The sequence below is a fragment of the Duganella sp. 3397 genome (assembly GCF_031456625.1).
GTDB classification, from domain to species: domain Bacteria; phylum Pseudomonadota; class Gammaproteobacteria; order Burkholderiales; family Burkholderiaceae_D; genus Rugamonas; species Rugamonas phyllosphaerae.
This window is the reverse complement of the sequence record NZ_JAVDVB010000003.1, coordinates 511548-626890: the sequence shown is the minus strand read 5'-3', so window position 1 is coordinate 626890 and position 115343 is coordinate 511548. Positions and strand designations below refer to the sequence as shown.

Annotated in this window: 102 protein-coding genes and 2 tRNA genes (2 of these 104 cut by a window edge); 68 read left to right on the top strand and 36 right to left on the bottom strand. The window is 63.6% G+C overall.

From position 1 onward, the window contains the following. The 5 genes from J2X54_RS11550 to J2X54_RS11530 all read right to left on the bottom strand — a co-directional run. On the bottom strand, positions 1 to 163 hold the 5' end (the start) of the coding sequence (locus tag J2X54_RS11550) for a DUF2721 domain-containing protein (RefSeq protein ID WP_310180787.1). 344 nt of this gene lie to the left of the window's left edge; only the first 163 of its 507 coding nucleotides appear in the window; the start codon lies at positions 161 to 163; its stop codon lies off the left edge, out of view. A gap of 112 nt (positions 164 to 275) precedes the next feature. Next, positions 276 to 806 carry an RDD family protein gene (locus J2X54_RS11545; protein ID WP_310180785.1) on the bottom strand — a complete coding sequence of 177 codons (531 nt, stop codon included), beginning with the start codon at positions 804 to 806 and terminating at the stop codon, positions 276 to 278. Next, on the bottom strand, positions 793 to 1542 hold the full coding sequence (locus J2X54_RS11540) for a DUF3106 domain-containing protein (protein ID WP_310180784.1): 750 nt from the start codon (positions 1540 to 1542) through the stop codon (positions 793 to 795). Before J2X54_RS11540 ends, J2X54_RS11545 begins: the two co-directional genes overlap by 14 nt. Beyond that, complete coding sequence (locus J2X54_RS11535) at positions 1542 to 1958, bottom strand: DUF3619 family protein (protein ID WP_310180783.1); 417 nt, start codon at positions 1956 to 1958, stop codon at positions 1542 to 1544. Before J2X54_RS11535 ends, J2X54_RS11540 begins: the two co-directional genes overlap by 1 nt. After that, positions 1955 to 2521 (bottom strand): RNA polymerase sigma factor, encoded by a 567-nt coding sequence (locus tag J2X54_RS11530; RefSeq protein ID WP_070250008.1) that lies wholly within the window; start codon positions 2519 to 2521, stop codon positions 1955 to 1957. Before J2X54_RS11530 ends, J2X54_RS11535 begins: the two co-directional genes overlap by 4 nt. A gap of 464 nt (positions 2522 to 2985) precedes the next feature. Between J2X54_RS11530 and J2X54_RS11525 the strand changes: the two genes are divergently transcribed. The 6 genes from J2X54_RS11525 (at position 2986) to pssA (ending at position 9031) form a co-directional block, all read left to right on the top strand. After that, positions 2986 to 4740, top strand: a complete 1755-nt coding sequence (locus tag J2X54_RS11525; protein ID WP_071651672.1) for an acetolactate synthase 3 catalytic subunit — start codon at positions 2986 to 2988, stop codon at positions 4738 to 4740. 1 nt (position 4741) lies between these two features. After that, positions 4742 to 5233 (top strand): acetolactate synthase small subunit, encoded by a 492-nt coding sequence (gene ilvN / locus J2X54_RS11520; RefSeq protein WP_070250010.1) that lies wholly within the window; start codon positions 4742 to 4744, stop codon positions 5231 to 5233. Positions 5234 to 5290: 57 nt separating this feature from the next. Beyond that, positions 5291 to 6307 carry a ketol-acid reductoisomerase gene (gene ilvC / locus J2X54_RS11515; protein WP_019920376.1) on the top strand — a complete coding sequence of 339 codons (1017 nt, stop codon included), beginning with the start codon at positions 5291 to 5293 and terminating at the stop codon, positions 6305 to 6307. 162 nt (positions 6308 to 6469) lie between these two features. Continuing rightward, a complete protein-coding gene (locus J2X54_RS11510; RefSeq protein WP_310180775.1) occupies positions 6470 to 7231 on the top strand; it encodes an SIMPL domain-containing protein in 762 nt (253 codons plus the stop codon). A gap of 77 nt (positions 7232 to 7308) precedes the next feature. After that, positions 7309 to 8061 carry an SIMPL domain-containing protein gene (locus J2X54_RS11505; protein WP_310181163.1) on the top strand — a complete coding sequence of 251 codons (753 nt, stop codon included), beginning with the start codon at positions 7309 to 7311 and terminating at the stop codon, positions 8059 to 8061. A 103-nt stretch (positions 8062 to 8164) separates the two neighbouring features. Further along, positions 8165 to 9031, top strand: a complete 867-nt coding sequence (pssA, locus tag J2X54_RS11500; RefSeq protein WP_310180773.1) for a CDP-diacylglycerol--serine O-phosphatidyltransferase — start codon at positions 8165 to 8167, stop codon at positions 9029 to 9031. Between the two features lie 59 nt (positions 9032 to 9090). On the opposite strand, the gene J2X54_RS11495 is transcribed toward pssA, so the two are convergent. After that, positions 9091 to 9654 carry a hypothetical protein gene (locus tag J2X54_RS11495; protein WP_310180771.1) on the bottom strand — a complete coding sequence of 188 codons (564 nt, stop codon included), beginning with the start codon at positions 9652 to 9654 and terminating at the stop codon, positions 9091 to 9093. A 191-nt stretch (positions 9655 to 9845) separates the two neighbouring features. On the opposite strand from J2X54_RS11495, the gene J2X54_RS11490 reads away from it, so the two are divergent. Genes J2X54_RS11490 through J2X54_RS11480 form a run of 3 tightly spaced genes read left to right on the top strand, consistent with a single transcriptional unit; the run spans position 9846 to position 11352 of the window. After that, positions 9846 to 10217, top strand: a complete 372-nt coding sequence (locus J2X54_RS11490; RefSeq protein WP_310180768.1) for an NIPSNAP family protein — start codon at positions 9846 to 9848, stop codon at positions 10215 to 10217. Continuing rightward, a complete protein-coding gene (locus tag J2X54_RS11485; protein WP_310180766.1) occupies positions 10214 to 10657 on the top strand; it encodes an antibiotic biosynthesis monooxygenase in 444 nt (147 codons plus the stop codon). Before J2X54_RS11490 ends, J2X54_RS11485 begins: the two co-directional genes overlap by 4 nt. Beyond that, positions 10654 to 11352 (top strand): winged helix-turn-helix domain-containing protein, encoded by a 699-nt coding sequence (locus J2X54_RS11480; RefSeq protein WP_310180763.1) that lies wholly within the window; start codon positions 10654 to 10656, stop codon positions 11350 to 11352. The genes J2X54_RS11485 and J2X54_RS11480 overlap by 4 nt, the downstream gene beginning before the upstream one ends. A gap of 153 nt (positions 11353 to 11505) precedes the next feature. On the opposite strand, the gene J2X54_RS11475 is transcribed toward J2X54_RS11480, so the two are convergent. Next, positions 11506 to 12318, bottom strand: coding sequence for a hypothetical protein (locus tag J2X54_RS11475; protein WP_310180760.1), 813 nt, complete (start codon positions 12316 to 12318; stop codon positions 11506 to 11508). 126 nt (positions 12319 to 12444) lie between these two features. Beyond that, positions 12445 to 12759 (bottom strand): hypothetical protein, encoded by a 315-nt coding sequence (locus J2X54_RS11470; RefSeq protein WP_070250027.1) that lies wholly within the window; start codon positions 12757 to 12759, stop codon positions 12445 to 12447. A gap of 165 nt (positions 12760 to 12924) precedes the next feature. Between J2X54_RS11470 and rpsO the strand changes: the two genes are divergently transcribed. The 8 genes from rpsO to J2X54_RS11430 all read left to right on the top strand — a co-directional run bounded on the left by rpsO (position 12925) and on the right by J2X54_RS11430 (position 22941). Next, on the top strand, positions 12925 to 13194 hold the full coding sequence (rpsO, locus tag J2X54_RS11465) for a 30S ribosomal protein S15 (protein WP_026637007.1): 270 nt from the start codon (positions 12925 to 12927) through the stop codon (positions 13192 to 13194). Between the two features lie 245 nt (positions 13195 to 13439). After that, positions 13440 to 15560 (top strand): polyribonucleotide nucleotidyltransferase, encoded by a 2121-nt coding sequence (pnp, locus tag J2X54_RS11460; protein WP_070250029.1) that lies wholly within the window; start codon positions 13440 to 13442, stop codon positions 15558 to 15560. 76 nt (positions 15561 to 15636) lie between these two features. Next, on the top strand, positions 15637 to 17229 hold the full coding sequence (locus tag J2X54_RS11455) for a MoxR family ATPase (RefSeq protein ID WP_310180748.1): 1593 nt from the start codon (positions 15637 to 15639) through the stop codon (positions 17227 to 17229). Then, entirely contained in the window at positions 17226 to 18215 is a 990-nt protein-coding gene (locus tag J2X54_RS11450) for a hypothetical protein (RefSeq protein ID WP_310180747.1), read from the top strand. Before J2X54_RS11455 ends, J2X54_RS11450 begins: the two co-directional genes overlap by 4 nt. A gap of 8 nt (positions 18216 to 18223) precedes the next feature. Further along, positions 18224 to 20014, top strand: coding sequence for a vWA domain-containing protein (locus J2X54_RS11445; RefSeq protein ID WP_310180746.1), 1791 nt, complete (start codon positions 18224 to 18226; stop codon positions 20012 to 20014). Then, positions 19989 to 20573 carry a hypothetical protein gene (locus J2X54_RS11440; RefSeq protein ID WP_310180744.1) on the top strand — a complete coding sequence of 195 codons (585 nt, stop codon included), beginning with the start codon at positions 19989 to 19991 and terminating at the stop codon, positions 20571 to 20573. Before J2X54_RS11445 ends, J2X54_RS11440 begins: the two co-directional genes overlap by 26 nt. Further along, on the top strand, positions 20570 to 21928 hold the full coding sequence (locus tag J2X54_RS11435) for a capsule biosynthesis protein CapK (protein ID WP_310180743.1): 1359 nt from the start codon (positions 20570 to 20572) through the stop codon (positions 21926 to 21928). The genes J2X54_RS11440 and J2X54_RS11435 overlap by 4 nt, the downstream gene beginning before the upstream one ends. Next, positions 21925 to 22941 carry an AAA family ATPase gene (locus tag J2X54_RS11430; RefSeq protein ID WP_310180741.1) on the top strand — a complete coding sequence of 339 codons (1017 nt, stop codon included), beginning with the start codon at positions 21925 to 21927 and terminating at the stop codon, positions 22939 to 22941. Before J2X54_RS11435 ends, J2X54_RS11430 begins: the two co-directional genes overlap by 4 nt. 2 nt (positions 22942 to 22943) lie before the next feature. Here the strand turns inward: J2X54_RS11430 and J2X54_RS11425 are convergent, their stop codons facing one another. The 11 genes from J2X54_RS11425 to J2X54_RS11375 all read right to left on the bottom strand — a co-directional run bounded on the left by J2X54_RS11425 (position 22944) and on the right by J2X54_RS11375 (position 37596). Continuing rightward, positions 22944 to 24581 (bottom strand): methyl-accepting chemotaxis protein, encoded by a 1638-nt coding sequence (locus J2X54_RS11425; protein WP_310180740.1) that lies wholly within the window; start codon positions 24579 to 24581, stop codon positions 22944 to 22946. 158 nt (positions 24582 to 24739) lie between these two features. Further along, positions 24740 to 24835 (bottom strand) — tRNA-Sec (locus J2X54_RS11420). Between the two features lie 9 nt (positions 24836 to 24844). Beyond that, positions 24845 to 26746: a selenocysteine-specific translation elongation factor gene (selB, locus tag J2X54_RS11415; protein ID WP_310180739.1), complete on the bottom strand. Its 1902-nt coding sequence runs from the start codon at positions 26744 to 26746 to the stop codon at positions 24845 to 24847. Continuing rightward, positions 26743 to 28290, bottom strand: a complete 1548-nt coding sequence (gene selA, locus J2X54_RS11410; RefSeq protein ID WP_310180737.1) for an L-seryl-tRNA(Sec) selenium transferase — start codon at positions 28288 to 28290, stop codon at positions 26743 to 26745. Before selA ends, selB begins: the two co-directional genes overlap by 4 nt. Next, entirely contained in the window at positions 28287 to 29309 is a 1023-nt protein-coding gene (gene fdhE / locus J2X54_RS11405; protein WP_310180734.1) for a formate dehydrogenase accessory protein FdhE, read from the bottom strand. Before fdhE ends, selA begins: the two co-directional genes overlap by 4 nt. 164 nt (positions 29310 to 29473) lie before the next feature. Beyond that, positions 29474 to 30154, bottom strand: coding sequence for a formate dehydrogenase subunit gamma (locus J2X54_RS11400; RefSeq protein ID WP_071651637.1), 681 nt, complete (start codon positions 30152 to 30154; stop codon positions 29474 to 29476). Further along, positions 30141 to 31064, bottom strand: a complete 924-nt coding sequence (gene fdxH / locus J2X54_RS11395; protein WP_070248968.1) for a formate dehydrogenase subunit beta — start codon at positions 31062 to 31064, stop codon at positions 30141 to 30143. Before fdxH ends, J2X54_RS11400 begins: the two co-directional genes overlap by 14 nt. Before the next feature lie 21 nt (positions 31065 to 31085). Next, a complete protein-coding gene (gene fdnG / locus J2X54_RS11390) occupies positions 31086 to 34157 on the bottom strand; it encodes a formate dehydrogenase-N subunit alpha (protein WP_141749542.1) in 3072 nt (1023 codons plus the stop codon). 200 nt (positions 34158 to 34357) lie between these two features. Continuing rightward, positions 34358 to 35275 (bottom strand): carbohydrate kinase, encoded by a 918-nt coding sequence (locus tag J2X54_RS11385; protein WP_310180729.1) that lies wholly within the window; start codon positions 35273 to 35275, stop codon positions 34358 to 34360. 3 nt (positions 35276 to 35278) lie between these two features. Next, on the bottom strand, positions 35279 to 36490 hold the full coding sequence (locus J2X54_RS11380; protein ID WP_310180728.1) for an AGE family epimerase/isomerase: 1212 nt from the start codon (positions 36488 to 36490) through the stop codon (positions 35279 to 35281). Then, positions 36487 to 37596: a LacI family DNA-binding transcriptional regulator gene (locus J2X54_RS11375; RefSeq protein ID WP_310180726.1), complete on the bottom strand. Its 1110-nt coding sequence runs from the start codon at positions 37594 to 37596 to the stop codon at positions 36487 to 36489. The genes J2X54_RS11380 and J2X54_RS11375 overlap by 4 nt, the downstream gene beginning before the upstream one ends. A gap of 311 nt (positions 37597 to 37907) precedes the next feature. Here J2X54_RS11375 and J2X54_RS11370 point away from each other — a divergent pair, with 311 nt between their 5' ends. Genes J2X54_RS11370 through axe2C form a run of 4 tightly spaced genes read left to right on the top strand, consistent with a single transcriptional unit; the run spans position 37908 to position 42366 of the window. Beyond that, positions 37908 to 39248 (top strand): cellulase family glycosylhydrolase, encoded by a 1341-nt coding sequence (locus tag J2X54_RS11370; protein WP_310180725.1) that lies wholly within the window; start codon positions 37908 to 37910, stop codon positions 39246 to 39248. 11 nt (positions 39249 to 39259) lie between these two features. Then, positions 39260 to 40486 (top strand): glycoside hydrolase family 27 protein, encoded by a 1227-nt coding sequence (locus J2X54_RS11365; RefSeq protein WP_310180723.1) that lies wholly within the window; start codon positions 39260 to 39262, stop codon positions 40484 to 40486. Between the two features lie 37 nt (positions 40487 to 40523). Next, the gene (locus tag J2X54_RS11360) at positions 40524 to 41279 is read left to right on the top strand and encodes a GDSL-type esterase/lipase family protein (protein WP_310180722.1); all 756 of its coding nucleotides are present in this window, start codon (positions 40524 to 40526) and stop codon (positions 41277 to 41279) included. 1 nt (position 41280) lies between these two features. Further along, the gene (axe2C, locus tag J2X54_RS11355) at positions 41281 to 42366 is read left to right on the top strand and encodes a bifunctional acetylxylan esterase/glucomannan deacetylase AxeC2 (protein ID WP_310180720.1); all 1086 of its coding nucleotides are present in this window, start codon (positions 41281 to 41283) and stop codon (positions 42364 to 42366) included. Positions 42367 to 42371: 5 nt separating this feature from the next. On the opposite strand, the gene J2X54_RS11350 is transcribed toward axe2C, so the two are convergent. Beyond that, positions 42372 to 43049: an LrgB family protein gene (locus J2X54_RS11350; protein WP_310180717.1), complete on the bottom strand. Its 678-nt coding sequence runs from the start codon at positions 43047 to 43049 to the stop codon at positions 42372 to 42374. Continuing rightward, positions 43046 to 43495, bottom strand: a complete 450-nt coding sequence (locus J2X54_RS11345) for a CidA/LrgA family protein (protein WP_310180716.1) — start codon at positions 43493 to 43495, stop codon at positions 43046 to 43048. Before J2X54_RS11345 ends, J2X54_RS11350 begins: the two co-directional genes overlap by 4 nt. Positions 43496 to 43572: 77 nt before the next feature. On the opposite strand from J2X54_RS11345, the gene J2X54_RS11340 reads away from it, so the two are divergent. The 3 genes from J2X54_RS11340 to J2X54_RS11330 all read left to right on the top strand — a co-directional run bounded on the left by J2X54_RS11340 (position 43573) and on the right by J2X54_RS11330 (position 46060). After that, a complete protein-coding gene (locus tag J2X54_RS11340) occupies positions 43573 to 44493 on the top strand; it encodes a LysR substrate-binding domain-containing protein (protein WP_310180714.1) in 921 nt (306 codons plus the stop codon). A gap of 156 nt (positions 44494 to 44649) precedes the next feature. Then, positions 44650 to 45423, top strand: a complete 774-nt coding sequence (locus tag J2X54_RS11335; protein ID WP_310180712.1) for a GIN domain-containing protein — start codon at positions 44650 to 44652, stop codon at positions 45421 to 45423. A 28-nt stretch (positions 45424 to 45451) separates the two neighbouring features. Then, positions 45452 to 46060 carry a tetratricopeptide repeat protein gene (locus tag J2X54_RS11330; RefSeq protein ID WP_310180710.1) on the top strand — a complete coding sequence of 203 codons (609 nt, stop codon included), beginning with the start codon at positions 45452 to 45454 and terminating at the stop codon, positions 46058 to 46060. Between the two features lie 143 nt (positions 46061 to 46203). On the opposite strand, the gene J2X54_RS11325 is transcribed toward J2X54_RS11330, so the two are convergent. Beyond that, positions 46204 to 48534 (bottom strand): TonB-dependent receptor domain-containing protein, encoded by a 2331-nt coding sequence (locus J2X54_RS11325; RefSeq protein ID WP_310180708.1) that lies wholly within the window; start codon positions 48532 to 48534, stop codon positions 46204 to 46206. Between the two features lie 235 nt (positions 48535 to 48769). Here J2X54_RS11325 and J2X54_RS11320 point away from each other — a divergent pair, with 235 nt between their 5' ends. The 24 genes from J2X54_RS11320 to J2X54_RS11205 all read left to right on the top strand — a co-directional run bounded on the left by J2X54_RS11320 (position 48770) and on the right by J2X54_RS11205 (position 69433). After that, on the top strand, positions 48770 to 49750 hold the full coding sequence (locus J2X54_RS11320) for an NAD(P)H-quinone oxidoreductase (RefSeq protein WP_310180706.1): 981 nt from the start codon (positions 48770 to 48772) through the stop codon (positions 49748 to 49750). A 101-nt stretch (positions 49751 to 49851) separates the two neighbouring features. Further along, complete coding sequence (gene tpiA, locus J2X54_RS11315; protein WP_310180704.1) at positions 49852 to 50601, top strand: triose-phosphate isomerase; 750 nt, start codon at positions 49852 to 49854, stop codon at positions 50599 to 50601. A 135-nt stretch (positions 50602 to 50736) separates the two neighbouring features. After that, on the top strand, positions 50737 to 51153 hold the full coding sequence (gene secG / locus J2X54_RS11310) for a preprotein translocase subunit SecG (protein ID WP_310180701.1): 417 nt from the start codon (positions 50737 to 50739) through the stop codon (positions 51151 to 51153). 208 nt (positions 51154 to 51361) lie between these two features. Beyond that, a tRNA-Leu gene (locus J2X54_RS11305) sits at positions 51362 to 51446 on the top strand. Positions 51447 to 51609: 163 nt separating this feature from the next. Beyond that, positions 51610 to 51969: an NADH-quinone oxidoreductase subunit A gene (locus J2X54_RS11300; protein ID WP_026637003.1), complete on the top strand. Its 360-nt coding sequence runs from the start codon at positions 51610 to 51612 to the stop codon at positions 51967 to 51969. Between the two features lie 3 nt (positions 51970 to 51972). Then, positions 51973 to 52449 (top strand): NADH-quinone oxidoreductase subunit B family protein, encoded by a 477-nt coding sequence (locus J2X54_RS11295; protein WP_019920332.1) that lies wholly within the window; start codon positions 51973 to 51975, stop codon positions 52447 to 52449. Beyond that, positions 52446 to 53039 (top strand): NADH-quinone oxidoreductase subunit C, encoded by a 594-nt coding sequence (locus J2X54_RS11290; RefSeq protein ID WP_070250215.1) that lies wholly within the window; start codon positions 52446 to 52448, stop codon positions 53037 to 53039. The genes J2X54_RS11295 and J2X54_RS11290 overlap by 4 nt, the downstream gene beginning before the upstream one ends. Next, a complete protein-coding gene (locus J2X54_RS11285; RefSeq protein WP_070250213.1) occupies positions 53039 to 54292 on the top strand; it encodes an NADH-quinone oxidoreductase subunit D in 1254 nt (417 codons plus the stop codon). The genes J2X54_RS11290 and J2X54_RS11285 overlap by 1 nt, the downstream gene beginning before the upstream one ends. An 11-nt stretch (positions 54293 to 54303) precedes the next feature. After that, entirely contained in the window at positions 54304 to 54792 is a 489-nt protein-coding gene (gene nuoE / locus J2X54_RS11280; RefSeq protein ID WP_070250211.1) for an NADH-quinone oxidoreductase subunit NuoE, read from the top strand. Next, the gene (gene nuoF, locus J2X54_RS11275; RefSeq protein ID WP_310180694.1) at positions 54789 to 56084 is read left to right on the top strand and encodes an NADH-quinone oxidoreductase subunit NuoF; all 1296 of its coding nucleotides are present in this window, start codon (positions 54789 to 54791) and stop codon (positions 56082 to 56084) included. Before nuoE ends, nuoF begins: the two co-directional genes overlap by 4 nt. A gap of 18 nt (positions 56085 to 56102) precedes the next feature. Further along, positions 56103 to 58424: an NADH-quinone oxidoreductase subunit NuoG gene (gene nuoG / locus J2X54_RS11270; RefSeq protein WP_310180692.1), complete on the top strand. Its 2322-nt coding sequence runs from the start codon at positions 56103 to 56105 to the stop codon at positions 58422 to 58424. Continuing rightward, positions 58424 to 59509 (top strand): NADH-quinone oxidoreductase subunit NuoH, encoded by a 1086-nt coding sequence (gene nuoH / locus J2X54_RS11265; RefSeq protein ID WP_310180690.1) that lies wholly within the window; start codon positions 58424 to 58426, stop codon positions 59507 to 59509. Before nuoG ends, nuoH begins: the two co-directional genes overlap by 1 nt. A gap of 13 nt (positions 59510 to 59522) precedes the next feature. After that, complete coding sequence (nuoI, locus tag J2X54_RS11260) at positions 59523 to 60011, top strand: NADH-quinone oxidoreductase subunit NuoI (RefSeq protein WP_019920325.1); 489 nt, start codon at positions 59523 to 59525, stop codon at positions 60009 to 60011. Between the two features lie 96 nt (positions 60012 to 60107). Continuing rightward, positions 60108 to 60746 carry an NADH-quinone oxidoreductase subunit J gene (locus J2X54_RS11255; protein WP_070250203.1) on the top strand — a complete coding sequence of 213 codons (639 nt, stop codon included), beginning with the start codon at positions 60108 to 60110 and terminating at the stop codon, positions 60744 to 60746. Beyond that, positions 60743 to 61051, top strand: coding sequence for an NADH-quinone oxidoreductase subunit NuoK (gene nuoK / locus J2X54_RS11250; protein WP_019920323.1), 309 nt, complete (start codon positions 60743 to 60745; stop codon positions 61049 to 61051). Before J2X54_RS11255 ends, nuoK begins: the two co-directional genes overlap by 4 nt. Positions 61052 to 61098: 47 nt before the next feature. Continuing rightward, positions 61099 to 63207, top strand: coding sequence for an NADH-quinone oxidoreductase subunit L (gene nuoL, locus J2X54_RS11245; RefSeq protein WP_310180685.1), 2109 nt, complete (start codon positions 61099 to 61101; stop codon positions 63205 to 63207). A 31-nt stretch (positions 63208 to 63238) separates the two neighbouring features. Beyond that, entirely contained in the window at positions 63239 to 64735 is a 1497-nt protein-coding gene (locus J2X54_RS11240) for an NADH-quinone oxidoreductase subunit M (RefSeq protein ID WP_070250198.1), read from the top strand. Between the two features lie 36 nt (positions 64736 to 64771). After that, on the top strand, positions 64772 to 66277 hold the full coding sequence (gene nuoN / locus J2X54_RS11235) for an NADH-quinone oxidoreductase subunit NuoN (protein ID WP_310180684.1): 1506 nt from the start codon (positions 64772 to 64774) through the stop codon (positions 66275 to 66277). Continuing rightward, positions 66277 to 66588: a DUF2818 family protein gene (locus J2X54_RS11230; RefSeq protein WP_310180683.1), complete on the top strand. Its 312-nt coding sequence runs from the start codon at positions 66277 to 66279 to the stop codon at positions 66586 to 66588. Before nuoN ends, J2X54_RS11230 begins: the two co-directional genes overlap by 1 nt. A 47-nt stretch (positions 66589 to 66635) precedes the next feature. After that, positions 66636 to 67187, top strand: a complete 552-nt coding sequence (locus J2X54_RS11225) for an NUDIX hydrolase (protein WP_310180682.1) — start codon at positions 66636 to 66638, stop codon at positions 67185 to 67187. A gap of 3 nt (positions 67188 to 67190) precedes the next feature. After that, the gene (locus tag J2X54_RS11220; RefSeq protein ID WP_310180681.1) at positions 67191 to 67919 is read left to right on the top strand and encodes a hypothetical protein; all 729 of its coding nucleotides are present in this window, start codon (positions 67191 to 67193) and stop codon (positions 67917 to 67919) included. 6 nt (positions 67920 to 67925) lie between these two features. Then, positions 67926 to 68624, top strand: a complete 699-nt coding sequence (gene ispD, locus J2X54_RS11215; RefSeq protein ID WP_310180680.1) for a 2-C-methyl-D-erythritol 4-phosphate cytidylyltransferase — start codon at positions 67926 to 67928, stop codon at positions 68622 to 68624. A gap of 15 nt (positions 68625 to 68639) precedes the next feature. Continuing rightward, complete coding sequence (gene ispF / locus J2X54_RS11210; protein WP_310180678.1) at positions 68640 to 69134, top strand: 2-C-methyl-D-erythritol 2,4-cyclodiphosphate synthase; 495 nt, start codon at positions 68640 to 68642, stop codon at positions 69132 to 69134. Continuing rightward, positions 69134 to 69433, top strand: a complete 300-nt coding sequence (locus J2X54_RS11205; RefSeq protein ID WP_070250188.1) for a hypothetical protein — start codon at positions 69134 to 69136, stop codon at positions 69431 to 69433. Before ispF ends, J2X54_RS11205 begins: the two co-directional genes overlap by 1 nt. 153 nt (positions 69434 to 69586) lie before the next feature. Here the strand turns inward: J2X54_RS11205 and J2X54_RS11200 are convergent, their stop codons facing one another. Continuing rightward, positions 69587 to 70831: an MFS transporter gene (locus tag J2X54_RS11200; RefSeq protein ID WP_310180676.1), complete on the bottom strand. Its 1245-nt coding sequence runs from the start codon at positions 70829 to 70831 to the stop codon at positions 69587 to 69589. Between the two features lie 114 nt (positions 70832 to 70945). Here J2X54_RS11200 and J2X54_RS11195 point away from each other — a divergent pair, with 114 nt between their 5' ends. Next, a complete protein-coding gene (locus tag J2X54_RS11195) occupies positions 70946 to 71557 on the top strand; it encodes a TetR/AcrR family transcriptional regulator (protein WP_070250186.1) in 612 nt (203 codons plus the stop codon). Here the strand turns inward: J2X54_RS11195 and J2X54_RS11190 are convergent, their stop codons facing one another. Next, on the bottom strand, positions 71558 to 72016 hold the full coding sequence (locus J2X54_RS11190) for a nuclear transport factor 2 family protein (protein WP_310180673.1): 459 nt from the start codon (positions 72014 to 72016) through the stop codon (positions 71558 to 71560). A 265-nt stretch (positions 72017 to 72281) separates the two neighbouring features. Here J2X54_RS11190 and J2X54_RS11185 point away from each other — a divergent pair, with 265 nt between their 5' ends. After that, positions 72282 to 73250: a diacylglycerol kinase family protein gene (locus J2X54_RS11185; protein ID WP_310180671.1), complete on the top strand. Its 969-nt coding sequence runs from the start codon at positions 72282 to 72284 to the stop codon at positions 73248 to 73250. 5 nt (positions 73251 to 73255) lie between these two features. Here the strand turns inward: J2X54_RS11185 and J2X54_RS11180 are convergent, their stop codons facing one another. The 8 genes from J2X54_RS11180 to J2X54_RS11145 form a co-directional block, all read right to left on the bottom strand. Beyond that, positions 73256 to 73945, bottom strand: coding sequence for a DsbA family protein (locus J2X54_RS11180; protein WP_310180669.1), 690 nt, complete (start codon positions 73943 to 73945; stop codon positions 73256 to 73258). A 100-nt stretch (positions 73946 to 74045) separates the two neighbouring features. Then, positions 74046 to 74633 carry a hypothetical protein gene (locus J2X54_RS11175; RefSeq protein ID WP_310180667.1) on the bottom strand — a complete coding sequence of 196 codons (588 nt, stop codon included), beginning with the start codon at positions 74631 to 74633 and terminating at the stop codon, positions 74046 to 74048. Further along, on the bottom strand, positions 74630 to 74872 hold the full coding sequence (locus J2X54_RS11170) for a type II toxin-antitoxin system Phd/YefM family antitoxin (protein ID WP_310180665.1): 243 nt from the start codon (positions 74870 to 74872) through the stop codon (positions 74630 to 74632). The genes J2X54_RS11175 and J2X54_RS11170 overlap by 4 nt, the downstream gene beginning before the upstream one ends. An 85-nt stretch (positions 74873 to 74957) precedes the next feature. After that, positions 74958 to 75431, bottom strand: a complete 474-nt coding sequence (locus J2X54_RS11165; protein WP_310180662.1) for a hypothetical protein — start codon at positions 75429 to 75431, stop codon at positions 74958 to 74960. 93 nt (positions 75432 to 75524) lie between these two features. Further along, the gene (locus J2X54_RS11160) at positions 75525 to 76532 is read right to left on the bottom strand and encodes an FHA domain-containing protein (RefSeq protein ID WP_310180660.1); all 1008 of its coding nucleotides are present in this window, start codon (positions 76530 to 76532) and stop codon (positions 75525 to 75527) included. After that, a complete protein-coding gene (locus tag J2X54_RS11155; protein ID WP_310180658.1) occupies positions 76529 to 78058 on the bottom strand; it encodes a serine protease in 1530 nt (509 codons plus the stop codon). The genes J2X54_RS11160 and J2X54_RS11155 overlap by 4 nt, the downstream gene beginning before the upstream one ends. Before the next feature lie 55 nt (positions 78059 to 78113). Then, a complete protein-coding gene (gene ribA / locus J2X54_RS11150) occupies positions 78114 to 78767 on the bottom strand; it encodes a GTP cyclohydrolase II (RefSeq protein WP_310180657.1) in 654 nt (217 codons plus the stop codon). Between the two features lie 115 nt (positions 78768 to 78882). Next, positions 78883 to 79587, bottom strand: coding sequence for a pirin family protein (locus J2X54_RS11145; RefSeq protein WP_310180656.1), 705 nt, complete (start codon positions 79585 to 79587; stop codon positions 78883 to 78885). Between the two features lie 161 nt (positions 79588 to 79748). On the opposite strand from J2X54_RS11145, the gene J2X54_RS11140 reads away from it, so the two are divergent. From J2X54_RS11140 to J2X54_RS11120, 5 genes are all read left to right on the top strand, one after another. After that, positions 79749 to 80681, top strand: coding sequence for a LysR family transcriptional regulator (locus J2X54_RS11140; RefSeq protein ID WP_310180654.1), 933 nt, complete (start codon positions 79749 to 79751; stop codon positions 80679 to 80681). Positions 80682 to 80793: 112 nt separating this feature from the next. Beyond that, positions 80794 to 81810: an HDOD domain-containing protein gene (locus J2X54_RS11135; RefSeq protein WP_310180652.1), complete on the top strand. Its 1017-nt coding sequence runs from the start codon at positions 80794 to 80796 to the stop codon at positions 81808 to 81810. After that, positions 81803 to 83971 carry an EAL domain-containing protein gene (locus J2X54_RS11130; RefSeq protein WP_310180650.1) on the top strand — a complete coding sequence of 723 codons (2169 nt, stop codon included), beginning with the start codon at positions 81803 to 81805 and terminating at the stop codon, positions 83969 to 83971. Before J2X54_RS11135 ends, J2X54_RS11130 begins: the two co-directional genes overlap by 8 nt. A gap of 124 nt (positions 83972 to 84095) precedes the next feature. Further along, entirely contained in the window at positions 84096 to 84701 is a 606-nt protein-coding gene (locus J2X54_RS11125) for a YSC84-related protein (RefSeq protein WP_070250166.1), read from the top strand. A gap of 62 nt (positions 84702 to 84763) precedes the next feature. Beyond that, a complete protein-coding gene (locus J2X54_RS11120) occupies positions 84764 to 85129 on the top strand; it encodes a glutaredoxin (RefSeq protein ID WP_310180647.1) in 366 nt (121 codons plus the stop codon). Here J2X54_RS11120 and J2X54_RS11115 read toward each other — a convergent pair. Next, a complete protein-coding gene (locus J2X54_RS11115; protein ID WP_070250163.1) occupies positions 85126 to 85341 on the bottom strand; it encodes a DUF3820 family protein in 216 nt (71 codons plus the stop codon). The two genes, J2X54_RS11120 and J2X54_RS11115, sit on opposite strands and share 4 nt — an antisense overlap. A gap of 78 nt (positions 85342 to 85419) precedes the next feature. On the opposite strand from J2X54_RS11115, the gene J2X54_RS11110 reads away from it, so the two are divergent. From J2X54_RS11110 to sppA, 4 genes are all read left to right on the top strand, one after another. Beyond that, positions 85420 to 87054, top strand: coding sequence for an ATP-binding domain-containing protein (locus tag J2X54_RS11110; protein WP_310180643.1), 1635 nt, complete (start codon positions 85420 to 85422; stop codon positions 87052 to 87054). A 153-nt stretch (positions 87055 to 87207) separates the two neighbouring features. After that, positions 87208 to 90318 (top strand): TonB-dependent receptor, encoded by a 3111-nt coding sequence (locus J2X54_RS11105; RefSeq protein WP_310180640.1) that lies wholly within the window; start codon positions 87208 to 87210, stop codon positions 90316 to 90318. Between the two features lie 93 nt (positions 90319 to 90411). Further along, complete coding sequence (locus J2X54_RS11100; RefSeq protein WP_310180637.1) at positions 90412 to 91884, top strand: sodium:solute symporter; 1473 nt, start codon at positions 90412 to 90414, stop codon at positions 91882 to 91884. Positions 91885 to 91921: 37 nt separating this feature from the next. Further along, complete coding sequence (gene sppA, locus J2X54_RS11095; RefSeq protein WP_310180636.1) at positions 91922 to 93805, top strand: signal peptide peptidase SppA; 1884 nt, start codon at positions 91922 to 91924, stop codon at positions 93803 to 93805. 290 nt (positions 93806 to 94095) lie between these two features. Here sppA and J2X54_RS11090 read toward each other — a convergent pair whose 3' ends face one another. Then, positions 94096 to 95391 (bottom strand): ATP-binding protein, encoded by a 1296-nt coding sequence (locus J2X54_RS11090; RefSeq protein ID WP_310180634.1) that lies wholly within the window; start codon positions 95389 to 95391, stop codon positions 94096 to 94098. After that, positions 95388 to 96137, bottom strand: a complete 750-nt coding sequence (locus J2X54_RS11085) for a response regulator transcription factor (protein WP_070250240.1) — start codon at positions 96135 to 96137, stop codon at positions 95388 to 95390. Before J2X54_RS11085 ends, J2X54_RS11090 begins: the two co-directional genes overlap by 4 nt. 249 nt (positions 96138 to 96386) lie before the next feature. On the opposite strand from J2X54_RS11085, the gene J2X54_RS11080 reads away from it, so the two are divergent. The 9 genes from J2X54_RS11080 to J2X54_RS11040 all read left to right on the top strand — a co-directional run bounded on the left by J2X54_RS11080 (position 96387) and on the right by J2X54_RS11040 (position 113536). Beyond that, positions 96387 to 97736, top strand: coding sequence for an MdtA/MuxA family multidrug efflux RND transporter periplasmic adaptor subunit (locus J2X54_RS11080; RefSeq protein WP_310180632.1), 1350 nt, complete (start codon positions 96387 to 96389; stop codon positions 97734 to 97736). A gap of 12 nt (positions 97737 to 97748) precedes the next feature. Further along, entirely contained in the window at positions 97749 to 100892 is a 3144-nt protein-coding gene (locus tag J2X54_RS11075; RefSeq protein ID WP_310180631.1) for an efflux RND transporter permease subunit, read from the top strand. Next, positions 100889 to 104188, top strand: coding sequence for an efflux RND transporter permease subunit (locus J2X54_RS11070; protein ID WP_070250150.1), 3300 nt, complete (start codon positions 100889 to 100891; stop codon positions 104186 to 104188). Before J2X54_RS11075 ends, J2X54_RS11070 begins: the two co-directional genes overlap by 4 nt. Continuing rightward, the gene (locus J2X54_RS11065) at positions 104185 to 105621 is read left to right on the top strand and encodes an efflux transporter outer membrane subunit (RefSeq protein WP_310180629.1); all 1437 of its coding nucleotides are present in this window, start codon (positions 104185 to 104187) and stop codon (positions 105619 to 105621) included. Before J2X54_RS11070 ends, J2X54_RS11065 begins: the two co-directional genes overlap by 4 nt. Positions 105622 to 105762: 141 nt before the next feature. Further along, entirely contained in the window at positions 105763 to 108372 is a 2610-nt protein-coding gene (locus J2X54_RS11060; RefSeq protein WP_310180626.1) for a CheR family methyltransferase, read from the top strand. A gap of 1 nt (position 108373) precedes the next feature. Then, positions 108374 to 110122, top strand: a complete 1749-nt coding sequence (locus tag J2X54_RS11055; protein WP_310180625.1) for a PAS domain S-box protein — start codon at positions 108374 to 108376, stop codon at positions 110120 to 110122. Between the two features lie 67 nt (positions 110123 to 110189). After that, on the top strand, positions 110190 to 112331 hold the full coding sequence (locus J2X54_RS11050; protein ID WP_310180623.1) for a S46 family peptidase: 2142 nt from the start codon (positions 110190 to 110192) through the stop codon (positions 112329 to 112331). Positions 112332 to 112364: 33 nt separating this feature from the next. Beyond that, positions 112365 to 113021: a nicotinamide riboside transporter PnuC gene (gene pnuC, locus J2X54_RS11045; RefSeq protein ID WP_070250142.1), complete on the top strand. Its 657-nt coding sequence runs from the start codon at positions 112365 to 112367 to the stop codon at positions 113019 to 113021. Next, the gene (locus J2X54_RS11040) at positions 113018 to 113536 is read left to right on the top strand and encodes an ATP-binding protein (protein WP_310180620.1); all 519 of its coding nucleotides are present in this window, start codon (positions 113018 to 113020) and stop codon (positions 113534 to 113536) included. Before pnuC ends, J2X54_RS11040 begins: the two co-directional genes overlap by 4 nt. A 114-nt stretch (positions 113537 to 113650) precedes the next feature. Here J2X54_RS11040 and J2X54_RS11035 read toward each other — a convergent pair whose 3' ends face one another. Next, positions 113651 to 115343 carry the 3' portion of a TonB-dependent siderophore receptor gene (locus tag J2X54_RS11035; RefSeq protein WP_310180619.1) on the bottom strand. The gene runs 443 nt beyond the window's last position, so only the last 1693 of its 2136 coding nucleotides appear in the window; the start codon falls outside the window, past its right edge; the stop codon is at positions 113651 to 113653.

Below are 115343 nucleotides of genomic sequence, written 5' to 3'. Positions count from 1 at the left end.
GCTTGCCTTCGGAATCGCTGCGGAACGATTCCACCAGTTCCCGGTAACGCGCATACGACGCCGAATAACGCTGCTGCAGCAATTGCAGGAAAAGCCAGGCGGCAAACGCCAGTGCGGCCGATGGCCCGACCGCCTCCATCACATCTTTCAGTTGGAAGTCCACGAATTCACCTCATGCAGATCAAAGTTGACGATGCATGTATTACAAATCCAGGCGCAACCGGCGGATATAGGATGAATGCTTACAGACGTGTGGGAGTAGGCGGAACGACGCTTCAGCCCGGATGAACCGGCGTCTTGTGTTTTTTCGGCGGCGCCGGCAGTTGCACCAGCCGGGTGCCGGCCAGCCGGTCGTGCAGGAACTGGCGGTCCTTGTCCAGCAACGCGGTCAGCGACCACAGCAAAATTCCGGCCAGCACAGTACCGAGCGCCTGCCAGTGCTGCAAGCCGAATACGCCGCACACTATCACTGCCGGCAATACCCACAACCAGCACAGCAGGTAGCGCAGCATGGCCACGCGCGGCGCGACGCGCTCGTGGCCCGGGTGGATCAGCCTGAGGCGCCAGGTGCGCATGGCCAGGGTCTGGCCTTCACGCGTCCACTGGTGCACAAAGTAGATGCCGAGTACGACGAATGCCAGTACCTGGCGCAGGTGTTCAACCAAGGGCGCATGACTGGCGCCGGTCAGCATTTCGAAGATCAGGAAAGGCAGGAACAAGACGGCGAATGCCAGCAGGAATTCGTACACCATCGATACCAGGCGGCGTTTGACGGTAGGCAAGGTCGTAGCGTTATTTGGCAGCATCGGGGATGGCTGGCGCGACGGGCGCCGGCGGAGCTGGAGGCTGGGGAGCGGTTGCCGGCGCAACCACGGGCGGCGTGGCGGCCGGCGTTGGTGCAATCACCGGCGCGACGTTCGACGCATCGGGCCACGGCTGGCCGGTGGCCGGATCGAGCCATGGCACGGGCGCCGGCACTGGCGTGGCCGGCGGCGCCAGGTGCGGCTTGATCGGCGTAGGCAACTGCTGCTTGCTTTGCGACGGCGTGGCCAGGTTGGCCAGCTGTTTCTTGTTGGCAGCCCTGGCTGCCAGTTGCTGCTTCTGCTCGTCGGACAGTTGCTGGTAGTTTTCCCACTGCGTGGATTTTTTCGACGGATCGACCTTTTGCGCACGGGCAAAGTTCTCGCGCACCTGGCGCCGCTCTTCCGGCGTCATGCGCACCCATTCGCGCATGCGTTCCTGCACCCGCAACTGCTCGTCGGGCTTCATTGCGGTGTAGCGCTTGGCAATCGCCAGCCATTTCTGCTTGCGGATCGGTTCGACCTGGTCCCACTCGGCAGCGAGCGGCTCGAGCGCAATCTTCTGCGCTGGCGTGAGGTCTTTCCACAGGGTTTTTTCAGGTGCGGCTGGCGTGCCGGGCAGGGCGCCAGCGAGCGCCGAGGGCGCATTCGCGCTCGGACCGATCCATGCCGCACTACCTGCTGCCACCGCTAACACCGCCAGTGCGGCGATGCCCATGCCGGCCGAACCGCTGACCGCCATTATCGCTCGCTCTGTGCCAGGTAGGCGTTGAAGCCGTGGTCGAGGTAGGCCGTGGGCGGCAACTCGTCGGACAGCACGGCGGCGTCCATCTCGGCCAGGTCGGCAATGCGTTGCTGCTCTTCGAAGTGATAGATGCCGGTCAGGCCGCCGACCAGCAGCAGCAGCGGCAGCGCCACGCCCATGCGGCCGAGCCAGCCGAACCCTTGCGACAGCACGCCGCCGCCATCGTTATTGCTGGCGGTGGCAAAGCGGGACTGGCGCACGGTGAGCGGTGCTGCCACGTGGGCCTTTTTGCGCGCCATGGCCAGCTTGCGCGCCTGCGCCAGCCGGTCGGTGGTGGCAGCGGGCAAGTCGTCGAGCCGCTCGTTGAGCGCGTGGCGTACCTTGTACGCGAAGTTCAGATCGTCGGTGTTCATAATTTAATTCCCAAGGCTTTGAGCGAGGCGGCCAGTGCGTGAGTTGCGCGTGAGCAATGCGTCTTCACGCTCCCTTCGGAACATCCCATTGCTTCGGCTGTTTCAGCCACATCCATGTCCTGCCAATAACGCATGAGGAACGCTTCTCGTTGACGCGCCGGAAGCTTTTGTACCTCGTTATCGATCAATTCCAGCATTTGCTGGCGCTCGACCTTGTCGGCGGACGATTCGGCAGCCTCGGAACCTTCCTCGGCGAAAGATTCCAGTATATCAAAATCGTCCTCGCCATCTTTCGACGAACCCATGCCGGAAAACAGCGTGACCCAGGTATTGCGGACCTTTTCGCGGCGGAAGTAGTCGAGGATGGTGGTTTGCAGGATGCGCTGGAACAGCATGGGCAGTTCGGCGGCCGGCTTGTCGCCGTATTTTTCGGCGAGCTTGATCATCGCGTCCTGCACGATGTCCAGGGCCGATTCGTCCTTGCGCACCGCGTAGACCGCTTGCTTGAAGGCGCGCCGTTCGACGTTCTCGAGGAAGTCGGAGAGTTCTTTGTCTGTGGCCATGCTGGAGGTTGTGGAAAACTGACCGCATCCTAGCAAAAATCCCACGTATTTGCATGGTTTTACGTCGATCCACCCATTTTTTGCACCGGTAACTAGCCTTTTTCTACTTTGTTCTTGCTCAAAATGGTGCATCAGGTGTACCGTATGGGACGCTTTGAACACCCCGAAGCTGTATGGTCATCTCGCAGCAGGCACACAACGCCGCCATCGACATGACGCGCTTTCATATGTAGGCAGTTTGTTCTGACCCGCGCCACAAGCGCGAGAGGTAGGCACAACCGCTACAGAAATTCCGGCGAAACGACTATATGCGTTTTAGCGCCACTTTGCCCGTCACTACGGTTGGCGGAAGAGGTGGTCGTGACCGCATGACAAAGGGACATCGGGCAAGCTGTAGGGGGTGGCGTATTTCGCGAGGGAAGAACATCCGATCAATCTCCAATGGACCTTGAAAGGAATGTTTCATGAATAACGAAGCATCTTCGCAATCTGGTAACCAGTCCTCTGGTAACCAACTCACTGGCGCCGAAATACTGGTGCGCTGCCTCGCGGAAGAGGGCGTCGAGCACGTCTTCGGCTATCCCGGCGGCGCCGTCCTGTATATCTACGACGCCATCTTCAAGCAAGACAAATTCCAACACGTTCTGGTACGCCATGAGCAGGCCGCAGTCCATGCCGCCGACGCCTATTCGCGCAGTTCGAACAAGGTTGGTGTCGCGCTGGTCACGTCCGGTCCGGGTGTCACCAATGCTGTCACAGGTCTTTCCACCGCTTACATGGATTCCATTCCCATGGTCGTGATCTCGGGCCAGGTGCCCAGCCACGCCATCGGCCAGGATGCGTTCCAGGAATGCGACACGGTCGGTATCACCCGTCCCGTGGTCAAGCACAATTTCCTCGTCAAGGACGTCAAGGATTTGGCGGAAACCGTCAAGAAAGCCTTCTTCATCGCCCGCACCGGCCGTCCCGGCCCCGTGCTGGTCGACATCCCGAAGGATATCTCGATGCACAAGACGACGTACTCGTACCCGAAAGAGGTCGAGATGCGTTCGTACAAGCCGGTGGACAAGGGCCACGCCGGCCAGATCCGCAAGGCAGTGCAGTTGCTGCTGCAAGCCGAACGCCCGATGATCTACACCGGCGGCGGCGTGATCCTGGCTAGCGCTTCCGACGAGCTCAACAAGCTGGTCGACAAGCTCGGCTTCCCGGTCACCAACACGCTGATGGGCCTGGGCGCGTACCGCGCCTCGAGCGAGAATTTCCTCGGCATGCCCGGCATGCACGGCACCTACGAAGCGAACATGGCGATGCAGCATTGCGACGTCCTGATCGCCATCGGCGCCCGTTTCGACGACCGCGTGATCGGCAACCCGAAACACTTTGCCTCCAGCCCGCGCAAGATCATCCACGTCGACATCGACCCGTCGTCGATTTCCAAGCGGGTGAAAGTCGATATTCCCATCGTCGGCAACGTCAAGGATGTGCTGATCGAATTCCTGGCCCAGCTCGACGCCAGCGAAGCCAAGCCCAACGCGCCTGCGCTCAAGGACTGGTGGAAGCAGATCGCCGAATGGCGCGGCAAGGACTGCCTGAAATTCGCCGGTTCAGATTTGGTCATCAAGCCGCAATCGGTCGTGCAAAAAGTATGGGAAATCACCAAGGGCGACGCCTTCATCACGTCCGACGTGGGCCAGCACCAGATGTGGGCGGCGCAGTACTACCCGTTCGACAAGCCCAAGCGCTGGATCAACTCGGGTGGCCTGGGCACCATGGGCGTGGGCCTGCCGTACGCCATGGGCGTGCAGATGGCCAACCCGGATGCGACGGTTGCCTGCATTACCGGCGAAGGCTCGATCCAGATGTGCATCCAGGAGCTCGCCACCTGCAAGCAATACCACCTGACGCCGAAGATCATCATGCTCAACAACCGCTTTTTGGGCATGGTCCGGCAGTGGCAGCAGATCGACTACGGTTCGCGCTACTCCGAATCGTACATGGATTCGCTGCCCAACTTCGAGAAGCTGGCCGAGGCCTACGGCCACGTCGGCATGCGCATCGAAAAACCGGGCGATGTCGATGGCGCGCTGCGCGATGCGTTCGGCATGAAAGACAAGCTGGTGTTCATGAACTTCATCACCGACCAGTCAGAAAACGTGTGGCCGATGGTCAAGGCAGGCAAGGGCCTCTCTGAAATGCTGCTCGGTTCGGAGGACTTATAAGATGCGACACATTATCTCTGTCTTGCTGGAAAACGAAGCCGGTGCGCTGTCGCGCGTGGTCGGCCTGTTCTCGGCCCGGGGCTACAACATCGAAACGCTGACCGTGGCGCCGACCGAAGACGCGACCTTGTCGCGCATGACCATCGTCACCAGCGGCTCGGATGACATCATCGAACAGATCACCAAGCACCTGAATCGCCTGATCGAGGTGGTAAAGGTGGTGGACCTGACCGAAGGCCAGCACATCGAACGCGAGCTCATGCTCATCAAGGTGCGCGCCGTGGGCAAGGAACGTGAAGAAATGAAGCGCACGGCGGACATCTTCCGTGGCCGCATCATCGACGTCACCGAAAAGTCCTACACGATCGAACTGACCGGCGCCAAGACCAAGCTCGACGCGTTCATCGATTCGATCGACCGCGCCTCGATTCTCGAGACGGTACGTACCGGCGGTTCCGGCATCGGACGCGGCGAACGCATCCTCAAAGTTTAATCCCGGTACCGCATACAGCAAGTACCTGTTTACCATACAAAATACCAAGGAATTATCATGAAAGTTTTCTACGACAAAGACGCCGACCTCTCCCTGATCAAGGGTAAAAACGTTGCCATCATCGGCTACGGTTCGCAAGGTCATGCACACGCGCAAAATCTGTCCGAGTCGGGCGTCAACGTCACCGTTGGCCTGCGCAAGGGTGGCGCTTCGTGGAACAAGGTTGAGCAAGCCGGCCTGAAAGTGGCGGAAGTCAATGACGCCGTCAAGGCTGCCGACGTCATCATGATTTTGCTGCCGGACGAGAACATCGCCCAGGTCTACAACGAAAACATCGCCCCGCACGCCAAGCAAGGCGCGGTACTGGCCTTCGCCCACGGCTTCAACGTCCACTACGGCCAGGTCGTGCCGCGCGCCGACCTCGACGTGATCATGGTCGCGCCGAAAGCACCAGGCCACACCGTGCGCGCTACCTACACCCAGGGCGGCGGCGTGCCACACCTGATCGCCGTGTACCAGGACAAGTCCGGCACCGCCCGTGACATCGCCCTGTCGTACGCATCGGCCAACGGCGGCGGCCGTGCCGGCATCATCGAAACCAACTTCCGCGAAGAAACCGAAACCGACCTGTTCGGCGAACAGGCCGTGCTGTGCGGTGGCGCTGTCGAGCTGATCAAGGCCGGTTTCGAAACGCTGACCGAAGCCGGTTACGCGCCGGAAATGGCGTACTTCGAGTGCCTGCACGAACTGAAACTGATCGTCGATCTGATCTACGAAGGCGGCATCGCCAACATGAACTACTCGATCTCGAACAACGCCGAATACGGCGAGTACGTGACCGGTCCCAAGGTCGTCACCTCGGCCACCAAGGACGCGATGCGCCAGTGCCTGAAAGACATCCAGACCGGCGAATACGCCAAGTCCTTCATCCTGGAAAACAAGGCCGGTGCGCCAACCCTGATCTCGCGTCGCCGCCTGAACTCGGAACACCAGATCGAAGAAGTCGGCGCCAAGCTGCGCGCCATGATGCCCTGGATCGCCAAGAACAAGATGGTTGACCAGTCGAAGAACTAAGCGTTTTTCTGCATACGAGAAGCCGGCGCAAGCCGGCTTTTTTTTCGCGTGGTTAGGTGCGCTCTGTTACAAACACTCACCATGTCTTACAGTTGCGTCATGTAAATTCGGTTAAAGTTTGCCCAGTATTTAATTTTTGCTTAACTTTAACCGGAGTTCGCCATGACCGTCATCAAACACCTCGCCGCAGCCGCTGCTGTCACTCTCGCACTGACCGGCGCCGCCCAGGCTGCCGACGCGCTGCCGACCACCGGCGCGCTGGTGGTCGTGCCGGCCTTCGGTGAAGTCAAGCACACTAATGACCAGGCCGTTGCTACGTTTGCCATCGAAGAGCAAGACAAGGACAAGGCCGCTGCCGCGTCGCGCGTGAACCAGAAGATGAAGCAGGGCGTCGACATTCTAAAAAAAGCCGACCCGCAAGCGAGCCTGAAAACCCAGGGCTATTACACCTACCCGGTGTACCCGGAAGACCGTCCGCTCGCAAATGGTCAGGTCGCCAAGCCACGCGTGCCGACCTCGTGGCGCGTGGGCCAGTACGTGGAAGTGACCACCACCAATCTGGAAGCGCTGCCGAAGACCGCCGCCGCCGCCCAGAAGGTGCTGAGTTTGAATAATCTCAATTTCGGCCTGGCGCCGGAAACCACGAAGAAGCTCGACGAGCAGCGCATTGCCGCCACCTATAAAAACCTGAACGAGCGCATCAATTCGATCGCGACTGCCATGGGCCGCAAGGTAGGCGATGCCGTGCTGGAAACGGTCGATTTCGAAGGTTCGGGCAACTATGCGCAGGAAGGCGCCCGCGCTGCCGCACCGATGATGATGCGCGCCAAGGCGGCCGACAGCATGGAAGTGGCCGAGCCGAGCTTCGAGCCGGGCGAGACCACGCTGGAAATGCGCCTGGTGGGCAAGGTGCGCTTTAAATAAGGTGATGAGGTGATGTTTTAGGGCAAACATCATGGTAGAGTCCCGGTTGCTTTTATATCAACCAGGAAACTGCCATGATGTCCAAACTCGCTGTTACCGCCATTCTCCTCGCCGCAACTGCCGCTGCCCGCGCAGCCGCCCCGGCACCGCTGCCGAGCAGCGGCATGCTGATCGTCCTGCCGGCAACCGGCACGGTGCGCCAGGCTAACGACCAGGCATCGATCACGATGACCGCCGAGGAAACCAACAAGGACAAGGCGCTCGCGCAGTCGCGCGTGAACCAGAAGATGAAGCAGGGACTGGCACTGCTCAAGCAGGCCGACCCGCAAGCGAGCTTCAAGACCGAATCGTATTCCACCTATCCCGTCTATCCCGAGCAGACCACGCCGGCGAGTACCCAGTCGCGCGTGCCCAGCGGCTGGCGCGTCACACAAAGCCTGCGCGTGACCACCACCAACCTGGCCGGTTTGCCCAAGACCGTCGCTGCCGGGCAGGGCTTGCTGGGGTTGTCCAGCTTGTACTTCAGCCTCTCGCCAGCCACCGCCCAGAAACTCGACGACGAGCGCATCGCCGCTACCTATGCCAACCTCAACCAGCGCGTGCGCGCCGTGGCCGCCGCCATGGGGCGTGATCCTGCCGATGCGGTCGTGGAAGTGATGGATTTTGAGGGTTCGGGCAACTACACCGACCGCGCCGCGCCGCCCGCGCCACCGGCCCCCATGATGCGGGCATCGTCGTTGTCGGCGGCGTCAGCGGTGGAAGAGCCGAGCTTCGAGCCTGGCGAGACCACGCTGAATATGCGCGCGGTGGGCAAGGTGCGCTTCAAATAGGCTATCGCGTGCACAATGGGCGCTGCGGATGCGGCTCCCTGTTTTAGGTTCGGCTCCACTATAATGATGAAGCAACAAAAAACATTAACCGTACTGGAACCCTATGCCGAACTTCCCGCGTCGCCGCGCCAAGAACGCCGCTGCCAAAGCCAAACTGCCCAAGACGTCGCGTTTCAGCCGTTTTGCGCGCAGGGCCAGGGGGGAAGACCTCGACCGTCCCCGCCCGCGTGGCATCTACCTGCTGCCCAACGCCTTTACGACCGCAGCGCTGTTCTGCGGCTTCTACGCCATCGTCATGGCGATGAACCAGAGATTCGAATATTCGGCCTGGGCGATTTTCATCGCCATGGTGCTTGACGGCCTCGACGGCCGGGTGGCAAGGCTCACCAATACCCAGAGCGAATTCGGCGCCCAGTACGACAGCCTGGCCGACATGGTCTCGTTCGGCGCCGCGCCGGCATTGGTGATTTACGAATGGTCGCTGCGCGGCCTGGGCAAGCTGGGCTGGATCGCTGCGTTCGTGTATTGCGCTGGCGCTGCGCTGCGCCTGGCCCGCTTCAACACCAATATCGCCGTGGTCGACAAGCGCTTCTTCCAGGGCTTGCCATCGCCGTCGGCCGCCGCGCTGGTGGCCGGTTTCGTGCTGCTGATGGTGGACCAGGACGTCTCCGGCCTGGACCTGGCCTGGGTGTCGTGGGGCATTGCCGTGTTTGCCGGCCTGACCATGGTCACCAACGTGCCGTTCTACAGCTTCAAGGACGTTAATTTCCGCAAGTCGGTACCGTTCATCACGGTCTTCCTGATCGCGCTGTTCTTCGCCCTGATTTCGATCGACCCGCCCAAGGTGATGTTCCCGCTGTTTATCGGGTACGGCCTGTCGGGCTACGCGGTGCTGGTGTGGCGCCTGGCCAAGGGCAAGCCGGTCAGCGTGATCCAGACCGAGATCGAGGACGACGATCATCTTCGTTAAGCCTGGTTGAAAGCAGGGCCGCAATTGCGGCCCTTTTTTTTGCTCTACTGCGACGCTGCTCAGCGACCTTGCGTGGACTGTTGTTGATTACGTTCGCCGCTGTTGGTGCTGCTGTTGCTGCCGCTGGTGCCGTTTTTCGAGCCGCGGTTTTTCTGTTTCGATTGCGGGTCGGTGTTGCTGCCGCTGTTACCGCTGGCGCTGCTGCCGCTGCCACTTCCCATCGAGCCGGAGTGGCTGCCTGCGCTGCCGGTGCCGCTGCTGCCACTGGTAGTGCCGGTACCCATGCTACCCGTACCGCTGCTTCGGGTACCGGTGCTCCCGCTGCCCGATTGTCCGCCGGTACCGCTTTGACCGCTGCCGCTGGTGCCGGTTTGGCCACTGGTGCCACTCGTGCCACTCGTGCCACTGCTGCCGGTGCGCCCACTGTTGCTCGTGCCGCTGGCGCCGGATTGACCGCTACCCGTGCCGCTGGCCCCGGTGCTGCCGCTGGTGCCGGTCTGGCTGCTGCTGCCTGAACCGGTACCACTGCCGGAACCTGTACCGGTAGTCGTACCGCTGGTCTGTGCCACGGCGCTGGCGCTCATCAGTGCTGCGACGATCCATGCTGTCAATTTGGTATTCATATCATCTCCTTGATTGGGGTGGGTGAGCAGTCATTTTTCCACTTGGTTTGGTAATCTGAGTAGGACAGCCACCCATGGCTGGGTCGGACTAAATCGAGACAATAGGCGTGGGCCGACACTTCGTTCCAGGCCGAAGCATTCGATCTCGCTGCCAGCTATCTTGTCGACACATTCAACGACCTGAGGCCAGCATGACCATTACCTGCTTTATCCACTACCAGATCGACCCGTTTCAGCGCGATACCTTCCGGCTGTATGCCGAAAATTGGGGCCGCATCATCCCGCGCCTCGGTGGCCACCTGCTCGGCTACTTCCTGCCGCACGAGGGTACCAACGACGAGGCGTGGGGGCTGGTGGCGTTCGATTCGCTGGCCGCTTACGAAGCGTATCGCGCCCGCCTGCGCGCCGACGACGAGGCGCGCGCCAATTTCGACCTGGCCCGCAGCCAGCGCTTCATCCTGCGCGAGCAGCGCACCTTTGTCGAGGCGGTCGAAGGCGCGTTCTGCCTGCCGTCGCTGCCTTACAATGGCGCCACCAGAATCACGCCGGAGGGCGCGCCATGATTGCCGTATTATTTGAAGTCGTGCCAAGCGCAGCGGGCCGCGCCGGGTACCTGGCGCGCGCGGCGCAACTGGCGCCACTGCTGGCGCAGATCGATGGCTTCATCTCGGTCGAGCGTTTCACCAGCATCACCGAACCGGACAAGCTGCTGTCGTTGTCGTTCTGGCGTGACGAAGCGGCGGTACGCGCCTGGCGCGAGCTCGAGGCGCATCGCGCCGCTCAGTCGGCCGGCCGCGCCGGCGTGTTCGAACATTACCGCCTGCGCGTGGCCGAAGTGGTGCGCGACTACGGCCTGATGGAGCGCGAACAGGCGCCGCCGTATCACCCGCCGTTGGCGCCGAAAATGCCGGACAGCTCGGCGACGCTCACCGCCTCGGCAAGGCCAGCGAGCTCGGTCATGCCAGCCGCACCGGCCACGCCATCCGCGCCGGACCCCGCATGAGCACCGCCGCGCAACCGCGCTTTGGCCGCGTGGCCGCCGCCATTGGCGACCCCACGCGCGCACTGATGCTCGCGCGCCTGCTCGACGGTCGCTACTACACCGCCACCGACCTTGCCACCCACGCGGGCGTGGCAGCGCCTACCGCCTCGCAGCACCTGAAACTGCTGGTGGATGAAGGCCTGGCCCGCGTGCGCGCGCAGGGCCGCCATCGCTACTACATGCTGGCCGACGCCAATGTCACGCACGCGCTGGAAGCATTGCTGCGCGTGGCAGACGGCGCGCTGCCCGAAAGCACGCGCTGGCAGGCGCCGGCGATGACCGGACTGCGCCACGCGCGCACCTGCTACGGCCACCTGGCCGGCGTGCTGGGCGTGGACCTGTGCCGGTGTTTCATCGCCAGGGGCTGGGTAGAGCAGGGCGATCATGATTACCCGCTGACGCCGGAAGGCCGGCGCGGCCTGCTGGCGCTGGGCGTGGTGCTGCCTGCCGAAGGCGCGCCGGTACGGCGGCAGTTATATGGATGCGTGGACTGGTCGGAGCGGCGCGACCACTTCGCCGGTCCGCTGGCGGTGACGCTGCTCGATTATTTCATCGAGCGCGGATGGCTGCGGCGCAGCGGCGACAGCCGCGCGCTGGAGGTGCCGGCCAGCGGCAAGCTGGCATTGGCCGAGTTGTTCGGCCATGACAGGCAGTGATCCCCTTGGGGGGATCGCAAATAAGTCTGGCTGATGAAAGATGTGGCAGGAGGGAGTGAAGCGGGTGGCCAGCGGAAGCCCGCTGGCGGCAGTGCTGCAATGCGGCACGCGAGGACAGTGCCACGCGTTGCCGCAGCAATCAAACAGAGAAGATCAGAAGCGCACTTTGAGGTAAGCGGCAGGACCGTTCAGGCGCACGTTGACAGCGGTGTCGTCGCGGTCGCGGCGCAGGCTGATCTTGGAGGCAGTGTATTCCGCCACCACGCCGACCATCGGCGTGACATACCATTCCATGCCGACCGAGCCGCCATAGATGTGGCCGTTGACGTTGCCGCCGTTTTTCTTGATGCCATTGGCATTGGCATAGAAGCGTGCTTCAGGCGAGAACTGGTGGCGATAGCCGAGTTCCAGCAGCGGCGCCCAGGCGCTTTCGCTTTCGTCGTAGCGGGCGTTGCCGGAAATGCCATTGATCGAACCGTTGGCCGTGCCTTCGATGCCGGCGCGGTAGTAGGCGCCGCCGATGCCGATGCCGAACACGTCAGCGCCCTGGCCCAGCCACCATTTGTAGGCAACGCTGGCCAGGTCCAGGCGCAGCTTGGCGTTCAGCTGGCCGTTGCCGGTCAATGGCTGGCCGTTGAAGTTGGTGCTGCCGGACAGGCCAGGGTTGTAGTCCTTGTCGTAACGGTAGTAGTCGAAGTCGAAGCCGTGCGAGTCGCCGATCAGTACCGACGCTTTCACGCGCGGCAGTGTGGTCTTGTCGCCCTTGTAGGTGCCCGTGTCGATGCGGCCGTATTCGGTGTCACCCTCGACCTTGATGCGCGGCTCGGTGTAGAACGCACCCACCGACAGGCTGGCGCGGTCGAGTGCCGGCGACGGCTCGGCAAACGCCAGCGCGGAGACGGTTGACAGGGCCAGCAGGGAAGCGGTGTAGATGGCGGTACGAGCGGAAGGGGTGCGGAAAGACATGACTACTCCATGAAAAGTTGCGTAACGGTATGGGGCGGATCATATCAATCACACAGCTTATTTCACGTCGGCGCACTCCCACGCTTTACGTCGGACTGCTCCTACTCACCTCGCTACCCACTCGGCTTATCGTAGCCAGCGCGATTCGCGCTCCGGCTCCGGCCCGCTGACCATGGCCTGCAGCACGCCTTTGCGGTCGAACTCCACGTGCATCAGGGAATCCCACACGCCGGCCTCCTTGTAACGATAAACCCACACATCGCCATCGACGCTGGCGTAACGCACCTGGTCGGACGGCGCGCCAAGCTGGCGCAGGACGGTTTCTTTGGTGGCCTGTTGCAAACGCAAGGCGGCAAATTGTTCGGCGGTGGGCATCGGTTGCGGCGCAGCGCAAGCGGCCAGCAGCAGTGGAAGTGAGACCAGCAGCAACAGTTTTTTCATCGCAAGCTCCCGGTGGCGGTGGATTATTCAACAATTGTAGTCCGCAACAGGTACATGGCGAGCATTTTCCGCTATACTTGCGGGTCTGGTCTTTTCGGACCAGTTTTTTGAAATCACGGTGGGCAGGGTTCAGACTCCGCGCACCGCATGTTAAAGGTAAATATCATGACCGTAGAAAACATCAACAAAGCCGCGATCATCGCGGACAACGCCCGTGGCCAAAAAGACACCGGCTCGCCAGAAGTGCAAGTTGCACTGCTGACCGCCCGCATCAACGAACTGAACGGCCACTTCAAGGCCCACAGCAAGGATCACCACTCGCGTCGCGGTCTGATCATGATGGTTAACCGTCGTAAAAGCCTGCTGTCGTACCTGAAGAACAAGGATGCTACCCGTTACCGCGATCTGATCGCCAAACTGGGTCTGCGTAAGTAATCAGCTTATTGCATACTTTTGCATCCTGAGCTTCAAAGAAATGCCTGCGCCAGTGTGACTGTCGCAGGCATTTTGTCATTTGTACAAACGAAAAAATTGCCAGCTAGCATAGTATTTTAGCAAGCTGGCATGGTTGTAAAGAATGAGTTGTAAAGCGTAGCAAAGGCGGCAGCCACAGATGCCGCCCGTGGTGAGGTGAACGACAGCGCCTGAAAATCTGTCGGCAAATAGAAAGGGATTTACCCATGTTTAATAAAGTTACGAAAACCTTCCAGTACGGTCAACACACCGTCACGCTGGAAACCGGCGAAATCGCTCGCCAAGCCTCTGGCGCAGTGCTGGTGTCGATCGAAGACACCGTGGTGCTGGCCACCGTGGTGGCGCGCAAGGATGCCAAGCCGGGCCAGGACTTCTTCCCGCTGACCGTCGATTACCTTGAAAAGACCTATGCAGCCGGCAAGATTCCCGGCGGTTTCTTCAAACGTGAAGGTCGCCCTTCGGAAAAAGAAACCCTGACCTCGCGTCTGATCGACCGTCCGATCCGCCCGCTGTTCCCAGAGGGTTACATGAACGAAGTGCAGGTGATCATTCACGTGCTGTCGGTCAACCCTGAAATCGATCCCGACATCGCGTCGATGATCGGCGCCTCGGCCGCCCTGTGCGTGTCGGGCGTACCGTTCAACGGCCCTATCGGCGCAGCCCGCGTGGGTTACGCCAATGGCCAGTACATCCTCAACCCGACGGTTGAGCAGCTGAAAACCTCGCAGATGGACCTGGTCGTTGCCGGTACCGAATCAGCGGTGCTGATGGTCGAATCGGAAGCCAAGCAGCTGTCCGAAGAAATCATGCTCGGCGCCGTGGTGTTTGGCCACACCCAGATGAAGGCTGTCATCGACGCCATCCACGACCTGGTACGCGACGGCGGCAAGCCCGAGCAGGTATGGACCGCGCCAGCGAAAAACGAAGCGCTGATCGGCCGCGTGACCGCGTTTGCCGAAGCGAAAATCCGCGAAGCCTATCAAACCCGCGACAAGCAGGCCCGTACCGACAAGCTGCGCTCGATGCACGCCGAAGTCGTGGCTGACCTGGGCGCCGAAGCTGCCGCCTCGGGCGCTGCCGCACCGGATGGCGTAGAAGTTGGCAACATCCTGTTCGACATGGAAGCCAAGGTCGTGCGCTCGCAAATCCTCGAAGGCGAACCACGCATCGACGGCCGCGACACCCGCACCGTGCGTCCGATCTCGATCCGCACCTCGGTCCTGCCGCGTACCCACGGTTCGGCACTGTTTACCCGTGGCGAAACCCAGGCCCTGGTCGTTGCCACCCTGGGCACCGCCCGCGATTCGCAAAAGATCGATGCGCTGATGGGCGAGTTCACCGACTCCTTCATGCTGCACTACAACATGCCACCGTTCGCTACCGGCGAAACCGGCCGTGTCGGTACGCCGAAGCGCCGTGAAGTCGGTCATGGCCGCCTGGCCAAGCGCGCGCTGATCGCCGCGTTGCCGGCAGCTGACGAGTTCAGCTACGCTGTGCGCCTGGTGTCGGAAATCACCGAATCGAACGGTTCGTCGTCGATGGCTTCGGTCTGCGGCGGCTGCCTGGCGCTGATGGATGCGGGCGTACCGATGAAAGAGCACGTGGCCGGTATCGCCATGGGCCTGATCAAGGACGGCGGCAAATTTGCCGTGCTGTCGGACATCCTGGGCGACGAAGATCACCTGGGCGACATGGACTTCAAGGTTGCCGGTACCCGCAACGGTATCACCGCGCTGCAGATGGACATCAAGATCCAGGGCATCACCAAGGAAATCATGCAAGTGGCGCTGGCGCAAGCCAAGGAAGGCCGCGAGCACATCCTGGGCGAAATGCAGAAGGCCATGCCAACCGTGAAAACGGAACTGTCCGACTTCGCACCGCGCCTGATCACCATCAAGATCAACCCGGAAAAAATCCGTGACGTGATCGGCAAGGGCGGCGCCGTCATCCGCGCTCTGACCGAAGAGACCGGCACCCAGATCGACATCAGCGACGAAGGCGTGGTCACCATCGCCTCCGTCGATGCTGCTGCCGGCCAGGAAGCCAAGCGCCGCATCGAAGAACTGACCGCGTCGGTCGAAGTGGGCAAGACCTACGACGGTACCGTTCTGAAGCTGCTGGACTTCGGCGCCATCGTCCAGGTCATGCCAGGCAAAGACGGCCTGCTGCACATCTCGCAGATCGCCAACGAGCGTGTGAACGCCGTGGCCGACTACCTGAAAGAAGGCCAGCAAGTGCGCGTCAAGGTCCTGGAAACCGACGACCGCGGCCGCCTCAAGCTGTCGATGAAAGCTGCTGCTGAAGAAGCGGCCGCCGCTGCGCAGTAAAATGTCGTTGTAGTCTGAAAAGCCGCCGAGCGCACCCGCGCCGGCGGCTTTTTTCATCTCGGCTATACTTTCTTGTATGCCACCATTTAACCTGTTCAACCGCGTCTCCAAGGCGCCGACCAATCCACGCACGCCGGCTCAGCCACCCCAGCCACGCCAGTTCGACGTGGCCGACCTGTACCAGGGGCCGCTCAATACCGGCCAGGCGCCCGACAGTGCCGCGCCTACGCTCGACGAAAAGCTGCGCCAGGCCTATTTCTGGATCGTCAACACGGCCATCATCAGCCCGCACTACGACATCGAGTACAACCACGGCCCGGCGCAAACCTACGCGGTAGGGGATGCCCGCCGCACGCTCAACCTGCCGTCGGCGCAAAGTTATTCGAGCTTCGTGCTGCTGCCGCTGCTGACCTTTGCCACGCGCCGCAAGTGCCTGTTCGTCGGCGGTCCCGGGCGCGGCAAGACCGCCAGCGCGATCCTGATGGGGGTGCTGTCGGGGGCGTCGGTCAAAGACGTCAAGCGCGCCATGCAACACGGCCACCCGCAGATGACCATTGCCGACCTGCTCGGCAATCCGCTGCCGGCCGACCTGGTCAACGCCCAGAGCATGGACGAGATCCGCATCGCCTGGCGCGCCTGGCTCGGCATGCGCGTAAAAATCATCGACGAATACAACCGCATCCCGCCGCGCACCCAGAGCGCGCTGCTCACGCTGATGGGCGACAACTACGCCGAAGTGCTCAACCACATCTACGAATGCCCGGAATCGGCCTGGTACCTGACCGCCAACGACGACCAGGGCGGCGGCACCTACGAGGTGATCGAAGCGCTGCGCGACCGTATCGACGTGGTGGTGCAGGCGCTGGCGTTCAATCCGCGCTTCCTCGGCGAGCTGTTGGTGCGCATCGAGGAAAACCTCAAGCCCGAAGAACTGGTGCCGCCCGAGATCGTGTTTACGCCGGCCGAGGTGGACCGCATGGTCGAGGAGATCCGCGCGGTAGCCGTGCCCGAGCCGATCCGGCGCCGGCTGGAGTTTTTCACCAGCCAGTTCGAACTGCTGGCCGCCGCCGGCGACCAGTTCGAATACATGACCAAGGACACGGCGCGCCTGTCCGGTTTCGACTGGAGCGCGGTGATTGCCGCCGACAGCGGCCGCGATCGGCTCAAGGACCTGGGTTGCCAGACCGTCAACGGCCTGTCGGTGCGCAACCTGATGACCTTGCTGATCTACGCCAAGGCGCTGGCCTATTTCCGCGGCAATGCCGAGGTGGAACTGGACGACGTGCGGCAGGTGCTGCCGTTCGTATTGCACGACAAGCTGCGGCCGGATCTCGACGCGCCGTTCTTCGGTCTGCCGGAAAACGCCGCCTTCCGCACCGACCAGATCAGCTGGCTGCGGCGGCTGTTCGACCTGTCCAGCGCCGAGTACGACCGCCTCGATCTCGACCACAACGACCCGGTCGGCGACATGGGTGCGCAGTTCGAAGAGGGCCTCGACGGCTTGACCGAGCGCGAAGTGCTCAAGCGCCTGAACCGCATCGAAAAACACGTGGGCGAGCAGATCCGGGGCCGCAAGCTGTACGGCCACCTGTACGACGACCTGCTCAAGCTGAAGTACCTGCACCAGCGCTACACCAACTACCTGGTGTGGCTGCGCTCGCAAGCATGATCTCCGAGCGTTTCGCCCGGCTGCTGGCGGCCGGCCGCCCGGAACTGAACCGGCGCGTGGCCGAGGCGCGGCGCCGGCATAACGGGTTCGATACTGCGGCGTTTGGCGACTTCCTGGCCATGGCTGCCGATCCGGTGGTCTGTGCGGCCGATGCACATGCGCCCGAGCGTGCTGGTGGCGTGGCGATGGCGGCGTTCGATGCTGCCTTGGCGCTGATCGCGCAGGGGCACGGTGGTAACGGCGTGATCGCTACCGTGTGGCGCGAACTGGTCCCGCAGTATGTTGCGCTGCTGTGCGTGCAGCCGGCGGCGGTACTCGGCATGCTGACGAATGCAGCGTTACACGTGCAGCGCCAGCGCGGCGCGCGCGTGGCGCAGTGGCAGGCCATCATGGCGCAGCTGGCGCCGCAGATCGAGACCGTTGCGCACCTGGCCGCAGCAGGGCAGATCGCCGCCTGGCGCGCCGGCATGGCGCACTTCCGGCAAGGCGCCATCGTGGCGGCCGATGCGCTGCCCGAGCCGCTGGCGCTGGCTGCCTTTGGTGCGGCCGACCAGGCGTGGGCGTCGTGGTCTTCGTTGCGCGCGGCGCTGCTGCACGATCCGTGGTGGACGCCTGATGCCGCGCAGCGCGAACGCCTGCAAGCGGGCATCGAGATCGGCAGCTTTTCCGGCCTGGGAGGCGAGTTTTCCGAGCCGCCGCAGGTGCGCCCGGCGCCGCACGGTTTCTGGGTGCGCAGCGGCGCGCGCCACGCGCTCCTGATCGCCGACGCCTGCGGCACGGTGCTCCATTCCGCCAGCGCCGAAGAGTACGATTATCCCGAGGCGGCGCCCGCTGCGCAGGTACAGGTCAGGGATGGGGCGCTCACCATCAACGGCCGCACCGTGCCGCTCGACCTGCCGACCGAGCGGCTGCAGGTCGTGTGTAACCGCCACGCCGTCGCCGTCACGTCGCCGTACACCCACGCCATCCGCGTGCTGCCGCTATGACCGGGGCGGTGACGGACGACGCACTGCTGCAGCAATGGCGCGACGCCTGGCCGGCGGCGCTGGCCGCGTGGAGCAAGTACACGCGCCTGCGTGACGCCCGCCTGTGCCACACCACGATGGCAGCGGCAAAGGAGGGCCTGCAAGGCAGCTTCGCGATGATACGGCTGCTCGACCAGAGCGTGGTAGTGAACCTGCAAGGCGTGCGCGAACTGGGTTTGCAGGACTACGCGGTGGAGATCCTGGCGCACGAAATCGGCCACCACGTGCTGGCCCCGGCCAGCGCCGCCGACCAGTTCCGGCTGCTGGCGCGCTTGCGCCGCGCGCTGCCCACGCTGGAAGCGCATGCGCCCATGGTCGCCAACCTGTACACCGACCTGTATATCAACGACCGCCTGCAACGCCAGGCCGGCCTGCGCATCGACCATATCTACCGCATCCTGGAGCAGGCGCGCACGGCGCCCGCCAGCAGCCGGGTGTGGACGCTGTACACGCGCATCTACGAACAACTGTGGCAGCTGCCCAAGGGCGACCTCGGTGGCGGCGCCGCCGACCAGGCGATCGATACCGACGCCTGGCTGGGCGCGCGCCTGATCCGCGTCTATGCGCGCGACTGGATGGACGGCGCCATCAAGTTCGCCACCTTGCTGCTGCCGTACCTGGCCGAGCAGCAGCAACAGATGGAAGAGTTCTACCGCCTGGCCGACACGCGCGACGCGGCAGCCGGTTGCGACCCGTCGGGCGGATACCAGGTGGAAGAAGGCGAACTGGAAACGCCGATTCACCCGGTGCAGGATCGCCGCATCTCGGGCCTGGACGAAGCGCCGACAGATCCGGCGCCGGACGCTCAGCGCACACCGGGCAGCGGCCAGGCGCGCGAGCCGTACGAGTACGGCGAAATCCTCAAGGCCGCTGGCATCACCCTCAGCGACGAGGACATCGCGGTGCGCTACTACCGCGAGCGCGCCTTGCCGCACCTGGTGTCGTTTCCGAAAATGCCGGCGCCGCTGTCCACCGAGCTGGAACCGGAAGGGCTGGAACCGTGGCAGATCGGCGATCCGATCGAGGAAATCGACTGGCTGGCGACCGTGGTCCAGAGTCCGCGCCCGGTACCGGGGCTGACCACCGTGCAGCGCCAGTATGGGCGCGAGGCGGCGCGCCGTCCGAAACCCACGCCGGTGGACCTGGACCTGTACGTGGACAGCTCCGGCTCCATGCCCGATCCGCGCTTCCACACGTCGTACCTGGCGCTGGCCGGCGCCATCGTCGCGCTGTCGGCCTTGCGCACCGGCTCGCGTGTGCAGGTCACGCTGTGGAGCGGCAAGAGCGAGGTGATTGTCACCCCCGGCTTCGTGCGCGACGAGGACCAGGTACTCGGCGTGCTCACCGGTTTTTTTGGCGGCGGCACCTGCTTCCCGATCCACCGCCTGCGCCAGACTTTTGCGGCGCCGCGCGACCGGCCCACGCACATCCTGATGATTTCCGACGACGGTATTTCTACCATGTTCGACAACGACGAGCAGGGCAACAGCGGCTGGGACGTGGCCGCGCGCGCGCTGGTCAACGGCGGCGCTGGCGGCACCATGGCGCTCGACCTGCGCCCGGATTGGGATGGCGACCAGCAGGCCGGCTGGCTGCAGAAATCGTACGATGCCATCAAGCGCGCCGGCAGCGAGCAGGGGTGGGACATCCACGCCATCGCCCAGGCCGAAAGCTTGGTAGACTTCGCCCGCGCGTTCAGCCTTCGCCATTACACAAATTCGTCAGCCCAGTCCCATGCAAAACACCGGCCCCGCCCTTGAAGTCCTGATCCACCGGCTGGCCGATATCCCGGCCGAGCTGCTGGCCGAGCCGCGTATCGGAGACACGGGCGCGGTCCACGTGGCAGCGCTGGTCAACGACGTGCTGGCGCTGCACGGCGCGCGCGCCACGCTGGCCAGCCTGGCGCCATTCATTCCCGGCGCGACGGGCTCCCACCGCCACCGGCTGGCGCTGGTGATGATCACCGCCTGGCTGCTGGCCGACGAGTGGTTCATCGGCGCCGCCATCGCGCAGGCGGACTTGCTGCGGGTACTGGACCGCACCGTGGACGAGCTGTCGCAATGGGCCAGCGCCCATAAATACGTCGAGGATCCGGAGCGGCGCGAGGAACTGGCGCGCATGGTGCTTGCGCGCCTGGGCTTCCGCCCGGCCGGCGAATCGGAGCATGAAGCGACCGATCGCCTGTCGGCCGTGAGCGGCTTCGAGCGCCGGCGCCTGTTGGAGGCGAGCCGCACGGCCGAGCAGCGCGCGGCCGACATCCGCGCCGCGCTGGCGCGCAAGGCTGCCGAGGAATCTGCCGACAAGTGGTCGCGCGAATGAGCAGTGATGCCACTGCGCTGGACGATGAACGCGAGCGCTTTCCCACGCTCACGCCGGCCGGGCGCGCCATGCTCGATTTTTTGCGCGAGCACCCGGCCGCACCCACCTACCGCAACCAGAGCGGCAACAAGCTGCTGGCGCACGAGGTGGAAGAGGTGCGTGCTTTCGAGCGGGACGTGGCCGCTGCCAGCGTCGGTTGGCCGGCCGACCGCAGACCGGCCTGGCTCGACGACTTCGTGCGCACCATGTACGCCAGCGTGCCCCACTACCGCGCGCTGGGCGCCGTCCCTGCCGAATGGTCGCAGATCGCGCCCGTCAGCCGCGCCGACCTGGCAAACGACATCGCGGCCTTCGTGCCCGACGATGCCGACATCGCCCGCATGATCAATTTCCGCACCACCGGCACCACCGGCCATCCGCTGATCATCGCCTCGCACCCGGTGGTGGCGGCGCGCTACCTGGCGTTCCACAAGCGCGCGCTGCGCCGCTTCGGCGTGCAACTGGCGCATGGCGCGGGCCAGGTGGGCGTGGTGCTGCTGGGCTTCCAGCAGCGGTGCTTCACGTACGTGTCGGTCACGCCCACGATGGGCGAATCGGGACTGGCCAAGATCAATCTGCACCCGGATGAATGGCGTACGCCGCAGGACCGCGCCACTTACCTGGACGCGCTGGCGCCCGAGGTGGTGGCTGGCGATCCGATCTCGTTTGCCGAGCTGCTCACGCTGCCGGTGACGATGCGCCCGCGCGCACTGCTGTCGGTGTCGATGCTGCTGTTGCCAGCGCTGCGCGCGCAGCTGGAGCAGCGCTTCGGCTGCCCGGTGCTCGACATCTATTCGCTCAACGAGGTGGGGCCGGTGGCCGTGTACGACGCCCGCGTCGGCGGCCACGTGCTGCTGCAACCGCGCCTGTACGTCGAGTTGCTCGATAGCGCCGGCAACCCGGTCGCGCCAGGGCAGCGCGGCGAGATCACGGTCTCGGGCGGCTTCAACTTCTGCCTGCCGCTGCTGCGCTACCGCACCGGCGACCATGCCGCGCTCGACATGAGCGGCGAGGTGCCGGTGCTGGCAGGCCTGTCGGGCCGCTCGCCGGTGCGCTATCGCACACCAGGCAAGTGGATCAACAATATCGACGTCACGCACGCCTTGCAGCACCTGCCGATACCGCACTTTGGCGTGCACCAGGAGGCCAATGGCGTGGTCGTGCTGCGCCTGGCGCAGGCGATGACGCCGCTCGGCGACCAGGCCCGCGCAGCGCTGGAAAAGCTGTTCGGCGCCGGCAGCGTGATGCTTGCCGTGCTGACCGCCGACGACAAGACCGTGCAGTACACATCGGACCTGGCGGGGGCGCGCGAATGAAGCAGTTTCACACCGGCCTGGTGGTGGGCAAATTCAGCCCGCTGCACCTGGGGCACGAGCTGCTGATCCGGCGCGCGCTGCACGATTGCGAACATGTGGTCATCATCGGCTACTCGCAGCCGGAGCTGCCCGGTTGCGGCTCTTACCTGCGCGAGCAATGGCTGCGCGCGCGCTTCCCGCAGGCTATCGTGCTGGTACTGCACAACGACCGTCACGACCTGCCCGACAACGACGCCGACGCCACCGTGCACCGGCGCCTGATGGGATGGGCGTGCCAGCACCTGCTGGGACGCCCGGTCGATGCGGTATTTACCAGCGAGGACTACGGCGACGGTTTTGCGGTGGAGCTTACCCGCTATTTTGCCGAGCATGGTCACCGGCGCGCTCCGGTGCGGCACGTGCTGGTGGACCAGGCGCGCAGCGCGATTCCCGTGTCGGGTACGGTGATCCGGCGCGACCCGCACGCTCACCGCGCTTACCTGTCCAGCGAGGTGTACGCCAGCTTCGTGCAAACGGTGTGCTTCCTCGGCGGCGAGTCGAGCGGCAAGAGCACCATGGCCGAAGCGATGGCGCGAGAACTCGGTACCGTGTGGGCGGCGGAATATGGCCGCGAGTTGTGGGTGGCGCAGGATGGCGAACTGGCGTACGACGATCTGCTGCGCATCGCGCGTGTGCAGCAGCAGCGCGAAGACGATTTACGCCAGCAGGCCACGCGCTACCTGTTTTGCGATACCTCGGCCCTGACCACGCTGTTCTATTCGCGCGATATGTTCGACCGCGCCGCGCCGGAACTCGAACACCGGGCAGGGCGCCGGTACGACCACGTATTGCTGTGCGCGCCGGACTTCGATTTCGTCCAGGACGGCACCCGGCGCGAGGACGGTTTTCGCTTGCGCCAGCACGACTGGTATGTCGCCGAGCTGCGCCGCCGCGAGATTGGCTACACGCTGCTCACCGGATCGCTGCGCCAGCGTATCGACACGGTGCTGGCGCAGCTCACCGGCAGCCGCTGAAATTAGCCCAGTGCCAGGCGGTGCGATGGTGCTGGCGTCGGGCGTTTTGGCGCAGCGCGCTTGGCAGGTGCAGCGGCCCTGGTAGCGTCTTCCAGTTTGAACACGCTCACCAGCTGCGCCAGGTGGGTCGACTGGCCTTGCAGTGATTCGGCGGCGGCTGCCGCTTCTTCCACGAGGGCGGCGTTCTGCTGCGTGACGCCGTCCATCTCGCCGATGGCCTGGTTGATCTGGTCGATGCCGGCTTCCTGTTCCTGGCTGGCGGCGGCGATCTGCTCCATGATGTCGCTCACGCTGCGTACGCTGCTGACGATTTCGGTCATGGTGTTGCCCGCCTGGTCCACCAGCATGGCGCCGGTCGTGATTTTTTCCACCGAGTCGCTGATCAACTCCTTGATGTCCTTGGCGGCGCTGGCCGAGCGTTGCGCCAGGTTGCGCACTTCCGTCGCCACCACCGCGAAGCCACGGCCCTGTTCACCGGCGCGCGCTGCTTCCACCGCCGCGTTCAGGGCCAGGATGTTGGTCTGGAAGGCGATGCCGTCGATCACGCCGATGATGTCCACCACGCGTTTGGACGAAGTGCTGATCGATTCCATCGTGGTCACCACCTCGGCCACCACGCCGCCGCCGCGCACGGCCACTTCGCTGGCGCTGGCGGCCAGCTTGTTGGCCTGGCGCGCGTACTCGGTATTCTGCTTGACGGTGGAGGTCAGCTCTTCCATTGACGACGCGGTCTCTTCGAGCGAGCTGGCTTGCTGCTCGGTGCGCGAGGACAGGTCCATATTGCCGCTGGCGATTTCGTCGGACGCCGTGGCCACCGCTTCGGTGGTGCCGCGCACCTCGCCCACGATCGATGCCAGGCGGTCGCGCATGGCGGCGATGCTGTAGAGCAGGCTGCTGGTGTCGTTGGGGGCCAGGTCCACGCGCACGGTCAGGTCGCCGGCGGCGATGCGGTCGGTGATGCCGGCGGCATAAGCGGGTTCGCCGCCGAGCTGGCGCAGCACCGAGCGCGCGATCAGCCAGCCCAATAGCAGCGCCACGCCGATCGAGATCGCGGTCAGGATGGCGGTCAGGGTAATCGCCTGCACGCTGCGGTCATGCACGCCCTTGGCAATTTCGTCGATGGCGGCGCGCTGGCGGTCGGCCACGGCGCCGATGCTGGCCACGTACGTGGCGCTGGCAGGAATGAATTTCTGTCCGATCAGTTGGCGGGTGAGTTCGACGTCGCCCGCATCGCGCGCATCCATCACGGCTTTGCGCGCGGCCTGGTACAGGTCGCGGTTGGCCATGGCCTGGGCATACAGCTCCTTGGCGCGGGGATCGACCAGGCGCTCGACGATCATTTTCTGCACTTCGCCATTGCGCTTGATGGCGCTGGCGAGGCCGTCTTCGAAGTACTTGCGTTCGGCCGGGTCGATCAGGCGGGCAGTCGCCTGCGCGCGCTGGACGTTGGTTTCGATGCTGCCTTTCCACTCGGTGACCAGGCGCTCGGTCTGCAACTGTCGTTCGACCAGGTTGTCGGTGTCGTCGGTGACCGTGTTGAGGGCAGTGGAGCTGCCGATCGCCACCACCAGCAGCAGGGCCAGCGTGGCGCCGAAGCCCAAAGTCAGTCGCGCCCCGACTTTCATATTACTCAGTTTCATAGGAGTCCTTGGTATTTAATTATCTTTAATGCAAAATATATTGCGGATGAGAAATTGTAGCACCGTTTGGAAAAAATTGTTCCTTGTGGAAACTGCTGACGCGCACCGCTGCCTTTTCGGCGCAAATGGGAGTAGAAAGCGGGAAATTGAAAGAGGAATGGCGGAAAGCAGTAGGAGTCGAACCTACAGAGGAACGGCTGACGCCCCTCACCGGGTTTGAAGCCCGGCCCCATCACCGGATGAGATTGCCTTCCGCAGAAGTGCTAGTTGCTATTGGCGGACCAGCTGGTATCAGGCCGCACCATGTGAATATTTCCAACGCGCCGAGTATAGCCGACCCGGTTGAAGAACTCCAGGATCTGGATGCCGCGCTTGCGCCCCAGCCCGGTGGCGTCGCGGAACGACGCCGCCTGTACCTGTGGCAGCGTGGCCAGCATCTGCGCCAGCTGCGCCAGCGGCTGCGGATGATAAAACAGGTCGGGCACCACCTGGCTGATCTCGCCGCTGCGCGCCAGCTTGCGTAGCAGGCGCCGCACCTCGGCTTCGGGCATCGCGTGCTCGCGCACCAGGTCGCGCACCCACGGCGGATCGTAACATCCCGCCAGCAGCGACGCCAGCAGCGGCGCCACCAGCGCCTGTTCCGCATCGCTCAGCGCCACGCTGTGCTGCGGCAGGTGCAGGCTGCGCCCGCGCTGGGCGATGCGGCCAGCGGCCAGCAAGGCCTCCACCAGGCGGCTCCACAAGCGCTCTTCCATGTCCGGCGAGACGATGCGTTTCAGGCGCCACAGCTCCGGCCCGGCGTCGTCGGGCGAGCGTTCGTGGAATTGCGCCAGGGCGGCCATGATCTGTTCTTCGAGCACCTGTACCTGGCCGGCGCCGATCAGCAGCGCGTCGCCACCGGCCAGCGCCACGTTGACCGCGCCCGGCGGTGTGACGATCAGCGCGGCCGGCAATTGCGACAGCCGCACCAGCGCCGATACCCGCAATCCCAGCGGGCTGCGCGCCAGCAGCGCGGCGGTGTCGCCATGCGCGATAAAGTCGGCCAGCGCATCGAGCCAGTCCAGCCGCACTGCGCTCCTGCGCTTGCGCGCGGGGCCGAACGGATCGAGCACCGCGCCGCCGCCCACGGTGGCCGTGGCCTGGGCGTTGCGGATCACGAAGCGGTCGCCCGGCACCGCGTGCACCGGCGCGTCGAGCACCAGTTGCACGCGCCCGGTCTGGCCCGGCGCCAGCGATTCGCCATCGAGCAGCACCACGTTGGCGGTGTGGTGGGCCGCGCCCAGGTGCACGTGCAGCGGCGACCACGGTTTGAGCGTGAGGCCGCAGTCAGGCGTCAACGTCAGTTCCACGTCGATCCGCTGCGAGCACTCGGACAAGGCCGGCGCGACGATCCAGGTGCCGCGCGCGATATCTTCCTTGGCCACGCCGCCGAGGTTGAGCGCCAGCCGCTGGCCGGCATGGCCGATTTCCGCTGGATGGTTCTGCGCGTGGATGCTGCGCACGCGCGCCTGTTGGCCGCCCGGCGCCAGCGCCACCGTGTCACCCACGCGTACCGTGCCGGCCAGCGCGGTGCCGGTGACGATGGTGCCCTGGCCGGACAAGGTAAACACACGGTCCACGCCAAGGCGGAACAGGCGCCGTTCGTCGCTGGCCGGCAGCGTGGCCGCCAGCTGCGACAGGTGCGCCCGCAGCGCGCGCACGCCGGCGTCGTCGGCCTCGGTGGCATTGGTGTGGAATACCGGTGCGCCGGCAAAATCGGTGGGCGCCAGCAGGGCGGCGATGTCCGCTTCCACCTGGACGATCTGGGCGGCGTCGGCGCGGTCGATCTTGGTCAGCGCCACCGCGCCGCGCTTGACGCCCAGCAGCCGCAGAATGGCCAGGTGCTCGCGCGTTTGCGGCATGATGCCGTCGTCGGCGGCAATCACCAGCAGTGCGGCATCGATGCCGGTCACGCCGGCGGCCATGGTGCGGATGAATTTTTCGTGGCCCGGCACATCGATCACGCCCAGCGAGTCGCCACCGGCGAGCGGCGTGTAGGCGTAACCGAGTTCGATCGAGATGCCGCGCGCCTTTTCCTCTTTCAGGCGGTCGGTATCGACGCCGGTCAGCGCGCGCGTGAGCGTGGTTTTGCCATGGTCGATATGACCTGCGGTACCGATGATCATGCGCCGGCCTGCTCCAGCAGCGCCAGTTGGCCGACGAACTTTTCCTGCTGCTCGCCGTCCAGGCAGCGCAGGTCGAGCCACAGCGCGTCCTGCGCCACGCGGCCGATCACCGGCAGCGGCAGCGCGCGCAGGCGCTGTTCCAGTTTGCCCAGTGCGTTGCTGGCCTTGCCGGTCGGGCGGATCGCCAGGCCAAAGCTGGGCAACTGGTCCACCGGCAGCGCGCCGCTGCCGATCTGGCTGTTCATCGCTTCGGCGGTGACCGCGTAAGCGCCGCCCAGCGCCGCCTGCAGCGGCGCCAGAATCAGGTCGGCCTGCGCGCGCATGGCGGCGGCGGGCCGGGTGAGCAGCTTGAGCGTGGTCAGGCGCTCGGGCAGCAGGTCGGGCGCGCGGTACAGTGCCAGCACCGGTTCCAGTGCGGCCAGCGTCAATTTTCCCACCCGCAGCGCGCGCTTGAGCGGGTTTTTCTTGATCTGCGCGATCAGGTCGGCGCGGCCGACGATGATGCCGCACTGCGGGCCACCGAGCAGCTTGTCGCCGCTGAAGGTCACCAGGTCGGCGCCGGCGGCAATCGTTTCGCGCACCGTGGTTTCATGCGGCAGGCCGTATTGTTCGAGGTCCACCAGCGTGCCGCTGCCCAGGTCGACGGCGGTGGCGATGTTGTGCTGTTTTGCCAGCGGCGCCAGTTCCGGCAGTTCCACGCTCTTGGTGAATCCGGTAATTTCGTAGTTGCTGCAATGGACCTTCATCATCAGCGCCGTTTGCGGACCGGCCGCTTCGGCGTAGTCCTTCAAATGCGTGCGGTTGGTGCTGCCCACTTCGCGCAGCACGGCGCCGGCGCGGGTCATCACGTCGGGGATGCGGAAGGCTCCGCCAATTTCCACCAGCTCGCCGCGCGAGACGATCACTTCGCGGCCCAGGGCCAGGGTGTTCAACATCAGCAGCACGGCGGCGGCGTTGTTGTTGACAATGGTGGCTGCTTCGGCGCCGGTCAGTTCCAGCAGCAGTTCTTCCACCAGGTTGTCGCGGTCACCGCGCTTGCCGGTGTCGATGTCCCATTCCAGGTTCATCGGCCAGCGCAGCGCCTCGGCCACGGCCTGCACCGCGCTGTCTGGCAGCAGGGCCCGGCCGAGGTTGGTGTGCAGCACGGTGCCGGTGAGGTTGAACACGGCGCGCAGGTTGGCGCGGTTGGCGTTTTGCAGGCGCTCGGCCAGCATGGCCAGCAGGGCGGGAATGTCGGTGGCGGCGTCGGTGGCGGCAACTGCGCCTTGAACGCTGCCACTGCGGTCACCGCTGTCAATGGCATGGTCCTGGCGCGCAGCCAGCAGCATCGCCCGCAGTTCGGCCAGCAATGCGCGCGCGGTGTCGGTGGTCTGCGTGCGGCCGTACTGTTCGATCAGCGGCTGGCAGCCGGCGTCGGACAGGATCAGGTGCACGGCAGGCAGCCGGATCGCCGGCGCTTTGGCGCTAATCGACCCGGCAGCCGGCGCGGCAACCTGCTCGCCGGCTGCCTCAGTGACGTTGCTGCTGCTGGCCGGCGTCGTCATGCTGCGTTAAACCACAGCAGCGGATTGCCGCTGGCGCGCGCGTAACCGGCTTCGCTCACCAGCACATCGAGCGTCAGGCTGGCCAGGTCGTCGGCCAGTGGCTCGACGTGGAAGTCGTGTTCCTGGTTGAAGATCTTGCGGTAGGTTTTGCAGTCGTCGCAGGTCTCGGCGCGGGCCACCTTGCTCGGGTCGTTGGCCTTGTTCGGTTTTGCGTTTTTATCTTCGACGGCGTCTTCCACCGGCAGCTTGTCTTCGTTGGTTTCCAGGCTCTGGTAGGCGATCTTGCTCGTATGCTCGCAGCACGAGCACTTCACGCGCACCATGTGCCACTCGCTGGCGCAGCAACTGCACTGCAAATAGCGGTAGCCTTGCGACTGGCCGCCGATGCGGATCACGCTGGCCACCGGGTGCGAACCGCACACGGGGCACAAGGTATTGGTTACCAGCGGTTGCACGCGCGGCGAATCGAGTTGTTCGGCGCGCTTGGTCCACATCACCTGCAGCGCGGCAGCGACGAACGGTGCGTGCAGCGGGTGCACGCCCTCGGTCAGTTCAGCCAGTACGGCGTCGGCGCAGCCTTCGAGCTGCGCCACATCGAGTGCGCGCAGTTCGGCCAGCACGGCGTCGATCTGCGGTTGATCCTTGATCGATGCTGCCAGGTGGTCGAGCAGGGCGGCGAACACTGTGCGCCATTCCGGTGGGCGGGCGCCGTTGACCGGCAGCGGCGGCATATTGTGATCGATCGAGAGCTTGATATCGGCCGCCGGTGGCAGGCTGAAAGTCTCGGGCGGCAGGGCGGCTGCAACCGCAGCTTGTGCGTCCACCACGGCAGCCATCAATTGCAGGTATCCCTGCATGGCTTCGGCCACCGGGATACCCTTGATGTCGTTGTTGGCCAGCTGGCGCAGGCGCGCCGCGCGCGCCATGAACAGGCTGCGTGCCTGCGGCAGCAGCAGGCGCGGAATGGAAGTGTGATCGAGGGCTTCGATCTGGCCTGGTTCGAGCAAGCGTTGTACCACGAGATTCTCCAGTAGCCGGCGGCAAAGTGTCGGCCGGGCAAAAGTGTATTTTAATCCGAAATTGGAACGGGGGCGCGGGTTGGCCGGGGCGGGGTCTCTCGAAGGAGAGAGCCCGGGCGCGGCGACGCACGCCCGGGAGTACTTCAGGCTACATCAGGCTTCGATCAATCACGCTGTTTATTCTTGATCACCGATTCGAACCAGCGCGGATGGTGCTTGCGCGCCCACCCGTAGGTGACCGTGCCGCGCACCATGGCGCCGATCGAACCCTTGACCCAGAACGCCGCGTAGATATGCACGATGATCGAGCAAATCAGCACGAACGCGCTGAACGCGTGCAGCAGCGCCGCAAAGCGCACCACGTCGATCGGGAAGTAGAACGCGAAGTACGCGCGCCAGATCACGATACCCGACAACAGCAGGCCAAGCATGCTGGCGATCAGCACGAAGAACAGGATCTTCTGGCCGGCGTTGTACATGCCGATCTTCGGCAGGCGGTCTTCGCGGTTGTTGAGCACATCGCCGATCTGCTTCATCCACTGCTTGTCGGCCTGGTCGATCTTGTTGTGGTGCCAGAAGCGCACCACCAGCACCGCAAACGAGACGAACATCACCACACCGAGGAACGGGTGCAGGATGCGCGTCCACTGGCCGCCGCCGAGGAACACGGCCATCCACGATGTCGCTGGATGGAACATGGCCAGGCCGGACACCGCCAGCAGCACGAAGCAGATCGCCGTGATCCAGTGATTGCTGCGGTCATTGGCGGTGTAGCGCTGGATCAGCGGGTTGCCGTCCTTGTCCCTCATCTCCCCCCTCACGCCGTTACGATCAGGTGCGCTCATTGCTGTTCTCCCGGATGCGTTGTGCTTCATGCAGCGCTTCGGCTTCCTCGTCCTTGCTCACTTCGTTCGGACCGATGCGCGAGTAGTGGAAGAAGCCCGCCAGCGCGGTCGCGGCAATGCCGGCCAGCGCCAGCGGCTTGGTCAGGCCCTTCCACAGGCCCACCATCGGGCTGATGGACGGGTTCTGTTTCAGGCCGTGGTACAGCGGCGCCTTGTCGGCATGGTGCAGCACGTACATCACGTGCGTGCCACCGACACCGGCCGGGTCGTACAGGCCAGCTTGCGCAAAGCCGCGCGACTTGAGGTCTTCGATCCGCTCTTCGGCGTGGTGCTTCATGTCTTCCTTGGTGCCGAAGACGATCGCGCCGGTAGGGCAGGTCTTGACGCAGGCCGGTTCCTGGCCGACGGCCACGCGGTCCGAGCACAGGGTGCACTTGTACGCGCGGCTGTCCGCCTTGGAAATGCGCGGCACGTCGAACGGGCAGCCCGCAACGCAGTAGCCGCAGCCAATGCAGTTCTCCTGGTGGAAATCCACGATGCCGTTGGTGTACTGGACGATGGCGCCCGGCGCCGGGCAGGCTTTCAGGCAGCCCGGGTCTTCGCAGTGCATGCAGCCGTCCTTGCGGATCAGCCATTCGAGGTTGCCGTCGGTGTTCTCGTATTCCGAGAACCGCATCACGGTCCACGACTGCGCGGTCAGATCGATCGGATTGTCGTACACGCCGGTGGTTTCACCCACTTCGTCGCGCAAGTCGTTCCACTCCATGCAGGCCGTCTGGCAAGCCTTGCAGCCGATGCACTTGGAAACGTCGATCAGTTTGGCCACGGTGCCGGTGACCGGGGTACGGGCCACCGGCGCCTGCACGGTGGTGGCCGAGAGGCGTTTGATATCTAGCGATTGTAATGACATGTTTTAATCTCCCTCGGGCCGTCAGGCTTTTTCCACTTTCACCAGGAACGACTTGAATTCCGGTGTCTGTGAATTGGCGTCGCCTACCGTCGGCGTCAGTGTGTTGATCAGGTAGCCCGGTTTGGTGAGCCCCTTGAACCCGAAGTTGATCGGCAGTCCGACCTGGTGGGTCTTTTTGCCATCGATCATCAATGCCTTGATACGCTTGGTCACCACGGCTTTCGCCACGATGTAGCCACGCTTGGACGACACCCTGACCTTGTCGCCGTGTACCACGCCGATTTCCTTGCCCAGTTCTTCGCCGATTTCGACGAATTGCTCCGGCTGGATGATCGCGTTCAAGCGCGCATGCTTGGTCCAGTAGTGGAAGTGTTCCGTGAGGCGATAGCTGGTCGCCACGTGCGGATACTCTTCCTTCTTGCCCAGCTTCTTGCGGTCGTTGGGGAACATCCGTGCGGCCGGATTGTTGAAGGCGCGCGGATTATTCGGGTGCATCGGGTTGTGCCCGATCGGCGACTCGAACGGCTCGTAGTGCTCGGGGAATGGACCCTCCGCCATCGCGTCGCGCGAGAAGAAGCGTGCCACGCCTTCGGCCAGCATGATGAATGGACCCATGCCGTTTTCTGGCGGTTCGTCCGCCTTGAAGTCCGGCACGTCGGCGCCGCCCCAGTTGGTGCCGTTCCAGCCCACCAGCTTGCGGGTCGGATCCCACGGCTTGCCCTTGGTGTCGGCAGACGCACGGTTGTACAGCACGCGGCGGTTGGCCGGCCAGGCCCAGGCCCAGTTCAGCGTATTGCCGATGCCGGTCGGATCGCTGTTGTCGCGACGCCCCATCTGGTTGCCCTGCGCGGTCCACGAACCGGCAAAGATCCAGCAACCGCAAGCGGTGCTGCCGTCGTCGCGCAGTTGCGCGAAGCCAGCGAGCTGCTCGTTCTTCTTCAGGACGACCTTGGTCGGATCCTTTGGATCGGTCAGTTCCTTCAGCGCCTTGCCATTGAATTCCATGGCGATTTCTTCCGGCGTTGGCGAATGCGGCGTGGCGTAGTTCCAGGTCAGGTTGACGATCGGATCGGGGAACTTGCCGCCCTCGGTCTGGTACGCCTTTTTCATGCGCAGGAAAATGCCCGACATGATATCGAGATCGCTCTTGGCCTGGCCCGGAGGTTCGGCGCCTTGCCAGTGCCACTGCAGCACGCGCGAAGAACTGACCAGCGAACCGCGTTCTTCGGCGAAGCACGACGTCGGCAGGCTGAATACCTCGGTCTGGATCTTGGTCGGATCGACCTTGTGGAAGTCGCCGTGCGGTTTCCAGAACTCGGACGTTTCGGTCTGCAGCGGGTCCATGATGACCAGGAACTTCAGCTTGGACAGGCTGTCGGTGATCTTCTGCTTGTCCGGGGCCGAGGCCAGGATGTTGAAGCCCTGGCAGATATAGCCGGTCATCTTCCCTTGGTTCATCAGCTCGAACGCCTGCATCATGTCGTACGGCTTGTCCAGCTTGGGCAGGTAGTCGAAGGCGTAGTTGTTCTCTTCGGTCGCGGCATCACCCCACCACGATTTCATGAACGAGACCAGGAACTTCTTCGAGTTGCTGTAGTAGCTGAGCTGATTCGGACGCAGCGGTTGCAGCGAGCGCTTGGCCACGTACGCGTTCCAGTCCTGCTCCGCCTCGCCGGGCAGCGTCAGGTAACCTGGCAGCATATTGGTCAGCAGACCCAGGTCGGTCAGACCCTGGATGTTGGAGTGCCCGCGCAGTGCGTTCATGCCGCCGCCGGCGATCCCCATGTTACCGAGCAGCAGCTGCACCATGGCGCCCGTGCGCAGGGTTTCCGCGCCGGTCGAGTGCTGGGTCCAGCCCAAGGCGTACAGGATGGTCGCAGCCTTGCCCGGCACTGCGGTCGATGCCAGCAGTTCCGCCACTTTGTGGAATTTTTCCGGCGGCACGCCGCAGGCTTTTTCCACCATCTCGGGCGTATAGCGCGAGTAGTGCTTCTTCATCATCTGGTACACGCAGCGCGGATGCTCGAGCGTCGGATCGATCTTGGCATAGCCGTCGTCGCCCATCTCGTAGTTCCAGCTGCTCTTGTCCGTGTACTTGCCGGTCGCCTCGTCGTAGCCCGAGAACAGGCCGTCGTTGAAGGCGAAATCCTCGCGGACGATGAACGGCATGTCCGTGTAATTACGGACGTATTCGTGCTGGATTTTGTCGTTGGTGAGCAGGTAATTGATAATACCGCCCAGGAAAACGATGTCCGCACCGGTACGGGTAGGGACGTAATAGTCCGCCACCGAAGCGGTTCGGGTAAAACGCGGATCGACCACGACCAGCTTGGCGCCGCGATGCGCCTTCGCTTCCGTGACCCATTTAAACCCGCAAGGGTGTGCTTCTGCTGCGTTACCGCCCATGACCAGGATGACATCTGCATTCTTGATGTCTACCCAGTGATTCGTCATCGCACCACGTCCAAATGTCGAGGCAAGACCTGCCACCGTCGGACCGTGTCATACACGTGCTTGATTGTCGAATGCCAGCATGCCGAGACTGCGCATGGTTTTATGGGTCAAATAACCGACTTCGTTCGATGCCGCCGACGCGCACAGCATGCCGGTGGTGGTCCAGCGGTTGACGGTTTTGCCGTCGGCCGATTTTTCGATGAAGTTCGCGTCGCGGTCAGCTTTCATCAGCTTGGCGATGCGATTCAATGCGTCATCCCACGACATCGGCGACCATTCGGTCGCACCCGGGGCGCGGTACTGCGGCGCCATCAGGCGGCTAGGCGAGTGGATGAAGTCGATCAGGCTGGCGCCTTTCGGGCACAGGGTGCCGCGATTGACCGGGTGGTCGGCGTCGCCTTCGATGTGGATGATCGAGGCAGTGGCGTTTTTCGCGCCATCGCCCAGGCCATACATCAAAATCCCGCAGCCTACGGAGCAGTAGGGGCAGGTGTTGCGGGTTTCGGTGCTGCGCGCCAGCTTGTATTGCCGGACTTCGGCCATGGCCGTTGCCGGCGCAAAGCCGAGGAGCGCGATGCTCGAACCCGCGATGGTAGCGCCAGTTACCCGAAGGAACTGTCGCCGTGACATCTGGTTCATAGGAAGCCTCTTGGTTATGAAAGGGGACATTCCAAGTTTATCACCGGGAAAATTTTGTGTCCGTAATGACTTGTATCAAATCAGCGTATTACAGACATTTAATTTTATGATCGGTGATAAAAACGATAATTTTTCTCGGCTAAAGGGGATATTGACAATATTTTAGCTGGAATGAGAATCGTTACCAGGTGGTTAAAATGTCAGTCTTCACGGCTTGCCAAGGCCTCGATCGCGGCCAGCGACGGTGGCGACGCCCCTTCGGTCATGCAGGCTGCCGCGCCCGCGCACACGGCAAAACGCAGGTGCTGGTCCGGCTCGTGGTCGGGGTGGTGCAGCAGGCTGTAGGCGAGGGCGGCGATGCTGGCGTCGCCGGCGCCCACGGTGTCGGCCACCGTGATCTGCGGCGCCTTGCGGGACCACGACTGCTCGCCGCAGTGCAGCGACGCGCCGTGTTCGCCCTTGGTATAAAGGTACGTCGCTTGCGGGTTCCAGCTGCGCAGGGTGGCAAAGGCGGCGTCGATATCTTCGGTGCGGAACAGGCCCGCCAGGTCTTCTTCCGACACTTTGATCACGTCGGCCAGTTCGGTCATGCGGCGCAGGGTGGCGTCGTAGCGTTCATCCATCAAGAGCCGGTAGTTAGGATCGAAGCTGATGCGCACGCGGTCGGCCTTCAGCTGTTCGGCCAGCGCCACCAGCTTGCCGGCCAGCGGCTGGCGCGCCAGGCTGATGCCGCCAAAGTGCACCCACTTGCAGTGCGCGCGCCAGCCCTGCGGCAGCGCGGCCGCATCGAAATGCAGGTCGGCGCTGTCGTCGCCGATAAAAAAGTAGGCCGGCGGATCGGTGCGGTGGACGATGGCCAGTAGCGGCGACTTCGGATAGCGCTGCAAGAAGCGCAGGTCGAGTTGCGACTGCTCGCTGGCCTGCCACAGCGCGTCGCCGAAGACGTCGTCGCTGATCGCGCCCGCAAACGCGGTGGGTACATCGAGCGCGGCCATGGTGCGCGCCACGTTCCAGGTGGAGCCGCCTACCTTGCTGTGCCAGTTCTGCTGGGCCGGACCTTGCACGATCATGTCGGTCAGCGCTTCGCCGGCGGCGACGAAAATGGGGAAATCGGACATCGCTTAATCTTTCATCACATTGAGAACTTCGTAGCACGCGCCCATGGTGTGGTAATCGACCTTGCCCGCCGGGCTTTTCTCGTCGGTGAGCTTGGCGTTGTCGGCGCCCAGGATGCGGTACCACGCGCCGTATCGATGATCGACGAAATGGCTCCAGCTATAGTCCCAGAGTTTGTCGTACCAGGTCCAGTAGCGGGCGTCTGCCGTGCGCGCGCCCAAGAGGGCGGCGGTGGCGATGCTTTCGGCCTGCACCCAGAAGTATTTAAGGTCGTCGCAGATGCTGTCGTCGGGCGCAAAGCCGTAGTACAAGCCGCCGTGCTGCGCATCCCAGGCCTTGCCGACGGCCGCGTCGAACAGGGCGATGGCGCGCGGCAGCAGCCAGTCCTGGCCGTGCGCCAGGTGCTCGCCGTGGCGCTCGAGCAGCAAGAGCAGCTTGGCCCACTCGGCCAGGTGGCCGGGCTGGTAACCCCAGGGACGGAAGATATTGCTCTTGTCGTCGCGGTTGTAGTCCCAGTCCACCGACCAGTCTGCGTGGTAGTGCTCCCAGACCAGGTCGTCGGCCAGCGCGGCCTGGCGCAGCGTGATGTTGCGCGCCAGGGTTTCCGCGCGCAGCAAGTAGGCGCGGTCGCCGGTCGCTTCAAAGGCAGCGATCAACGCTTCGCACGCGTGCATATTGGCGTTCTGGCCGCGATAGCCGTCCAGGTGCGACCAGTCGGGCGACGCTTCGTCCGCGTACAGGCCGTGCTGCGCATCCCAGAAGCGGCGCTCCATCAACTCGAACGTTTCGCCGATCCACTCGGCCGCTTCGGTCTGTCCGGCCATCAGCGCGTGGCTGTAGGCCAGCAGCACAAAGGCCAGGCCATAACAGTGGTTGGTGCCGTCGGTGACGTGGGCCACGCCGGCCTTCCAGTCCAGGGTCCAGGCGTAGCCGCCGGTATGCGCATTGCGGTGGGCGTCGCGCAGGAAGGCCAGCGCGTGGCGCAGGCGCTGCTGGTCGGCCGCATCGCCGAACTGGCGCCAGGCCATGGCGTAGTTGAAGACGAAGCGGGTGCTGCTCACCAGGTGCCGGGTGCGCTCGTCGTAGATCGCGCCGTCGTCCTTGTAGAAGTGATAGAAGCCGCCGCTGGGGTCCACGCAGCGGCCATCGTAAAAACGCTTGGTGTGGCGGATGTGGTCGAGCAGCGTGGTGCGGGATTGGAAGTTCGGTGCCGTCATGGGGTCCGTGAGAAGGTTGGTGGACGATCGTTGGAGGAAGATTGTGGCGCGCGCCAGCCGTCGAACACGGTACTGGCGCGCACGATCAATTCCACCGGTGCTATCTGCTGCACCGGCGGCTGTTGTGGTTCGTGCCGGCCTGGTTGCTGGCTGGCGTTCTGCTGGTCGAGCAGCAGCTCCACGCCCATCGCGCCGAGCGCCTTTTTGTCGATGCGCAGGGTGGTGAGCGGGCGGTGGCCGAGGACTGCCGTGGCGATGTCGTCGAAGCCGACGATGGCGATATCGTGCGGCACCTTCAACCCCCTGGCCAGGCAGCAGCGCATGGCCACCAGGGCGGCGCTGTCGTTGTAGCAGAACACGGCGTCGGGCGGGTGGGGCAGCGACAGCAGCTGCTCCATCGCCTCCCAGGCGCCGGTTTCCAGGTCCACGCCGTCGGGCAGGTTGGCTTCCAGGCGCGGGTCGTTCAGGATGCCTTCCTCGAACAGCGCCTGGCGGTAGCCGCGCGCGCGTTCGCGGATGCTGTAGTGCGCCAGCGGGCCGGAGATGAAGCCGACGCGGGTACGGCCGGTGTCGATCAGGTGCCGGGTGGCCAGGTAGCCGCCCATCATATTGTCCGGGTTGACCGAGTTGTAGCCGCGCAGCTGCATGTCGATCAGCACCAGCTGCTTGCCGGTGGAGCGCAGCGCAGCCAGGGTCTCTGGCTCGAAGAAGCCGGCGCACACGATGCCGTCCGGCGCATGCATGCGGATCTGGTCGATCAGGCCATCGGCCGGACCCACCGCCATGAACGAGAGCACAATGCCCTGCTTGCGGCACGCTTCTTCGGCACCATGCAGCACCGGCGAGTAGAACGGGCTGCTGGCGGCGGTGTTGTGCTGGCGGTGCAGCAGGAAGGTGAGGCGGCGCATGCGCTTGGGGCGCAGCTTGCAGAAGTCGTAGCCGAGCGAGCGCGCCGCTTCCAGCACCATCTGGCGCGTGACTTCGGTCAGTCCCGGTTCATTTTTGAGCGCGCGCGAGACCGTCCCTGCGGACACCCCCGCAACCTGGGCGATGTCGCGGATCGTCACGCCCGGTTTCGCTGTTGCGGTGTTGTCGGTATCGGCCATCTGGTCTCCATTGTTTCTGCGAAGCGGCTCGCGACTGCGGCGTCGGCCGGTTCTGTGTGAAGGAAGTCTTGCATGAGCGTGCGCGCGTGGTCAAACGACTAACAGCATTCCGCTGAGAGTTTAGCGTTATTTACTAAACGGATAGTTTGCCACTACTCGGGTTGCTGCAATGCGCCATTTCACCTGGCAGCAGCGTGTTTAGTGAGGACGGCTAAACTGCACCCGCTTTTCGGCCTTGGTTTGACCGGTGGGGCGGGGCCATGCAGAATATTTTCAGCTAACAAAATAACCATAACCTTCAAGGACGAGACATGAAACAACTGTTCAAATTCTGCGCCGCCGCCATGCTGATCGGTGCGGCGGGCATCGTCGCCGCCGCCGATGGCGCGCCGGTGACCAATGCCGCCAAATCGGAGTTCGTCACCGCCAGGCAGACGCACTTCAGCCGCAAGGGCCAGGCCTATTACATCGTGGGCGCCAATTTCTGGTACGGCGGCTATCTCGGTGCGCCAAGCGGCGTGGGTGAGCGCAAGCGCCTGCTCAAGGAACTCGACACCATGAAGGCTATCGGCATCAACAACTTGCGCGTGCTGGCCGTCTCCGAAAAAACCGACATGAAAAGCGCGGTCAGTCCCGCCACCACCGCCAAGCCGGGCGAGTACGACGAGAACCTGCTGGTCGGCCTGGACTTCCTGATGGCCGAAGCGGCCAAGCGCGACATGACCGTGGTGCTTTACCTGAACAACTTCTGGCAGTGGTCGGGCGGCATGACCCAGTACCTGAACTGGTTCGAAGGCACGCCGGCGCTGGACCCGAACGTGACCAAGGACTACGACGACTACATGAAGAAGAATGCGCGCTTCTATGTGAACGCCGCCGCGCAAAAAGAATATCGCCAGGTGATCGCCAAAATCGTCAAGCGCGTCAACACCATCACCGGCAAACCGTACTCGGAAGACCCGCACCTGATGTCGTGGCAGCTGGCCAACGAGCCGCGTCCCGGCAACGGCAAGGCCACGAAAGAAGAGAAGGCGGCCTACGTCAAGTGGATCGACGACGTCGCCGGCTACATCCATAGCCTCGATCGCAACCACATGGTGAGCACCGGCAGCGAAGGCCTGGCCGGTTCCGCCCAGGATGCGCAGCTGTTCCTCGACGCCCACCGCAGCAAGCATGTCGATTACCTGACCTACCACCTGTGGCCCAAGAACTGGGAATGGTTCGACTCGCGCAACCCGGAAGGCACCTGGGACAATGCCATCGCCAGGAGCCGCGACTACCTGAACTCGCACATCGAGCTTGCCAAAAAACTCGACAAGCCGATCGTGCTCGAAGAATTCGGTCTCGATCGCGACGGCCCGTCGTTCAGCATCAAGGCCACCACCAGGATCCGCGACCGCTTCTACAAGGAGGTGTTCGACGTGGTCTATACGCGCGCCGCCAAGGGCGACCCGATTGCCGGCTTCAACTTCTGGGCCTGGGGCGGCGCCGGCCGCGCGGCCAATGCCGACTACTGGTGGAAACCGGGTAACGACTTCATGGGCGACCCGCCGCAAGAAGAGCAGGGCCTGTACTCGGTGTTCGACACCGATACCAGCTCGCTCGAGCTGATCAAGGAGTACGGCGACAAACTCAAATCGATCAAGCGCTAAGGGGGCGGCGCATGAAACAGTCGATGCCACTATGGTTTGCCGCGCACGGGCTGGCGCTGGCGGGGTTGGTCGCCAATCCGGCCCATGCCCAGAAGTTCGACGGCCTGGCGGCGACGCCGCAAATGGGCTGGAACAGCTGGAATACCTTTGCCTGCGATATCAATGAAAAGCTGATCCGCGATACCGCCGATGCGATGGTCAAGAACGGCTTGAAGGACGCCGGCTACGTCTACGTCAATATCGACGACTGCTGGCACGGCAAGCGTGACGACAAGGGCGTGATCCATCCCGACCCCGAGCGCTTCCCGTCCGGGATGAAGGCGCTGGCCGACTACGTGCATGGCCGTGGCCTCAAGCTCGGCATCTATTCCGACGCTGGCGCTACCACCTGCGGCGGCAAGCCGGGCAGCCGTGGCCACGAATACCAGGACGCCATCACCTACGCCGAATGGGGCATCGACTACATCAAGTACGACTGGTGCGACACCAAGGGTTTGAACTCGGCCGGCGCCTACACCACCATGCGCGACGCCATCCGCAGCGCCGGCCGCCCCATGTTGTTCAGCATCTGCGAATGGGGCGACACCAGGCCGTGGGACTGGGCCAGGGACGTTGGCCACTCGTGGCGCACCACCGGCGACATTTACCCGTGCTGGGACTGCGAATTCAGCCAGGGTTCGTTCTCGGCCTGGGGTGTCACGCGCATCCTCGACAAGCAGGCCGGCCTGCGCCAGTATGCCGGTCCCGGTCACTGGAACGACATGGACATGCTGGTGGTCGGCAAGGGCTTGACGGACGACGAGGACAAGTCGCACTTTTCGGCGTGGGCCATGCTGGCCTCACCGCTCATCCTCGGCAACGACGTGCGGTCGATGCCGGCGTCTACCCACCGCATCGTCACCAACGCTGGCGCGATCGCCATTAACCAGGACCCGCTCGGCGTCTCCGCGTGGCGCTTTCTCAAGACCGGTGAGGTCGAATACTGGGCCAAACCGCTGGCCAACGACGAATGGGCGCTGATGGTGCTCAATCGCGGCGCCCAGGCTGCGCCGGTCAGCTTCGACTGGGGTGCGTATCACATCAACGATGACCTCAGCAAGCGCACGGCGGACTTCAAACACAAGCGCTACGCTTGGACCGATGCCTGGAGCGGCAAGACCGGCGACACCACCCGCAAGCTGGAGGCAAAGGTGCCGTCGCACGGTGTGGTACTGCTGCGCCTGAAGGCAAAAACATGAGCTACACTTGAAGCTTGTTCAACCCGAGGTCAAAAAAATGAAGAATAGCCTTATTGTTTCGCTAATTTCTACTGCTTTGCTGTCGCTGTCCGCCGCCGCGTATGCGGCCGACGCCAAGCCGGCCGTCATCGACGGCAAAGCGTGCAGCATCACCCCCGCGCCGCGCACCGTCGAATACCCGTGGATGTCGATCGCCCGCTGGCAGGCCATGTTCCAGGAAGATATCGAGGTCGCGGAGACTGGCAAGGTCGACTTGCTGTTCGTGGGCGATTCCATCACCGAAGGCTGGAACAAGAAGGTGTGGGACAAGTCGTTCGGCAAGTGGAAGACTGCCAATTTTGGTATCGGCGGCGACCATACCGGCAACGTGCTGTGGCGCCTCGACCATGGCCAGGCCGGCAGGCTCTCGCCCAAGCTGGTGGTACTGACCATCGGCGTCAACAATTTCTTCCACTGCCAGGCCAACCCGGAGCAGGTGTTCGACGGCGTGAAGGCAGTGGTCACCAAGGTGCGCACGCTGTACCCGAACGCGCGCATCCTGCTCAACGCGGTGCTGCCGTACGAGCAATCGGCGGCCAGCCCCAAGCGCGCGCAGGTCGTCGAACTCAACCGCATGATCGCCACGCTCGATGACGGCAAGACCGTCATCTTCAAGGACTACGGCAAGAAGTTCCTGCAGGCGAATGGCGACATGTCGCCGACCATCATGGCCGACTACCTGCACCCCACGCCCAAGGGCTACCAGGTATGGTCGGACGCCATGCTGCCCGATATTAAAAAGCTGATGAAATAAGATGACGACCTTCACCCGCATCGCAGCGCAGCTCCTTCCCGCTGTTGCACTGGCGTGCGCGGTGCCTGCCACCAATGCCGCTGTGGCAACCACCGCAGCGACCAGCATCACCGCTGCCGATCCGCATGTAGCCCGCACCGGCCGCAGCGAAGTCAGGCCCGATGGCGCCGTGTATTTCGCCTATCCGGGCGTGGGCTTCGCGGTGGCGTTCGACGGCACCCGTGCGGCGATGGCGGTGGAGGCCAGCAGCGACAACAGCTACTTCGACGTGATCGTCGATGGCGGCGCTGCGCGCAAGGTCCACCTGGCCAAAGGCGCGCAAACGCTGGTACTGGCCGAGGGGCTGGCTGCCGGCTCGCACCGGGTGGAGGTCATCAACCGTTCCGAGACCTGGCTGGGCAAGGCGACCTTGCAGCGCTTCGACACCGATGGCGCCTGGCTGCCGGCGCCGGCGCTGTCGCAGCGCAAACTGCTGGTCATGGGCGACTCGGTCACGTGCGGCGAAGCGATCGACCGTGTGCCCGGTGCGAAGAAGGAAGCGTCGTGGTGGGATGCGCGCGCATCGTACGGCATGCTGCTGGCGCAAGACCTGCAAGCGCAGGTGCAACTGGTGTGCGCCGGGGGCAGGGGACTGGTGCGCACCTGGGACAACCACACCGACCAGCTCAACCTGCCCGACTACTACCAGCTGGCCATCGCCGACCAGCAGCAGCCGGTGAAATGGGACCAGCGTTTGTACCAGCCGGATCTGATCATCAGCGCGATCGGTACCAACGACTTCAACGTCGGCATCCCGGAGCGCGAGCATTATGTCAGCACGTATGTGCAGCTGGTGCGCACGCTGCTGGCCGATCATCCCAAGGCGAAAATCGTGCTGACCGAAGGGGCGATGTTGAAGGACCAACGCAAGGCCGCGCTGGTGGACTACATTGCCGAGACGGTGCGCCGCGTGGGCGATCCACGCGTGCAGGCGGTGCCGTCAACAACGTATCCGGGGGATCGGCAGGACGCCCATCCCACGCGCGCACAGAATGCCGCCATGGCGCGCGACATGGCGCCGCAGATGCGCAAGATTATGGGCTGGTAATTCGCTCAGGCCAGCAGGTGCCCCAGCAACGGCGCCAGCAACACCATCAGGATTCCGCTGAAGATCATCGTCAGGCTGGCCACGGCGCCTTCCTGCGGCCCGATCTTGCGCGCCACGCTCATGCCGAAGCCGTGGGCCGCCGCGCCGAACGGCGCGCTGCGCGCCACGCGCATTCGTAGCGGCAGCAGGCCAAGCAGCACCTGTCCCAGCAAGATCCCGAACAGGCCGGTGATCATCACGAACACGCCGGTCAGCTGCGCCTCGCCGCCCAGGTGGCGCGTGGCTTCCACCGCGAACGGCGTGGACACCGACCGCGCCAGCAGGCTGTGGGCGGCGGTGGCGTCGAGGCCCAGCAGTCGGCTCAGCAGCAAGGTGCTGCACAGCGAGACCACGATGCCGGCGCAACTGCCCAGACCCAGCGCCAGCCAGTGCCGCTTGATCAGCTCGCGCTGCTGGTAGATCGGCAGCGCAAAGGCGACGGTGGCGGGTCCCAGTAGCCAGGGCAGCCAGCGCGTGTCGCCAAAATACAGCGAGAACGGCGTGGCGGTCAGCTCGATGACGGCGATCAGGATCGCTGACGTGGTGATGGCGGGCGTGAGCCAGAAATACTGGTAGCGGCGGTGCAGCGCCTGGTTGGCGTAGAACAGCACCACGGTCAGGACCAGGTAGAGGAATGGTTTCATGCCGGCTGCTCCTGGCCAAGGTGAATTGTTTGACGACCCTGACGCAAAGTACGCAGCTTGCGCAGCCGCACTCGCCGCTCGAACTGGCACACCCATTCCACCGTGAACGCGGTCGCCAGCAGTACCGAGATAAAGCCGATGCCGATCGCCGCGAACAGCCGCACGCCCTCGCGCTCGAGCAGGGCGGTGAACTGCACCACCGAGACGATCAGCGGAATGAAGAACAGCAGCATGTTCGACAGCAGCCACTCGGCGCCATGGTTCACCACCGCCGGCCGCACCACGCCGGCCAGCAGCAGCGCCACCATCAGCAGCAGCCCCACCACGCCGCCGGAAAACGGCAGGTGCAGCCACGCGGCGGCGCGGTCGCACGCGTACCAGATGGCGGTCAGCAGCGCGACCTGCAGCACGGTATAGAACAAGCGGGTGAGGAAGGAGGTTTTCATGCAGCCATTCTAGGCGCGGTCCATTAAAAGATAAAATGAATTAAAATTATGAAAATCATTCGATACTGGAATAGATGATGGATTTGCGTTCGTTGCGCTACTTTGTCGCGGTGGTGGACCAGCAGGGCTTCAGCCGCGCTGCCGAAACCCTGCACGTGACCCAGCCGACGGTGAGCAAGATGATCGCGCAACTGGAGCAGTCGCTCGACCTGGTGCTGCTCGAGCGCACCGGCAAGCGCTTCACCGTGACCGACGCCGGCCAGGTGGTGCTGGCGCGGGGGCGGGCGCTGCTGGCCATGCACGAGGAACTGAACGTGGAGCTGGCCGACCTGCAGCAGCTGCGGCGCGGCGAGTTGCGCCTGGGCGTGACGCAACAGGCGCACCAGCCGCTGGCGCCCCTGCTGGCCGCGTACCACCGCCAGTATCCGGACGTCGAACTCAAATTGTTCGAGGATGGCACCCAGGCCATCGAAGCGAACCTGCGCAACGGCACACTGGAAATGGGCTCGCTGCTCGACTACGCGGGCAATGCCCACATCTGGACCGAGTTCGATTCGCTGCCGCTGGTGTCGTCGCCGCTGTGCGTGCTGGCGCCGCTTGCGTCGCCGTGGCGCGGCCGGCCAAAAATCGCGCTGGGCGAACTGGCCGACAGCCCGTTCATTTTCTACGGCGCGTCGTTCGCGCTGAACGACATCGTCACCGACGCCTGCGCGGCCGCCGGCTTCCAGCCTAAAATCAGCGGCCGCAGCGGCCAGTGGGACTTCGTCGCCTCGCTGGTGCGCCTGGGCGTGGGCGTGGCGATCCTGCCCCAGCTGTTCTGCGACACCCTGCCGCCAGGCCAGTTCTCGATCGCCCAGCTGACCGAACCGGCCCTCGACTGGAAACTGCGCCTGGCCTGGCGCCGCAACAGCCACCTGTCCTTCGCCGCCCGCGCCTGGCTCAGCCTCGCCCGCACTTCGGGGTCAGTGCCGACATTCGGACACGAGCTGAGCCATTAAGTCAAAAAACAGGCCTGAAAAAGTTCCCCAATGTCCGAATGTCGGCACTGACCCCGAATTGGTTGTTCATGCCCTGATTTGTGCAGTTCGTCGCAATTTTGCGGGTGGGGGCGTGGCGGGCGTTATGATTGTGGAATCATCAGCCAGGGATAGACCATGAAGAGGATTTTCCAGTTCGGTTTGCTATTTGCGGCGGCGTGCGCGCTGTTCGGGCGCGCTCAGGCTGCCGACGACACCAGCGAAACCCGTACCGTCAGCATCGACGCGCGCGTGGTGCGGGTCAAGATCGATGGCATGGTCGATGTCAAGCTGCGGCAGGGCCCGGTCCCTTCGCTCACGATCACCGGCAACAAGCGCACCATGGACCGGCTGACCTATGCGCAAAGCGGCGATACCCTGCAACTGGAAAGCGGCGGCGGGCGCAGCGTCAGGATCAGTACCAGCAGCGGCGCGCGCGCCGAGATGGTGCTGCCCAACCTGCGCCAGGTGGTGATGGAAGGACTGGGCGCTGCCGAGATCAGCGGCTTCTCCGGCCAGGAACTGGAACTGGTGCTCGACGGCGCCGGCAGCATGAAGGCCACCGTCGATTACAAGACCGTGCGCGCCAGGCTCGGCGGCGTAGGCAAGATGAACTTGTGGATCAGCGAAAACGAACGCGTCGACATCGACCTGGGCGGCGCCGGCAACATCGTGCTCGGGGGCAGCGGCAAGCTGCTCAAGGCCGACCTTGGCGGGATCGGCGGCCTCAACGCCCAGAAGTTCACGGCCGAGAGCATCGACCTCGACCTGAGTGGGCTCGGCAACGCTACCGTCACCGCCACCGCCAACGCCAAGCTCGACCTGAGCGGCCTCGGTTCCGCCACCGTGTACGGCAAGCCGGTCAACCGCGATGTTTCGGTTGACGGCCTCGGCAAGGTCAACTGGAAGTAAGCCTGCAAACGCTCCCTACTCAATCGACATGAAAAAATTCATACTGGCGATCTGTCTCGCCTTCGGCCTGCAACAGGCCGCGCTGGCAGGTTTTGCCGAGGGCGCGACCGCCTACAACAACAAGAACTACGGCACCGCGCTCAAGGAAATCACGCCCCTGGCGCGCGCCGGCAACGCCGACGCCCAGCACCTGCTGGGCCTGATGTACTACATGGGACGCGGCGTGCCGCAGGACTACCAGCAAGCGTTCCAGTGGCACCGCAAGGCTGCGCTGCAAGGCAAGGCCGACGCCCAGTACGTGGTCGGCGCCATGTACTACACCGGCAACTCGGTGATCCAGGACCACAAGCAGGCGGTGAGCTGGTTCCGCAAGGCGGCCCAGCAAGGCCATGGCGAAGCGCTGCAAACCATGGGGCTGATGTACCGCTACCACATCGGCGGCGTGCCGCAGGATAACGTGATCGCCTACATGCTGTGGAACCTGGCAGCCGCCCGCGGCGCACCGAACGCCGCCGAGCAGCGCGCGGCGGTGGTCAAGCACATGACGCCGGAGCAGATCGAGGAAGGGCAGGCCATGTCGGCTCGCTGGAAGCCCAACTCGCCGCTACCGAATAAATCCCGTACCGGCGGCGAGTAAAGCTGGGTATCCAGTTGCCGGCAAGGGGACATCGAAAACCGTAGCGAGCGGCTTGATATCGTCTTGAGTAGCGGAAGCGTACGGAGGTACGCTGAGCAACGGAGAGGCGATAGCAAGTCGCGCAGTAGGTTGTCGAGGCCCCTTTATAGCTTCATCGTCAGGCCGACCTGGAAGGCCCGTCCCGGCAACGGTGCGATGTATTTCAGGGGCGAGTTGTTCGGCCGCGCGTCGTCGTTCAGCAGGTTCGAGCCGCTGATGAACACCTCCAGCCCGGTCACCCGCGCGTAAGGTGAATCGATCGCGCGGCTGACCTGGAAGTTCACCATGTTGTAGGCGTCCAGCGGTACTTCGTTGCTGACGCTCTTGCCCAGGTATTTCTGCTTGTCGTAATAAGTGCTCGACAGCCGCGCCTTCCAGCCGTTGTGTTCCCACGCCAGGTTGGCGCCGTAGCGGTTGGTCGGCATATTGGGCAGGTACTCGCCATCGTTTTGCGTGCGCAGGCGGTCCGGGTTATCGGCCTTGTTCTTGACCAGGTCGGCGAAGGCCGAGACGTTCAACTTGCCGTAGCCACCCAGGCTGAACGCTTGCGAAGCGTCGAGCTCGAAGCCTTTGACGGTCGTGTCGGTCTGCTTCCAGTACTTTAGCGGCAGTCGGTTGGCGGTTTGCAGGCCCGAATGGCCGAGGTACAGGAAATTGTCGTATTTCATCTGGTAAGCGGTGCCAGTCAGCTTGAAGCCGCCCAGGCCGAACAGAACGCTCAGCTCGGTGTTGCGCGCGCGCTCGGCTTTCAGGTTCTGGTTGCCTTCCTCTTGCGTCATGATCGAGTAGTGGCGGTTGCTCGCGTACAGCTCGTTGATGTCGGGCGCGCGTTCGGACGAGCCGTAGCGCAGCTTGGCGCCCCACAGCTTGCCCAGCTCGAAGGCGGCGCCCAGGTTATAGCTGTTCAGGCTGAATTCGCGGTCGGCCAACTTGGTATTGGCGGCGTTGCGCGAGGTTTTGAACCCGCTTGCTTCGATCTCGTGTTCCACTTTCTCGTGGCGGAAACCGGCATCGAACGAGGCCCAGTCGAAGTCGAGGTTCTGCCGGATGAACAGCGCGTTGCTGGTCGTGCCAACGTCAGGCAAGTACAACTGCGGACCGCTACCGGTCACATCGCGCGCGCGATGCGAGACGCCGACCACGCCGGAGAGGGCGCCTGCGCGCTGCTGCGCCAGCAGCAGCTCGGCCTGGGTGGTATCGAACGCATACTCGTTGGCGTTGGTCGGGCCGATGGTTTCGCCGGACGTGTTGTTCAGGCGCGAGACGCGCAGCTCCGCGCTGTCCACGTACGCCACGGGAGAGAGCAGCTTGCCCTCGAGCGCATATTTATCCTGGCGAATCTTCACGCCCACCGGCAATCCTTCGTCGTAGTTGGCGCCGAACGACTTGTTCTCCATCGAAAAGCCCGGCACGCCATACTTGCTTTCCTTGCTATCGAGGCTCACGCCCACGTAGCCCTGGTCGAAGAAATAGGTGGTGCCGACGCCGAAGTGCGCATTGTTCGAATAGCTGTTGCCCAGCGTGCCGTGATAATCGGGCGTGACATCGCGGTTGATGCGGTTTTCGACCGTGCGCGGCGTGCCCGGCACATATGCCGGGTTGGCCGGATTGACGTAGGTCTTGCGCTGCCACACCGAGGTCGGATTGTTGGTGTAGAAGGAAAAATCGCCATCGGCCCAGTCCGGGTTGTCCCTGATGAATTGCTCGATATACGGCTGCGACGACTTGTTGTACACCTGCTGGATGCGCGCCTCTTTCTGGCAGCTGTCGGCAATAAAACTGTTGATGCCGCCAGTGGCCGGGAACAGCCCGGTATTACACACGGACGCCTTGCTGTTGCCGGGAATCTTGTAGTGGTCGATGCTCTGGAACGACAGCTGGATGTTGGTCGAAAAGTTCTTGCTGTTGTTGAAGTTCAGGCGCAGGCCCTGGGCATCGGCGTCGTTATAGCCTTTGCGCAGCACCAGTTCGAGCTCGTGGTCCTTGTCTTCCATCTTGCGCGACAAGATGCCGGAATCGACATTGACGCTGCCGCCGATGGCATTGCCGCCGTAGCGCACGCTGTCCGACGATTTGCTGACCGTGGCGCTGCGCGCAAACAGCGGGTCGAACGGGATGTTGATGTCGCCGCTGATGGCGTTCATGCCCATGATCGACTGGCCGTCTTCGAGGATCTGCACGCGGCTGCCCGAGAGGCTGCGGATCACCGGCGCGCCGGCGTTGGGGCCGAAGGCGCTGCTTTGCACGCCCGACACCTGTTCGAGCATGTCGCCCAGAGTGCGGTTGTTCGCGCGGTCGTTCTGGACCGTAACGCTGGTGTCGCTGCCGGCCGGCTTGTCGGCGCGGACTTCAACGGTCTGGAGGGGGGTGTCGTCGGCTGCGTAGGCACTCGAGAAAGTGGACAGAATGGCAGCTGCAAGTACGTGATGGCGCATGATTCCTGGCAATGGTATTGGAGGGTTGGGGCGGGCGCAGCCCGGCAAGGTTGGGGCAGGGCAGCAGCACATGAGGTGTTAATGCAAAACGGTTGCAATAATAGCGCTCCGCCATTGTTGTTGCAAGTCAATTGCATAAAGTGGCCTGCAGCCGTGCCGCCGTGCAGCCGTGCGCCGCCTGCGTGGCGGAGTAGCCTCGCGTACAATCTTTTCTTTACATTTGCAGAGGTCCACCATGCGCGCGATTGAAATCACCCAACCCGGTTCGCCTGAAGTATTGAAGTTGTGCGAGCGCCCCATGCCCGTGGTCAAAACCGGCGAAGTGCTGATCAAGGTGCACGTGGCCGGCATCAACCGTCCCGACGTGTTCCAGCGCAAGGGCGCCTATGCACCGCCGCCGGGCGCCTCCGACCTGCCGGGCCTGGAAGTGGCCGGCGAGATCGTCGACGGCGACCTCGATTACTCCACTTTCGACATTGGCGATCACGTATGCGCGCTGGTGCAGGGCGGCGGCTACGCCGAGTACTGCGTGGCGCCGATCGAGCAGGTGCTGGCGGTACCGAAGGGCTGGAGCATGCTGGAAGCGGCGACGATCCCCGAAAACTATTTCACGGTCTGGAGCAATGTGTTCGACCGCGCCCGCCTGACGGGCAGCGAAACATTGCTGGTGCAGGGCGGTACCTCGGGCATCGGCGTGGCAGCGATCCAGCTGGCCAGCGCGCTGGGCCACCGCGTGTTTGCCACCGCCGGCAGCGCCGACAAGATCGCCGCGTGCCAGGAACTGGGCGCCGAACGCGGCATCAATTACAAGACCGAAGACTTCGTCGAAGTGGTCAAGTCGCTCACCAACGACCGTGGCGTTGACGTGATCCTCGACATGGTTGGCGGCGACTACGTGCCGCGCGAAGTGGCGTGCCTGGCCGACGATGGCCGCATCGCGCTGATCGCCACGCTGGGCGGCGCCAAGACCACGCTGGACCTGGGACAGATGTTGTACCGCCGCCTGACGATTACCGGCGCGACCTTGCGGCCGCGTTCGGTGGAGTTCAAGGGCGCGATTGCCAAAAACCTGCTCAAGCACGTGTGGCCGTTGATGGCCGAGCGCAAGATCAAGCCGGTGATTCATACGGTGTTTCCGTTGGAGCAGGCGGCGCAGGCGCATGAGCTGATGGAAAGCAGCGCCCATGTCGGCAAGATCATGCTGCAGGTGATTTAGTGCGGAACTCCTTGTAACCAAAACAACAAATTCACCAATGCAAGTTTGACCCACCCCCGGGGGCGCGGTAAAATCACAGGTTATTGAAAATTTAGGCTACTATGCGACGCAAACTCGTTATCGGCAATTGGAAGATGAACGGCAACCGCGCTGCCAATGCGGCCCTGTTGGCCGGCATCGTCTCCGGCCTCAAGGATGTCAACGACCGCGCCGATTGCGCGGTCTGTGTGCCTGCTCCCTACCTCGCCCAGTGCGAACAAGAATTGAACGCCACCGCGGTCGCCTGGGGCGGCCAGGACCTGTCGATCCACGCCAGCGGCGCCTATACTGGTGAAGTGGCAGCGTCGATGCTGACCGATTTCGGCTCGAAATACGTGCTGGTCGGCCACTCCGAGCGGCGCGCGTATCACGGCGAGACCAACGAACTGGTTGCGCAAAAAGCCGTGGTGGCGCTCGCTGCCGGCCTCGTTCCCGTGATCTGCGTGGGCGAAACCCTGGAAGACCGCGAAGCCGGCAATACCGAAACCGTGATCTGCGCCCAGTTGCAGGCCGCGCTCGAAGTCATTCCGGCCGAGCAGCTGGCTAACGTCGTGCTGGCCTATGAGCCGGTGTGGGCGATCGGCACCGGCAAGACGGCCACCCCGCAGATGGCCCAGGAAGCGCATTATTTCCTGCGCGGCTGCGTGGCCAGGAAAAGCGAGCAGGTCGCTGCCAGGATCCAGATCCTGTACGGCGGCAGCATGAAGCCGGACAACGCGGTCGAGTTGCTGGCCCAGGCCGACATCGACGGCGGCCTGATTGGCGGCGCGGCACTCAAGGCGGCAGATTTCCTGGCGATCATCCACGCCTGAGCAAGACATTAAGGGTTTTCCCTTAACGAGAAGTACTGTTGTAAAAATGTAGTTAAACAGCTTGCCACGCCGTATTGGCGAGCTTAAAAAACGATACAAAACGATACAAAACTATTTAATTTTGAATGGAATATCATGAGCAGCATGTTCAACCTGGTAGTCATCATCCAAGTCATTTCGGCCCTGACCATCATCGGCCTCGTCTTGTTGCAGCACGGTAAAGGCGCCGACATGGGCGCGGCCTTCGGTTCCGGCGCTTCCGGCAGCCTGTTCGGCGCCACCGGCTCCTCGAACTTCATGTCCAAGTCCACCGGCGTGGCGGCGGCAGTCTTCTTCAGCGCCACCCTGGCCCTGGCCTACATCTCCGCCCAGCACAACAGCGGCGCAGTGAGCGGCGGCGTGATGGACAAGGCCCTGCCAACTGCACCGGCGACGGCGCCTGCCACCGGTTCGGCCGGCATTCCTAACGCCCCGACGCCAGCGCCTGTTGCACCTGCAGCACCCGCTGCACAAACTCCTGCACCAGCGCCTGCAAACTCCATCCCAAAGTAATATAATAGCGGTCTTGGAACACAATATTGAGCAACAGGGTAGTGGGTTGCTCAATGTTTTAGCAGTAACTGGCAGCACAATGGCGCATTGGTGGGCAAAACTTAAACCAGTGTACCGAGAAGTAAATATTTATCGTTTTTCTTCTTGTTTTTTCGCAATACGGCATTAACAAGCCGGCAAAAACGCAGTAGAATAGCGGCCTTAGAATGCCGACGTGGTGAAATTGGTAGACACGCTATCTTGAGGGGGTAGTGGCGCAAGCTGTACGAGTTCGAGTCTCGTCGTCGGCACCAAAAATTTAGAGGCCAGCAAGGGAGTAGTGCCTGAGCTGGCTTTTTTACGAGGATGTGTCGTTCGATCCTGGTCTAAGTTGTACGATTGGGGCGAACGTAAAGAGCACCGCAAAACATCGCAGTGTGGTCCTTCAAACCAAGCGTTCAACAAAGCTCATCAATCGTGAACCTCGAAAATTATCTCCCCGTCCTTTTGTTCATCCTCGTCGGTCTCGGCGTAGGCATCCTTCCCCAGGTACTGGGCCACGTGCTCGGGCCGAACAAGCCTGACTTCGCCAAACTGTCCCCGTATGAATGCGGCTTCGAAGCTTTCGAAGATGCGCGCATGAAATTCGACGTGCGTTACTACCTCGTCGCTATCCTCTTTATTTTGTTCGATCTGGAAACGGCATTCTTCTTCCCCTGGGGCGTCTCGGTACGCGAACTGGGCTGGAACGGATTCCTGGTGATGATGAGCTTCATCGCCGAATTCGTGGTCGGTTTTTGGTATATCTGGAAGAAAGGTGCCCTTGATTGGGAATAAGCCATGGCTATTGAAGGCGTATTAAACGAAGGTTTCATCACTACCTCGGCTGACAAGCTGATCAACTGGGCGCGTACGGGTTCGATGTTCCCGATGACGTTCGGTCTGGCCTGCTGTGCGGTTGAAATGATGCACGTGGGCGCGGCCCGTTACGACATGGACCGCTTCGGCGTGGTGTTCCGTCCATCGCCACGTCAGTCCGACGTGATGATCGTGGCCGGCACGCTGTGCAACAAGATGGCCCCTGCGCTGCGCAAGGTCTACGACCAGATGCCGGAACCGCGCTGGGTCATCTCGATGGGCACCTGTGCCAACGGCGGCGGCTACTACCACTACTCGTACTCGGTGGTGCGCGGTTGCGACCGCATCGTGCCGGTCGACGTGTATGTGCCAGGCTGTCCGCCCACCGCTGAGGCGCTGCTGTACGGCATCATGCAGCTGCAGAACAAGATCAAGCGTACCAACACCATCGCACGATGACTACCAAATTAGAACAACTCCAAACCGCCCTCGGCACTGCCCTGGGCGAACGCGTTAGTACTGTCGTGGCGCTCGGCGAGATTACCCTCACCGTCAAGCAGGCCGACTACTACGCCGTGATGCAAACGCTGCGTGACGACGCCACCCTCGGTTTCGAGCAAGCCATCGACCTGTGCGGCGTCGACTACCTCACCTATGGCGAAGGCGCCTGGGACGGCCAGCGATTCGCGGTCGTGATTCACTTGCTGTCGCTCAAGTACAACTGGCGCGTGCGCGTGCGCTGCTTCGCCAGCGACGACGAGATGCCGGTGTTCCCGTCGCTCACGCCGCTGTGGCGCTGCCTGAACTGGTTCGAGCGCGAAGCGTTCGACATGTTCGGCATCCTGTTCGAGAACCACAACGACTTGCGCCGCATCCTGACCGATTACGGCTTCATCGGCCACCCGTTCCGCAAGGACTTCCCGGTGTCGGGCTATGTCGAAATGCGTTACGACCCCGAGCAGAAGCGCGTGATCTACCAGCCGGTCACCATCGAGCCGCGTGAAAATGTGCCGCGCGTGATCCGCGAAGAAAACTACGGGATTAAATAATGGCTGAGATTAAGAATTACACCCTGAACTTCGGTCCGCAACACCCGGCCGCGCACGGCGTGCTGCGCCTGGTGCTCGAGCTCGACGGCGAAGTGATCCAGCGCGCCGATCCGCACATCGGTCTGCTGCACCGCGGTACCGAGAAGCTGGCCGAGCAAAAGACCTACCTGCAGTCGGTGCCGTACATGGACCGCCTCGATTACGTGTCGATGATGTGCAACGAGCACGCCTACGTCATGGCCATCGAAAAGCTGCTGGGCCTTGAAGTTCCGCTGCGCGCCCAATATATCCGCGTGATGTTCGATGAAATCACCCGTATCCTGAACCACCTGATGTGGCTGGGCGCACACGCGCTCGACGTCGGTGCGATGGGCCCGTTCCTGTACTGCTTCCGCGACCGCGAAGACCTGTTCGACGTGTACGAAGCGGTGTCGGGCGCGCGCATGCACGCGGCTTACTACCGCCCGGGCGGCGTGTACCGCGACCTGCCGGACACCATGCCGCAGCACAAGCCGTCGATCATCCGTTCGGCCAAGGCGATTGCCGACCTGAACGAACACCGCCAGGGTTCGGTGCTGGACTTCATCGAAGCGTTTACCGCCCGTTTCCCGACCTACGTGGACGAGTACGAAACGCTGCTGACCGACAATCGTATCTGGAAACAGCGTACCGTCGGCATCGGCGTGGTGACCCCGGAAGACGCACTGGCGATGGGCTTTACCGGCGCCATGCTGCGCGGCTCGGGCATCCAGTGGGATCTGCGCAAGCACCAGCCGTACGAAGTGTACGACCTGATGGACTTCGACGTGGCCATCGGCACCAACGGCGACTGCTACGACCGCTACCTGGTGCGCGTGGAAGAGCTGCGCCAGTCGAACAAGATCATCAAGCAGTGCGTGGAGTGGCTGCGCAACAATCCAGGTCCGGTCATCACCAGCAACCACAAGGTTGCCCCGCCTAACCGCGTGGACATGAAGACCAACATGGAATCGTTGATTCACCACTTCAAACTGTTTACCGAAGGCTTCCACGTGCCACCAGGCGAAGCGTATGCCGCCGTGGAGCACCCGAAAGGCGAGTTTGGCGTGTACCTGCTGTCGGACGGTGCCAACAAGCCCTACCGCATGAAGTTGCGCACGCCCGATTATGTGCACCTGCAAGCGCTGGACGAAATGTCGCGCGGCCACATGATTGCCGACGCCGTGACCATCATCGGTACGCAGGACATCGTGTTCGGCAGTATTGACCGCTAAGAGGCAAAAGTATGTTGTTATCAGAGCAGTGCTATCAAAAAATCGACCGCGAGCTGGCCAAGTACCCGGACGACCAGCGTCAGTCCGCCGTCATGGCCGCGCTGGCGCACGCCCAGGTTGAACTGGGCTGGATCTCGCCGGAAACCATGCAGGAACTGGCCGACTACATCCGCATGCCGGCAATCGCCGTGCAGGAAGTGGCCACTTTCTACAATATGTATAACTTGAAGCCCATCGGCAAGCACAAGATCACCGTGTGCACCAACCTGCCATGCGCGCTGTCGGGCGGCGAACGCGCCGCGCAACACCTGAAGCAAAAGCTGGGCATCGACTACCGTGACACCACGGCAGACGGCGAATTCACGCTGATGGAAGGGGAGTGCATGGGCGCCTGCGGCGACGCACCGGTGCTGCTGGTGAACAATCACCGCATGTGCAGCTTCATGTCCAACGACAAGATCGACACCCTGGTCGGTGAACTGAGCGGGAGCGCCAAATGACGTCACTGCACAATCGTCACATCGACCCAGTCATTCTTGCCGGCCTCGACGGCAAAAACTGGCACCTCGAAGACTACGTCAAGCGCGGTGGCTACAGCGCCCTGCGCCGCATCATCGAAGAAAAGATCACCCCGGAACAGATCATCGCCGACCTCAAAGCGTCGTCGCTGCGCGGCCGTGGCGGTGCGGGCTTCCCGACCGGTCTGAAGTGGAGCTTCATGCCACGCCAGTTCCCGGGCCAGAAGTACCTGGTCTGTAATACGGATGAAGGCGAACCCGGCACTTTCAAGGACCGCGACATCATTCGTTACAACCCGCATGCACTGATCGAAGGCATGGCCATTGGCGCTTACGCGATGGGCATCACCGTGGGTTACAACTACATCCACGGCGAAATCTTTGCCGAATACCAGCTGTTCGAAGAAGCGCTGGAAGAGGCGCGTGCTGCCGGCTTCCTGGGCAATAACATCCTCGGTAGCGAATTTTCATTCCAGCTGCACGCCCACCACGGTTACGGCGCCTACATCTGCGGCGAAGAAACCGCGTTGCTGGAGTCGCTCGAAGGCAAGAAGGGCCAACCGCGCTTCAAGCCGCCGTTCCCGGCCTCGTTTGGCCTGTACGGCAAGCCGACCACCATCAACAACACCGAGACCTTTGCTGCCGTGCCGTTCATCTTGAACATGGGCCCGGAAAAGTACCTGGCCATCGGTCGTCCGAACAACGGCGGCTCGAAGATCTTCTCGATCTCCGGCGACGTCGAGCGTCCGGGCAACTACGAAGTTCCGCTGGGCACGCCGTTTGCCAAGCTGCTGGAACTCGCAGGCGGCATGCGCGGCGGCAAAAAGATCAAGGCCGTGATTCCTGGTGGTTCCTCGTCGCCGGTGATTCGTGGCGAGATCATGATGCAAACCGACCTCGATTATGATTCGATCGCCAAAGCGGGCTCGATGCTCGGCTCGGGCGCGGTCATCGTGATGGACGAAACCCGTTGCATGGTCAAGGCCATGGAACGCCTGGCGTACTTCTACTTCGAAGAGTCGTGCGGCCAGTGCACCCCTTGCCGCGAAGGCACGGGCTGGATGTACCGCATGATCCATCGCATCGAAAACGGCCAGGGCCGTGCTTCCGATCTGGACGTGCTGAACTCCATTTGCGACAACATCCAGGGCCGCACGATTTGCGCGCTGGGCGACGCCGCGGCTATGCCGATGCGTGCGTTCATCAAGCAGTTCCGCGAAGAATTTGAACACCATATCGGGCACAAGACTTGCGTTGTGCCCGCATATATCTAAAAGCTGGTAACAATCACCATGGTTGAAATCGAAATAGACGGCAAAAAAGTCGAAGTCCCTGCTGGTAGCATGGTGATGGACGCCGCCAACAAGCTGGGGACGTACATCCCGCACTTCTGCTATCACAAGAAATTGTCGATCGCCGCCAACTGCCGCATGTGCCTGGTTGAAGTGGAAAAAGCACCGAAGCCGCTGCCTGCGTGCGCCACGCCGGTATCGGCTGGCATGATCGTGCGTTCCGCCTCCGACAAGGCCGTACAGGCACAGAAGTCGGTGATGGAATTCCTCTTGATTAACCACCCGCTGGACTGCCCGATCTGCGATCAGGGCGGCGAGTGCCAGTTGCAAGACTTGGCAGTTGGTTACGGCAAGACCGATTCGCGCTACGAAGAAGACAAGCGCGTGGTCGTGCCGAAAGACGCCGGCCCGCTGGTCTCAATGCAGGAGATGGCCCGCTGCATCCAGTGCACCCGTTGCGTACGCTTTGGCCAGGAAGTGGCCGGCGTGATGGAACTGGGCATGATCGGCCGTGGCGAGCACTCGGAAATCACCTCGTTCGTCGGCCAGACCGTCAACTCGGAAATGTCCGGCAACATGATCGACCTGTGCCCGGTGGGCGCACTGACGTCGAAGCCATTCCGTTACAGCGCCCGTTCATGGGAACTGTCGCGCCGCAAATCGGTCTCGCCGCATGACGGCCTGGGCGCCAACCTGATCGTGCAAGTCAAGGGCGGCAAGGTCAAGCGCGTACTGCCGCTGGAAAACGACGCTGTCAACGAGTGCTGGATTTCCGACAAGGACCGCTTCTCGTACGAAGGCCTGGAAGCCGCCGACCGCCTGACGCAGCCGATGCTCAAGCAGGGCGGCGAGTGGAAAGAAGTCGATTGGCAGACCGCGCTCGAATACGTCGCGCACGGCCTGAAAAACATCCGCCACGAGCATGGCGACAACGCGCTGGCCACCCTGGCCACGCCGCACTCCACGCTCGAGGAACTGCACCTGCTGCAAAAGCTCACCCGCGCCATGGGTTCGACCAGCGTCGATACCCGTCTGCGCCAGTCCGACTTCTCGCTGACCGGCGTGACGCCGTGGCTGGGCATGTCGATCAACGACTTCGGTCAACTGGACCGCGCGTTCGTGATCGGCTCGTTCCTGCGCAAGGATCACCCGCTGCTGGCCACCCGCCTGCGCGCGGCAGTGAAGGGCGGCGCCAAGCTGTCCATCCTGCACGCGACCGACGACGACCTGTTGATGAACGTGTCGAGCAAGGTTATCGCTGCACCGTCGGAATGGTTGTCCGCGCTGTCGCAAATCGTTTCCGCCGTCGCTGCCGCCAAGTCGGTCGCTGCACCGGCCGGTTTCGACGGTATCGAAGCGTCGGACGCCGCCAAGGCAGTTGCCGCCTCGCTGGTTTCCGGCGAGCGCAAGGGTATTTTCCTTGGTAACGCTGCGGTTCAACATCCACAAGCCGGCGCGCTGCACGCAGCTGCCCAGTGGCTGGCCGAACAGACTGGCGCCACCCTCGGTTATCTGACCGAAGCGGCCAACACGGTCGGTGCTTACATCGTCAACGCCAACGGCGCCACCGCCCCGGCGTTTACCGAAGCCAAGCAAGCCTACGTGCTGCTCAACGTCGAGCCGGAACTGGACGCGCACAATCCGCAAGCGGCGATTGCCGCATTGAACAAGGCCGAAATGGTCGTGGTCATGTCCGCTTACAAGCACGGCATGGACTACGCCGACGTGCTGCTGCCGGTCTCGCCGTTTTCCGAAACCTCGGGTACGTTCGTCAACTGCGAAGGCCGTGCACAAAGCTTCAACGGCACCGTCAAGCCGCTGCTGGAAACCCGCCCGGCGTGGAAAGTACTGCGCGTGCTCGGTAACATCCTCGGCCTGGCCGGTTTCGACTACGACACCTCGGAAGCGATCCGCGACGAAGTGCTGGGTAACGGCAACTTCGACGTCTCGGCCAAGCTCAACAACGCAGGCCAGCAGTCGCTGACCGCTTCGACCTCGGTGTCGACTGGCGTCGAGCGTATCGCCGACGTACCGATCTACTTCGCCGACGCCGTGGTGCGCCGCGCCGAGTCGCTGCAAAAGATGGCCGATGCGGCTGCACCGAAAGCGCACCTGTCGCCAGCACTGGCGCAGCAGTTGGGCGTGGTTGCCGGCGACACCGTCAAGGTCACCCAAGGTCATGGCAGCGCAGTCCTGGTTGCCACCGTTGACGCCAAGCTGCCAGCGAACGCCGTGCGCGTTGCTGCGGCCCACCGCTCGACCGCTGCACTGGGCAGCATGTTCGGTGCCATCACCGTTGAAAAAGCAGGAGAGGTGAAATAATGGCGTTGCCTGAATTCGTCACGACGTTGCACGACCTGGGCGCCAACAGCCCGTTGGCCCCGGTCTGGCCTATCGTCTGGAACCTGATCAAGATCATCGTGGTGCTGCTGCCGCTGATGGGCCTGGTCGCTTACCTGACCCTGTGGGAGCGCAAGCTGATCGGCTTCATCCAGATCCGTATCGGCCCCAACCGCGTCGGTCCCGGCGGCCTGCTGCAGCCGATCGCCGATGCGCTGAAACTGCTCTTTAAAGAAATTATCACCCCGGCCAAGGCCAACCCCGGTTTGTTCGTGATCGGTCCGGTCATGACCATCATGCCGGCGCTCGCTGCCTGGGCGGTGGTGCCTTTCGGTCCCGAAGCGGTGCTGGCCAATGTCAACGCCGGCCTGCTGCTGCTGATGGCGATTACCTCGATGGAAGTCTACGGCATCATCATCGCCGGCTGGGCGTCGAACTCGAAGTACTCGTTCATGGGCGCCATGCGCGCTTCGGCCCAGATGATCTCGTACGAAATCCCGATGGGCTTCGTGCTGGTCGTGGTGCTGATGATTACCGGTTCGCTCAACTTCGGCGATATCGTCGCCAGCCAGCAGGCTGGTACGATGGCGTCGCACGGCCTGAACTTCCTGTCGTGGAACTGGCTGCCGCTGCTGCCGCTGTTCGTGGTGTACCTGACCTCGGGCCTGGCTGAATGCAACCGTCACCCGTTCGACGTGGTCGAGGGCGAATCGGAAATCGTCGCCGGTCACATGGTGGAATACTCGGGTATGGCGTACGCCATGTTCATGCTGGCCGAATACGCCAACATGATCCTGATCGCAGCCCTGGCATCGATCATGTTCCTCGGCGGCTGGTCGGCACCGTTTGCGTTCCTGGAATTCTGGGGCGGTTTCGGCGGCTTCTTCTGGTTGTTCGCCAAAACGTTCTTCCTGGTGTCCGTGTTCATCTGGGTGCGCGGTACCTTCCCACGCTACCGTTACGACCAGATCATGCGTCTGGGCTGGAAAGTGTTCATCCCGCTGACCCTGGTGTACCTGGTGTTCGTGGCCGGTTGGATGCATTCCCCATGGAATATCTGGAACTAAGGAATAGACACAAATGGAACGCTTAAAAGACTTCATCGGCAGCTTCATGCTGACCGAACTGATCAAAGGGATGGCGCTGACGGGCAAGTATATGTTCTCGCGCAAGATCACCGTGCAGTACCCGGAAGAGAAGACGCCGATGTCGCCGCGCTTCCGGGGCCTGCACGCGCTGCGCCGCTACCCTAACGGGGAAGAGCGCTGCATCGCCTGCAAACTGTGCGAAGCAGTGTGCCCGGCGATGGCGATCACGATTGAATCGGAGCAGCGCGACGACGGTTCGCGCCGCACCACGCGTTACGACATCGACCTGACCAAGTGCATCTTCTGCGGTTTCTGCGAAGAGTCGTGCCCGGTCGATTCGATCGTCGAAACGCACGTGCTGGAATACCACGGCGAAAAACGCGGCGACTTGTACTACACCAAGGAAATGCTGTTGGCCGTGGGCGATCGTTACGAAAACCAGATCGCCGAAGCACGCGCTGCGGACGCTCCTTACCGCTGACGACAGGCGGGGCAGGGCGCAGGCCGGCAACATCGGTCACGCCTTCTCCGCCGCAGTGGTGGTTCAAACAAAAACTGTACGTCTCTTGGGTTAGTTATGGAATTTAAAACTGCTTTGTTCTACGCCTTTGCAGCCATCATGATATTGGCTGCCACGCGCGTTATCACGGCCCGCAATCCGGTCCACGCGGCCCTGTTCCTGGTGCTGGCGTTCTTCTCGGCCGCCGGCATCTGGATGCTGCTCGAAGCCGAGTTCCTGGCCATCGTGCTGGTGCTCGTGTACGTGGGCGCCGTCATGGTGCTGTTCCTGTTCGTGGTGATGATGCTCGACATCGACACCGGCAGGCTGCGCGAAAACTTCTGGAGCTACCTGCCGGTGGCCAGCTTCGTCGGCGTCATCATCGTGCTGGAAATGGCTGCCGTGCTGTGGAAGTCGTTCCTGTCGTTCGATACCCAGGCCGTTGCTGCCGGTAATATCGGCGGCACCAAGGAACTGGGCATCCTGATCTTCACCAAATATGTTTATGGCTTCGAGATCGCTGCGGCGATCCTGCTGGTGGCAATCGTTGCCGCCGTGGCCCTGACCCTGCGCAAGCGCAAGGACACCAAGCATTTCGACCCGGCTGACGCTGTCCGCGTAAAACGTAACGACCGCCTGAAGATCGTCAAGATCGCGCCGGTTACCACGCGCGGCCAGGTCGATACCGGTTCGGCAGAGAACAAGGAGACCCCATGACTTTATCGCTTGCTCACTACCTGGTTCTTGGCGCGATATTGTTCGCGATCTCGATCGTTGGTATTTTCCTGAACCGCAAGAACATCATCGTTCTGCTGATGGCCATCGAACTGATGCTGCTGGCAGTGAACATGAATTTCATCGCGTTCTCCCACTACTTGGGCGACGCAGCCGGCCAGATCTTCGTTTTCTTCATCCTGACCGTGGCCGCTGCTGAATCAGCGATCGGCCTCGCGATTCTGGTGGTGCTGTTCCGTAATCTGGACACCATCAATGTGGAAGACCTCGATAGGCTCAAGGGTTAATCCCGCGGCTTGGTTCTCATTTCGAAAAATAACGATTAAGGTTCATCATGGCGGGTACTCTCAACCCTAACCTCCTACTGGCCGTACCTCTGGCGCCGCTGGTCGGCTCCGCGATTGCGGGTTTGTTAGGAACCAAATTCTTTGGCAATGTCGTGGGACGCAAAACGTCCCACACGGCGACCATCCTCGGCGTGCTGATCGCCTTCATCCTGTCGGCGATGACGTTCAACGAGGTGCTAGGCGGCGCCACGTACAACGGCACCGTGTATCACTGGATGACGGTGGCAGGCATCAACTTCGAGGTCGGCTTCCAGATCGATACGCTGTCGGCGATGATGATGTGCGTGGTGACGTTCGTGTCGCTGATGGTGCACATCTACACCATCGGCTACATGGCGGAAGACGAAGGCTATAACCGCTTCTTCTCGTACATCTCGCTGTTCACGTTCTCGATGCTGATGCTGGTCATGGCGAACAACTTCCTGCAGCTGTTCTTCGGCTGGGAAGCAGTGGGCCTGGTCTCGTACCTCCTGATCGGCTTCTGGTACAAGCGTCCTACCGCGATCATCGCCAACATGAAGGCATTCCTGGTCAACCGCGTGGGCGACTTCGGCTTCATCCTCGGTATCGGCCTGCTGCTGGCGTACGCCGGCACCATGAACTACCAGGAAGTGTTCGCCAAGAAGGACGAACTGGCACTGCTGACTCTGCCAGGCACCGACTGGGCGCTGCTGACCGTGGCCTGTATCTGCCTGTTCATCGGCGCCATGGGTAAATCGGCGCAGTTCCCGCTGCACGTGTGGCTGCCGGACTCGATGGAAGGTCCAACCCCGATCTCGGCACTGATCCACGCCGCCACCATGGTTACCGCCGGCATCTTCATGGTGTCGCGCATGTCGCCGCTGTTCGAACTGTCGGACACCGCGCTGTCGTTCATCCTGGTGATCGGTTCGATCACTGCGCTGTTCATGGGCTTCCTGGGCATCATCCAGAACGACATCAAGCGCGTGGTCGCTTACTCGACCCTGTCGCAGCTGGGCTACATGACCGTCGCCCTCGGTTGCTCCGCTTACTCGGTGGCCGTATTCCACCTGATGACCCACGCATTCTTCAAGGCACTGCTGTTCCTGGGCGCCGGTTCGGTCATCATCGGCATGCACCACGACCAGGACATCCGCAACATGGGCGGCCTGCGCAAGTACATGCCGATTACCTGGATCACGTCGCTGCTCGGTTCGCTGGCTCTGATCGGTACGCCGTTCTTCTCGGGCTTCTACTCGAAAGACTCGATCATCGAAGCCGTGCACGAGACCCATATCTGGGGCGCCGGTTTCGCCAACTTCGCCGTACTGGCTGGTGTGTTCGTGACCGCGTTCTACTCGTTCCGCATGTACTTCCTGGTGTTCCACGGTAAAGAGCGTTTCGGCCAGGCCCATGCGCACGGTCACGACGCCCATCACGATGCCCACGCCAAGACCGCGCACGCCGATCCGGCCGCACACGGCCACGATGCGGACGCGCACCACGAAGAAGAGGAAGACGACCACGGCCACCACGGCCTGGAACCTGGCCAGAAGCCGCATGAATCGCCATTCGTGGTCTGGTTCCCGCTGGTGATGCTGGCGATTCCTTCGGTCATCATCGGTTACCTGGCCATCGGCCCGATGCTGCACGGCGACTTCTTCAAGAACGTGATCTTTGTCGGTGAAAACCACAAGGCAATGGAAATCCTGGGCGAAGAGTTCCACGGCGCCATGGCGATGACGATTCACTCGCTGACGACCCTGCCGCTGTGGCTGGCAATCGCCGGTGTGGCCAGTGCGTACTACTGCTACATGATCAACCCACGGGTACCGGCATGGTTCTTCGCCAAGTTCACCGCAGTGCACACGCTGCTCGAGAACAAGTACTACATGGACAAGTTCAACGAGGTGGTGTTCGCCGGCGGTGCCCGCCTGCTGGGCAACGGCTTGTGGAATGTCGGCGACAAGACCCTGATCGACGGCCTGCTGGTTAATGGCAGCGCCAAGGTCGTGAACTGGTTCTCGAAGCTGGCACGCGTAGGTCAGACCGGTTACATCTACCACTACGCGTTCGTGATGATCCTGGGCATCCTGGGGTTCCTGGTCTACTTCCTGCCGTTTTGGCACGCTTAATTAGCTGATACGCATAGAGATAACGAAAACCATGATGCAGTCAACCATATCTACATTACCGTACCTGAGCCTGGCGATCTGGCTCCCGATCGTGTTCGGCGCCCTGATCCTGGCGCTCGGTCGCGACACCAACGCCGGCCTGGTACGTATCGGCTCGCTGATCGGCGCCTTGATCAGTTTCGTGGCGACGATTCCGCTGATTACCAATTTCGACAACGCCGCCCACGGCATGCAGTTTGTCGAAAAATCGAAGTGGATCGATACCTTCAACATCTACTACTCGCTGGGCATCGATGGCCTGTCGCTGTGGTTCGTGCCGCTGACCGCCTTCATCACGGTGATCGTGGTGATCTCGGCCTGGCAGGTGATCCAGTCGCGCGTCGCGCAGTACATGGGCGCGTTCCTGATCCTGTCCGGCCTGATGATCGGCGTGTTCTGCGCCATGGACGGCCTGCTGTTCTACTTCTTCTTCGAAGCGACCCTGATCCCGATGTACATCATCATCGGCGTGTGGGGCGGTGAAAACCGCGTGTACGCATCGTTCAAGTTCTTCCTGTACACGTTCTTCGGTTCGCTGCTCACGCTCGTTGCGATCATCTACCTGTACCGCACCACCGGCAGCTTCGACATCCTGCAATGGCACCTCGCAGTGCTGACAATGAAGGAACAGATCTTCATCTTCGCCGCGTTCTTCATGGCCTTTGCCGTGAAAGTGCCGATGTTCCCGGTCCACACCTGGCTGCCGGACGTCCACGTCGAAGCGCCGACCGGCGGTTCCGCCGTGCTGGCCGCGATCATGCTGAAACTGGGCGCCTACGGCTTCCTGCGTTTTTCGCTGCCGATCACGCCTGACGCCTCGCACTACCTGTCCGGCTTCGTGATCACGCTGTCGCTGATCGCCGTGATCTACATCGGCCTGGTGGCCCTGGTGCAGAAGGACATGAAGAAACTGGTCGCCTATTCGTCGATCGCGCACATGGGCTTTGTCACCCTGGGCTTCTTCATCTTCAACCCGATCGGCGTGCAGGGCGGTATCGTGCAAATGATTTCGCACGGCTTCATCTCCGGCGCCATGTTCCTGTGTATCGGTGTGCTGTACGACCAGGCCCACTCGCGCCAGATCGCCGACTACGGCGGTGTGGTCAACAAGATGCCGAAGTTCGCCGCACTGTTCGTGTTCTTCTCGATGGCCAACTGCGGCCTGCCAGCGACCTCCGGCTTTGTCGGCGAGTTCATGGTGATCCTGGGCGCGGTGCAGTACAACTTCTGGATTGGCCTGCTGGCCGCCACGGCACTGATCTTCGGCGCGGCTTACTCGCTGTGGATGGCCAAGCGCGTGATCTTCGGCAAAGTGACCAACCACCATGTGGCCGCACTGGTCGACGTGAACGGACGCGAGTTCTTCATGCTGGGCGTGCTGGCAATTGCCGTGCTGGTCATGGGCCTGTACCCGGCGCCGTTCACCGACACCATGCAAACGTCGGTGGCCGACCTGCTGGCCCATGTTGCTAAAAGCAAGCTGCCTTAAATGAAACTGAACACCGGAACATCGAGAAAATCCTAAATGATTACACCTATTCCACAAGAGGCGTTCAACATCGCCCCGGCGTATGCCGAGGTCACGATGATTGTCGGCGCTTCGCTATTACTGCTGGTCGACATGTATTTGTCGGAGTCCAAGCGCTCGATCACGTACCTGCTGTCGCTGGCACTGCTGGCCGTTTGCGCGGCCATCAGCTACGGCGACTTCATGAGCGGCGCCACGCTGTATACCTTCAACGGCATGTACGTGTCCGACCCGATGTCGAACCTGCTCAAGCTGTTTACGTACCTGGCTCTGGCCCTGACCCTGATCTATTCGCGCCAGTACACCACTGACCGCGGCATGATGACCGGCAACCTGGGCGGTGAGTTCTACGTCCTGGCGCTGTTCGCAGGCCTGGGCCAGATGATCATGATCTCCGGCTCGCACTTCCTCACCATCTACCTTGGTGTGGAACTGATGTCGCTGTCGCTGTATGCGCTGGTCGCACTGCGTCGTGACAACCACAAGGCCACCGAAGCGGCGATGAAGTACTTCGTCCTCGGCGCATTGGCTTCGGGCTTCCTGCTGTACGGTATGTCGATGTTGTACGGCGCCACCGGCACCCTGGAAATCTCGAAAGTCGCTGCTGCCGTTGCTGCCGGCACCATCAAGCCGACCATCCTGGTGTTCGGTATCGTGTTCCTGGTCGCTGGCCTGGCATTCAAACTGGGCGCGGTGCCATTCCACATGTGGGTACCGGACGTGTACGAAGGTTCGCCAACCGCAGTGACCCTGCTGCTGGGCGGCGCACCGAAGATCGCTACCTTTGCAGTGTGCATCCGCCTGCTGGTGGAAGGCCTGCTGCCGCTGGCAGTCGACTGGCAGCAGATGCTGATGGTCCTGGCCGTGCTGTCGCTGGTGATCGGTAACCTGACCGCGATTGCCCAGACCAACCTGAAACGTATGCTGGCGTACTCGACCATCGCGCAGATCGGCTTCGTGCTGCTGGGCCTGTTGTCGGGCGTGGGCACCACCGTCGGCAACGGCGGCATGGAAGCTGCCTACAGCGCCTCGATGTTCTACGTGGTCACCTATGTGCTGACCACCGTGGGCACTTTCGGCCTGTTGATGCTGCTGTCGCGCGCCGGTTTCGATGCCGACAACATCGCCGACTTCAAGGGCCTGGGCAAGCGCAGCGGCTGGTTCGCGCTGATGATGACCATCATGATGTTCTCGATGGCCGGCGTGCCACCGCTGGTAGGCTTTGCCGCCAAGTTCTCGGTGCTGAACGCAGTGCTCGGTACCGGCCAGGTATGGCTGACCGTCGTGGCGGTGATGTTCTCGCTGATCGGCGCTTACTACTACCTGCGCATCGTCAAAACCATGTGGTTCGACGAGCCGGTTGACAGCGCTCCGCTCAGCGCGCCAGCCGACATGAAACTGGTGCTGAGCCTGAACGGCGTTGCCATCCTGGCGCTGGGCGTGCTGCCAGGCCCGCTGCTGGCCGTGTGCGCAGCCGCGATGAAAGTGACGCTGACTACCTGATGGACGTCAATGGCGCGAGCTGGTTGGTGATCGCGATTGCTATCGCGGCCGCCAACCTGCCATTCTTTAATGAAAAAGTGCTGGCCCTGGTTCCAGCACGCTGGTCCACCGAAGCCAAGCCGTTGACCGTGCGGCTGGCCGAGATGATCGGCCTGTACTTCGTGGTCGGCGCCATCGGCATGGCGCTCGAGGGCCAGATCGGCACGCGCTTCCCGCAGACCTGGGAGTTCTACGCGATTTCCGCCTGCCTGTTCCTGGTGCTGGGGTTCCCCGGCTTCATCGTCCGCTACCTGCGCCGTCCCCGCGACTAGCCGTCCACTGATACACTGCTGCTCTTCGAACCCTCGTGGAGCAGCAAGTGAATCTGACCGAAACCCGCCTCGACGGCGACCTGGCCTACGACGGCCACTTCCTCAAAGTCCAACGCGATAATATTGAACTGCCCAATGGCCGCCGCGCCGTGCGCGAGTACATCAAGCATCCGGGCGCCGTAGTGATCCTGCCCGTGTTCGACGACGGTCACGTCCTGCTGGAAAACCAGTTCCGCTACCCGCTGCACCGCACCTTCATCGAATTCCCCGCCGGGAAAATCGACCCCAACGAAGATCCGCTCGATTGCGCCAAGCGTGAGCTGATCGAAGAGACCGGCTACACCGCCACCGACTGGCAGTTCGTCTGCACCATCCACAACGCCATCGCCTACGCTGACGAGCACCTGGACATCTACCTGGCGCGCGGCCTGGTGGCAGGCGAGCAAAAGCTCGACGAAGGCGAATTCCTCGAACTGTTTACCGCGCCGCTCGACGACCTGCTGCAATGGGTGCGCGAAGGTAAAGTGACCGACGTGAAAACCGTGATCGGCGCGTTCTGGCTCGACAAGCTGCGCGCCGGCGACTGGAAGCTGGGCTGACGGATGCGGGTGCTGGCCATCTCAGCGGCGTTGGCTGTCCTGGTATCAGGCGCCGCCGGCGTGCTGGTCCCAAAGCAGGCCATCGCTGCCGCCGCCGCCCGCACGGCATTCCAGGTCCGCTGCGAAGACACGATCAGCAAGACCATCTCGGTGCTCTCGACCAGGAGCAATGGCTTCACCATCAACAACCAGCTGCCATACCGCGCACTGACGCTGAAGACCGGCAGCATCGACGGCCGCCGCGAGACGCTGGGCTTGACTGTCACGCGCGCGCAATATTCGGCCACGCTGGGCGGACCGATGTTGCAGGACCCGGTGAGCGGCTACGAGTGCGTGGCGCCCAAGGTGGAGTTGAAACTCAACTACGCGCCAGTGCTGATCTACGTCGGCAACGAGTTCGCTCCCGGTACCTGCGCTTACAACGTCATCCTCGAGCACGAGCAGCGCCATCTCCAGGCCTACATGGACAACCTGGTACGGGTAGAAAAAGTGGTACGCGCGGCGCTGGAAAAGCGTTTCGACGCGAGGCCGCTGTACGCGCCTTCGGGCACCGCGCAATCGGCGCTGCAGCACGAGATCAACAGCGTCTGGTTCCCGTTCATCAAGGCGGAATTCGACAAGGGCAACGTGGAACAGGCTAAAATCGACACCCCGCAGGAATACGCGCGCCTGGCCGAGACCTGCAACGGCGACATCCGCCGCATCATCGAACAGCGCCGCCGCAAACAATAAGAACCCATGAACGACACCAACCAACCCCGCTATTTCGCCTTGCTGCCCGCCGCCGGCGTGGGGGCGCGCATGGCCGCCAACGGCCCCAAACAATACCTGCCGGTCGGCGGCAAGCCGCTGCTGCGCCACGCGGTGGACGCCTTCCGCGCCAGCGCGCTGGTGGCCCACACCTACGTGGTGGTCAGCGCGGACGACGGCCAGATCGACGGCGTGTTGCCACCGGGCCTCGACGGCGTGACGGTGCTGCGCTGCGGCGGCGCCACCCGCATGGATACCGTGCTGAACGGCCTGCGCGCGCTGCAAGGCCAACTAGGCGATAGCGACCTGGTGATGGTGCACGACGCCGCCCGTCCGGGCCTGACGCCGGCGCTGATTGAAAAACTGGTGCACGGCGTGGGCGAGCACCCGGCCGGCGGCTTGCTGGCCTTGCCGGTGGTCGATACCGTCAAGCGCAGCGCCGACGGTGTCAGCACTGTGCCGCGCACCGGCCTGTGGCTGGCGCAAACGCCGCAGATGTTCAGCTACGCGCTGCTGCTGCGCGCGCTTGGCAGCGCCCCGGACGCCAACGCCATCACCGACGACGCCAGCGCCGTCGAGATGCTGGGCCTGTCGCCGCGGCTGATCGAAGGCCATCCAAGAAATCTGAAAGTCACGCTGCCGGCCGACATCCGCATCGCCGAGATGTACCTGGCCGCCGACGCATAAACTACCAAGGACAATATGAGCAAACTTCCATTCCGCATCGGCCAGGGCTACGATTGCCACGCACTGGTTGAAGGCCGCAAGCTGATCATCGGCGGCATCGACATCCCGCACCACCTGGGCCTGTTGGGCCACTCGGATGCCGACGTGCTGCTGCACGCGATCACCGACGCCATCCTGGGCGCCGCCGCGCTGGGCGACATCGGCAAGCATTTCCCGGACACCGACGCCCAGTTCAAGGGCGCCGATTCGCGCACCTTGCTCAAGGAAGCGGCCCGCCGCGTGGCCGCCACCGGCTACCGTATCGGCAATATCGACGCCACCATCATCGCGCAAAAGCCGAAGATGGCGCCGCACATTGCCGCCATGTGCGCCAACCTGGCGGAGGACCTGGGCGTGGACGCAGGGCAGGTGAACATCAAGGCCAAGACCAACGAGAAGCTCGGTTACCTGGGCCGCGAGGAGGGCATCGCTGCCGAGGCAGTGGCTCTGCTGCTGGCCACCGAAGACTGATGGCGCGCGACATCTATGCCTACCGCCAGGTGGCGGTGCACTCGGTGCAGCGCGGCAGTGCGGTGGAAATCCACCCGGTGCCGGGCCAGGCGTTTTCGCCGGAGCTGCTGGTGCAGTGCTCGCAGCGCCTGAAAGACCTGGACACGTACCCGCTGGGCACGTGCTTCCTGCTCGACGCCAAGCTGACCGACCGGGGCGGCAACCAGTACATGTACGCGTGGCATGGCGATGCGGTGCAGGTGTTGTCGCCCAAACAGACCAAGGCCTTCCTGGCCGAATTCCGGCGCGGGCGGATTTGACAAAACCTGGATCCCCGCGTGCGCGAGGATGACGGCGCCCAGCTCTCGGGCCATAAATCCGTCATGTTCGCGAATGCCACAGCCTTTGAATCCGTCATCTCCGCGCAGGCGGGGATCCATGGAACCTGAGAGTCGCAGCAATCTCACCGACAATCAATGTACCGCCGCCAACTTGGCGCCCGGCCCGCCATCCTCCACCCCGAACCGCCAGATCACCAACGCCATCGCCAGCGCAAACGCACCGCCGACTATCATCACGCCGGACACGCCCACGTGATCGGCCACGATGCCGCCAACCAGTGCGCCACCGGCCAGCGCCACCTGCGCCGTCGAGACGAATACCGCGCCGCCACTTTCCATCGCATGCGGCGCCGCCTTGAACATCCAGCTTTGCACCGCGATCGGCATCATGCCGAAGCCCAGGCCCCAGGTCACGATCAGCACCACCACGCCCGCCAGCGACGCACCTGCCACCGGCAGCGCCAGGGTCGAGAACCCGATCACCAGCCCCACCGCGATCAACGCGCGGCGCACGCTGCGCGCCACCAGCCAGCCGCCGAGCAGGTTGCCGATGAAACCCGCTACGCCATAGGCCAGGAACAACGCACTGATCACGCCGGCGCCCAGTTGCGCCACCTGCACCAGGAACGGCGTCACGTAGGTGTAGGCCGTGAACTGCCCGATAAACACCAGCAGGGTCACCGCCATGCCCAGCCGCGCCTTCTTGATGCGCAGCAGTTCCGGCACCTGTCGGAACGTCAGCGAACCGGCGGCCGGCAGGCTGGGCATCAGCGCCAGTTGCAGCAGCAGGACCACCACGCCAATCGCACCGGTGGCCTGGAACGCCGCGCGCCAGCCCGCGATCTCGCCGAGCAGGGCGCCGGCCGGTACCCCGGCCACCGTGCCGACCGACACGCCGGCAAATATGATCGACGTCGCCCGCGCCGCATACGCAGGCGGCACCAGCCGCGTGCCGATCGCGCCGCCGATGGCCCAGAAGCCGCCCACGCCAACCCCGAGTAGTGCCCGCGCCAGCAGGATCAGCGCGAACGAATCGCTGAGCGCCACGATCAGGTTGGAGATGATCAGCGTGGCAGTGAGGCCCGCGATCACGTAGCGGCGGTCGGTCTTGCCGATGCCGATGGTGACGAGGATGGCCGCAAACGCGGCGATGATGCCGGGCAGGGTGACCATCATGCCGGCCGTGCCCTCGGAAATGCGCAGCTCGGCCGCGATCGACGGCAGCAGGCCGACCGGCAGGAACTCGGTAGTCACCAGCGCGAACGAGCCGATGCCGACCGACAGCACTGCCAGCCAGGCGGCGCGGGTGGGGGCGATGGTGGATGTCGCGGCTGTGGCGTCCCCGGGCAGGGTATGGGCGGGAGAAGTCTGTTGCATAATATGGATTCCGGGTAGGTTGAACTGGTCCGTAAAAACCCTTGAGTTTTTTACTGGTCGGTTCATAATGAATCCATGAACAGCATGTTGTCAACGAGTTTTTAACCGAATGGTATGAAAGAATCCGCATCCACCACCCGCAAGACCGGGCGCCCACGCACTTTCGATGCCGATACGGCGCTGGAAAAGGCGATGAAGGTATTCTGGGAAAAAGGCTACGAAGGCAGCTCTCTGCCCGAGCTGACCGAGGCGATGGGTATGAACCGCCCCAGCCTGTACGCCGTGTTCGGCAACAAGGAAAACCTGTTCCGCCTGGCGCTGGAGCGCTACAGCGCCAGCCACGATCCGCTGTTCAATGCGGCGATGGAGCAGCCGACCGCGCGCGCCGTGGTCGAGCATTTTTTACGTGGCAACGCCAACGCCCAGACCGAAACCGACAATCCGCAAGGCTGCCTGGTGATCAATGGCGCGCTGGCGTGCAGCGACGATGCGCGCCCTGTGCAGGCCTCGCTGATCGAGCACCGGGCACTGAGCGAAGCGCGCCTGAAGCAGCGGCTGGAACAGGCGCGCGAGGAGGGCGATTTGCCGGCCGACTGTTGCCCGGGCCAGATGGCGCGCTACGTGATGACGGTATCGAACGGCATGGCCGTGCAGTCGGCCGCCGGCGCGACGCGCCAGCAGTTGCAGGAGGTGGTGGACCAGGTGTTGCGGGGCTGGCCGGCGTAGTTAAGGTTTGGATGGGCGGATGCCCGTATATTGCGCCGACACCAGCACCCACTGCTGGCCGACCAGGCGGGCGACGTACCCGCCGCGCATGGCAAATTTGCGGGTCGCCCCATCCTGGTTCATGGTGTAGGAAAGTCGGGCCGACACCAGCGCCGTATCGCCCATGATGCGCACCGCCGGCTCGTCCACCTGGACCTGCGGGGCAGGGCGCTTCAACTCCGGCGCGTAGAACGACAACATCTTCTCGCGGCTGTCGACTTCGCCGACCGGCGATATCTCGACATAGTTCTCGGCGGTGGTGGCGCGCAAGGTGGCCTGGTCGAACGCGCCCTGGGCCTGGGCGTGACGCTCGACCAGGGAGACCAGTTCGGCGTCCGTGGTGGCCGCGTGCGCACTGCCAGTGAGCATCATGATGCCGAGTGCTGCGCCGGCAAGCGCTGCGGGAAAATTCAATGTCATTTGCGTTGTCCTCTAAAAAAGTGTCAGTAATACATCCTGCCGCATATTACGTGGATAGCGGCGGTGGCCTGGAGGTTTGAGACGATCAGTGCGATTCCAGCGATGGAGTGCTATTTATGGGGGACAGTCCGTCATTGCGCCAGAAAAGATAAAAAGCGAGAGCGCAGGAATTTCCAAACACCAATGAAACATCAACGGCGTTAATGTCAACGTTACAATGACCATCCGCACCGAACTGGTGATGCATGAATAACCTGACCGAGCCATGACAGCGACCGCTGCCCCCCACGACGCCACTTTTTTCATTGCCCTTAACGCCGGTTCCGGCCACTCGGAGACCGACGAGCGCCGTTCCACCATCGAGACGGTCATGCGCGACGCCGGCCGCCGCTTCGAACTGACCATGATCGACCAGCCCGATACCATCGACGAGATTGCCACCAGGCTGGCCAAACAGGCGGCCGACAGCGGCGGCGTGCTGGTGGCTGCCGGCGGCGATGGGACGATCAACGCGGTGGCGCGGCAGGCGGTGGCGCACGGCTGCAAGTTTGGCGTGCTGCCGCAAGGGACGTTCAACTATTTTGGCCGCACCCACGGTATTCCCGAGGATTTGACCGAGGCGGTGCACGCGCTGCTGGCTTCGCGCGTGCATGCGGTGCAGGTCGGCGTAATCAACGACCGCGTGTTCCTGGTCAACGCCAGCATCGGTCTGTATCCCAAGATGCTGGAAGCGCGCGAAGCGGACAAGCAGCAGTTCGGCCGCAGCCGGCTGGTGGCGGTGTTCTCGGCCTTGAAGACTTTGTTGAGACCGCATCGAAGGCTGCGCTTGGCGTTGAATATCGACGGCAAGCCACGCCATCTGCGCACCGCCACCTTCTTTGTCGGTAACAACCGCCTGCAGATGGAACAGATCGGCATCCCGCCGCTCAGCGACGCGCTGGAAGACGGCCGCCTGGCAGCGGTGGCGCCGCGCACCAAGGGCAAGCTCGGCATGTTATGGCTGATGGTGCACGGCGCCTTGGGCCGGATGGGGCGGCTGAACCAGGCCGACGAGCTGACCACCTTCAGTTTCAAGCGAGTGGAAGTGAAAGTGCGCAGCCTGTCGCGGCGGCGCCAGGTCAAGGTGGCCACCGATGGCGAGATCACCATGATGAGCAACCCGCTGGAAATTCACGTGATGGATGAGCAGTTGCTGCTGCTCAAGCCTGACCCCAAGCCAGCCGACGTCGACTAAACGAGTCAGGCCACTTCGGCCAGGCCCTTGCCGAACAGGCGGCGCAATTCGGCAATCAACAAGTCCGGGCCGTGGTACAGCGCGCTGCTGCTGATCGGCACCACGGCGTCGTTGATGCGCACGATCAGTTGCGGCACGCCGCGCACGCCCAGCTGCGCCATCAAGGCCTGGGCGGTGTGGATACGGGCCGCAGTGCGCTGCGCCAGGCCGGTATCGGTGGCCAGTTGCAGCGCCAGCTCGGTGGCGTCGGCCTGGTGGCCGTGCTCCTGCAGGCAGGCGGCCATGGTGCGCGCGACGACGCCGGCATCGGCGGTGTCCTTGCCACCGACGTAGCGGGCGCTTTGCAGGCGGTGCAGCAGGCCCGCTTCCAGTCGGGAGTCGATCGCCGCGATGGCTGTCAGCGCGCGGCTCAAGATTTCCGAATCGAAGCGCACGCCGCTTGCCTGCAACACGTTCTTGCGGTAGGCCTCGCTGAAGACCTGGCCGGTCATGGCGGCGATACGCTGGTCGTTACTCCAGGCATAGTCGCCGAATTCGGACGTGAGGGCCCGGGCACCCGCACCGGAAAACAGGCCGCTCGGATGCAGTTCCAGCAGCGATGGAAAGGTAGCCGACAAACCGGCCAGCGCTGGGGCGCTGGCATAGCACCAGCCACACAGCGGATCGAACAGGTATTGCAAGCGGATCGTGGACATCAGGTGGCTTTCGTAAAATCACCACTGTAGGCGATGAGCCGGCGCAGAAATACCGCGTAGCCAGAGACACTTTGTTGCATGGATCGGGTGAATCAGGCTATCACTGTTCTTTCGATCTCGGATATTGCTGCTTCAGCGCGGCAAGCGCCATCAGCCCCGGGTATTCCTTGCAGGTGGCAAAGCGGTGCCGGTAGTAGGCAGCCCAATAACTGGTCGCCCGCTGTTCTACGCCTTCGCAATAGGCGAGGTTATGTTGGTAGAAATCCAGGTATTTCGCTTCGATGCCCTGGCTGAAGCGTTCAAGGATGGGTTCGATGATTTCGATGACATACTCGCCGAGAAGCTGCACCACGAACGGCGCCAGCCATGGCGCATCGCTGGTCAGGATGCGGCGCAGGCATTGTTCCCGGACGAAGCCATCGTGGTGACGGGTGCCGAGGCACAGGGCGATCAGTCCCGCATCGCCTGGGGCAGTGGCGGCTGTCAGCAGTCGTTCTGTGTCGTAATACACGCGAGCGGGAATGTGCAACTGCTCACCGCCAACGCTGACAGACTTGTGAGTGTATACCGCAGGGTGCATCACGCCCATGGCGAGTGCTGATACGATTGGGCCGGCCTGATCGGCCAACGCGGAAGGGAAGGCGTGCGTTTCGTCTGCCTGAGTTTTGGTATCGAGATCGGAGATCATACTAAACCAGCTGGCTTGGCATTGATGATCGCCTGCGGCGGATCGAACTCGATGCCGGAGATATCCGGCATCGCCAGTGCATCGGCAATGCTGCGTCGCTGCATGGTGAGCTTTTGGTAATCTTCAAAGCTCATCAGCACGTGGGTCGGGCGCGCCCCTTCCGTGATGAGGACCGGTCCCTGATTTGCTGCGCTCACCGCTTGGTGGAATTCGCGACTGGATATGGTGGTGATGTTCATGGCAATACCGCAAGCGTCAGCTGATGTACTCACGTTAGCACATATCGACATTCGGTTGAGCAAGCGGCAACGCGTCAGAGGGCCGCTATTGTTGATTCGACCGCGTGGCCAGCGCCACGATCGCAATCCCGGCCGCCACGATCAGCGCATCCTCGATGAGGCCGCTACGGGTCTGACCGATGCGCGCGATGCCTTCCTTGCGCCCGGCCAGCGTCAGGTAAGCCATCGGCACTGCGGTGGCGACGGCCACGGCGGCGCCGGCGCCTTCGCGGCCTTTTGGCGCCAGGGCGGCGCCGGCGATGCCGGCGCTGGCCACGCGGGCGATCAGGCCCAGCGCCACGGTGCGGTCCGGTGCGGTTTTCATCTTGTCGCCGTACAGTTCGCCTGCGCCCATGGCCAGCGCGCCGAACTTGAAGATCGGGCGGTCAAGCAGGAACAGTTCGCCCGGCGTGCGGCGGCCGGCCAGGCGGGCGGCGGCGATGGTGGCCATCGGCGTCATCGAGCGGGCGCTGGCGACGATGCCGATCAGGACGGAGGAGAGCAGGGTGCGGATGGTCATGTTGATGTCCAGTGAGATTAAAAGATGGTCGAATCGACATCAATATAGCCCACCCCATCCGCAAGCGCTGTCCCCTTGCCTTGCCGACACGGATTAGTCCGTGACTTCGCCGTCGCCGCTGTCGTCATCGCCGTCGCCGAAGCCATCGGTGACCGAGCGCGCGCGCGCCGCATCGGCGCCTTGCTTGAGCTTGGCCGCATTGCTGAGGAACTGGTCGAGGTTGCGGTCCGGGCTTTGCCGTACTTCCGGTGGCAACAGCACCGACATGTACAGCTCGTCGGAGGTGCGCCCCGTCGATTGGGCATTGTTCAGCAGCGACAGCGCCGCACCGACCACCAGCATCACCCAGGCCGTGATGGCGAAGCGGCGCGGGTGGTGCGGCTTGATGGTGATCAGGTGGAAGAACAGCATCGCGCACACGATCGCCAGCGTGACCAGGCTGCCGTAGCGGGTGAATACTTCGGCCGACCAGGCGTAGGCGATCAGGCTGCTGAGCGCGCGCCAGGCAAACACGGCGGCCAAGCCGCTGCCGAGGATGAACAGGTGGCGGCCCATGCGCGCGTGGCTGCCGAACAGGCGGTTGGCCAGGCCCCAGGCGCCGGCCCACAGCAGGCCCAGGCCCAGGCTCGACGCCAGTACCAGCAGGTAGCGGATCAGGGCGAACGGTTCGATGTCGGAAATCCAGGTTTCCAGGCAACTGAAAACGGCGATCAGCGCCAGGCCGATGGCGGCGGGAACCGTACCTTCCCAACCGTGCATGGTGGTGTCGGTCACTTCGGCCGGCACCGGATAGTCGGCGGCGCGAATGCGCAGGCGGGTGTGGCCCAGGCGCACCACGGTGTTGCCTTCGACGGTGACACCGGCACCGTCAGCGCGTTTGCCGTGGGCAAAAGTGCCGTTCTTGCTGCCCAGGTCGCGCAGCAGCAATTTGCCGTTGTCGTCCAGGTCGACCATCGCGTGCGAAGCAGCACTATGGGCGTCGTCGAGGATGACGTCATTGTCGTAGCCACGGCCGATACGGATCGGCAAGTCCGCCACCTTGTGGCGGTGCAGCACGTCGCCGTTGCGGGCCAGGATCTCGATGAAGTAGGGGGCGCTCATCGTGCACCTCCGGCTGCCGGCTTGACCGGCACGGCTTTTTTGGAGGCCAGCGACATCGAATTGAGAAACACCTGGGTCAGGCGCATGCCGTTATCGTAGGACACGCCGCGTGCGTCGAGCCGGCTTTGCAGGCTCATCGAGCCCTGGTCGGTGGCGGCGGTCAGCAGGGCAAAGTCGTACAGGCCGGCAAACTTGCGGTAGGCGCGTACACACAGCACCGCGCGCAGCGGCACGTCCCTGGCTTTGACGAAGTCTTCCGTGCAGTTCGGGCCGGTCAGGCGGCTGTCCTTGAAACTGCCGAAATGCTCGTTCTTGAACGAGGCTGACGCCAGTTGCGAAAAGCGCAACTGGTCGAGGCCGTTGCTGCGCATGAACTGGTGGCGAATGCTGATCTGGCCGGTCTGCAAAGTGCCGCTGATAAAGATCGCAGACTCCATCGCGCAACTGGCGTCATCGACCGTGAACGGCTTGTCGGCCTTCACGCTCGAGCGGCCCCAGCAACGCATCTGCTCGGACTCGCGCACCGGCACCATGTACGGTCCCATGGGTTTGAGGCTCAGCGGCGTGGCCAGCAACTGATCGACCATGGCGCGCTGGTGGCTGAGCAACTGGCTGGCGACCACGGCGTTGAAGTCGGCCGGCGGCTTGGGCTGTTGTTCGACTTTTTTCAGCAGGTCCTGGGCAAAACGGGCCGGCACCAGGAAGCTCACCAGTTCGCCATCGAGGCGCTTGGAAACGTTGACCCCGGCCACCGAGCCGTCCACCGTCACGCTGGGGCCGCCGCTCATGCCGGAGTTGATCGGGCCGGTAAACATCAGCTGGTCGTAAAAACTGCGGGCGATCACGCCGTTGTAGGCGCCTTCGGAAATGGCGAAGCCGAGGTCGAGCGGATTGCCCATCGAGTACAGGTACTGGCCTTGCGTCAGGCGCGCCAGCTGGTCGGGCATCTTGAAGAAGCCGGTGCCGTTGCGGCTCACGCGCAGCACGGCCAGGTCGTGCAGCACGTCGACGGCCAGCAATTCGACATTGCCGCGCTTGCCGCTGGTATCGACCCATTCGCCGACATAGGTGTCCGGGTCGAGCGCAAATTGCGACACCACGTGGTAGTTGGTCACCACCAGGTTGCTGGTGCCGATCAAGAAGCCGGAGCCGACCGACGACTGGGTGCGGCCGCTCTTGAGCAGCGAGCGCACTTGCAGGATGTCGTTCTTGGCCGAGGCATACAGGTGCTGGGCGGCGGACGAGGGCGGCGGCAGCGGCGCGGAGTCGGCAGCAGCGGCAGCAGCGGCAGGGGGAGCAACAGCGCCAGGCGTGGCTGGCGGTTTCACGGCAATGCCCGGAATCGCAGGCGCCGCTGGCGCGGTTTTGGCGCCGGTTGCTGCCGGCGCAGCAGCGGCAGCGTTGGCAGCAGGTGCATTGGCAGCAGGAGCATTAGCAGCGGCGGCTGGCGGGTTGGCTGGCGCTGCCAGCGCGCCGGCGCTGGCCCAGGTCATGGCAAGTGAAGCAACAATTACGGTGAATTTCATGCAGTTCCTGGACGGTTGATACCTGGATCCTACAGCGGGATCCCACAGCGGGATCCTACAGCGCGCCGTCTTCCACCGGCGCCGGTGTGAGCGGCTTCATCATGTGTCCGAGCTTGGCGGCCTTGGTATCGAGGTAATGCTGGTTGAAGGCATTCCGGTTCACCAGCAGCGGCACGCGTTCAGCCACTTCGATGCCGAGCTTGGTCATGGCGTCGATCTTACGCGGATTATTGGTCATCAGCCGCAGGCTTTTCACGTCGAACTGGTCGAGCATCGGCTTGACCAGGCCATAGGTGCGCTGGTCGGGCTTGAAGCCCAGCTGTTCGTTGGCCTGTACCGTGTCGGCGCCGGCTTCCTGCAGGCGGTAAGCGCGGATCTTGTTGACCAGGCCAATGCCGCGGCCTTCCTGGCGCAGGTACAGCAGCACGCCGCGGCCTTCGTCGGCGATGCGCTTGAGCGCGCCTTCGAGCTGGGCGCCGCAATCGCAGCGCTGCGAGAACAGCACGTCGCCGGTCAGGCACTCGGAATGCACGCGCGCCAGCACCGGTTCGCCGTTGCTGATGTCGCCCAGTACCATGGCCAGGTGTTCCTTGCCCGTTGCCTTTTCCACAAAAGCGTGCAAGGTGAACTGCGCCCACGGGGTAGGGAGCGCGCACGAGGTCATGTAGTCCAGTTCATCCTGGACCGGGATTTCTGCGCTCAGCGACATAACTTTCTCTATTCTTGTTCAAGTAACGTAAAAAAGGCGCGCCGGGCTGTTCTGACAGACCCGGCGCGCCCTTCATCATACCAAACCTGGCGGAAAAATATTTCTTGCCTGGTGGTTACCCGTTGGGTAAATCGAAGACCAATACTTCCGCATCGGTGGCATTACCCAGCGTCACCAGGTTCTCGGCCGTCAGCTTGAGGGCATCGCCGCCCTTGAGCGCGTTGCCGTTCACCGTCACGTCGCCACGGATCACGTGGACATAAGCGATGCGGCCGGCTGCCAGCTTGTGCTCCAGTGCATCACCGCTGCGCAGGATGGAAGCGTAAATCGACGCATCCTGGTGAATCAGCACCGAGCCTTCGCGGCCGTCGCTGGAAGCGATCAGGCGCAGGTTGCCCAGCTTGCTCTCGACGGTGAAGTTCTTTTCTTCGTAGCTCGGTGGAATACCGACCTGGTTAGGCTGGATCCAGATTTGCAGGAAGTGCACTTTCTCGTCGGCATTATGGTTGAACTCGCTGTGACGGACACCGGTGCCGGCGCTCATGCGCTGGACGTCGCCGTAGTGCAGGACCGAACCGGTGCCCATGCTGTCTTTGTGCTCGAGCGCGCCGCTCAGTACGTACGAGATGATTTCCATATCGCGGTGGCCGTGGGTGCCGAAACCCTGGCTGCCTTGCACGCGGTCTTCGTTGATCACCAGCAGTGGGCCGAAGCCGACATGGTCGGGATCGTGGTAGCTGCCGAACGAGAAGCTGTGTTTGGAATCGAGCCAACCATGGTTGGCGGCACCGCGGGCTTCACTTTTACGAATTTGCAACATGATAGGGCTCCATTTCTTGTGTGATTAATTAATGTGCGATAATTTTGAACGCTGTTTCTGCTCGTTTGCTTCACTATCGCTGCATCCATGAATCAAAGTATAGACCTGTGTTCGCGTTTTAAAAAACGGAAAAATTACCCCTCTACTATCGAAAAAATCGAATGCTCAGATTAAGCCTGGAAGCCCTGCAAATTGTTGACGCCATCGACCGCCGTGGTTCGTTTTCCGCCGCCGGCAAGGAACTGCACCGCGTACCGTCGACCATCTCGTATACGGTCGGCAAGCTCGAGGATGACCTTGGCGTGCAGGTGTTCGAACGCAACGGTCCGCGCGTGGTGCTTACCGCCGCCGGCGCCGAGTTGCTCAAGGAAGGGCGCTACCTGCTCAAGGCGGCCCTGGATCTCGAACACCGGGTACGGCGGGTTGCATCGGGCTGGGAGACCGAGCTGGCCATCGGCAGCGATTCGATGTTTTCGGCCTGCATGTTCTTCGAGGATGTGACGGCCTTTTACGAGGTGGCCCAGCAGACCCGGCTGCGCGTGGTGCAGGAAGCCCTGTCCGGTACCTGGGAAGCGCTGCTCGACCGCCGCGCCGATTTGCTGGTCGGCGTGGCCGGCGACGGCCCGGCCGGCGGCGGTTATGTATCCGAGCCGATCTGCAAGATCGGTTTCGTGTTCGCGGTAGCGCCCCATCATCCGCTGGCGGCCGTGGAAGGCAAGCTCGACCGCTCGCACTTGCAGCAATACCGCGCCGTGAGCGTGGCCGATTCTGCCCGGCGCATGGCGCCGCGCACGGTGGGCTTGCTGCTGGGGCAAGATACGCTGAGCGTGCCGGACATGAAAACCAAGCTGCAATACCAGCTCGCCGGGGTCGGCTTCGGCTTCCTGCCCGAGCCGTGCGCGCGCGCCGCGATTGCTGCCGGCCTGCTGGTGGAAAAGCAGGTGGCCGAGCCCAAGCCGGACGAAACGTTTTACCTGGCCTGGCGCACCGGCGAGAACGGCGCCGCACTCAACTGGTGGATCGCGCGCATGCGCGCCGCCAAACTGGCCGAGCGCCTGGTGCAACACTTGCCCCACCACGCATTACCCGGCTGATACGCCGCAATGCAGACGGGGCAAGATTGCAACTATGGTCATACAATGTTGACCAATGCCAATAATTTCAGGGTACCATAGCAGGATAACCAACCCCTGCTGGATCATGTAGATGACCGCGTTGATCGCCACTCCGCCCGTATTGTTGCACCCGCTGGCCGACCACCACGGCAAACCGGCAGCCTTGCTGCTCGACTTGGGCGCACCGGCAGCAAGCTTACCTTCGCTGCCGCCATTGTTGCCGGCATCGTTAATGCATGACCTGGCCGCAGCCGGCATGCGCTGCCTGTATCGCAACGGGCAGCCAGATGCCGGCGCGGCGCTGGACCGGGCCGGCTGGCAGGCGCTCGATCCGGCCTGCATGCAGCGACTGGACGACCCGCAGCAACTGCCACCGGCGCCAGGCGTGCAGTGGTTGATCGGCGAGTGGTTCATGGTGCCGCCGCCGAAGCCGGCGGACGCACAAGTGGCGTCGCGCGCGCTGGCCATGCAGCTGGTGCAACTGGTGGCGACCGATGCCGACACCCATGAGATCGAAGCCGTGCTGCGCCAGGATCCCACGCTGTCCTACCACCTTCTGAAACTCGTCAATTCGCTGGCGATCGGCGCCAATGCGGGCGCCAGTGCGGGCGGCGGGCGCCGCGTGACCAGCTTTGCGCAGGCGATCCTGATCCTCGGCCGCGCCCAGTTGCGGCGCTGGCTCAACCTGATGCTGTTTTCGTCGCGCGAGGGCGACCGCCGCTCGCCGATGTTGCTGGCGCGGGTGTCGGTGCGGGCCCGGGCCATGGAATTGCTGGCCCAAGAGACCGGCCTGAACAAGAACCAGCAGGAAATGGCCTTCATGGTCGGCATGTTTTCCTTGCTGGGTGTGCTGTTCGGCATGAGTTTGCCCGATGTGCTCAAGCCGCTCACCATCAGCGACGCCATTGCCCGTGCGCTGCTCGACCACGATGGCGAACTGGGCCAGTTGCTGACCATGGTGGAGGTGGCCGAGCGCGACGACCATGCGGCGCTGGCGCGCGCACTGGCCGCCATCAAACTCGACGGCGGACAGTTCAACCGCGTGATGGTGGAAGCCTACGTGTGGATGCAGTCGGTCGCGCTGGGCCAAGGGGCGCACCATGCTTGACGCCATCGAGCGCTGCCTGGCGCTGAGCCAGCGGGCCCGTGCCGAACAAGGCGAGGCGCTGGCGCACACGCTGGCCAGCCTGCAGGCCACGCTGGACGAGGCCCGCGCGCTGATGACGCCGTCCGTGCTGGCCGACGACCGCGCCGTGCTGGAACTGGACCTGACCGGTTATCTCACCGCCTGGAGCCCCGGCGCCGTGCAGATGTTCGGCTACACCGCCGAGGAGGCGCTGGGCCGCCACGTGCTGTTCCTGTACACGCCCGAGGCCCTCGGCGACGAGGACGGCAGCATCGTCGAGCTGGCCTCCGAGCTCGACGGCAAAGTCGGCGTGCGCGCCGAGGTGCGGCGCCGGCGCAAGGATGGCCAGGTGATCTGGGTGCGGCTGCACATCTTCCTGCGCCACGACGCGGCCGGCGAGCCGTCCGGCATGCTGGTGCAATTGACGCGCATCGACCAGGCGCTCACCCCGAACGACAAGCTCAACCTGCACGCGCGCATCATCGAAGACAGCGACCAGGGCGTGCTGATTACCGACGCCAACGAACGCATCGTCTCGATCAATTCGTCGTTTACCCGCATTACCGGCTATTCGCCGGAAGAGTCGATCGGCCAGACCCCGGACTTGCTGCGCTCCGGCGTGCACAGCCCGGAATTTCGCGCCAAGGTGCGCGCGGCCATGCGCGGCGCCGGACCTTGGCGCGGCGAGATCATCGGCAAGCGCAAGAATGGCGAACTGTTCCCGCAGTCGGTGACGATCAGCGCGGTGCGCGACGCCAATGGCGAAGTGAGCCACACGTTCTCGCTGTTTTCCGATATCAGCGAGCACAAGGATGCCGAAGCGCGCATGCAGCGCATGGCCAATTACGACCCGCTCACCGGCCTGCCCAACCTGTGCCTGCTGACCCAGCTAGTGGGGCACGCGCTGATGGAAAGCAAGCGCACCAAGGCGCACGGCGCCATGCTGGTGATCGAGATTACCCGCGTGGGCGCCATCAGCGACACCCTGGGCACCGACATCGGTAACGAGCTGCTGTGCGAGATCGGCCGCCTGTTCAAGCTATCGCTGCGCGAGGCCGACGTGCTGGCGCGGCTCGACGGCCACAAGTTTGCCGTGGCGCTGTTCAACATCGAAAAGCGCGAGCATGCCGCCGTGGTGGCGCAAAAACTGCTGGCCTCGCTGGCCGCGCCGATCCGGGTGGCGTCGCACAGCCTGCAAGTGGGCGGCCACATCGGCATCGCCGTGTACACCGACGACGGCCACGACGTGCCCACCTTGATCCGCTATGCCGACGTGGCCATGGGCCGCGCCGCGCAGAACATCGAAGCGGGCTTCCTGTTCTACAGCGAAGAGATGAACCGGCGCGCCAAGGAACACCTGCGCATCGAAAGCGAGCTGCGCCACGCGATCGGCAACGACGAGCTGGCGCTGTACTACCAGCCCAAGGTGAGCTTGCGCAGCGGCCGCATCGTCGGCGCCGAGGCGCTGCTGCGCTGGCGCCACCCGGAGCGCGGCTTGATGACGCCGGCCGTGTTCATCCCGGTGGCCGAGGAGAGCGGCCTGATCCTCGACCTCGGCGCCTGGGTGCTGGAACACGCGTGCCGCCAGATCAGCGCCTGGCGCGCGGCTGGATTGAGCATGCCGCCGATCGCCATCAACCTGTCGGCGCGCCAGTTCGACGCCGGCCTGCCGGCCCGCATTGCCGCCGTGCTGGAACGCCACGGCGTACAGCCCGAGCAGCTCAACCTGGAAATCACCGAGAGCCTGCTGGTGCGCGGCACCGAGCACGTGGTGGCCATCATGAACGAGCTGGTGGCGATGGGCATGTCGCTGGCGCTGGACGACTTCGGCACCGGTTACTCGAGCCTGGCCTATCTGAAGAAATTCCCGATCAGCACGCTCAAGATCGACCGCTCGTTCGTGATCGGCTTGCCCTTCGAGGAAAACGATTGCGCCATCGCCCGCGCCATCGTCACCATGGCCCAGCAATTGCGCCAGGAAATCGTCGCCGAAGGCGTGGAAACGCCGGAGCAGATGCGCTTCCTGCGCGAGCTCGGTTGCGACCAGTTGCAGGGTTACCTGTTCAGCCCACCGGTGCCCGAAGCCGACTTCGCTGCCATGCTGCGCGATGGCAAGCGTCTGGCCTTCGAGACCTTGCCGTAGCGGTATTGGTACATTGTTCCGCAGGCTTACGGTACAGCTTGTGCGCTGCTGGCGCGCACGCCGCAAAAGTGACAGAATCGACCTGCACTGTTGCCGCAAGGCCTACTGACCCAAGGGGAATCACATGCAAACATCGAGCGTTCCAAGCTTTCTGATGCGCGCCACTGCTGCCGCCACGCTGGCGCTGGCCGGCCTGGCGCTGAGCGGTTGCACCACCACCACGCACACTGGCGGCGCCGTCAGGACCGAGCCGGCGGCCGTCAAGTCCGATATCGAGCGCGGCGCGTACGACACGCTCGAACGCCTGTACAAGGAAGTCAAGGGCTCGCGCGAGCTGGTGCGCAAGGCCAATGGCGTGCTGGTGTTTCCCAATGTACTGGCGGCCGGCCTGGTGGTGGGCGGCGAATATGGCCGCGGCGTGCTGCGTACCGGTGGCCAGACCGTCAACTACTACAGCATGACCAGCTTGTCGGTCGGCTTCCAGGCCGGCGCCCAGTCGAAGGCCGTGGTGATCCTGTTCATGAGCCGCGATGCACTCGACAAGTTCCGCAACAGTCGTGGCTGGACCGCCGGCGTCGACGGCTCGGTCGCGGTAATCAACGTGGGCGCCAATGGCGAGGTGGCCACCAATGCCATCAACAGCCCGGTGCAGGCGCTGGTGCTGACCAATGCCGGCCTGATGGCGAACCTGAGCCTGGAAGGCACCAAGATCAGCAAACTGGACCTGTAAGCCTATGCGTGACGGCGCGTTGCGGTTACCCTGTGGGCCTGAATAATCACGAGGTAGCCGCAATGAGCCGTCACATCCTGGACCACGCCCGCATTCATCCCGCCATCCGTGGCACGGTGGACAATTACCACCGCGACCTGGTGGCCGAGGTCGAGGCCGCCGTGGCCGCCCACCAGATCGTGGTGGTGGGCATGGGGTTCAATCCGTTTCCGCGCAAGGCCCGCAAGATTCTCGACGGCCTCGGCGTGCCTTACCAGTATCTGAGCTACGGCAATTATTTTTCACAATGGCGGCCACGGCTGGCGCTCAAGCTGTGGAGCGGCTGGACCACGTTCCCGCTGGTGTTCATCAACGGCGTATTGATCGGCGGCGCCAGCGAGTTGCAGGCGCTGGTCGCCAGCGGCGAGTTTGCCAGGCTCACTGCCTAGCGTGTGGGGCGCAGGGGATCGAGCAGGCTGCGCAAGTCGTTATGATCAAGCTCGTACATCAAGGCAATCAACGCCCCCAATTCCCCCGAGGGAAAGCCTTCGCGCGCAAACCAGCCCAGGTAATGCCCAGGCAAATCCGCCAGCTTGCGCCCCTTGTATTTTCCATACGGCATCTCGCGCGTGACCAGCAAAGCAAGTTTTTCAGAGTTCATGGCCGCATCATACCCCGGGCGAACGGAATCCTGGGTGGCTTGTCATACAATGGATTTTTCCATTGACCGTTCACCCTCATGGCCCACATACACCCTACCGGCTGGCAGGAAATGTCCGTCACCGGCACTGCCGCGCGCGAAATCGAAACCCTGTCCTACCTCGAGGCCACGCTGGCCGACCTGCCATACCGCGTGTACCACGGCGTGCACTGGACCAACGTGGAAAAGGGGTTCTCGGTGTACGGCGAGATCGACTTCATCCTGGTCGCGCCCAATGGCCGGCTGCTGCTGATCGAGCAAAAGTCGGGCTTCCTCAGCGAAACCGCCGACGGCCTGATCCGCAATTACGAGGGCAAGCCGCGCAAGGTGGCCAACCACATCATGCGCTCGATCAAGGGGCTGACCGAGCGCTTCGGCAGCGAGCTGTCGATCGATTACCTGCTGTACTGCCCCGACTACACGGTACGCAACCCGAACCAGGCCGGCATCGACCCGCGCCACATCATTGACGCCAGCAACAAGGGCAAGCTGGCGCAGGTAATCCGCGAGACCTTGCCGGTCGATGGCGCGCCGCCCGGCGACAAGTTCGACAAGGTCACGCGTTTTCTCTCGAACATGCTCAGCCTGCGGCCCGATCCGAGCTCGATGATCGGCAACGCCGCCGGCCTGGTGGCGCGCCTGTCGGGCGGGCTGTCCACGTGGGCGCGCCGGCTCGAGTTTGCGCCGTTTCGGCTGCACATCAAAGGCACGGCCGGCAGTGGCAAGACCCAGCTGGCGCTGGCAGAATACAGCGACGCCATCGACGCCGGCCTGAAACCGCTGTACGTGTGCTACAACCGGCCGCTGGCCGACCATATCGAAAAACTGGTGCCCGCTGGCGGGCGCGTCACGTCGTTTCACATGCTCAGCGACGCCTTCGCCCGCGCCCAGGGACAAATTCCCGACTACACCGCGCCCGACGTCTGGGACCGGATCGAAGCGCGCATGACCGCGTCCGAGCTGCCGCCGGAGTGGCGCTACGACGTGCTGATCGTCGATGAAGGCCAGGATTTTTCGCCGGCCTGGCGCGACATCCTGCTGCGCATGTTGAAGCCCGAGGGACGGGCGATCTGGCTGGAAGACCCCAACCAGAACCTGTACGGCCGCGAACCGGTACCGCTGCCGGGCTGGGTGACTTTGCACTCGGACACCAACTACCGCAGCCCGCGCCAGATCATCGACATGCTGACCTCGATCGGCGCCGTGCGCGAGCCGGTGGAGGCGGGTAGCCCGTTTCGTGGCGCCGACATCGAGGAGCTGACGTATCCGGACGGCGACACCGACGCCATGCTGGCGCAAACCCGGCGCGCGGTGACCAGCTGCCTGGCCGCCGGCTTCGCCCGCCATGACATCGCGATCGCCTCGTTCCGCGGCCGCGACAACTCGGTGCTCCTGCACCTGGACCAGCTGAGCGACGCCCACACGCTGAAATCGTTCACCGGCGAATACGACCTGTTCGGCACGCCCGAATACCGGCCCGGCGGGCTGCTGGCCGAAACCGTGTACCGCTTCAAGGGTCAGTCGGCGCCGGCCATCATTTTTACCGAGATCGATTTCGAGCGCATCGACGACCGCGTGCTGCGCAAGCTGTTCGTGGGCATGACGCGGGCGCGGCTGAAGCTGGTGCTGGTGCTCAGCGAGCGGGCCGAGCAGCAGTTGCTGGACCGGATGTAGCGACCCGTTGCATGTTGCATGCTCCCAACGGCTGGCTTTTTAAAAAGTCAAGTCGGTGACTGTTTGGCTGGTCCGGGATTTTCAGGAAGTTTCTTCTCCTAAGATGGTCAGGCAGGACACATATCCAAAACAACAACGATTTTGGGAGACATCATGCCTTTGCCTCGTTCCACCGTCATCGCTGGCGCCGTCGCCAGCGCGCTTGCCCTCCTGGCCACGCCGCAGGCACTGGCCCAAACAACGCCGAATACCGCGCAACCCGACAGCGTGGTGGTGGTTTCCGGTACCCGCCAATCGGTGGCCGGCGCCATTGACCGCAAGAAGAACGCCGCCACGGTGGTCGATTCCATCGTCGCCGAGGATATCGGCGAATTTCCCGACAAGAACGTCGGTGAGGCGCTCTCGCGCGTGACCGGCGTGCAGTTGTCGCGCGACTTCGGCGAGGGCTCGCAAGTCAATATCCGCGGCGTGGAGGCCAACCTCAACCGTATCGAGATCAACGGCCTTTCGGTGCTCAGCACCAACGGCACCGCCGGGCGCGGCGCCGAATTGCGCGAACTGCCGGCCGAGCTGATCAAGTCGATCGACGTGTACAAGGGCGTCACCGCCGACCAGACCGAGGGCGGCATCGGCGGCACCGTCAGCATCAAGACCAATTTGCCACTCGACTTCAAGGAACGCACGGTGGTGGTCAAGCTCGAGGGCGAGCAAAGCAGCAGCCGCGGCGGCGCCCAGCCGCGCGGCAGCCTGCTCTTGGCCGACAAGTTCCTCGACGGCCGGCTGGGCCTGATGGCCAACCTGGTCTACGACAAGGTCTATACGCAAAACGATTACGTGCGCAACAGTAACTGGCGCTACTTCCGCGACTGGGACCAGTCGCCCGACAAGACCAATACCAGCCTCAACCCGCGCGCGGCAGCGGTCAATGCCCAGGGCGGTTGCGCGGCCCTCGCTGGCGCCGACAGGACCGCCTGCGACAGCCAGTGGTTCGACTATTCACCCGGCGTGCCGCGCTACGGCATCTGGACCCGCGACCACAACCGCTCCAGCGCCGAGCTCACCGCCCAGTACAAGATCGACAACAACTTCAATGTCTGGGCGCGCTACAACCGGAACAACCAGAAGCAGATGCTCAACGACCGCAACTATGTGACCGACTTCGGTTCCATCAAGCGGTTCTCGACCTCGGGCGTGGCGCCCGTTTATGCCGACAACCTTGGCGCCAACGGTGCGCCGCTGGCCGCCCCGGCGGCATCCTGCGCCGAACCGGCGGCCGGCGTCACCCCGGCCGGCATGAGTTTCACCAACCACGTGATGACGTCGTTCCTGTCCGGCACCTGCCAGAACGTGGCGGGCGAGGGCGCCTCGTACAACTTCAGTACGGCCGCGCGCGATTTCGCACTCAACATCAAGTCCGACTATCGTTCGGGCGGCTTCAACTGGAAAAGCGGCGACTGGTCGGCCGAAGGCCTGGTGGCCAAGACCAGTTCGTACTACGAGCTCAATACCAACAACATCGTGATGGAGGCCAATGTGCCCGGCTTGCGGGTCAATTTCGACCAGCAGGGCTTGCCGAAGTTTACGTTCCCGGCCGGTTTCGACCCGAACAACAGCAATGTTTACACCCGCATCATTTCGCAATACCAGCCGTCGTTCACCGACAACGGCGAAGACCAGGTCAAGCTCGACCTCAAGTACCGGCCCGACATGCCGTTCCTGACGACCTTGCACTTCGGCGGCCAGGGCCGCAAGTCCACGTCCGAGCAATACCGCTGGACCGGTTACCTGGCTGGCGGCGACCCCAACACCACGGCCGACGACGTGACCGTGCGCAGCCCCGAAGTACGCCACGAAATCATCTTCGATCCACTCAACAACTCGGGCGTGCTGCGCAACGGCGGCGCCACCGTCTACGGCACCGGCCTGACCGCCAACAACACCACGCGCTACGTGAGCGGCACGCAGATGCAGCAACTGGTCGATGCGATCCGCACCAACACGCCGGGTTCGTTCCTGAATGGCTACGACGGCCTGTCCGGCTACCCGAGCGGCTGGACCGCGCCCAGCTTTGCCAATTCGGCCCAGTATTTCGACCTGAGCCGCTACAACCACGACCTGCTGCGCAACTCCATCGGCAGCGACGGCAAATCGTATGCGATGCCGCCGCAGTTTGCCGTCGAAGAGAAAATCAAGGCGTTCTACGTGCGCGCCGACTTCGAGCACGAACTGTACGGCGTGGCGCTGGACGGCAATATCGGCCTGCGCTATGCCGGCACCGAAACGCGCGCCACCGGCCTGCGCTCGTTCCGCGCCTACTCGAGCAACCCGACCACCAATGCGCGCGTGGAAACCGTGCTGGCCAATGACATCGTCACGGTGCGCAACAAGTACAGCGACACGCTGCCGAGCTTTAACCTGGCTGCCTGGTTCGTGCCGAACACGCTGGTGGCCCGCCTGGGCTGGGGCAAGGTGATGGCGCGCCCGTTCATCGACCGCTTGACGCCCACCGTCAACTGCATCGCCAACAGCGGCCTGTCGCAATTCGGCGGCGACGGCAGCGCCGACGACTGCACCGGCGGCAACGTCAACCTCAAACCGTTCCGCGCCACCAACAAGGACGTGAGCGTGGAATGGTATCCGTCGCGCGATTCGCAGCTGTCGCTGGCGTTCTTCCGCAAGGACATCAGCAGCTATATCCAGAACGACGTCATCCTGCCGGGCGTGGACGTGTTCAGCAACGGCCAGCGCTGGGATCTGAAAACCTCGATCAACAGCGAGGGCGCAGTGACCAAGGGCTGGGAGCTGGCCGGCCGCACCGCGCTGACCATGCTGCCGGGCGCCTTTGGCGGCCTGGGCCTGGACGCCAACTACACGCGCATGACGTTCTCGTACGCTACCGGCAAAGAACTGCTCAACCCGCTCGACAACACGGTGCTGCCGTACCCTGGCATGTCGCGTAATAGCTATAACGTCGGCGTGTGGTACGACCTGGGCCAGTGGAACGCGCGCCTGGCCTACAACTACCGCGACAGCTATTACACCGGCACGGTGGACGCCAACGCCTCGCTGCCCGTGTACGCGGAAGCGGTGGGCTACCTCGACGCCAAGCTGCAGTTCCGCGTGACGGAGAATCTGACCTTGTCGGTGGAGGGCAAGAACCTGACCGACGAGGCCCAGTACCTGAACTCGGGCTCGAAGGAGCGCAGAAATGAGCTGGCCTGGTCGGGGCGGCGGTATTTTGTGGGGGCGACGTACAAGTTCTGATGCGTGAGGGAGAGCCGGCATGTATCGGCAGGGCGATGGGGGTGTATATTGTCGCCCTGTCGAATTTTGCCGGATGTTGGTCCGGATATGCCCATGTCTGCCGTATCCCTGTTCTGCCTGGTGTTCGCGTATTTTGCCCTGCTGCTGGCCGTGGCGTGGCGCACGTCCCGTCACGCCAACAACGCCAGCTTCTTCATCGGTAACAAGCGCAGCAACTGGATGGTGGTGGCGTTCGGCATGGTGGGCACCACGCTGTCCGGCGTGACGTTCATCAGCGTGCCGGGGGCTGTGGGGGCAGGGGGCTTCGGCTACTTGCAGGTGATCCTGGGCTATGTGCTCGGCTACATCGCCGTCGCCTTGATCCTGCTGCCGCTGTATTACCGCCTGAAGCTGACGTCGATCTACCATTACCTCGACGTGCGGCTCGGTGGCGGCGCCTATCGCAGCGGGGCGGCGTTCTTCATTCTTTCGCGCCTGCTCAGCGCTTCGGCGCGGCTGTACCTGGTGGTCAATATCCTGCAGATCACCATACTGGAGAGCCTCGGCGTGCCGTTCTGGCTCACCACCATCGTGATCCTGGCGATGATCCTGCTCTACACGTTTGAAGGCGGCGTGAAAACCATCGTCTGGACCGATACCCTGCAAACGGCCGGCATGGTGATTGGCCTGCTGGCCTGCACCGGTTGGCTGCTGCACGAAATGAACATCGGGCCGCTCGAGAGCCTGGCGCGCCTGCATGATGCGGGTCTCACGCGCTGGATCACCAGCGATATCGACAGCCCGGCCAACTTCTGGAAGCAGGTGCTGGCCGGTTTCTTCATCGTGCTGGCCATGACCGGCATGGACCAGGAGACCATGCAAAAAAATATCTCGATCGAGACCCTGCGCGACTCGCAGAAAAACATGCTGGTGCTGACCGTGATTCTGACGGCCGTGCTGGTGCTGTTCATGTTCCTCGGCGGCCTGCTGTCGCTGTATGCGCCGACCGTGGGCATTACCGCTGCCGGCGACAAGCTGTTCCCGGCGGTGGTGATGGGCCACATGCCAGCGGCGCTGCAACTGCTGTTTTTCATCGGCCTGGTATCGGCGCTGTTTCCCAGCGCGGACGGCGCCATGACCGCGCTTACGTCGACCTTCAGCCTCGACATCCTCGGCATCGAGCGCCGCTCCGACCTGGTGGAGGCCGACCGGGTACGCATCCGTCACCGCGTGCACCTGGGCTTTTGCGCGCTGTTCCTGCTGCTGGTGCTGCTGTTCAAATGGATAGACAACGCCAGCATGGTGGGCCTGGTGCTCAAGCTCACTGGCTACACGTATGGACCGCTGCTCGGATTGTTCGCGTTCGGGCTGCTGACGCAGCGTGCAGTGCGCGACCGCTGGGTGCCGTGGGTGGCGCTGGCCGGCCCCGCGCTTTGCTACGCTGTCGATATCAACCAGGCTTTATTGTTCGAACACTATCGTTTGGGACTTGAACTGCTGGTATTGAATGGACTGTTGGTATTTATCGGGTTGCTGCTCATTTCCACCCCTCGGCAAGCGCCCGCACATGCAGTATCATCGCTGTAAATTTCGCTTGTAAATTTCGCAATCACATGGAGTCTTGATGGCCCGTTCACCGTTTTCCTATATTCGCAGTGGCTTCAGCTTTTTCTGGCGCATGCTCGACGCCGGTCGCCGCACCATCCTGAACCTGCTGTTCCTGTTGCTGCTGATCGTGCTGGCGATTGCCATCTTCGGCGGCGGCGCCAAGCCGATCGCGGCCAAGACCACGCTGGTGCTGGACCTCAAGGGCCAACTGGTCGAGCAGACCAGCGTGGATCCGCGCGACGCCCTGCTGACTGGCGTGCAGGGCGGCGAAGCGCTGCGCATGCTGCAGTTGCGCGACGTGCTCAAGGTGCTCGACACCGCCGCCAAGGACGCCAACATCAGTGGCGCGGTGCTGCTCACCGACGGCATGCAGGGCGGTGGCCCGGCCATGCTGCGCGAAATAGCGTCGGCCATCGACCGCTTCAAGGCGTCCGGCAAGACTGTCGTTGCGTGGGGCACCAACTATGACCAGAACCAGTACCTGGTTGCCGCCCACGCCAACGAGGTGTATGTGCACCCGATGGGCGTGGTGATGATCGAAGGCTACGGCCGCTATCGCAATTACTACCGCGATGCGCTCGACAAGCTGGGCGTCACCGTCAACCTGATGCGCGTGGGTACCTACAAGAGCTTTGCTGAGCCTTACATCGCCAACGGCCCGTCGCCGGCGGCAGCGGAGGCAGACGCCTACCTGAACAACGCCCTGTGGACTTCTTACACCGACAACGTGGAAAAAGCGCGCAAGCTGCCCAAGGGCCAGATCATGAAGACCATCGACGAACTGCCGGCCAAGGTGGCCGAGTTCAATGGCGACCTGGCGAAAATCACGCTGGCGGCCAAGCTGGTCGACGGCCTGAAAACCCGCGATGAAATCCGCGACCTGATGATCAAGCGCGGCGCCGCCGACGACGAAGGCAAGAGCTTCCGCCAGGTCGGCTTCGACGACTACCTGGCACGCCAGTCCGAGCCGATGACCGGCGACGCCATCGGCGTGGTCATCGCCCAGGGTTCGATCAGCGACGGTACGGCCGGTCCGGGCAGCATCGGCGGCGACTCGACCTCCAAGCTGATACGCGCCGCGCGCGAAGACAAGAACATCAAGGCCGTGGTGTTGCGCGTCGATTCGCCGGGCGGCAGCGCGTTCGCTTCGGAATTGATCCGCCGCGAACTGGAACTCACGCGCGCTGCCGGCAAGCCGGTGGTGGTCTCGATGGGCGACGTGGCCGCATCGGGCGGTTACTGGATTTCGATGTCGGCCGATGAAGTGATCGCCGAACCGAACACGATTACCGGTTCGATCGGCGTGTTCGCCATCCTGCCAACGGCTGAAAAAGTGGCCGACAAGCTGGGCATCCACTCGGCCGGCCAGCCTACCACCTGGCTTGGCGACGCCTACAATCCACTGCGTCCGCTCGACCCGCGCTTCGTGCAGGTGATGCAGGGCAGCGTCAACCACATCTACGCCGACTTCACCGCGCGCGCTGCCCGTGCGCGCAAAACCACGCCCGAGAAGATCGACGCCGTGGCGCAAGGCCGCGTCTGGACCGGCGCGCAAGCGAAGGAGCGCGGCCTGGTCGATACCCTGGGCAGCTACGGCGACGCCCTGGCCTCGGCCGCCAAGCGCGCCAAGCTGACCGGCTACCGCATCGTGTACATCGAGCGCGAGATCAGCAAGTTCGAGCGCGTGCTCGGCATGGTGGGTGGCACGGCTGCGCAGGCGGTGGGACAATCGATCGCCAACGCGGTCTCGGCCAAGCTCAATCTGGGTGTGACGGCGGCCACCGGTTTGCCGCCAGGCGCGGCCAACGGCGTGGCGCAGGACATGGCGTGGCTGGCCGATATCAAGACCTCGCGCAAGCCGTTTACAGTGATTACGCACTGCTTGTGCGAGGTGCCGTAAATATAAAACCCGGAGTAACCCGCAGCCTGCGCTCCGTCATCCTCGCGAAAGCGGGGATTCATAACCCGCACCATTCGATCCGTTATCCTCGCGAAAGCGGGGATTCATAACCCGCACCATTCGATCCGTCATCCTCGCGAAAGCGGGGATCCATACTGAGTCTGAGCTGGCGGCGGCTTACACGTTCCATGGATCCCCGCGTGCGCGAGGATGACGGCGCAACGGCGCAACGGCGCAACGGCGCAACGGCGTTACGACTCAACGGCTCAACGACTCAACGGCTCAACGGCTCAACGGGCTGATGGCAGCGGCAACGTAATCTCGAAGCAGCTGCCCCCATCTCCCCGCAACGCGCAGCGCGCCTCGCCACCATGGCGGCGCGCGATTTGCCTGATCAATGCCAGTCCCAATCCCGCGCCGCTGTTGTCGCGGGTGTTGCGGCGGCGGTAGAACGGTTCGAACACGCGTTCGAATTCCTCTTCGGGGATTCCCGGCCCCCGGTCCCATACCAATACCCGCGCAACGCCCTGTTCGGCAGCGATGGTCACGTGCACCGGCGGCACGCCGTGGCGGTAGGCGTTTTCCAGCAGGTTGCGCAGAAGGCGGCGCAACAGGCGCGGGTCGCCTTGCAGCACCGCCGATTCGCCATCGAGCAGCGCCTCGTCGTAGCGTGCGCATTCTTCCGCCGCCAGGGCCAGCAGGTCGATCTCTTCGTACTGGGTGGTGTCGGTCAGCGCGCCCAGGCGGCTGGCCAGCAGGATTTCGTCGAGCAGGTCGTTCAGCTCCGCGATGTCCTGTTCCAGCCCGGCGCGGCGCTTGGGCTCGACGTTGTCCTTGACCAGTTCGAGCGCCAGGCGGATGCGCGCCAGCGGCGTGCGCAGTTCGTGCGAGGCGTTGGCCAGCAGGGTTTTGTGGGCGCCCACCAGCTGCTCGATCTTGTCGGCGGCGCCATTGAAACTTTGCGCCAGGCGCGCCACCTCGTCGTTGCCTTCCACTTTTACGCGGGCGGTCAGGTCGCCGGCGCCCAGCGATTCCACGCCCTGTTGCAGACGTTCGAGACGCTTGGTGAGCCGGCGCACCAGCGGAAACGCCGCCACGCCGATCACCAGGGCCAGCATCAGCATGGTGTTTTGCAGCGCCGCCTTGGGGCGAATGAAGCCGAGCGGCTCGCTCGAGAGCAGGCGGCGGCCGTCCGGCAGGCGCACGTACGATTCCGGCGGCGGGCCGGTGATGCCGCGCTGGCGCCAGTGGCGCGCCGGTATCAGGTCGCCGACCACGGCCAGCGGGCGCCAGTCGCGTGTATACAGCGTCATGTGGGCGTTGAGGCCAGCCGCCACCCGTTCGAGCGCGGCCTGCTGCTCGGCGTGCGGCGCATCCGCCGGCGCCAGCACGTTCATCATGACGCGCGACAGGGTGGCGTTGGAGCGTTCCAGCGGCCCGCCCGAGCGCCCCCACGATTGCAGCACGGCGATGGCAAACAGCAGCAGCACGACCAGCAGCGCCACGTAAAAGCTGAAGTACAGCCGCGGCAGGCCGCGCGAAAAGCGCTGGAGCAGTCCGGGCTTGGGCGCTTCTGCGCCGCTCAATCCTGCACCTTGGCGAACAGGTAGCCAGCGCCGCGCACGGTGATGATGCGGCGCGGCTTCTTGGGATCGTCCTCGACGGCGGCGCGTATGCGCGACATGTGGACGTCGATCGAGCGGTCGAACGCTTCGATCGGCTCGCCCTTGAGCAGCTCCATCAGGCTGTCGCGCGAGAGCACGCGGCCGGCGTGGCGCGCCAGCACCAGCAGCAGGTCGAACTGGTAAGCGGTCAGCTCGCACGGCACGCCGTCGAGTTTTGCCGAGTGCGCGGCCGAATCGATCTCGAGCCGGCCAAAGCGCAGGAAGTCGTCGGATGCGGACGGACCGCCGCGCTGGTCGGCGCGGCCCATGCCCACGTCCACGCGGCGGCGCAGGATGGCGCGCAGGCGGGCCAGCAATTCGCGCGGCTCGAATGGCTTGGGCAGGTAGTCGTCGGCGCCCATTTCCAGCCCGACGATGCGGTCGATGGCGTCGCCGCGCGCGGTGAGCATCAGCACCGGCACGTCGGAGACTGCGCGCGCCTGGCGGCATACGTCCAGGCCGTCCATATCGGGCAGCATCAGGTCGAGGATCACGGCGTCGGCCTGGCCGGCGGCGATGTGCACCACGGCGTCGCGCCCGTTGGGGGCGTGGGTGACGCGAAAGCCCGCTTGCGTCAGGTATTCGGTGAGCATGTCGGCCAGGCGCGGATCGTCTTCCACCAGCAGGATGCGATTGGCGGGGCTGGACAGGTCGGGTGAGGTGGTCATCATCAAATCATTTTACAGCGTTGCCGCCGCAGTTTAAGCGATGGGGCGATTGTCGCGGGCGGCGGTATCGGCGCGATGTCACGCAGGTAAAGAAATGTAAAGCCAGTTGAAGGAAATGTGACTGAAGTCCTTGATTGTCCACGGTTTTGTAGCGAGTTTGTATCGCCCGTGCACAGTCCACTGACAGGGCAGGGGCCATGTGCTAGAGTCCACGCATTCTGATACACCAGCATACCAACAGGGACAATAATGGAAACACCAGCCAAGCCAGATTCGAACCTTGACCCAGCCCTGCGCCGCCCCAAAAGCCGCCGCTCGAAGATCATCGGCGGCGTGATCGCCGTGGCGGCAATGGCAGGGTTGGGCGGACTGGCCTGGTATCTCACGCACCAGCCGGCAGCGCCCATGCCGGGCGCGCCTGCTGCCGGTCCCGGTGGTCCGGGCGCCGGTGGTCCTGGCGGCGCCGGTGGTAATCGTCGCGGCGCGCCCGCCACCACGGTAGGCGTGGCCACGGCTGAAAAGGCCGACATCCCGGTCACGCTCGAAGCGCTGGGTACGGTCACTGCCGCCGCCACCGCCACGGTGCGCCCGCAGGTGTCCGGCATTCTGCAAAAAGTGCTGTTCAAGGAAGGCCAGATGGTCAAGGCCGGCCAGGTGCTGGCGCAGATCGATCCGCGCCAGTTCGAAATGTCGCTGCTGCAGGCCAGCGGCCAGCGCCAGCGCGACGAAGCGCAGCTGGACAATGCCAAGCTCACGCTCGAGCGCTACAACACCCTGCTGAAACAGGACTCGATCGCGCGCCAGGACGTCGACACCCAGGCCGCGCTGGTCAAGCAGCTCGAAGGCACCGTCATGACCGACCGTGCAGCCGAAGGCACGGCCAAGCTCAATCTGGGCTACACCAAGGTGATCGCGCCGATCACCGGCCGCGTGGGCCTGCGCGTGGTCGATATCGGCAACCTGGTCGGCTCCGGCGACGCCACCGGCATCGCCGTGATCACGCAGATGTCGCCGATCGACGTGGAATTCGCGATCCCGCAGGACAGCGTGCCGAACCTGATGCAGCGCATTAACGAGAACGTCGCCTTGCCGGCGCTGGCGCTCGACCGCACCCGCACCAACACCCTCGACAGCGGCAAGTTTGCGGCGCTGGACAACCAGGTCGATACCCAGACCGGCACCGTCAAGGCCAAGGCTCGCTTCGGCAACGACAAATCGACGCTGTTCCCGAGCCAGTTCGTCAACGTGCGGCTGGAACTGCGCACCATCAAGGACGCCGTCATAGTGCCGGTGAACGCCGTGCGCCACGGCGCCAAGGGCGATTTCGTCTGGGTGCTCAAGGAAGACAAGACCGTCACCATGCGCAGCATCACGCGCGGTGAGGCCACGGTCGATAAAGTGCAGATCGCCAGCGGCTTGCAGGCCGGCGAAAAAGTCATCACCGAGGGCGCCGACCGCCTGAAAGAAGGCGCCAAGGTGACCTTGCCCGGTACCGGTCCTGGCGCCGGCACTGGCCACCGCCAGGGCGCCAAGGCGGCCGACGGCACCGCGCCGGCCGGCGAACACCGCCGCCGCAAAGAACAAGCTGCGGCGCAGTAAAGGGGACTGTCGATGAGTCCATCCGCTCCCTTTATCCAGCGGCCGGTAGCGACATCGCTGCTGATGCTGGCGATCGTGCTGGCCGGCCTGGTGGGATTCAAGTTCCTGCCGCTGTCCGCGCTGCCGCAAGTCGATTTCCCCACCATCCAGGTGCAAACCCTGTACCCGGGCGGCAGTCCGGAGGTGATGGGCCAGACCGTGACCGCACCGCTGGAACGCCAGTTCGGCCAGATGTCGGGCTTGCAGCGCATGAGTTCCACCAGCGCTGCCGGCGTATCCATCATCACCCTGCAGTTCGGCCTGGGCCAGACCCTGGAAGTGGCCGAGCAGGAAGTGCAGGCGGCGATCAATGCCGGCAGCTCGCTGCTGCCGACCGATTTGCCGGCGCCACCGGTGTACGCCAAGGTCAACCCGGCCGACGCGCCGGTGCTCACGCTGGCCATTACCTCCGACACCATACCGCTGACGGAAGTGCAGAACATCGTCAACACCCGCTTGGCATTGAAGATCTCGCAGGTCTCCGGTGTGGGCCTGGTCACGCTGTCGGGCGGCCAGCGTCCGGCCGTACGCATCCAGGCCGACACCAACCTGCTGGCCTCTTACGGGCTGGGACTGGACACCGTGCGCACGGTGATCTCGTCGTCCAACTCCAACGGCGCCAAGGGCAGTTTCGACGGTCCCACCCGCGCCTACACCATCAACGCCAACGACCAGCTGGTCACGGCCAAGAATTACCAGGACCTGGTCCTGACCTACAAGAACGGCGCCCCGGTGCGCCTGTCCGACGTGGCGCAGGTGGTCGACAGCGCCGAGAACGTGGAACTGGGCGCCTGGGCCGGCTCGCAGAACAACATCAGGCAGGCCATCATCCTCAACGTCCAGCGCCAGCCGGGCGCCAACGTGATCGCCACCGTGGACGCCATCAAGGCGCGCCTGCCGGAACTGGAAGCGGGCCTGCCGGGCGCGATCAAGGTCGAGGTGCTGAGCGACCGCACCACCGGCATCCGCGCCTCGGTCAAGCACGTGGGCATGGAGCTGCTGCTGGCCGTGGTGCTGGTGGTGCTGGTGATCTTCGCCTTTTTGCACAGTATCCGCGCCACCATCATCGCCAGCCTGTCGGTACCGATCTCGCTGATCGGCACCTGCGGGGTGATGTATTTGCTCGGCTATAGCCTGAACAACCTGTCGCTGATGGCGCTGACGATTGCCACCGGCTTCGTCGTCGATGATGCCATCGTCATGATCGAAAACATCGCCCGCTATATCGAGGAGGGCGACGCGCCGATGCCGGCCGCGCTGCGCGGCGCCAAGCAGATCGGCTTTACCATCATCTCGCTGACCGTCTCCCTCATTGCGGTGCTGATTCCGCTGCTGTTCATGGGCGACGTGGTGGGCCGCCTGTTCCGCGAGTTTGCCATGGCGCTGGCGATCACCATTCTGATTTCGGCGGTGGTGTCGCTCACCTTGGTGCCGATGATGTCGGCGCGCTGGCTCAAAGCCCATGGCGAGGAAAAGCCGAGCCGCTTCGCCATCCGCTTCCAGCACTTCTTCGACTGGGTGGTCGGTCATTACGACCGCTCGCTGACCTGGGTGATCGCGCGCAGCGGCCTGACGCTGCTGGTCGCACTGGGCACCATGCTGCTCACCGTGCTGCTGTACATCGCCATTCCCAAGGGCCTGTTCCCGACCCAGGACACCGGCCAGTTGCAGGCGCGCCTGGAAACCGGCAAGGCCGTCTCGTACGCGCGCATGGCCGACCTGCAGCAGCAGGCCGCGCGCGTCATCCTCGACGATCCGGCCGTGGAAACGCTGAGCTCCGTGGTGGGCGTGGACGCCGCCAACAACAGCATGCTCCATACCGGCAGCATGCTGATCAACCTGAAGCACGACCGCAGCGGCAAGCCGCAGGACATCATGGACCGCCTGCGCAACCGCGTGGCGCAGATTCCCGGCATGACGCTGTACCTGCAACCGACGCAGGACTTGACCATCGATGCAGAATCGGGACCCACCCAGTTCCGCGTCTCGGTCGAGGGCGCCGACAACGCCACCGTCAACGAGTGGGCCACCAAGCTCGCCGAGCAGATGCGCACCAGGAAAGAGCTGCGCAACGTGGTGTCCGACGTGGGCGCCAGCGCCAACGCGGCCTACATTTCGATCGACCGCGACACCGCGTCGCGGCTCTCGGTCACTGCCGCCTCGATCGACGACGCGCTCTACAGCGCGTTCGGCCAGCGCATCGTCTCCACCATCTTCACCGAGACCAACCAGTACCGCGTGATCCTGGAAGCGAAGAACGATTCCATCACGTCGCCGCAGGACCTGATCAACCTGCAGCTGCGCACCGGCTCGGGCAAGGCCACGCCGCTGTCGGCGGTGGCCACCATCAGCGAGCGTCCGGCGCCGTTGCAGGTCACCCACGTGGCGCAGTACCCGGCCACCACGCTCGGTTTCGACACCGCCAGCGGCGTCTCGCTCGGCACCGCAGTGGACTCGATCCGCCAGGCCGCCGCCGACATCAAGTTCCCGCCATCGGTGACCCTGACCTTCCTTGGCGCCTCGGGCGCGTACCAGAATTCGCTGTCCAACCAGCTGTGGCTGATTTTGGCGGCCGTGGTGTGCGTGTACATCGTGCTCGGCGTGCTGTACGAGAGCTATGTCCACCCGCTGACGATTCTGTCCACCTTGCCGTCGGCCGGCGTGGGCGCGCTGCTGGCGCTGATGATCACCGGCCAGGACCTGGGCGTGATCGGCATTATCGGCATCATCCTCCTGATCGGCATCGTCAAGAAGAACGCCATCATGATGATCGATTTTGCCATCGAGGCGGAGCGCGAAGGCGGCAAGTCGCCGCGTGACGCCATCCACCAGGCTGCGCTGCTGCGCTTCCGTCCCATCATCATGACCACGCTGGCGGCGCTGTTCGCGGCCGTGCCGCTGATGCTGGGCTGGGGGGAGGGCGCCGAACTGCGCCGGCCACTGGGCCTGGCCATCTTCGGCGGCCTGATCGTCAGCCAGATGCTCACGCTGTTTACCACGCCGGTGATCTATCTGGCCTTCGACAGCCTGGGGCGCCGTTTCGGCGGCGGGCGCTCCGGCGGCCAGGCGGGGCGCAAGCAGGAAGAGTCGTACCCGGTCGAAGGCGGTGCGCTGTGAACCTGTCGTCACCGTTCGTCAAGCGACCGATCGCCACCGTCCTGCTGACGATCGGCCTGGCGCTGGCCGGCATCGGCGCGTTCTTCGTGCTGCCGGTGGCGCCGCTGCCGCAGGTGGACTTCCCGGTGATCTCGGTCTCTGCCAGCCTGCCCGGCGCCAGTCCTTCGACCATGGCGTCGAGCGTGGCCACGCCGCTCGAGCGGCACCTCGGCGTGATCGCCGGGGTCAACGAAATGACTTCGAATTCGAGCACCGGCAGTACCAACGTCACGCTGCAATTCGACCTCAATCGCAACGTCGATTCGGTGGCGCGCGAGGTGCAGGCGGCGATCAACGCCAGCCGGGTCGATCTGCCGGCCACGCTGCGCAGCAATCCCACGTACCGCAAGGCCAATACTTCCGGCTCGCCGGTGATGATCCTGGCGCTGACGTCCAAGACCCGCACTCCGGGCCAGATCTACGATGCGGTGTCCAACGTGGTGGTGCAGCGCCTGTCGCAGGTGGAAGGCATCGGCGACGTGGAACTGGGCGGCGGTTCGCTGCCGGCGGTGCGGGTGGAACTCAATCCATACACGCTCAACAAGATGGGCCTGTCGATGGAGGACGTGCGGGCCGCCATCCAGGCCACCAACGCCAACCGCCCGCGCGGCGCCATCCAGGGCGACGGCCGCCGGCTGCAAATCTATACTGAATCGGTGAACGGCGAGGGTGGCCGCAGCGCCGCCAACTACCGCAACCTGGTGGTGGGCTGGCGCGACGGCACCGCCATCCGCCTGCAGGACGTCGCCGAAGTGGTTGACGGCGTGGAAGACCAGAACAACCTGGGCCTGTTCAACGGCCAGCCGGCCATTATCGTGCTGCTGCGCCCCCAGGCCGGCGCCAACGTCATCGAGACCGTGGACAGCGTGCGCGCCCAGTTGCCGGCCTTGCAGGCGCAGCTGCCCCCTGACGTGACGGTGTCGGTCGCCAGCGACAGCACCAACTCGATCCGGTCCTCGCTGCACGAGATCGAGATCACGCTGATCATCTCGATCCTGCTGGTGGTGCTGGTGGTAAGCGCCTTCCTGCGCAACCTGCGCGCCACCATCATTCCGGCAGTGGCCACCATCGTCTCGCTGCTGGGCACTTTCGGCGTGATGTATTTGCTGGGCTTTTCACTCAATAACCTGTCGCTGATGGCGTTGACGGTGGCCACCGGCTTCGTGGTCGATGACGCCATCGTGGTGCTGGAAAATACCACCCGCCACATCGAGGCCGGCATGGACCGCATGACGGCCGCGCTGCTCGGTGCGCGCGAAGTGGGCTTCACGGTACTCTCCATCAGCCTGTCGCTGATTGCGGTGTTCATTCCGCTGCTGTTCATGGGCGGCCAGTTCGGCGCCTTGTTCAAGGAGTTTGCCGTGACCCTGTCGGCGGCGGTGATGATTTCGCTGGTGGTCTCGCTCACTACTACGCCGATGATGTGCGCTTGGCTGCTCAAGGCCGACCAGCACACGGTCAAGCCGGGCCGTTTGGCGCGCGTGTTCGAGCGCGGTTTCGACCGCATCCTGAAGGGCTACGAGCATGGCCTGGACTGGGCCTTGCACAGCGTGTGGCTGGTGATGCTGGGATTGCTGTTCGTGGTGGGCCTGAACTTCTACCTGTTTGCGGCCATCCCCAAGGGCGGCTTCCCGCAGCAGGACACGGGCCAGATCAACGGCGGCATCCGCGCCGACCAGAGCATCTCGTTCCAGGCCATGCAAGGCAAGCTGCGCCAGCTGGTCAATATCATCAAGGATGATCCGGACGTGGCCACTGTAGTGGGCTTCACCGGTGGTCGGCGCGCCGGCGGCGGCTTCATGTTCATCAACCTGAAGCCCGCCAACGAGCGCACCGTGGCCGGCAACGCCGTGCTGGCGCGCCTGCGGCCCAAGCTGGCCAAGGTGACCGGCGTGACCCTGTTCTTGAGTCCCGTGCAGGACTTGCGCTCGGGCGGGCGTTCCGCCAACGCCAACTACCAGTACACGCTCAAGAGCGACAACCAGGCCGACCTGAAAAAATGGGCCACGCGCCTGGCCGAGGCCATGAAAACCCAGCCGGGCATGATCGACGTCGACAGCGACCAGGCCGAAAATGGCGTGGAAACCTATGTTACGGTGGACAAGGACAGCGCCTCGCGGCTGGGCATCACGTCGAAGGATATCGACAATGCGCTGTACAACAGCTTCGGCCAGCGCCAGGTGGCGACCATCTACGATGAGGTCAACCAGTACCACGTGATCATGGAGGTTGCGCGCGAGTACAGCCGCAGTCCCGAGGCGCTCAAGGATGTGTATGTACCGTCGAAAGGGCTGCCGTCGCCCACGGCGTCCAACCCGAGCGGCGCCCCCACTGCCACCACCACGACCACTTCCGCCAGCGGCGCCACCACCACCACGGCCAGCAGCACCGGCCTGGCGGCCAATGTCTCGGCGCCGGCGGTGCGCGACGCCTCGTCCGGTTCGGCGCTGAGCACGTCGGCCACCACCATGGTGCCGCTGTCGTCGGTGGCGAAGTTTGCCGAGAGCTCCACTGCCACTTCGATCAACCACCAGGACGGCGAACTGGCCACGACCATCGCCTTCAATCTGGTGGAGGGCGTGAGCCTGTCCGATGCGACCGTGCAGATTGCCGCCGCCGAAGCGGCGATCGGCCTGCCCAACAATGTGCGTGGCAGCTTCCAGGGTTCGGCCAAGAGCGCCCAGGACAGCAACAAGGCGCTGCCGCTGCTGATCCTGGCCGCCATCGTGGTGATCTACATCGTGCTGGGCATCCTGTACGAAAGCCTGGTGCACCCGGTGACCGTGCTCACCACCTTGCCGTCGGCAGGCGTGGGCGCGGTGCTGGCGCTGTTGCTGTTCAAGATGGAGTTCTCGACCATCGCCCTGATTGGGATCTTCCTGTTGATCGGCATCGTCAAGAAGAACGCCATTTTGATCATCGACTTCGCGCTGGAGGCCGAACGCTCGCGCGGACTGTCGCCTTTGGAAGCCGTGCGCGAGGCATGTTTGCTGCGCTTCCGGCCGATCCTGATGACTACCGTGGCTGCCGCGCTGGGCGCGCTGCCGCTGGCAATCGGCTTTGGCGAAGGCTCCGAGCTGCGCCGCCCGCTGGGCGTGACCATCGTCGGCGGCCTGATCGCCAGCCAGCTGCTGACCCTGTTCACCACGCCGGTGGTCTACATCCTGATGGACAAGCTGCGTCGCCGCAGCCCGTCCGAACAACAACTGAGCAGAATCCACGGCGAGCAGGCAACTGCGGCGCCGACCACACCATGAGCACACACGCATTCACGTTCCGTCCTTCGATCATCGTCCTGGCCCTGATGTCGGCGCTGCTGGCAAGCGGCTGCGCGGTCGGTCCCGCCTACCAGCTGCCGGCCACCCCGAGCCCCGCCGCTTTCAAGGAAACCGCGCCGGCCGCCGAGAAAGTGGCTGCCGGCTGGACCGAGGCCGCGCCGGCCGACATGCTCGAACGCGGCCCGTGGTGGCAGCTGTTCGGCGACGAGCAACTGAACCAGATGGCCGCCAGCGTGGAAGTGACCAACCAGAACGTGGCGGTGGCCGCTGCCAACTACGCGCAGGCGCGGGCGCTGGTGGCCGAGCAGCGCGCGGCGCTGTTCCCGGTGGTGGACCTCTCCGCCAGCGCCAACCGTTCCGGTGGCGGCGGCGACACCCGCACCGCCAATGCCTACCGCACCAGCATCGGCGCCAGCTGGGAGCCGGACGTGTGGGGCAAGCTGCGCGCGGGCGCCAGCAGCGCCGAAGCCAGCCTGCAAGGCAGCGCCGCCGACCTGGCCGCCGCGCGCCTGGCCGCGCAAGGCGAACTGGCCACCAACTACCTGTCGCTGCGCATGACCGACGCCCAGAAGGAACTGCTCGACGCCACCACCGAGGGCTACGAGCGGGTACTGCAAATTACCCAGAACCGTTTCGATGCGGGCGTCACCGCCAAATCGGACCTGTTGCAGGCGCAAACCCAGCTGGCCAATGCCCGCATCGACCAGGTCACGCTGGTGCGCCAGCGCGCAGTGCTCGAACACGCGATCGCGGTCCTGCTGGGCAAGGCCGCCAGCGACTTTGCCATTGCCCCCGCCAAGTGGGCCGTGGTGGTGCCCGATGTGCCGACCGGTGTGCCCTCGACCCTGCTGCAGCGCCGGCCCGACATCGCCGCTGCCGAGCGCCGCGTGGCCGTGGCCAACGCGCAGATCGGCATTGCGCGCGCCGCCTATTTTCCGAGCCTGACTTTGAGCGGTTCGTACGGCTTCGGTTCCAGCGCTACCGGCGGCTTGTTCAACGCCTCGAACAGCCTGTGGTCGCTGGGCCTGTCGGCGGCGCAAACGCTGTTCGACGCCGGCGCCATCAAGGCGCGCGTGGCTGGTGCCGAAGCCTCGCGCGATGCCGCCATCGCCAGCTACCGCCAGACTGTGCTGACCGCGTTTGCTGACGTGGAAAACCAGCTCTCGGCCACGCGCGCATTGGCGCAGCAGCTCGAACTGCGCCGCGCCGCGTCGGAAGCGGCCGACCAGGTGGAGGCGCAAATGCTCAACCGCTACCGCGCCGGCCAGGTTAACTATACCGAGGTGGTGACAGCGCAGAGCACCGCGCTCAACGCGCGCCGGTCGCTGATCCAGGCCCAGGGCGACCGCCAGACCACGGCGGTGGCGCTGATCCAGTCACTGGGCGGCGGGTGGCACGTGGCCGCTCAATAGCAATCTGATAGCGGCATGACTGTGTAATGGTGCGGGTGTGGGGAAGATGGAGCGCGATGCGCGAGACGCGAAGACGCTTTGCTATAATCTTATTGCAAGATATGCTTTTTCGCCACATCGACACCGCTTCCGGATTTCAACATGACGCCATCCAGTGATGTCCCCGACGCCCAGGCTGCGCCAGGCCGCGTGGACGGGCCCCTGCCTGCGCGGGTTCATGCTGCCGGTGTGCCGGTAGTTGGCATCGGCGCCTCGGCCGGCGGCTTCGATCCGATCTGCGAATTCCTCGCCAGCGTGCCGCCTGCCAGCGGGTTCGCTTACGTCGTTGTACAGCACCATGCGCCGGCGTTGCCGTCCATCCTGCCGCAACTGCTGCAACGCGTCACCGGCATGCCGGTGACGGAGCTGGTCCATGGCATGCCGGTGGAAACGGACCGCGTGTACGTAGCGCCGGCCGGTGGCGGCTGCGGCTTCGACGGTCACTGTTTTACCGTGCAACCACCCGACGGCCCTGCTGCCGGCCGCCATCCGATCGACAGTTTTTTTCGTGCCCTGGCCAGTTACGCAGGGGAGTCGGCCGTGGGTATTGCCTTGTCCGGCACAGGCGCCGACGGCACCATCGGTCTGGCGGCATTGCGCGATGCGGGTGGCCTGACCATGGCGCAGTTGCCGTCTTCGGCGCGCTACGATCCCATGCCGGCCAGTGCGATCGCGGCGCAGGCGGTCGATATCGTCGCGCTGCCGGGCGAGATGGCGGCACAGGTGGCCGACTGGCGTCGTCGCAGGGGCGATCGCGGCGCCGGCGCGTTGCCGGTGCAGGCCAGCGACCAGCGCGCGGCCTTGCAGCAAATGTTCCAGTTGCTGCTCCAGCAAACCGGCGCCAACTTCGCCGACTACAAGCTCAGTACCGTGATGCGCCGCATCGACCGGCGCATGAAGCTGCGCCAGTGCGCCACCCTGCCCGACTACGTGCGCTGGATGGCGGACAACCCGATTGAAGTGGAACTGCTGTTCAAGGAATTGCTGATCGGCGTGACCAGCTTTTTCCGCGATGCGCCGGTGTGGGATTACCTTGGCGAATACGCGCTGCCGCGCTTGCTCGAGCAGCACCCGGAAGGGGCCGCGTTCAAGGCCTGGGTGCCCGCCTGTTCCACCGGAGAGGAAGCCTACTCGCTGGCGATCGTGTTCGACGAAGTGCTCGAACGCCTGCGGCCGACCGCGCGCTTCACGCTGCAGATCTTTGCCACCGACCTCGATGGCGACGCCATCGATCGCGCCCGCCAGGGGCTGTTTGGTCATGCCATTGCCGGGGATATCTCGGCGGAACGTCTGCGTCGTTACTTCGCCCCGGCCGACAAGGGCAGTTACCGCATCCGCAAGGACCTGCGCGGCTCCATTATTTTCGCGCGCCAGAACGTGATCTCCGATCCACCATTCACCAAGCTCGATATCCTGTGCTGCCGCAACCTGCTGATTTATTTTACGCCGCGCCTGCAGACGCAGCTGATACCACTGTTCCATTACGCCCTCAGGCCCAACGCCTTGCTGGTATTGGGCAGCGCCGATACGCCGGGGCGCTTTCATGAACTGTTTGCGCCGCTGGCCGGCACCAGCCGCGTCTACCGGAGGCTCGATGCCGACCCCGGGCGCGTGACCAGCTACTTTCCCACACGGGTCGCCAATGTGGCGTTGCCCCCCATACACCAGATTGGTCACGCTTCCATGAAAGAAAACCTGCAAACCCAGGTTGAGCAACTGCTGTTGCGCAAGCACTCGCCGGCCGCAGTGCTGCTCAACGCCCACGGCGACATTCTCTATATCCATGGCCGCACCGGCGCCTTCCTCGAGCCGGCTGCCGGCAAGGCCAACTGGAATATTCACGCCATGGCCCGGGACGGCTTGCGCCACGAACTGGCAGCACTGCTGCAAAACGCTACCCAGTCCGACCAGATGGTCGAAGTCCGTGGCCTGGTCCAGCATGACGCAGGCGGACGGCCGGAAAGCGCGCTCGATCTCACTGCGGAGGCGATGCCGCATTCTGGCCCGCTGGCCGGCACGATTATGGTCACCTTTGCCAGTCATGCACTGCCGCCGCAGAAGCGGCGCGCGCGCGCATCGCCGCCGCTGGTACAGGAGCTGGAACAGCAACTGGCACAGGCGCGACTGGAAATCCAGGCCGTGCGCGACGAGATGCAGGCCTCGCGCGAAGAGCTCAAGTCGGCCAACGAAGAACTGCAATCGACCAACGAAGAGCTGCAATCGACCAACGAGGAGCTGACCACCTCCAAGGAGGAAATGCAGTCGCTCAACGAGGAGCTGTACACCGTCAACGCCGAGCTGCAATCGAAGGTGGACGACCTGTCGCTGATCAATGGCGACATGAAAAATCTGCTTAACAGCACCGATATCGCCACCATCTTCCTCGACAGTGCGCTGCGCATTCGCCGCTTCACCGACCAGGCCACACGCATTTACAAGCTCATTGCCACCGATGTCCAGCGCCCGCTCAGCGACATCGCCAACGACCTCGATTACCCGGAGCTCGAAGCGGATGCCGACGGCGTGCTGCGTACGCTGGTGGTATGCGAGAAGCACGTGCCCACTCGCAGCGGCGGCTGGTACACGGTGCGCATCATGCCCTACCGGACGGTGGACAATGTGATCGATGGCGTGGTGGTCACCTTCATCAACATCACCGAAGCGAAGCAGCTGGAGTCGCAATTGCGGTCGATGCAAGACGGCGCGGTGTGACATGAAGAAAACGCCGCGCCAGTTGCTGGACGCCGACCAGTTGCGCGAAGCTGCCGAGCAGGCGGTGACGGCGATGGGGGCCGGTAGCCCGCAACTGCCATCGAGTGTCGACAGCGACGCCTTGCGCCACTGGCACGAGCTGCAAGTGAGCCAGGTCGAGCTCGACATGCAGAACCTGGCGCTGATCGAGATGCAGTCGGAGCGCGATGAGGCCGAAGCAGGGCGCGAGCGCTACGCGGAGCTGTACGACCAGGCTCCCGTTGGTTACCTGTCGCTCGATGCAAAAGGCGGCATTACGCGCGCCAACCTGGCCGCCGGCGAGCTGCTCGGACTGCCGCGCGATGCGCTGCCCGGTCGGCGCTTCGAACAGTTCGTAGCGCCGACAGCCCAGGTCCTGCTGCGGCGTTTTCTCGACGGGATGCTCGAACACGGTCAGCGCGGCACGCTCGAGTTACCGCTATTGAGTTCGCGCGGCCCAAATATGGGCGAGGGCCGCCAGGTTCACCTTGACGTCAATCTCGATCCTGCCGCCGCCAAGTTCCGTGTCATTCTCACCGATATCGGCAGCGATCGTGCACGCGAGTCAGCCCGTCGACGCGCATTCGAGGTTCTTGACCACATGGGGGAAGGCGTGATCGTGTGCGATGCCAACGGCGACATTGTCTTCGTCAACCGCGCTTTCACGATGATCACCGGTTACCCGGTGGAAGAAGCGCTGGGCCGCAATCCCCGCTTCCTTGGCCGGCCTGGCGCCCACCCGCCCGGCTTCCATGCGGAATCGCTGCGGCGCCTGCGCGAGGATGGCAAATGGCAGGGCGACGTGTACAACCGCAGGCGTGACGGTACCCCCTGGACCGCCAGCATGTCGCTCACCGTGATCCACGACGAACAAGGCGCCATCGGCCGCTTCATCGGTGTGTTTTCCGATGTGACGGCGCGGCGTCGCGTCGATGCCGACCTGCTGGCGCTGTCGCGCGACCTCGACGCGCGGGTGGCTGCGCGCACCGCCGAACTGACCGCCGCCAACCGCCTGCTGACCATGGAGATCGCCGAGCGCAAGCGTACCGAGGCCGCGCTGCACCAGTCGCGCGAACAGCTGCGCAAGCTGGCGGTGCACCTCGAGACGGTCAAGGAAGAGGAGCGCAAGCGTATCGCGCGCGATATCCACGACGAGCTGGGACAGAACCTGCTGGCGCTGCGCATCGATATTTCGCTGCTGGTGGCCCGCAGCAGCACACGCCAGCCGCGCCTGCACCGGCGGGCCCAGGGCGCGCTCGACCAGCTCGATAGCACGATCCGCAGCGTGCGCGGCATCATGAATGACTTGCGGCCGGCGGTACTGGACCTGGGCTTGCAAGCCGGGTTGGAGTGGCAGGTGGCCGAGTTCCGCAAGCGTAGCGGCCTGACCTGCGACCTGTCGCTGCCTCCCGAAGGTGCTTTCGCGGTGATCGGACCGGAGGTGGAGATCGTGCTGTTCCGCAGCCTGCAGGAGGCGCTGACCAACGTGCGCCGCCATGCGCAGGCCAGCTACGTGGCTGTCGCGCTCAGGGTGCATGAAGGGCGCCTCACCTTCAGCGTGGCCGACAACGGCATCGGCATGGCGCCGGAAGAACGCGCCAAGAGCGACTCGTTCGGCTTGATCGGCATGGCGCAGCGGGTGCAGGCGCTGGGCGGCCACCTGGAGGTGGCGCCGTACCTGGCCGGCGGCGGTTGCCGGCTCACCTTGAGCCTCGACCTGGTATGGAGCTGAGGCGGGAAAAGGAATATACTGCCGCTGACTTTCAACCAGGGGCTCAATCTTGTTAAAAAAACTCGCAATGTCTGTCGCCATGATCTGCGCGGCAGCCACGTCGGCGCGTGCCGACGAAGGGCAATGGCAGCCATACCAGCTGCCGCAGCTGAAATCCGAACTCAAGAAGATCGGTATCGCCATCCCCGCCGAAAAACTGGCCGACCTCTCGAAGCACCCGATGAGCGCCATCGTCTCGCTGGGCGGCTGCTCGGCGTCGTTCGTCTCCAACGCTGGCCTGGTGGTCACCAACCACCACTGCGCGTACGGCGCCATCCAGCGCAACTCGAGCCCTGAACACAATTACATCGAAAACGGCTTCCTCGCCAAAACCCGCGCCGAAGAACTGCCGGGCGGCCCGAACACGCTGGTGTACGTGACCGACAAGGTGGAAAACGTCACCGCGCGCGTGCTCAAGGGCGTCACGCCCGCCATGACCGGCAAGCAGCGCCACGACGCAGTTGAAAAAGCCATCAAGGCGTTGATCGCCGAATGCGAGAGCAGTGGTAGCGTTGGAGCTTACCGTTGCTCGGTGCCGGCCTTCCATCGCGGCCTCGAATACTATCGCATCCGCCAGATGATGATCCGCGACGTGCGCCTGGTGTACGCGCCGGCCGACATGATCGGCAACTTCGGCGGCGATATCGACAACTACGAATGGCCGCGCCAGGGGGGCGACTACTCGTTCCTGCGCGCCTACGTGGGCAAGGACGGCCGTCCGGCCGATCCGTCGCCGGACAACGTGCCGTATCAATCGAAAGACTTCCTGGTGGTGTCGGCCGCCGGTTTGAAAAACGGCGACCCGGTGCTGCTGGCCGGCTACCCCGGCCGCACCAGCCGCTACAAGCTGCCGTCTGAAGTGCGCGCCGCGCGCGACGTCACTTTCCCGCAGCGCGTGGCCGAAATCCAGGCCGACCTCGACGTCATCGCTGCGGCCACAAAAGGCAAGCCGGCCGACGAAGTGCGTTACGCCAGCGTGGCCAAGAGCCTCAATAACGTGATGAAAAAGGCGCAGGGCCTGTCCGACGGCTTCGCCCGCAAGGACATCGCCGCCATCAAGGATGCGCAGGACGCCGAATTCCGCGCCTGGTATGCCAAACAGCCGGGCAAGTCGCCGCAACTGCTGGCCGAACTCGATACCGTGATCGCTGCCGACATCGCGCTGTCCGACGAGGAATTCGGCCACGGCGTGGCGTTCAACAGCGACCTGCTGAAAAGCGCAGCCACCCTGGTGCGCCTGGCCAGCGAAGGCGCCAAGCCCGATGCCGAGCGCGAAGTGGGCTACCAGCAGCGCGACCAGAACATGATCCGCGCGCGCCTGAACCGCCTGGAGCAGTCGTACGTGGCCGGCGTGGACCAGGCGCGCTTTGCCGCCGCCCTGCAACGCTACGCCAAACTGCCCAAGTCCCTGCACGTGCAAGGCCTGGACGCCTTGTTGCCAGCGGCCGACGCAGTGCCGGCGCTGTACGCCAATACCCGGCTGGGCGACACCGCCACGCGCGTGGGCTGGATGGGCAAGGATGCCGCCGCCCTCAAGGCTTCCGGCGACGCCTTCCTGCAACTGGCCTTGAAACTCGACGGCGTAACGCAGTCGCTCAAGGACCGCCGCGCCGAACTCGATGGCAACCTGGAACGGGTGATCCCGCAGTACATGGCAGCCGTGATCGCGTGGAAGAAATCGCAGGGCAAGCCGGTGTACCCGGACGCCAACTCCACGCTGCGCGTGACCTATGGCACCGTGGCGCCGTACTCGCCGGCCGACGGCATCACCAAGGGGCCATTCACCACCGTGCAAGGCATCGTCCAGAAGCATACCGGCAAGGACCCGTTCAACGCGCCGCAAAAGCTGCTCGACGCGATCAAGGCCAAGCGCTACGGCCAGTTCAAGGATCCGGTCCTGGGTACGGTGCCGGTGGACTTCCTCACCAGCGCCGACACCACCGGCGGCAACTCCGGCTCGGCGGTGATGAACCGTAACGGTGAGCTGATCGGTCTGAATTTCGACTCCACCTACGAATCGATCACCAAGGACTGGTATTTCGATCCCGAGATCACCCGCGCCATCCACATGGATATCCGGTATATGCTGTGGATCATGACGGAGGTGGACCATGCCGACAACCTGCTGCAGGAAATGACCATCAAGTATCCAACCAAAGCCGCGAAGTAAGCCATGCACGCATTGACAGTCCTGCTCGGGTATATGAACCTGCCATTGCACCTGGCGGTGTTTGTCACGACTCCGCTCGAGCTGCTGTCGTTCGTGCTGGCGGTGGTCACGGTGTGGCTCAACATCCGCCAGAGCCACTGGGCCTGGCTGTTCGCCATCGTCTCGTCGGCCACGTATGCGATGGTGTTCTTCGGCTCACGCCTGTACGGCGACATGGGCTTGCAGTTCGTGTTCATCGCGGTATCGGTCTACGGCTGGCGCCAGTGGTTGCGCGGTGACGATCACCACGGGCGGCACGCGGAGTTGCCGGTCACCGCGCTCGATGCGCGCGGGCGCTGGCTGGCCGCCGGTGGCTGGCTGGTGGGCTTCCTGGTGCTGGCGCTGTTCCTCAAGACCTGGACCGATACCGACGTGCCGCTCTCGGACGGTTTTCTCACTGCCGGCAGCCTGGTGGGACAGCTCCTGCTGTCGCGTAAAAAAGTGGAGAACTGGCACGTGTGGATCATCGTCGATGTGCTGTACGTGGGCCTGTACCTGCACAAGCACCTGATGCTCACCGCGATCCTGTACGCGATCTTTGTCGGCATGGCGATCGTGGGCCTGCGCACGTGGCAGCAGTCGGCAGGCATGCCGACCGGCGGCGGTGGCGGTGGCAACGATGGTGGCGGCAGGCGCCTGGTGCTCGAGTGAATGCTGAAGTGAAGGTCGCCATCCTGGGCGCCGCGTCGTCCGGCAAGACCACGCTGGCGGCGGCCCTGGCGCGCGACCACGGCACCGTGTGGGTGCCCGAGTATTTACGCGAGTTCGTCGATACCGAAGCGCGCGTGCCGGTGGCGCAGGACCAGATACACATCGCCCGCACCCAGCGCGCGCGCGAAGACGCGGCCATGCCGCTGGCGCGCCGATACCTCTTTTGCGACACCACGCCGTTGATGACGGCCGTGTACAGCCGCCACTATTTTCACGGCATCGACGCCGAGCTGGAACTGCTGGCCAACCGTCACCGGCGCGACTATGCCATCACATTGGTGACCGCGTCCGATATTCCCTGGCAGGCCGACGGCCTGCAACGCGAATCAGAGCAGGTGAGCGTGACCATCAACACCATGCTGATGGAAGAACTGTCCAGGCGCGCCATTCCCTACTTGCTGCTCACCGGCACCCTCGCAGAACGCCTGGCCCAAGCCAACCGCCACCTGCCTTAGTATTACCCAGTTCGGGGTCAGTGCCGACATTTGGACACGAGTCCATCAATATGATGACCATTGCCGCTGGATTAAGTTCAAAAATGTCCGAATGTCGGCACTGACCCCGAAGTGTTAGAAGTCGAATTGGGCCGAGATGCGGCCGGTGCGGGAGGCGCCGGGGATCAGGTAGCCGCCCAGGTCCGGCGTGACATCGCGCCAGTAGAACTTGTCGAAGGCGTTGTCGATGCCGGCGCGTACGGTGGTGGCCACGCCGCCGATGCGGGTGGAGTAGGCCGCCGCGAAATTCATCAGGTGATACTTCGGCACGAACACCGTGTTCTCTGCATCGAACGCCTTCTTGCCCGAGTACTGCCAGTTGGCGCTCACGTTCAGCCCCTGCACCTGCGGCACCGCGTAGTCGGCAAACACCGACGACTTGAACGCCGCCACGTTGGTCACGCGCTTGCCGTCCAGGCTGGCCAGGCCGGTGCCGCTCTGTTCGGTGTTGAGCGCGGTGGCCGTGATGCCCACCGTGAGCTCACGCGTGGCGCGGCCGTTCAGGCCCATTTCCAGGCCGCGATTTTGCGCCTCGCCATTGCGCACGAACATATTGGACGCGTTGTCGACATACTCGAGGCCCTTGCGGATCTGGAACAGCGCCAGCGTGGCACTGAGGTCGTTGCGGATGTCGGCTTTGACGCCCAGTTCCACCTGTTTCGATTTTGCCGGTTCCAGCGCCTGCCGTTCGTTGAGAGCTCCCTTGGGCGCCACGCCGCCATGCTCGAGACCTTGCGCGTACGAGGTGTAGAGCGAGACGTTGGGACGCAGGCTATACACCAGCGCCACGCTCGGCAGCCAGAAGCCGGCGTCGGTCAGGGCATTGGGCTGGATCACGCCGGCGTCGTTTTCACCGACGTACTGGTTGCGGCGTACCTGGACGTAGCGCGCACCCGCATGCAGCTTCAGTTGTTCGGTCAGGCTGACGATGTCCTGGGCGAACAGCGAGCGCTCGTTGGTGTAGCGGCGCTCGGACACCGGGCCGCTGGTGCCTGGCGCTGGCGGCACCACCACCGGCTTGTAGATATTGCTCACGCCCGAATAATCGTACAGGTCGTCGCCCCATTTTTCGCGGTTGCGCATCAGCGAGCTGCCGAACGTCACCTCGTGCGTCATCGCGCCGCCGTTAAAGCGGCCCTGCAACAGCGCCTGCACCGTCAGCGGCGACTTCTTCTCGCCTTTGCTGATGTAGTTATAGACGTCGTAATCGCCGTCGCCGCAGAAGCCGGGGAACAGTTCCTGGGCGCTGCAGCCGTACGGGAAGGCCGTGTAGTCATCGCGCTTGAAGGTGTTCTGGTTGGCGCTGACGGTCGCTTTCCACTCGGGCGAGAACGTGTATTCGAAACGGGCGCCGATATTGCTGCTGATGGTTTCCACCGGGCGCGACCACGGCTGGTCGTTGAGCATGGTGTCGGCGTCGATCACCGGCAGCGTGGTGTTGTTGAGCAGCTGGAAGCCGGGGGCGGTGAGCTGCGACTTGCGCTGGTAATCGGCATCGATTTGCAGCAGCGCCTGCGGCGAGATGCGCCAGTCGAACGCGCCCGAGATGAACTTGCGGTTGCCGTCGGCGCCCTTGACGATCGAGCGCAGGCGCTCGGCCGCGACGTTGACGCGGTAGCCAAAGCGGGTATCTTCGAACCGGCCACCGACATCGGCCGCGCCGTACAGCGTGCCGCGCTCGCGGGTTTCCAGCACCACCATCCGGATCGGGTTGTCGGTGGGGCGCTTGGTCACGTAGTTGAGCACACCGCCGGGTGCTGATACGCCG

Excerpts from the sequence above, each read along its gene's own strand:
- J2X54_RS11330 (WP_310180710.1), top strand. The coding sequence starts at position 45,452 with ATGAAAAAATTCATACTGGCGATCTGTCTCGCCTTCGGCCTGCAACAG.
- nuoF (WP_310180694.1), top strand. The coding sequence starts at position 54,789 with ATGACGTCACTGCACAATCGTCACATCGACCCAGTCATTCTTGCCGGC.
- J2X54_RS11205 (WP_070250188.1), top strand. The coding sequence starts at position 69,134 with ATGGCGCGCGACATCTATGCCTACCGCCAGGTGGCGGTGCACTCGGTG.
- pnp (WP_070250029.1), top strand. The coding sequence starts at position 13,440 with ATGTTTAATAAAGTTACGAAAACCTTCCAGTACGGTCAACACACCGTC.
- J2X54_RS11190 (WP_310180673.1), bottom strand. The coding sequence starts at position 72,016 with ATGACATTGAATTTTCCCGCAGCGCTTGCCGGCGCAGCACTCGGCATC.
- J2X54_RS11255 (WP_070250203.1), top strand. The coding sequence starts at position 60,108 with ATGGAATTTAAAACTGCTTTGTTCTACGCCTTTGCAGCCATCATGATA.
- J2X54_RS11200 (WP_310180676.1), bottom strand. The coding sequence starts at position 70,831 with ATGCAACAGACTTCTCCCGCCCATACCCTGCCCGGGGACGCCACAGCC.
- J2X54_RS11100 (WP_310180637.1), top strand. The coding sequence starts at position 90,412 with ATGTCTGCCGTATCCCTGTTCTGCCTGGTGTTCGCGTATTTTGCCCTG.
- selB (WP_310180739.1), bottom strand. The coding sequence starts at position 26,746 with ATGATCATCGGTACCGCAGGTCATATCGACCATGGCAAAACCACGCTC.
- J2X54_RS11135 (WP_310180652.1), top strand. The coding sequence starts at position 80,794 with ATGACCGCGTTGATCGCCACTCCGCCCGTATTGTTGCACCCGCTGGCC.
- J2X54_RS11285 (WP_070250213.1), top strand. The coding sequence starts at position 53,039 with ATGGCTGAGATTAAGAATTACACCCTGAACTTCGGTCCGCAACACCCG.
- ilvN (WP_070250010.1), top strand. The coding sequence starts at position 4,742 with ATGCGACACATTATCTCTGTCTTGCTGGAAAACGAAGCCGGTGCGCTG.
- J2X54_RS11350 (WP_310180717.1), bottom strand. The coding sequence starts at position 43,049 with ATGAAACCATTCCTCTACCTGGTCCTGACCGTGGTGCTGTTCTACGCC.
- J2X54_RS11455 (WP_310180748.1), top strand. The coding sequence starts at position 15,637 with ATGCCACCATTTAACCTGTTCAACCGCGTCTCCAAGGCGCCGACCAAT.
- J2X54_RS11450 (WP_310180747.1), top strand. The coding sequence starts at position 17,226 with ATGATCTCCGAGCGTTTCGCCCGGCTGCTGGCGGCCGGCCGCCCGGAA.
- ribA (WP_310180657.1), bottom strand. The coding sequence starts at position 78,767 with ATGTCGCTGAGCGCAGAAATCCCGGTCCAGGATGAACTGGACTACATG.
- J2X54_RS11540 (WP_310180784.1), bottom strand. The coding sequence starts at position 1,542 with ATGGCGGTCAGCGGTTCGGCCGGCATGGGCATCGCCGCACTGGCGGTG.
- J2X54_RS11240 (WP_070250198.1), top strand. The coding sequence starts at position 63,239 with ATGATGCAGTCAACCATATCTACATTACCGTACCTGAGCCTGGCGATC.
- J2X54_RS11060 (WP_310180626.1), top strand. The coding sequence starts at position 105,763 with ATGACGCCATCCAGTGATGTCCCCGACGCCCAGGCTGCGCCAGGCCGC.
- J2X54_RS11345 (WP_310180716.1), bottom strand. The coding sequence starts at position 43,495 with ATGAAAACCTCCTTCCTCACCCGCTTGTTCTATACCGTGCTGCAGGTC.
- nuoK (WP_019920323.1), top strand. The coding sequence starts at position 60,743 with ATGACTTTATCGCTTGCTCACTACCTGGTTCTTGGCGCGATATTGTTC.
- J2X54_RS11290 (WP_070250215.1), top strand. The coding sequence starts at position 52,446 with ATGACTACCAAATTAGAACAACTCCAAACCGCCCTCGGCACTGCCCTG.
- J2X54_RS11075 (WP_310180631.1), top strand. The coding sequence starts at position 97,749 with ATGAGTCCATCCGCTCCCTTTATCCAGCGGCCGGTAGCGACATCGCTG.
- J2X54_RS11220 (WP_310180681.1), top strand. The coding sequence starts at position 67,191 with ATGCGGGTGCTGGCCATCTCAGCGGCGTTGGCTGTCCTGGTATCAGGC.
- J2X54_RS11155 (WP_310180658.1), bottom strand. The coding sequence starts at position 78,058 with ATGAAATTCACCGTAATTGTTGCTTCACTTGCCATGACCTGGGCCAGC.
- nuoL (WP_310180685.1), top strand. The coding sequence starts at position 61,099 with ATGGCGGGTACTCTCAACCCTAACCTCCTACTGGCCGTACCTCTGGCG.
- J2X54_RS11230 (WP_310180683.1), top strand. The coding sequence starts at position 66,277 with ATGGACGTCAATGGCGCGAGCTGGTTGGTGATCGCGATTGCTATCGCG.
- ispD (WP_310180680.1), top strand. The coding sequence starts at position 67,926 with ATGAACGACACCAACCAACCCCGCTATTTCGCCTTGCTGCCCGCCGCC.
- J2X54_RS11170 (WP_310180665.1), bottom strand. The coding sequence starts at position 74,872 with ATGAACATCACCACCATATCCAGTCGCGAATTCCACCAAGCGGTGAGC.
- J2X54_RS11490 (WP_310180768.1), top strand. The coding sequence starts at position 9,846 with ATGACCATTACCTGCTTTATCCACTACCAGATCGACCCGTTTCAGCGC.
- J2X54_RS11370 (WP_310180725.1), top strand. The coding sequence starts at position 37,908 with ATGAAACAACTGTTCAAATTCTGCGCCGCCGCCATGCTGATCGGTGCG.
- J2X54_RS11360 (WP_310180722.1), top strand. The coding sequence starts at position 40,524 with ATGAAGAATAGCCTTATTGTTTCGCTAATTTCTACTGCTTTGCTGTCG.
- J2X54_RS11195 (WP_070250186.1), top strand. The coding sequence starts at position 70,946 with ATGAAAGAATCCGCATCCACCACCCGCAAGACCGGGCGCCCACGCACT.
- pssA (WP_310180773.1), top strand. The coding sequence starts at position 8,165 with ATGCCGAACTTCCCGCGTCGCCGCGCCAAGAACGCCGCTGCCAAAGCC.
- J2X54_RS11140 (WP_310180654.1), top strand. The coding sequence starts at position 79,749 with ATGCTCAGATTAAGCCTGGAAGCCCTGCAAATTGTTGACGCCATCGAC.
- J2X54_RS11425 (WP_310180740.1), bottom strand. The coding sequence starts at position 24,581 with ATGAAACTGAGTAATATGAAAGTCGGGGCGCGACTGACTTTGGGCTTC.
- fdxH (WP_070248968.1), bottom strand. The coding sequence starts at position 31,064 with ATGTCATTACAATCGCTAGATATCAAACGCCTCTCGGCCACCACCGTG.
- J2X54_RS11055 (WP_310180625.1), top strand. The coding sequence starts at position 108,374 with ATGAAGAAAACGCCGCGCCAGTTGCTGGACGCCGACCAGTTGCGCGAA.
- J2X54_RS11440 (WP_310180744.1), top strand. The coding sequence starts at position 19,989 with ATGCAAAACACCGGCCCCGCCCTTGAAGTCCTGATCCACCGGCTGGCC.
- J2X54_RS11105 (WP_310180640.1), top strand. The coding sequence starts at position 87,208 with ATGCCTTTGCCTCGTTCCACCGTCATCGCTGGCGCCGTCGCCAGCGCG.
- J2X54_RS11485 (WP_310180766.1), top strand. The coding sequence starts at position 10,214 with ATGATTGCCGTATTATTTGAAGTCGTGCCAAGCGCAGCGGGCCGCGCC.
- J2X54_RS11530 (WP_070250008.1), bottom strand. The coding sequence starts at position 2,521 with ATGGCCACAGACAAAGAACTCTCCGACTTCCTCGAGAACGTCGAACGG.
- J2X54_RS11145 (WP_310180656.1), bottom strand. The coding sequence starts at position 79,587 with ATGTTGCAAATTCGTAAAAGTGAAGCCCGCGGTGCCGCCAACCATGGT.
- nuoG (WP_310180692.1), top strand. The coding sequence starts at position 56,103 with ATGGTTGAAATCGAAATAGACGGCAAAAAAGTCGAAGTCCCTGCTGGT.
- J2X54_RS11335 (WP_310180712.1), top strand. The coding sequence starts at position 44,650 with ATGAAGAGGATTTTCCAGTTCGGTTTGCTATTTGCGGCGGCGTGCGCG.
- J2X54_RS11365 (WP_310180723.1), top strand. The coding sequence starts at position 39,260 with ATGAAACAGTCGATGCCACTATGGTTTGCCGCGCACGGGCTGGCGCTG.
- J2X54_RS11475 (WP_310180760.1), bottom strand. The coding sequence starts at position 12,318 with ATGTCTTTCCGCACCCCTTCCGCTCGTACCGCCATCTACACCGCTTCC.
- J2X54_RS11160 (WP_310180660.1), bottom strand. The coding sequence starts at position 76,532 with ATGAGCGCCCCCTACTTCATCGAGATCCTGGCCCGCAACGGCGACGTG.
- ispF (WP_310180678.1), top strand. The coding sequence starts at position 68,640 with ATGAGCAAACTTCCATTCCGCATCGGCCAGGGCTACGATTGCCACGCA.
- J2X54_RS11295 (WP_019920332.1), top strand. The coding sequence starts at position 51,973 with ATGGCTATTGAAGGCGTATTAAACGAAGGTTTCATCACTACCTCGGCT.
- J2X54_RS11525 (WP_071651672.1), top strand. The coding sequence starts at position 2,986 with ATGAATAACGAAGCATCTTCGCAATCTGGTAACCAGTCCTCTGGTAAC.
- J2X54_RS11320 (WP_310180706.1), top strand. The coding sequence starts at position 48,770 with ATGCGCGCGATTGAAATCACCCAACCCGGTTCGCCTGAAGTATTGAAG.
- selA (WP_310180737.1), bottom strand. The coding sequence starts at position 28,290 with ATGACGACGCCGGCCAGCAGCAGCAACGTCACTGAGGCAGCCGGCGAG.
- J2X54_RS11435 (WP_310180743.1), top strand. The coding sequence starts at position 20,570 with ATGAGCAGTGATGCCACTGCGCTGGACGATGAACGCGAGCGCTTTCCC.
- nuoI (WP_019920325.1), top strand. The coding sequence starts at position 59,523 with ATGGAACGCTTAAAAGACTTCATCGGCAGCTTCATGCTGACCGAACTG.
- J2X54_RS11130 (WP_310180650.1), top strand. The coding sequence starts at position 81,803 with ATGCTTGACGCCATCGAGCGCTGCCTGGCGCTGAGCCAGCGGGCCCGT.
- rpsO (WP_026637007.1), top strand. The coding sequence starts at position 12,925 with ATGACCGTAGAAAACATCAACAAAGCCGCGATCATCGCGGACAACGCC.
- J2X54_RS11050 (WP_310180623.1), top strand. The coding sequence starts at position 110,190 with ATGTCTGTCGCCATGATCTGCGCGGCAGCCACGTCGGCGCGTGCCGAC.
- J2X54_RS11165 (WP_310180662.1), bottom strand. The coding sequence starts at position 75,431 with ATGACCATCCGCACCCTGCTCTCCTCCGTCCTGATCGGCATCGTCGCC.
- J2X54_RS11400 (WP_071651637.1), bottom strand. The coding sequence starts at position 30,154 with ATGAGCGCACCTGATCGTAACGGCGTGAGGGGGGAGATGAGGGACAAG.
- nuoE (WP_070250211.1), top strand. The coding sequence starts at position 54,304 with ATGTTGTTATCAGAGCAGTGCTATCAAAAAATCGACCGCGAGCTGGCC.
- J2X54_RS11380 (WP_310180728.1), bottom strand. The coding sequence starts at position 36,490 with ATGACGGCACCGAACTTCCAATCCCGCACCACGCTGCTCGACCACATC.
- secG (WP_310180701.1), top strand. The coding sequence starts at position 50,737 with ATGAGCAGCATGTTCAACCTGGTAGTCATCATCCAAGTCATTTCGGCC.
- J2X54_RS11505 (WP_310181163.1), top strand. The coding sequence starts at position 7,309 with ATGTCCAAACTCGCTGTTACCGCCATTCTCCTCGCCGCAACTGCCGCT.
- J2X54_RS11340 (WP_310180714.1), top strand. The coding sequence starts at position 43,573 with ATGGATTTGCGTTCGTTGCGCTACTTTGTCGCGGTGGTGGACCAGCAG.
- J2X54_RS11495 (WP_310180771.1), bottom strand. The coding sequence starts at position 9,654 with ATGAATACCAAATTGACAGCATGGATCGTCGCAGCACTGATGAGCGCC.
- J2X54_RS11125 (WP_070250166.1), top strand. The coding sequence starts at position 84,096 with ATGCAAACATCGAGCGTTCCAAGCTTTCTGATGCGCGCCACTGCTGCC.
- J2X54_RS11480 (WP_310180763.1), top strand. The coding sequence starts at position 10,654 with ATGAGCACCGCCGCGCAACCGCGCTTTGGCCGCGTGGCCGCCGCCATT.
- tpiA (WP_310180704.1), top strand. The coding sequence starts at position 49,852 with ATGCGACGCAAACTCGTTATCGGCAATTGGAAGATGAACGGCAACCGC.
- sppA (WP_310180636.1), top strand. The coding sequence starts at position 91,922 with ATGGCCCGTTCACCGTTTTCCTATATTCGCAGTGGCTTCAGCTTTTTC.
- J2X54_RS11065 (WP_310180629.1), top strand. The coding sequence starts at position 104,185 with ATGAGCACACACGCATTCACGTTCCGTCCTTCGATCATCGTCCTGGCC.
- J2X54_RS11180 (WP_310180669.1), bottom strand. The coding sequence starts at position 73,945 with ATGTCCACGATCCGCTTGCAATACCTGTTCGATCCGCTGTGTGGCTGG.
- ilvC (WP_019920376.1), top strand. The coding sequence starts at position 5,291 with ATGAAAGTTTTCTACGACAAAGACGCCGACCTCTCCCTGATCAAGGGT.
- J2X54_RS11080 (WP_310180632.1), top strand. The coding sequence starts at position 96,387 with ATGGAAACACCAGCCAAGCCAGATTCGAACCTTGACCCAGCCCTGCGC.
- J2X54_RS11545 (WP_310180785.1), bottom strand. The coding sequence starts at position 806 with ATGCTGCCAAATAACGCTACGACCTTGCCTACCGTCAAACGCCGCCTG.
- J2X54_RS11430 (WP_310180741.1), top strand. The coding sequence starts at position 21,925 with ATGAAGCAGTTTCACACCGGCCTGGTGGTGGGCAAATTCAGCCCGCTG.
- nuoN (WP_310180684.1), top strand. The coding sequence starts at position 64,772 with ATGATTACACCTATTCCACAAGAGGCGTTCAACATCGCCCCGGCGTAT.
- J2X54_RS11085 (WP_070250240.1), bottom strand. The coding sequence starts at position 96,137 with ATGACCACCTCACCCGACCTGTCCAGCCCCGCCAATCGCATCCTGCTG.
- J2X54_RS11120 (WP_310180647.1), top strand. The coding sequence starts at position 84,764 with ATGAGCCGTCACATCCTGGACCACGCCCGCATTCATCCCGCCATCCGT.
- J2X54_RS11470 (WP_070250027.1), bottom strand. The coding sequence starts at position 12,759 with ATGAAAAAACTGTTGCTGCTGGTCTCACTTCCACTGCTGCTGGCCGCT.
- axe2C (WP_310180720.1), top strand. The coding sequence starts at position 41,281 with ATGACGACCTTCACCCGCATCGCAGCGCAGCTCCTTCCCGCTGTTGCA.
- J2X54_RS11385 (WP_310180729.1), bottom strand. The coding sequence starts at position 35,275 with ATGTCCGATTTCCCCATTTTCGTCGCCGCCGGCGAAGCGCTGACCGAC.
- J2X54_RS11535 (WP_310180783.1), bottom strand. The coding sequence starts at position 1,958 with ATGAACACCGACGATCTGAACTTCGCGTACAAGGTACGCCACGCGCTC.
- J2X54_RS11325 (WP_310180708.1), bottom strand. The coding sequence starts at position 48,534 with ATGCGCCATCACGTACTTGCAGCTGCCATTCTGTCCACTTTCTCGAGT.
- J2X54_RS11115 (WP_070250163.1), bottom strand. The coding sequence starts at position 85,341 with ATGAACTCTGAAAAACTTGCTTTGCTGGTCACGCGCGAGATGCCGTAT.
- J2X54_RS11375 (WP_310180726.1), bottom strand. The coding sequence starts at position 37,596 with ATGGCCGATACCGACAACACCGCAACAGCGAAACCGGGCGTGACGATC.
- J2X54_RS11175 (WP_310180667.1), bottom strand. The coding sequence starts at position 74,633 with ATGATCTCCGATCTCGATACCAAAACTCAGGCAGACGAAACGCACGCC.
- J2X54_RS11185 (WP_310180671.1), top strand. The coding sequence starts at position 72,282 with ATGACAGCGACCGCTGCCCCCCACGACGCCACTTTTTTCATTGCCCTT.
- J2X54_RS11110 (WP_310180643.1), top strand. The coding sequence starts at position 85,420 with ATGGCCCACATACACCCTACCGGCTGGCAGGAAATGTCCGTCACCGGC.
- pnuC (WP_070250142.1), top strand. The coding sequence starts at position 112,365 with ATGAACCTGCCATTGCACCTGGCGGTGTTTGTCACGACTCCGCTCGAG.
- J2X54_RS11510 (WP_310180775.1), top strand. The coding sequence starts at position 6,470 with ATGACCGTCATCAAACACCTCGCCGCAGCCGCTGCTGTCACTCTCGCA.
- nuoH (WP_310180690.1), top strand. The coding sequence starts at position 58,424 with ATGGCGTTGCCTGAATTCGTCACGACGTTGCACGACCTGGGCGCCAAC.